Raw genomic sequence first — 85,753 nt, forward strand, 5'->3', positions numbered from 1 at the left:
CGAAGGCCATGCCGACGACGCCGACGAGCGCGGCGGTAGTCGTGTAGATGTCGTTGAGGTTGTCGCGGACGAGGGCGTCGAGGCTGGTGGATTGGGCTTTCTCGTTGGCGCGCTTGGTGTACCAGGCGGTGGCGGCCTTGATGGCGAGAGCAATGAGAAGACCGACGACGAGCATCGGGGTGTAGGTGGCCTCGCTGCCGTGCTGGAGGGCGAGGACGGAGTCGTAGAGGAGGTTGAGGCCGAGGAAGACGAGGACGATGCCGACGAAGAGCGCGGAGAGGGATTCGAAGCGGTCGTGGCCGTGCGGGTGGGTGGCGTCGGGGCCTTCGTAGGCGAGGCGGCCCCAGACGAGGACGACGGCGCTCGCGAGGAGGTCGGCGATGGAGTGGGCGGCGTCGGCGAGGAGGGCGAGGCTTCCGGTCGCGAGGCCGAGGCCGCCTTCCACGACGAGTTTGGCGACGTTCGACGCGACGTTCGCCCAGGACGCCCGCCGGAACATCGCCCGGTCGTCTGCCATACCCGAGAATTAGACTGAATCGAATTAAGGTCTGTGGTTCCCGTGACTTCGGCCCGCCGGCCGCCCCGGTTAGATACTTCGGCTCAGACTCGCATACAACCCGATTCACTCAGGTTTCGACGTGAATACTCTGACTTTTTGAGCCGTAACTTCCGTGAACCGCGGTCACATAGCTATCGATATATGGAACGAATCGGGTACGTCGTGCTCTCGGCGTTCGCGTTCGTCGCCGTCGCCGTCGGCGCGTTGACGACCGCGCTCCCGCTCGGGGAGTTCCTCGTGACGAGCGCGGCCGAGACCGCCAGCGCGTTCGCGGGGATGGTGTGGATTACGTGGTGGGCGCTCGTCGTCGGGTTCGCCATCGCCGGCGGCGTCGAAGCCTGGGTGTCGAGCGACGCCATCAGCCAGCACCTGGAGGGCGAGGGCGTCCGCGAGCTCGCCCTCGGGACGTTCTTCGGCTTCGTCTCCTCGTCCTGTAGCTACTCCGCGATCGCCACCGCGAAGAACCTCTTCAAGAAGGGCGCGAGCGCCCCCGCGAGCCTCGGCGCGTTCATGTTCGCTTCCACGAACCTCGTCATCGAGATCGGCTTCGTCATCTGGTTACTTCTGGGGTGGCAGTTCGTCGTCGCCGACTTCCTCGGCGGCCTCGTCCTCATCGCCCTCCTCGCGCTCGCCTTCCGCTACCTCGTCCCCGACGAGGTCGTCGAGCAGGCGCGCGAGAACGTCGAGGACGCCGGCACCGCCACCGACCCGAACTGCGGGATGGACGTCGATGTCGAAGAGACCGACTACACGAAGGAGGTCGACGGGACGACCTACTACTTCTGCTCGAAGTCCTGCATGGAGGGCTGGAGCCCCGAGGACGCGAACACGACCATTCGCGAGCAGGTGACGACGCTCAGCGGCTGGCGCGCGCTCGCGAACAAGCAGTGGAAGGAGTGGGATATGCTCTGGGACGAGATCCTCATCGGCTTCGTCTTCGCCAGCATCCTCACCGGCTTCGTCCCCGACTCGGTCTGGACGAGCCTCTTCGGCGAACCCGTCTTCGGCCTCCCCGTCTACCTCGTCTGGACCGCGATTCTCGGCGCGCTCGTCGGCATCCTGACCTTCGTCTGCTCCGTCGGAAACGTCCCCTTCGGCGCGCTCCTCTTCACCGAGGGCCTCCCCTTCGGCGGCGTGCTCTCCTACATCTACGCCGACCTCATCATCCCCCCAATCATGCAGGCCTACCGCGAGTACTACGGCCTCCACTTTGCCGGCATCCTCTCCGGCCTCATCTTCGCCGCCGCCGTCGTCACCGGCATCCTCATGCACGTCGTCTTCGCCGCCGCCGGCCTCATCCCGCCCGTCAGCCAGGTCCACGTCGCCGAGTTCTCCATCGAACTCAACTACAAGGCCGCGCTCAACGTCTTCGCCACCGCCCTCTTCCTCGTCCTCTACTACCTCCACAAGACCGACGCCAGCGACGACGACGGCGGCCACGGCCACGACGACCACAGCCACACCGCCTGAGAAACGCGCTCTTTCTTCAGCCGGCGAGGTGCACGCGGTTCGGAGCGACCAGCGTTCGCGTGAGTGAGGCGGGACGCTTTGCGTCCCGCTGACCGTACGGGCGACTTGTGTGTCGCCCGTCCAACGAAGCGAACGCGAGCAAGGAGGAGCGAAGCTCCGACTGAGGGAGTGAGAACCGCGAGAGAGCGAACGGTGGCGAGAACTCTGTTCTCGCTCGCAACCGGAACGCGCAGCGTCCCGGTGACGGCGACCCACGGGGGCCGTGAGCTATGCGATTCGGCGACGCGTCAGCCGTCGAAGTGTTCGGCCCAGAGCGGCTCTTCGCGGTAGCGGTCGCCGCGGTCGGGGAGCGGGACGACGACGGTGTCTGTTTCGTGGAGGACGCCGCGTTCGGTGAGGCGGTGGACGGCGGCGAGCGCGCCGCCGCTCGACGGGCCGACGAGGAAGCGCCCGTCGACGCGGAGGTGGTCGCGGACCGTCTCCGCCGCCCACTGCCCGGCGTGGGCGATGCCGACTTCCTCGCCCGCGTGGGCGTCTCTGAGCGCGCGGGCTTCCCGGTAGGCGTCCGCGGTCTCGACGGGAAAGAGGCCGTCGAGCCGTGATTCGTCGAGGACGGCGGGTTCGTGGAAGCGCGCGCCGCGCGTGTACTTCAGGCCGTCGATGCCGTGGGCGGGCTCCTCGGGCTGGTACCCCCAGCTATCGACGCCGCGCGGGCCGAGCGCCGCCGCGACCCCGGTCACGGTCCCGCCGGTTCCCGCCCCCGCGACGAAGTGCGTCACCTCGCCGTTCGTCTGCCGCCAGAGTTCGACGCCAGTGGTCCCCGCGTGGACGCCGGGGTTCGCGGGGTTCGAATACTGGTCCGGGCGCACGTACTCGTCGGGATGCTCCTCCAGAAGTTCCTCGGCGCGCGCGAGCATCGCCTCGTAGTCCGCGGCCTCGCGGACGCGCGCGCCGGCGTCGCGGACGGCGGCGGCCTTCGTCGCCGACGCCGTCGCCGGCATCACCACTTCGACGTCGTAGCCTCGGCTCGCACCGATGCGCGCGAGCGCCGTCCCCGTGTTCCCCGAGGACGCCGCGAGCACGGTCTTCCCGTCGACCGTCCCGTTCGCTTCCGCGGCGTCGAGCATCGACTTCGCGATGCGCGTCTTCACGCTCCCGCCGCCGAACGGCTCGCCGAGCGCGTTGAACCACTCGGCCTTCCCGAGCACGCGCGGCGGCACGTCGACGTCGAGTTCCAGCAGGGGCGTTCGACCGACGGTCGACTCGTTCATTCTCCCGTCGTTCTACTCGCGGACTCCCAGTAAAACACCCGGCCGGCGAGCCACCCGCCGGGGCGGGCCGCATCCCGAGCCGGCTAGTCGTCCCGGTAGAGGCGGTCACCGGCGGCCACGAGCGCCGACTTGTCGATGTCGAGCAGATAGGGAAGATCGTGTTCCTCGAGGAGCGTCCGGCCGAGTTGGAAGGAGAGCGAGTATCCGAGTCCGAACGGGTAGCCGCTGTCCTTCGGTTCGACGTAGAGCGTTCCCCCGTCTTCGCTGTCGCGGTCGAGTTCCTCCGCTCTGATCCGGTCCCAGTACTCGGCGACGGTCTCCGGGTTATACCGCGTCCACCACGGTGACTGATACTCGGGGACGAGTTGTTTCGCGGCGTGCTGGGTGACGGCCTCCTCAACGACGTACTCCCACTTCGTCTCGCTCTCGCGGCCGCGTCGTTCGAACCCCCAGACGTGCGCGTACTCGTGAGCGGTCGTGGATTTGAGAGAGGCCTGCCAGTTCGGCGCGGCCGTGTTGAACTCGATTTCGATCCGGTTCGGGTAGCTCGCGAACCCGTACGCTCCGTCCAGAATATCGACGATGTCGTCGTCTCCAGCCCACCCGATTTCGACGACGACGTCCGTCTCTGTCGGGAACCGTGCTTCTGCCGCGGCTAGCGAGCGTTCGATAATCCCTCTCGCTTCCCGGAACTCCGCCGTCGTCGGTGAGAGACGATCCGCCATACCAACGATACGGGGTGTTCGATATATAGTCTCGGCTCCGTCGGAGTCCGCTTGGTGATTTGACGTCGGGTTCGCCGTTCGCTCGGGACTGAGGGGCGCGACGTCGACTCCCTAGTCGAGTGCGGCGGCGAGCTTCTGGACGGGCGTGTCGACGTCGTCGACGAGGTCTTCCAGTTGGGTGCGACAGGACGTTCCGGGTGCGACGACCTCTTCCGTACTGCTCTCGGCGACCTGGTCGAAGAGCATGTTCCCGATGGCCCGGCTCATGGAGTAGTGTTCGGCCTCGTAGCCGAAGGAGCCGGACATCCCACAGCACGTGGAGTCGAGGGCGTCGACGTCGTAGCCGGCGCGCCGGAGGACGCCGACGGCGTGGTGGTCTTTCTTCGTCGCTTTCTGGTGGCAGTGGCCGTGGTAGGCCATCGACCCCTCGCCGACGGCGTCGAGGCCGTCGTCGAGGCGGAAGGTGTCGAGGTACTCCATGACGCCGTAGGTGCGGTCGGCGACGGCGTGCATCGCGTCCGTGTCGAGGAGGTCGCGATAGTCGCTCTGGACCATCACGGCGTCGCTGGGTTCGACGAGGACGACGTCGCGGCCGTCGCGGACGTGCGGGTGGAGGTCGCGGACGACGTCGGCCGCGGTGTTCCGCGCCTTGTCGAGGAAGCCCTTCGAGTGCGCGGGCCGCCCCGTGTCGGTGACGTCGGCGAGCTCGACGTGGACGCCCGCGGCTTCGAGGACTTTCACTGCCGCTTTCCCGTTCTCGGGGTGGATGTAGTTCGTGAAGGTGTCCGCGAGGAAGACGACGGAGCGCTCCGCGTCGCGCTCGCTCACCCGCGCGCCGCCGCGCGCCGCGAACCAGTCGTGGAACGTCTCCCGCCGGAACTCGGGGAGGTCGCGTTCGGCCGCGATACCCACGGTCGCTTCGGCGACCCTGCCCGCGCCGGGGACGTAGTTCGCGAGGTTGGAGAGCGGTGCGACCCGGCTCGCGACGCCGGCGAGCGCGTCGATGTTCGCGAAGAGTTTGTCGCGGAGGCTCGCGCCCTCGCGCTCGTGGTGGTCGTGTTCGAGCTCGACCTTCATCTTCGCCATGTCGACCTCGCTCGGGCAGTCCCGGCTACACCCCTTGCAGCCGACGCAGAGGTCCATCACTTCGCGGAGGAACTCGTCGTCGGCGTCGCCGTCGAGCTCGCCGCTCATCGCGTCCCGCAGGAGGTTCGCGCGGCCGCGGGTGCTCTGAATCTCCTCGCCGCTCGCGCGGTACGTCGGGCACATCACGCCGCCCGTGGTGTCCTGGTCGCCGCGGCAGCCCGCACAGCCGTGACAGAGCTCGACCATCCCCTCGAAGCCGTTCTCGTTCCGCCACTGGAGCTCCGGCTCGAACCCCGGGTCGAACTCGTACTCCGTGCCGTAGCGGAGGTTCTCGGTCATCTTCGCGTCGCCGCAGACGTTCCCGGGGTTGAGGAGCCAGTCCGGGTCGAACGCGGTCTTCAAATCGCGGAAGGCCTGCCAGAGCTCGTCGCCGTAGAGCTTCCGGTTCCACTGGGTCCGCGCGCGCCCGTCGCCGTGCTCGCCGGAGACGCTCCCGCCGTATTTGACGACGAGGTCGGTGACGTCGTCGGCGATGCCTTCGAACTGCTCGATGCCCGTCTCGCTCTTCAGGTTCACGAGCGGGCGGATGTGGAGGACGCCCGGGCCGGCGTGCGCGTAGAACGACGCCGACGTCCCGTGGTCCGCGAGGACGTCCTGGAACGCCGCGACGTACTCCGGGAGGTGTTCCGGCGGAATCGCGGTGTCCTCGATGAAGGAGATGTGCTTCTCGTCGCTCGTCCGCCCGAGGAGGATGGGGAGCCCGGACTTCCGGAGCTTCCAGAACCGCGTGCGCTCGGCCTCGTCGTACGCCTCCAGCGCCTCGTCCGCGAACACCGGCGCGTCCGCCGTGACGGGGTCGTCGCCCGCGTCACCCGTCGGCGTCACCGACGGACACCGGTCCCGCAGGAGGCCCGCCACCTTCGCCACGCCGTCCTCGTCCGACTCCGCGTAGAACTCGACGAGGAGGACCGCGCCCGCGTCGCCCGGCAGCATCTCCACCAGCTCGCCGAACTCCTCGGTTTCTCCCGCGAGGTCGAGGAGCGTGTCGTCCACCAGCTCCACCGCGGCCGGGTCGTGTTCGAGGATGGGCGCGACGTCCTCCATCGCCGTCACGAGGTCCGAGTAGGTGAGGAGCGCCATCGACTTCGTCGCCGGGATGGGCTCCAACCCCACGCGCGCCTTCGTCACCGTCGCCAGCGTCCCCTCCGACCCCGCGAGGAGGCGCGCGAGATTCACCGTTCCCTCCTCGGTCGCGCCGTCGCCGCGCGCCTCGCGCACTAGCACGTCGAGGTTGTAGCCGGAGACGTTCCGCTTCAGGTTCGGATACTTCTCCTCGACTTCGTCCGATTCCTCGTCGATGATGCGGAGGACTTCGGCGTACACTCGCTCTTCGATGTCGCCGTCCGCGTCGGCGTTCTCCCGGAGCGTCTCGATTTCGGTTTCGCCGAACGTCGTCACGGTGCCGTCGGCGAGCACGGCTTCGACCTCCTCGATGTAGGCGTCCGTCTTCCCGTACTTCAGGGAGTGTGCGCCCGTCGAGTTGTTCCCGATAGCGCCGCCGAGCACGGAGCGGTCGCCCGCCGCCGGGTCCGGCGCGAACTTCAGGCCGTGGGGCCGTAGCCGCTCGTTCAGTCGCGCGAGCTTTACGCCCGCCTGCGCCACCGCCTCCCGGCCCTCGGGGTCGATGTCCTCGACGCCCGTCATGTGCTTCGAGAGGTCGAGGACGACCGCCTCGTTCACGGCCTGCCCGGCGAGGCTCGTCCCGCCGCCGCGCGGGAGCACGGGAATCTCGTGGTCCGCGCAGTAGGAGACGACGGCCGCGACGTCCGCGGTGTGCTTCGGGAAGACCACGCCGACCGGGACGGCGCGGTACGCGCTCGCGTCCGTCGCGTAGAGCTCGCGGCTGTACTCGTCGAACCGGACCTCGCCGTTGACGCGCGCCTCCAGGGCCTCCACGAGCGCCGGACGGTCGACGTCCCCGCCGACGTAGTCGTACTCCGCTCCCGGGTCCGCCGCCGGGTCGGACTCGTTCACTGCCATACTCGATGGGCGCGCGCCGCGAAGTAAATACCACCGCTCCCTTACAGAACCGCCGCGCGCCCGGAAGCCGAGGAACTAACCCGGAGGCCGCACAACGAAGCTCCATGTCAACAACGACCACGGGGGCGTTCGCGGACGCGCTCGCCCCGCTCAACGGCCGCGTGGAACGCGTTCCCGCCGCCGAAGTGGCAGAGACCATCGACGCGGCCGCCGTCGCCCCCGCCGTCGGCGTGCCGCTCGACATCGACGGCGTCTCCCTCCCCGACTCGGTCGCGACCGACTTCAGCGCCGACGGCGTCGAGAGCGCCGCGACGGGCGTGACGCCGGCGGCGCTCGGCGTCGCCGAGTACGGCAGCCTCCTCCTCGAACACGCGCCCGCCGGCGCGGAGCCCGCCCAGCTCTACCCGAGCACGCACGTCGCCGTCCTCAGGGAGAGCGACCTCTACCCCGACCTCGAGTCCGCGTGGAGCGAGGTGGCCGCCGCGTTCGACGCCGGCCGCGACGACGCCGTGCTCGCCACCGGCTCCTCCGCCACCGCCGACATGGGCGAACTCGTCCGCGGCGTCCACGGCCCCCGGGAGGTAATCGTCGTCCTCGTGGAGGACCGCTAGATGTCCAGCGACCGCCAGCGGAAAGCGGCGAAAATCCGCGAGGTGATGCGCGAGGAGGGCGACGCCGTCCGCGAGAGCGCCGGCCACCACAACGAGATGCGAAAGGACGCCGTCGCGCGCCTCGACGACTACGAGGACCTCAGAGACCGCGCGCGAGCCATCAAGGAAGACGCCATCGAACGCCTCCCCGAACTCGTCGACGAGCTCACCGACAGCGTCGAAGCGAACGGCGGGCACGTCTACCTCGCCGAGGACGCCGCGGACGCGAACGACTACATCACGAGCGTCTGCGCCGACGCCGACACCGTCGTGAAGTCGAAGTCGATGACTTCCGAGGAAGTCGACGTCAACGACGCCCTCCACGCCGACGGTCTCGACGTCTGGGAGACCGACCTCGGCGAACTCATCCTCCAGGTCGCCGACGACTCCCCCAGCCACCTCATCGGCCCCGCGATGCACTTTACTACTACCGAGATCGCCGACCTCTTCAACGACGTCTTCGACCCCGACGAACCCCTGGAGACGCCGGAGGAACTCACCGCGTTCGCCCGCGACCTCCTCTCCGAGAAGTTCGCGGAAGCGGACGTCGGGATGACGGGCGCGAACTTCCTCTGCGCCGACTCCGGCTCGATGGCGCTCGTGACGAGCGAGGGGAACGCCCGGAAGACCGTGCAGGCGACGGACACCCATATCGCGCTCGCCGGCGTCGAGAAGATCGTCCCCAGCATAGAGGAGCTTTACCCGTTCGTCGAACTCCTCGCGAAATCCGGCACCGGCCAAGACCTCACCTCCTACGTCACGATGCTCTCCCCGCCCGTCGACTCCCCCAGCCAAGGCGTCGACGGCCCGATGACCGCGGCGTCCGCCGACGACCGCGATTTTCACCTCGTCCTCCTCGACAACGGCCGGATGGACATGCGCGACGACGACCACCTGAAGGAGACGCTCTACTGCATCCGGTGTTCGGCGTGCTCGAACGCCTGCGCGAACTTCCAGCACGTCGGCGGCCACGCCTTCGGCGGCGAGACCTACTCTGGAGGTATTGGCACCGGCTGGGAGGCCGGCGTCCACGGCCTCGACTCGGCGGGCGAGTTCTCCGACTTCTGCACCGGCTGCTCGCGGTGCACGACCGCCTGTCCCGTCGAAATCGACATCCCGTGGATCAACGAGGTCGTCCGCGACCGCGTGAACCACCAGGGCAGAGAGGAGGGCTTCGACTTCCTCGTCGACGGCCTCTCACCCGACGCCGAGCCCGGCCGCCTCGACGTCGAGAAACGCTTGTTCGGGAACGTCGGCCTGCTCGCGGACGCCGGCAGCGCCACCGCGCCGCTCTCGAACCTCGTCGCCTCGTTCGGGCCGGCGCGCGACCTCATGGAGCGAGTAACAGGAATCGACGCGCGCCGCGACCTCCCCGAGTGGCAGCGCGAGACGCTCCAGGACTGGTTCGCGAGACGCGGCGGCTCGACGGTCGACGAAGCCGCCGCGTCCCGCTCCGCCGTCCTCTACCCCGACGTCTACACCGACCACGTCCAGGTCGAGCGCGGGAAAGCCGCCGTCCGCGTCCTCGAAGCCCTCGACGTCCACGTCACGATTCCCGACCTCCCCGAGTCCGGGCGCGCCCCGCTGAGCCAGGGGATGATCGACACCGCCGACGACCGCGCGAGCGCCGTCTACGGCGGCCTCGCAGAACACCTCGACGCCGGGCGGGACGTCGTCGTCATCGAACCCAGCGACCTCGCGATGTTCCGCGAGGACTACGAGCACTTCCTCCCGGACGCCTCCTTCGAGCGCCTCAGCGAGAACGCCTACGAGGTCTTCGAGTACGTCTACGGCCGGCTCGACGAAGGCGCGACCCTCGACGCTCTTCGGGCTGGACACGAACGCCTCGCCTACCACGCCCACTGCCAGCAGCGCACCCTCGACCTCGCCCCCTACACCGAATCCGTGCTCGAACGCCTCGGCTACGACCTCCTCACGACCGACGTCGAATGCTGCGGGATGGCCGGGAGCTTCGGCTACAAATCCGAATACTACGAACTCTCCATGGACGTCGGCGAGGACGTGAGAGAACAACTCTCCACCACCGACGCCGCGGACCGCCGCGTCGTCGCCTCCGGCACGTCGTGTCTCGAACAGCTCTCCGACCTCCTCCGTAAGCCGACCCGACACCCGATCGAAGTCGTCGACCCGCGCCGGTAACTACGTCCAGAGGCGCTCGTCGAACGCCGCTTCCACGGTCGCGTTCCCGGCCGCGCGACCGGACTCCGCGCGGTACTCGCCGGGGTCGACGCCGCCGCGTTTGATCGTGTTGAGCGCTTCGATCAGTCCCCCAGCGCCGCGTTCGAGGCGGAACCAGCCGGTGGTGACGCGCCCGCTGTCGTTCACGCGGAGCATGAACGGACCGTCGTTCCCGCTCGCGGCGGCGTCGACGCCGCTGCGGGCGAGCGTGGCGTTCCCGGACTCGACGTACGCGTATGCGACAGTCGCGTTCACGTCCGGCGTGAGGCCGCTCGCGTCGACTCGCGCGTCCGCGAACCGGACGAGGAGGAGCGGCCCGTCGGTCTCGCGGACTGCGTCCGCTCGCCGCACGGTCGCGCCGCGCGCTTCGAGGCGCTCTGCGGCCGCGGTCGCAGTCGCGTTGCGGAGGACCGGGTCACCGCCGGTCGCGACGACCGTGACCGTTCGGTCCGCGACGTCGGGAACGCCGGCGTTCGCCGACGAGGCCGTCGACCCGGCCGGTGCGGTGAACGTGTAGTATTCGCCCGAGACGGCGGGGCTGTACGCGATTGCCGCGGGCGTGAGGCACGCCGCGGCGACGACGACCGCGACGGAGAGGAGGGCCTTGCGCTGCATGGGATTCAGCGCGAGACGCCCCCGCCACCCTCGTTCGTCGGGGTCGCGGGCCGCGGACGCGTAGGTGACGAGGAGCGTGACCGCGCCCGTGCCGGCCGCGAGGACGTGCCGCGGGTCGGTGAACGCGTCGACGTACCGCGACACCGCTGCGAGGACGGCGAGGAGGCCGAGCGCGCCGAGGAGGCGCTTCAGCGTCGCGAACAGTCCGGATCTCCGCTCTTCCGCGCCGACGAACACGACCATCGGTTCCTCAGGAGGCGCGTACACGGACATCTCGCGGCCGCGCGACGAGTACTCGGTGTCCGCGACTCGAACGAGGTCCGCGTCCCGGAGCTTCTCCAAGTGGTACATCGCGTTCTGGACGGAGGTGTCGGCGCGCTCGGCGAGCGCCGACGGCGTCCCCGTCTCGCGGTGGACTTCCGCGAGAATTGTCCGCGTGGTCTCCGCGGAGAGCGCGTCGAACACGGCGTCCGCGTCCTCGTCACCGACGTCCAGCACGCGGAGCGCGCCGTCCTGGTCGCTCGACGGCTCGACGTCCCGGTCGCGAGAGGGTAGCAGCGACATCACGTCGACTCGACCGAGGAGACAGAGACAGTTAGGGGTTCGCCAGGGTTCGACCGCGATTGAACAGAGACACGCGCCGCCCGCCGCCCGCCGCGCCACGATTCGTCCCGGCTGCCGCCGACTCCTCCGTACCGACTCCGTCGAAACGGACGTCTGCGTCGCCGGGGCGGGCCCGGACGGCGACCACATCCGCGTCGCCACCCACTCCTTCACCGGCCCCCGGGTCGTCGACGCACCGACGAACCTACTTACCGCGCCGCCGCCAACCGCGACGTATGGACGACGCAGTGATCGAGACGCTCCCGCCCGCGGAGGCGTTCGCGCTCGTCGGCGACGAGACGCGATTCGCCATCCTCGAAGCGCTCGCCGAGGCGGACGCGTCCGTCGCGTTCACCGAGTTGCGAGAGCGCGTCGGCGTCCGCGACTCCGGCCAGTTCAACTACCACCTCCGGAAGCTCGACGGTCGCTTCGTCGCGAAAGACGACGGCTACCGCCTCACGCCCGCCGGCCGCCGCCTCGTCGGTGCCGTCCTCTCCGGGGGGTTCACCGCCGAATTCGACGCCGACCCCATCCCGCTCGACGCCGGCTGCCCGCGCTGCGATACGGCTCTCGCCGTTCGCTTCGAGGAGTCCCGCGTCTTCGTCGTCTGCGACGACTGCGACTACCACGTCGTCCACGTCGACGTCCCACCCGCCGTCGTCGAGGACTACGAACGCGATGCCGTCCCCGGCGTCGTCGACCGCTGGATCAAGCGCTTCGTCACCTCCCTCGACTACGGCATCTGTCCGTTCTGCGACGGGCGAATCGACCGGTCGGTTCCCGTCCGCGGCGACCCCGACGCCCCCGGCTGGGTCGCCGAGTACGACTACCCCGCCGGCGTCAGGGACGCCTGTCGCCGCTGTGGGTTCGACGCGACCTCCGGCGTTCCCGTCCAGCTCCTCCACCGTCCCGCCGTCGTCGCCTTCTACCACGACCACGGCGTCGACCTCCGCGAGCAGCCGCTCTGGGCGTTCGACTTCGAAGACGACTCGACGGCCCGCGTCACCGCCCGCGACCCCCTCCGGCTCGCCGTCGACTACCACGCCGACGGCGACACGCTCACCCTCACCCTCGACGCCGACCTCACCGTCCTCGACAGCCGAGTCGCGTAGTCGCTACTCCTCGGGAATCGCGCCCGCGTCGCGGAGCGCCCCCAACTCCTCGTCGCCGTAGCCGTACTCGCGGAGGACTTCCTCCGTGTGCTCGCCGAGGAGCGGCGGGTGGCGGTACGCCTTTACTTGTGAGTGGGAGAACTTCATCGGGCTCCCGGGCACGGTGATGGAGCCGGCGGTCGGGTGGTCGATATCCCACGCCATCTCCCGCGCCTCGACCTGCGGGCTCGCGAAGACTTCCTCCATATCTTTCACGTCGCTCGCCGGGACGCCGTGCTCTTCGAAGCGCGCGAGCAGGGCGGCCGTCGACTCCCCGCCGAGCTCCGCGCTCAGGACGGCGTCGAGCTCGTCGCGGTTCGTGATGCGTTTCGTGTTCGTCGCGAACCGCTCGTCCTCGGCGAGACCGGGGCGGTCGATGGCGTCGCAGAACTTCGGCCAGAGGTTCTCCGACGCACAGGCGACGACGACGTAGCCGTCCGCCGTCTCGAACGCCTGATACGGCGCGAGGTTCGGATGCTTGCTCCCCATCCGCCCCGGCGGGCTCCCGCTCGCGAAGTAGTTCGCCGCCTGATACGACATGAGCGCGGCCTGCCCGTCGAGCAGGCTCACGTCCACCTTCTGCCCGACGCCGTCGCCGAGCTCGCGCTCGAAGAGCGCCGCGAGCACACCCTGCGTCGCGTACATCGACGCCGTGATGTCCGCGATGGCGACGCCGACGCGCACCGGCGCGCCGTCCTCCTCGCCCGTAATCGACATCATCCCGCCCTCCGCCTGCATCATCAGGTCGTACGCCGGCTCGTCGCGCTTCGGCCCCCACTCACCGTACCCGGAGAGTTTCGCGTACACGAGTCCGGGGTTCTCCTCGCGGAGGTCCTCGTAGCCGATCCCCCACGACTCCATCGTCCCCACGCGGAAGTTCTCCACGAGGACGTCCGCTTCCGCCGCCAGGTCCGCGAACGCCGCCTTCCCCTCGTCCGTCTTCAGGTTCAGCTCCACGGAGCGCTTGTTCCGGTTCACGCTCGCGTAGTAGGCGGCCTCGCCGCTCTCGCCGTACGTCGGCGGATGCCACCCACGCGTCTGGTCGCCCACCTCCGGGCGCTCGACCTTGATTACTTCCGCGCCGAGGTCGCCGAGCTGCATCGTGCAGAACGGCCCGACGAGCACGCGGCTCGCGTCCAGAACCGTGATTCCGTCGAGCGGCCCGGTGTCGCCGTCCGGCCGTCGCGCTTCGCCCGTCATCGCTCCGTCCTCCGCGGCGTCGGTCCGTGCATACTCGGAGATGCGACCCCCGCTCCCCTAAATCGTCCTATAGCCAGTCGGTCGGGAGGACGGCGAGGACGCCGGCGGCGAGGCCGGCGACGATGAGCAGGCGGACGACGGTGCCGACGAACGCGGCGGCGGCGAACTCCACGGGGTCGTCGTGGCCGACGGAGAACGCGTATATCGCCGCCGTGTCGGGCGCGCCCGGTATCGAGAGCGTCGTCACGAGCCCGAGCACGCCGTACCTGCGGACGACGCCGCCGATAGCGGCTTCGACGGCGACGACCGGACCGAAGCGGAACCGGCCGGTGATGGCGGCGAACCGGTTCGTACTCGCCGCGCGCCGCGAGACCTTGAGCGCGACGACGCCCCCGGCGGCCTTCCCGGCCGACGCGACGACGACGAGCACCGCGAGGTCGCCCCAGCCCGGCAGTCCGAGGTTGATCGGCGCGAGGAGCACGAGCTCGCTCGGCAGCGGGAGCGCGACCGCACAGAGAAAGGAGAAGACGAAGACGACGAGGAGTCCGAGCGGCCCGCTCGCCGACCGGACGAGGGCGTCGAGGGCGGAGAGGCCTTCCACGGGCACTGACAGGCGGTTAGGCGACCACCAGCCTAAACGCTACGGCTCCCCGTCGAGGAACCGCCGCGCCGCGTCCGCGAGCACCGCGCGCGCCGTCTCTACCTCCGGCCAGTGGACGTGCTCGTTCGGGTAGTGCGCGACGTCGATGCTCCCGGGACCGAAGATGACGGTCGGAATCCCCGCGTCGAGGTAGTGTCTGGAGTCCGCGCCGTACGTCGCCCCCGTCGGCGTCGCGTCGAGGTCGCGCGCCCGCATCGCCGCCTGCAGGCGCTCCACGACGCGCGCTCCTTCGTCCACTTCCGCGGCGGTGAACTGCACGCTGAACCGCTCGAAACGCGGCGGGTGCTCGCGCAGCCACTCGCGGTCCGCCGCGACCGATTCGAGGCGCTCCCGGAACTCGGCCTCCACTTCCTCGACGGTCTCGCCGGGCGCGACGCCGATGCGGACCTGCGCGGTCAGCGAGGCGGGGACGCTCGACGCCCACGACCCCGCGCGGACCGTGCCGAAATTCACCGGCCACTTCACGGGGTAGCCCTCGTAGAGCGGGTGCGTCACGCGCTCCTCGCGCTCGGCTTCGAGAGCCACGAAGGCCTCCCGGATGGCCTCGAAGTGCGGGAGGACGGATTCGCCGCGCCAGCGCGTCGCCGCGTGCGCCGACCGCCCCTCTAGTTCGAGCTCCATCATCGCGCTCCCCTCCGTCGCCGTCACGGGCCGGAGCTCCGTCGGCTCCGCGACGATACAGGCGTCGCGCTCGAAGCCCCACGGGCTCGCCTTCGCGGACTGCGCCGCGCCCAAGCCGCCTTCTTCCTCGCCCGCCACCGCCTCGACGACGACGCGGCCGTCGAGGTCGTCGCCGTGCGCGTCGTGCAGGGCCTTCGCCGCGAACACGCACGCCGTCAACCCCGCCTTCATGTCGGCCGCGCCGCGCGCGTAGAGGTCGTCGCCGTCCCACGTCGGCTCCCACGGGTCCGTCTCCCACTCCGCCTCCTCGACCGGCACGACGTCGAAGTGGCCGTTGAGCACGAGCGCCGGCCCGGCGTCCGGGTCGCCGAACTCCAGCACGCCCCCGACGCTCACCCGGTCGTCGAGGTCGAGCGTCTCCATCGGCGGGAACGCCGAATCCTGCGAGAGGACGTCCGGGTCCGGCTCCCACGTCGCCGTCTCGAACCCGAGGTCGTCCAGCGCCTCCGCGACGAACGCCGCCGCCTCGGCTTCCTCGCCGTCCGTCGACGGATACGCGAGCAGTCGCTCCGCGAACGTCCGCATCGCCGCATCGAGGTCCCCGTCCTCGTTCTCGTCGAAGGTCATACCCGATTCGTCGGCCCTCGCCGCCTTAGCGTTCCGGGATTGTCGTCACTCGCGGCGGCCGCCTCCGCGGACGCCACCCGTTAAGGCCTGCGCCGCGAACACACGGCCATGAGCTTCGACGAGGACGCGTGGCGGGACGCGCTCGAAGACCACCGCACCGCCAAGGACGACTACCTCCGCGACCACCCGCACTCCCCGCTCCCCCGCACGCTCGACGATTTCGACGGCCTCGACTACTACCCGCCCGACCCCGACTACCGATTCGAACTCTCCCTCGACGTCGACCCCGAGAAGGAGGACGTCGTCGTCGACACCACGCAGGGCGGCGAACGCCAGTACCGCTGCTGGGGAACCTTCACCTTCCGACTTAACGGTGCGGAGCGCACCCTCGCCGCCTACCGGAGCTCGCCCGGCGAGGACCGCCTCTGGGTGCCGTTCCGCGACGAGACGAACGGCGACACCACCTACGGCGCGGGCCGCTACCTCGACCTCGACGAAGACGACCGAATCGACCCCGACACCGAGACGTGGGTGGTCGACTTCAACCTCGCGTACAGCCCCTTCTGCGCGTACTCGGACGCCTACGAGTGCCCCATCGTCCCCCAGGAGAACCGCCTCGACACCCGCGTCGAAGCCGGCGAGCGCTACGACCCCGCCGACTTCGGGCACGAGTGACCCGTGACGGATGACGAGTAAAACCGTTAACCCCGCTCGCACGAACCAGTACGTATGAGTGGTCTCGACCTGGACGCCGTGCAGCTCGACCGGTACTCCAGACACATCATCATGGAGGACGTCGGGCCGGGCGGCCAGCGGGCGCTCCTCGACGCGGACGTGCTCGTGGTCGGCGCGGGCGGCCTCGGCGCGCCCGCCATCCAGTATCTCGCCGCCGCGGGCGTCGGCACGCTTCACGTCGTCGACGACGACGTCGTCGAGCGCTCCAACCTCCAGCGCCAGATCATCCACGGCGAGGACGACGTCGGCCGGCCGAAAGTCGAATCAGCGAGAGAATTCGTCGCCGACCTCAACCCCGACGTCGACGTCCACACCCACGAGACGCGCCTCACGAAGGAGAACGCCGACGCCGTCATCGGCGGCCGCGACGTCGTCGTGGACTGCGCGGACAACTTCCCGACGCGCTACCTCGTCAACGACTACTGCACCCTCAACGAAATCCCCTACAGCCACGGCGCGATCTACCGCTTCGAGGGGCAGGTGACGACCTTCCCCGGTCACGCGGAGTCGCCGTGCTACCGGTGTCTGTTCCCCGAAGCACCCCCGGAAGGCGTCGCGCCCGACTGCGCGACCGCGGGCGTCCTCGGCGTCCTCCCCGGCACAATCGGGTGCATTCAGGCGACCGAAGCGATGAAGCTCGCGATGGACGTCGGCGAGGTGTTGGAGGGCCGCCTCCTCTACTACGACGCCATGGACCTCTCCTTCCAGGAAGTCACGCTCGCGAAGAACCCGGAGTGTCCCGTCTGCGGCGACGACCCCGAAATCGATTCTGTCGCCGACGTCACGTACGCGGACGCCTGCGCGGTTCGCTCCTAACTAGCCGCTCATTCGGTCGAGCGCCGCCGCCGTCCCCTCGACGATGCCGGCGACGTGCCCTTTCTCCTCGTAGGTCGTCAGCGTCGCCTCCGGCACTCGGTCGGCGACGTACTCGCCGTGTGCGTACGGGACGTTTCCGTCCTCGACGCCGTGGTAGACGGCGACGGGGACGGTGATCGCGTCGAGGGAGAACCCCCAGTCCGAGGCGAGGAGCGCGTAGTCGCGCGCCACGCCCGCCGACCCGTCCGCGAACGCCTCCTGGGCGTCCGCGAGCACCGCCGCGCCGACCTCGCCCGCGAGGAGTCGCTGGTCGGGCTCCGGCGGGTCGCTCACCAGCGACTCGACGTCCTCCACCGCGGCGAGGCCGCGCGCCAGCGCCCACGCCGGGAGGCGCGCCGCGAGCGGCGAGATCCGGCCCGCCGCGAAGAGCACGCGGTCGCCGAGCGTGTGGTCGTCGCCGGGCGCGCCCGGCGGGCCGAGCCCCGACACCACCGCCGCTTCCTCGACGCGACTCGGCGTTCGCGCGGCGCACGCAAGCGCGAACGGCCCGCCCCCGGAGACGCCGAGCACCCGGTAGGTGTCCGCGCCGACGTGGTCGGCGAGCGCCGCGACGTCCGTCGCCCAGTCCGCGATTCGGCGGCTCCGACTCGCCGCGTCGGACGCCCCGACCCCGGGGCGGTCCGGCGCGACGACTCGCACGCCCGCCGCCCGCGCGTCCTCGTCCACGAGCTCGCCCGCCAGCCGCGACCCCGGCGTTCCGTGGCAGAAGAAGACGACGGGGCCGTCCGGGTCGCCGTACTCCGCGTACGCGACAGACCGCCCCTCCTCCACCGTCACCGTCGACACCCCGCGCTCAGTCATCACGCGGTACTTCGCGGCGACGCGGCAAAAGCGTACTCGCCGACGGTGCATCTGCCGGCGGCTCGCGCGCTACGCGCGCCGGCGGCGAGCGAGCGCGACACCGGCGAACGCGACGAGCGCCGCGAGCACGCCGAACCCGGGCGAGTTCGTCTGCGTCGTCTCACTCCCGTCCCCTGCCGTCGTCGAATCGCTGGCGGTCGTCGAGGCCGTCGAATCGCTGGCGGTCGTCGAGGTCGTCGAATCGCTGGCGGTCGTCGAGTCCGTGGACTCGTTCCCGCCGCTCAGCGTCGCCTGCCGCTCGCTGAAGTGGTTGAACGCGATGAGGACGTCGGCGGACGCAGAGGCGGACGCGCTCGACGTCTCCCGGACCATATAGCGGGACCGGTCGGACCCGATAGCGTCGGTCAGCTCACCGTACGTGGTGGCCTTCGCGGCGGCGTTCCCATCGACCGCTACGCGGACGTCGGAGAGCGTGCCGACCGCGCGCTCGGTGACGGAGGTGATGACGACCTTCCCCCGCGATTCGGCGTGGTCGGCCGTGACCGTGACTTCGTTCTCCGCGGACTGCGTCGCAGTGACGGTAAAGTCCGACGTGTAGTTCACCGAGTCCGTGACCGACTCTCCGCCCTGCGTCATCACGTAGGCTTCGCCGGCGGCCGTGCCGTTCGCGATGAGGCGTTCTTGGTGGTCGTCGCTCTCGGACTTCCCGTCCGGGTAGGAGCGGAAGACGAGCGTCGCGTTCTCGTCGAGCGTCGCGGTGACGTTCCCCTGCTCGTTCACGCTGACGGTGCCGTCGCCGACGACGAGGAACGTCCCTTCCGTCCCGTCGCCCGCGGTGACGGCGACCTGTCCGTCGTCCTCGGCGCTCGCGGACGCGTCGTTCGAGAGGTTCGCGACGACGACCTGACTCTCACTCCCGGAGGAGACGGTGAGGATGCCGTGGCCGTTGTCGTGTGCGCGAATCGTCGCCCCGGAGTCGGCTCGCACCGTCGCGGACGTCCGCGTCGTCGAGCCGAGCGCGAGCCCGGCCGCGTCGATGCGGACGGCCGAACTGAGCGACCCGGAGAGCACGCCGCCGCTCGCCGCCTTCGACTGCGACTGGACGGCCACCGACTGGAACACCGTCGCGTTCTCGACCGCGTAGTCCGTCACGGCGTTCTCTGCGACGTCGAAGGAGACGTGCGCGCCGGCGTACGCGGACGCGGACGCCTGCTGGTTCGTGCCGGCGGGTGACGCGGCGGCCGCCGACCCGGCGGCGCTCCCGATGAGCAGTGCGACGAGTGCGAGGCTGACGAATCGCTGATACATACACTCGAAGAAACTCACCGAGAGTTGGAAACGTCTTGTGGCCTCGAGTAACTCGACTAATCAGTCGCCGGCGCGAGCGCGTTCGACGGCCGGCCAGAACGGGTCCGCGTCCGGGACGGGGAGCGGGCGGCCGTCCACGACGACGCCCGTTCCCTCGATGACGCGGCCGACGCGCGCGGCCGGAATCCCCTCGTCGGCGAGCGCGTCCACGACGTCGTCGACGCCCGCCGGTTCGACGCTCAGCACGACCGTTCCCTCGCTCGACGCCGTCCACGGGTCCACGTCGAACGCCGCACAGGTCGCTTCGACGCCCGGCAGGACGGGGAACCGCTCGCGTTCGACGTCGAGGCAGACGCCGCTCGCGTCCGCGAGTTCGTGCAGGGCGTTGTCGACGCCGCGCTCCGTCGCGTCGTGCATCGCCGTCACCGGCCCCGCCGCCGCGGCGACGAGCGCGTCCCGCACCGGGCTCGCGTCCCAGAACCGCTCCCGGGCCGCCTCTCGAACCGCGGGGTCGAGGCGCTCCGGGAAGAGCGTCCCGAGAATCCCCGTCGTCTCCACCGCCGGCCCCTTCGTCACCACCACGGCGTCTCCGGGCGCTGCGCCCGTCGGCAGCACGACGCCGTCGCGCGCCCCGACGGCGAACGCCGTGCCGCCGCCGACCGTCGGGTACGAACAGCCGGCGTACGCGCCCGTATGGCCCGTCACGAGGCTCACGTCGAGGGCGGCCGCCGCGTCCGAGAACGCCGCCCAGAGCGCCTCGAACTCGGCCTCGTCGGCGTCGAGCGGGAGGTTCACGTCCACGGCGAGAAACTGCGGCGGCAGACCGGAGAGCGCCGCGTCACTCAGGAGAATGTGCGCCGCGAACCAGCCCGCGCGCTCGGGGCCGAGCTCCCGCAGGAAGAAGAGCGGGTCCGTCGCCAGCGCGAGCGCCCGGTCGCCGTCGAGGTCGACCAGCCCGAAGTCCGCGCCGTGCGTCGGGCCGAGCACGACCTCGTCGCGCGTCGCCCCCAGGTGGGGCGCGACCGTCGAATCGAAGAACTCCCGCGAGACCTTTCCCGGGTCCATACCGGACCGACGCCGCCGAACCCTATGAACGACCGGGAACCGAACTCACCCCACGATGTAGGTCGCCGAGCCGTCCGACCACTCGACGGAGATGACGAAGATGTCCCGTGAATCCGGCGCGCTCCCGCCAGTGAAGGAGAACGTCAGCGTGTGCGAGTCGCCCGCCGTCCCCTCCCTCGTGAACGTCAGTCCGCCGCCGGAGAGCGTCGCGTAGTTCCCGCGGACGCTGCCGCTCGCGATCTGCGTGGCGTCTCTGCTCACCGTGTACGACGTCGGCGGGTTCGAGTTCCCGGACCCGCTCTGCGGCTTGTAGAAGTTCACACGAATCCCGGTCCACGTCCGTGACGCGGACGCGTCCCGGTTCTCGAAGGTGAGCACCCACTTGCCCTTGTTGTCGCTCGGATTGCTGATACTGCGGAGGTAGACGGACTTGCCGCCGGCCGGATTCAGCCCCTGGTCCTCCGCGCTCCCGGTCGTGCCCCCCGACAGGACTGTGCTGAGGTGGAACTCCGTCGCCTGCGCCGTCGCGCTCGTTCCGAGGTCGTTCTCCGCTCTCGCGCCGATCTCGATGTCTGCGTACGCTCCCGACGGGGCGGTGTACGTCGCGGTGGCCTTCCCGTCCGAGTCGGTCGTCACGGTGACCGACTCGCCGGAACCGCCGACGAACGAGCCGGCACCGCTCGTATCCGTGAACGTGATCGGGACGCCGGCGACCGGGTTGTTGTACCGGTCGCGGGCCTGCGCCGTGAGCTCCGTCTGACTCCCGGACGGCGTGTAGCCGCCACCGCTGGTCTTCACGACGTACTTCGCCGGCGGCGTCGCCCCGCTCGACCCCACGTTGACGGACGCGAGGTTGAACGTGTACGTTATCGGGCCGTCCGCGTCGGACGCGCGCAGCTGGATGTCGACGGTCCGCAGGCCGGTCGACGCGTCGACGTCGCTCTCGGTGACGTCGAGCACGTTCGGCTGGTCAGCGAGGTAGTCGGTCTCCCAGACGCTCGCCGGGAGCTTCGTCCGCACCTCGACGTGAATCGGCTGGCCGTCCGCGCTCTGCACGGCGAACGACCGCGACGGCGCGCTCGACGCGCTCACGTCGATGGACTGCGGCTGCACGCCGCTCTCGTTCAGCTCCCCTTGGACGGTCACGAGATTGACGTTCGTGCCGGAGACGGGTTTCGTCCCGCCGATGACGACGCCCTCGTCGCCGTTCGACCCGCTCCCTCTCCAGAAGTCGTAGAGCGCGCCGGGTTCGTAGATGGTCGTCGGCGCGTTCTGATACTGGTTGTACCGGGGCGCGTACTCGATTGCCTTCGTATCGAGCGTGTGCGTATCGCCGTTCCAGTAGTCGCCGACGTCGGGCTCCGGTGATTCCGCGTTCGCGATTGTCACGGGCGCTCGCTGGGTCGTCCGAATCACCCCCGACGCCGCCGGCGGATTGAGCAGGAAGGGACGCGGCGGGTAGTTCGTCCCCATCTCGATGGCGACGGACTGTGCCGTGCCGTCGCTCGCGGTCCGCGTCACGGCGTCGCCGAACTGCGCCATGTCGCCCTGAACGCGTTGGTTGTGTTGGAACTCGACTTGCTGGTTCCAGGCGGGCACCGCCGTCACCTGCACGAGTACGAGTACGGCGAGCACCACTCCGAAGAGGAGTATCGCGCCGAGGATTTCACTCACACCGCGGCTCTGGTTAGTCGACGGTTCAGCTCGGTCGGGGAGTCGGTGTTTCTCGGTCATTGCATCAGATGAAGGCGAAGGCGACGAGGGCGACGGCGACGAGCGAGATGGCGTACTTCAGCCCGCTCATCACGGTGTTGTCGGAGAGCTTCCCGGCGAGCAGGCCGCTGCCGATTCCCTGGATGAGGACGCTGTGGAAGAACAGCATCCGGTAGGTGTTGACGGGGACGTTCGCGAAGGAGATGGGGAGGCCGCGGGCGTCTGCGGGCGTCTGCTCGGCGAAGTCCGCGATGGGCGCGAGGTAGCTCGTCGTGAGGAGGTAGATGACGAGGAGGTAGACGAGGAAGCCGATGACGACGACGGCGATGTAGGAGCTCATGGCGCGGCGGCGGTCGCGTTCGAGGCGGAAGCGGTCGCGCGTCGAGTCCGCGGCGATGTTGAGGATGCGGGAGAGGTCGCCGGTGGAGCGCGAGCCGTCGGCGATGAGCTTCACGGAGCGGCTGAGGTCGGGGATGCGCAGGCGGTTCCCGAACGCGAGCAGGGCGTTGTTCATGTCGTGGTGCCACTCGATGTCGTTCCGGAGGCGGCGGAGCTCGTCCGCGAGCGCGCCCGTCGACCACCGGGACACCATGCCGAGCGCGTCGGTGAAGGGGATGCCCATGTTGTTCGCTGACGCGAGGATGTTCAGCGTGTCCGGGAACCGCCGGCTGATGACGAGCTCGCGGCCGCGGCGGAGCTCGTAGAAGAAGGAGAGCGGGACGCCGACGAGGAGGAGCGGGTAGACGACGAGGCGGCTCGTCGTCGCCACCGGCGTCGTCGTGAACGCCTGGAGGGTCGGCGTGCCCGCGCCCGACACCACGACGACGGCGAGGTAGGCGAGCGCGAGCGGGACGGTGCCGGTGAGGGAGAGGAAGGGGTTCTGTCGGACGGCGGCGAGCGGGTCCTCGAGGAACGAGCGGTAGCCGAGGCGCGTCCGTTGTTCCTCGTAGGCGCCGAAGCGCTCGTCGTCGACGAGCGCGTCCTCGTCGACGTTTCCGCCGAGCGAGTCGATCTCGGTGTCGAGCGTCGTCGTCGGGAAGACGTACGCCTCCGAGAGCACGTGGACGAGGAAGAGGAAGCCGCCCATGCCGAGCGGGAAGCCGATGTAGATGAGGACGGCCATCTGCGCGATGGCGGACCCGCCGAGCACGCTGATGACCATCAGGATGACGATGAGGAAGAGCGGCGTCGCGATGAACGCCGCGATGAACACCTCGCTGAAGATGCTCAGCGTCTCGAGGAAGTCCTCCTGTTCGTCCTTCGCGGCCTGATAGTACTCTTCGGCCTGCGATTCGAAGAAGACGGTGACGTCGCCGCCGGCGTCGAGGACGCTGACGAGGTCGTCGAGGAACCGCTCGAAGTTCTCCGAGGGCGTGAGGTTCCGCGCGTTCCCGAGCGCCGTGATGAGGTCGTTTCCGAAGAGGCCGACGTCGCGTTCCACCATCTCGAACTCGCTCGCCACCTCGCCGTACGCGTCCTCGGACTCCGAGAGGCGCTCGATGACTTCCACGAGGTTCATCCCGCCGTAGGAGAGGGCGTACATGTACGTGATGGCGTGCGGGAGCATGAAGTCGATGCTCTGCCGGCGCTGCCCGACGACGACTGACGGGTAGTAGTAGCGCGCGAGGAAGACGCCGACGCCGGAGAGGAGCGAGACGACGAGCGCGACCGCGCCCGCGCCGAACACGACCTTGTTCGCCGCGAAGAACTCGAAGACGCCGCCGGTCCCGCGAACCGGCGAGGACACCGTCGCGAGGACGCCCGCCGAGACGAGGTACCACGCGAGCGCGAGCCCGACGAGGAGGCCGATGCCGACCGCCGCGGCCGCGTACTTCACGGAGTTCGTGAGGTAGATGTCGTACGTCGTCCCGATGCGCGCCTGATTCAGCCACCGCTGGAGGTCGCGGTGGCGCTCCGGCCGGAGTTTGAAGTACGCGCGAACGCGGCCGTACTCCTCGCGTAACTCCTGCTCTTCTTCTTCGTCGAGATCCGGGCGCTGCGGGAAGTGCTGGCCGACCTCGTACTCGGGGAGCGCGCCGACGCCTGCGCCGTCGTCGCTCATCTACTTGCCGCCCCCGGCGAGCGCCTCGGCGTCCAGATCGTCCGCCTCGATGCGCTCTAAGACGTAGTCCGGGTCTTTCGAGAACGTGTGAATGACCGCCGCGACCTCGTCGTACGCCGTCACGTCGTTGTCGACGAGATACGCGAGAACGCGTTCGCGCTGGTCGAGCGCGCGCTCCACCTCCTCGCGGTCCCACCCGCGGATGTCCGCGACGTCGTCGAGCACCTTCGACTCGCGGACTTTCTCGTGGCGGTCCTCGCGCGCGTTCCGCTCGAAGACCGTGTTCACGTCGACGTCGTCGCTCCCGTCCTCGGGCATCCGAATCTCGGACACCGTCTGGTTCCGGCGGACGCGCCGGTCCTCCTTGAGAATCTGCTTCTGGACGCAGACGACGTCCAGCTCCTGAATCATCTGCGTCGGCACGGAGAGCGGCGGGTTCTGGAGGCGCGCGAGCACGCCCTCGACGCTGTCGGAGTGCACGGTCGTGTACGCCGTGTGCCCCGTCGCGATGGCCTGGAAGAACGTGAGCGCGACGCGCTGCTCCGTCCGAATCTCCCCGACGATGATGTACTCGGGGCGCTGGCGGAGCGCCGCCTGCAGCAGCTGGTACATCCCGATCTCGCCGCGCCCGCTGCTCGACACCGACGACCGACTCACCGACTGAATCCAGTTCTGGTTCGGGAGCGTGATCTCCCGCGTGTCCTCGATGGAGACGACCTTCGAGTCCGGCGGGACGAAGAAACCGAGCGCGTTCATCGACGTCGTCTTCCCCGACCCCGTGCCGCCCGCGAAGACGAGCGAGCGGTTGTTCTCGATGCAGAGCCAGAGGTACGCCATCTGCTCGACGGAGAACGTGTTCCACTTGACGAGGTCGATGGGCGTGTAGGGGACGTCGGCGAACTTCCGCACCGTGAAGTTCGACCCGCGCGTCGAGATGTCCGCGCCGAGCGTGAGCTGGATGCGCGACCCGTCCGGGAGGCTCGCGTCGACGAGCGGGTCCGAGATGGAGAGGTGTTTCCCGGCGCGCTGTGCGAGCCGCACCACGAAGGAGTTCAGCCGCTTCTCCTCGAACGTCACGTTCGTCCGCAGGTCGCGGTAACCGCGGTGGTAGACGTAGACGGGGACGTCCGCGCCGTCACACGACACGTCCTCGATACTCCCGTCCCGCATCAGCGCGTCGATCTGCCCCAGCCCGAGGAAGTCCCGCAGGAGGTAGTAGATGAGCTTGTGGACGACGCCCGGCTCGACCGTCGCGGCGTGCTCTCGGATGATCTCCGTCGCGCGCTCCCGGAACACCGTCTCCCGGTCGACGTCGTCGTCCTCGAGCGCCTGGTACATCAGGCTGTTCCGCAGGATGCGCACGAGGTCCTCGCGAACGTACTGCTCGAAGGCGTCCAACTCCGGCTCGACCACGTGGTACGTGTACGTCTTCTCCGCCTCGTCGTAGAGGATGGAGACGTACGCGTACGGCCGATTCACCCAGTGCCGCTCGACCTCGACTGCGTCCTCCAGGTAGCTGAAGTCGAACCAGCGCTCCTCGACGAACTCGCGCGACGGCGGCGTCAACTCATCCGCCTCGAGCCCCTCACCCGCCTCGACCCCACCCTCGACGCCCTCAGCGGCGGCCTCGTCCGCTGCTGTTTCTTCGGCGGCGACCGACTCGATGACGTCGTCGAGGACGGCGCGCCGCACCTTTCCCGCGGGCGTGTCGTCCACCGGTGGCTCCAAGCGCTCCTCCGCGGGCGGCGTGCGCGCGGGCTCGTCGCGGCGCTTCCCCCGCAGCGTACTCGTCAGCCCCGACAGCCGGCCCCGTCGCTTCGACGCGCTCCCGCCCGCGGACGGCACGCCGCTGACCGCGGCGCTCGCGGCCTCCTCGGCGTCGCTCGCGTGCGGTTCGCCCGTCGAAACTGTCGCGTCGTCCGCGACCCCGTCCCGGTCGTCGGCGTCGCCCCCGGACGCCCCGCCGGTGTCGCCCTCCCCTGCCCCGTCCCCGGAGTGCTCTCGGCTCATACCCACGCTATCTCAGCAATTCGAGGTAAAGGTTTGCTCTCCTCAGCCGTCGAGCGCGCGGCGGCAGGCGTCGACGAATCCGGAGAGGTGCGCGGCGACCGCGGTGTCGAGGAGGAGGCAGAGGCCGCCGTCGCGCTCCCGGAAGTGCACGACGATGGTCTTCGGGAAGACGCGGACGGTCGCGCGCTGCTCGCCGTGGAGGAACGCCCACTCCTCGCGCGTCCGCTGGTGGCCGTCGTCGCGGAGCACGCCCGCGATGGCCGCGAGGGTTCCCGCGGTGTACTGGGATTCGAGGTCGTCGCGGCGGTACGCCCACCGCTCCTCGCCGTCGTCGGTGTAGACTGCGACCGCGCGCAGGTTCTCGCCGCTCGCGTCCGCCGCGAACTCGACGAGCCCTGCGACGTCGACGTTCATAGCGGGAACCGCGACCCTCTCGGTGAAAAAGCTATCTCCCGACTACGCGCCGGGCACGGCGTCGGCGAGCGCGTCGACGACCGCGTCGACGTGCGCCTCCTCGACGGTGAGCGGCGGGAGGAGACGGACGACGGTGCGGCCCGCGGGGAGCGCGAGCACGCCGTGGTCGAGCGCGAGGTCGCGGAGCACGGCGTTCGCGTCCCGCTTCACCTCGACGCCGACCATCAGGCCCTCGCCGCGGACCTCGCGCACCGCGTCCCCGAGGGCGTCCCGGAGTTCCTCGCGGAGGTACGCGCCGATTTCGTCCGCGTGCGCCGGCACGGCGTCGCGTTCGAGGACGTCGAGCGTGGCGTTCGCCGCCGCGCAGACCACCGGGCCGCCGGAGAACGTGCTCCCGTGGTTCCCGGCCTCCTCCGCGATCCAGTCCGCACAGAGCGTCGCCCCGACGGGGAGGCCGTTCCCGAGGCCTTTCGCCGTCGTGAGGATATCGGGCGTCACGTCGTACCCCTCGGACGCCCACATCGCGCCCGTCCGCCCGAGGCCCGTCTGTACCTCGTCGAAGACGAGCGCCGCGCCCGCCTCCTCGGTCGCCTCGCGCGCCGCGCGCAGGAACTCCTGCGGGGCGGGGTTGATGCCGCCTTCGCCCTGGATGGGTTCGGTGATGACCGCCGCCGTCTCCTCGTCGACGGCGTCCCGGAGCGCGTCCCCGTTTCCGAACTCGACGAACTCGACGTCGCCGGCGAGCGGGCCGAACCCCTCCTTGTACGCGTCGCTCCACGTCGCCGCGAGCGCGCCCATCGTCCGCCCGTGGAACGCCCGCGTCATCGCGACGATCTTCGACCGACCGGTCGCGTGCCGCGCGAACTTCAACGCCGCCTCGTTCGCCTCCGTCCCCGAGTTACACAGCCAGACCTTCGAGAGGCCGCCGGGCGCGACCTCGGCGAGGCGCTCGTAGAGCCGCGTGCGCTCCGGGACGGGGTAGGAGGCCTGCACGTACGTCAGCGCCTCCAGTTGGTCTTTCGCCGCCGCCGTCACGTCCGGGTGGCAGTGGCCGAGCGGCGCGCACGCGTAGCTCGCACCGAAGTCGAGGTACTCCGTGCCGTCCGCGCCCGTGAGGTGGACGCCGTCGCCCGATTCGATGGTGATGGGTTTCTCGTTGAAGACGAATCCGCTCATTCCTTGCCTCCGCTGATGGCGTCCCGCGTGATGGTCGTTCCGTCTCCGTCCAGCGCTGCCGTGATGGGGGCGTCGGCGTTCGCGGTGGCGACGACGACGCGCTCGGAGCCCCGGGAGAGCGCTTCCTCTGCGGCCATGACCTTCCGCCGCATGAAGCCGCCCGCGGCCTCCGTGAGCGCCGCGAACTCCTCGGGCGTGTCGACCCGCGCGATGCGCGTCGTCGGGTCCTCGGGGTCCGCGTAGACGCCGGTGACGTCCGTGAGGAGGACGAGGTCGCCGCCGAGCGCCCCCGCGACCGCGGCCGCGGAGCGGTCAGCGTCCGAGTTAACAGCGGTAAAGGAGCCGTCGTCCTCCACGCCGAGCATCGGCACCGACACGACCGGCGTGTACCCCGCGTCGAGCAGCGTCGCGAGGAGGTCCTCGTTCACGACCTCGATAGTCCCGGAGTGGTCGCCGCGCTTGATCTTCTTCTTCCCGTCCTCGACGACTCGCACGGCGGACTTCCGCGGGCCCTTCAGGAGTTGGCCGTCGACGCCGGAGAGCCCGACGGCGTTCACGCCCGCGTTCTGCAGGCCCTCCACGAGGTCCGTGTTCACGAGCCCGGGGAGCGCCATCTTGAAGACGTCCATCGCCTCCTCGTCCGTGAACCGCCCGACGACGCCGTCCGGCGTCTCCACGTACTCGGGTTCGATACCCATCTTCTCGAGCGCGTCGTCCATCGCGGTCGACCCGCCGTGCACGACGACGACGCGCTTCCCCTCCGCCCGGAGCGACGCCACGTCGTCGAGCGCCTCCTGCGGGTTCACGGCGGCCGCGCCGCCGATTTTGACGACGACCGCCGTCATGGCTTTCCGACCGGGTGGAGGCCGAGCTGGTCGAGGCCCGCGGTCTCGTCGAGGCCGCGCGCGATGTTCGTCGCGTGAATCGCCTGCCCCGCGCTGCCCTTCATCATGTTGTCGATGGCCGAGAAGACGACGATGCGGCCGTTCCGCTCGTCGAGCTCGAAGCCGACTTCGGCGGAGTTCGTTCCCGCGACCGCCTTCGGCTCGGGGTAGCGGTAGACGCCGCTCCCGCCGGCCACGAGGCGGACGAACGGCTCGTCCTCGTACGCGCCCCGGTACGCCTGCCACAGCTCCGCCTTCGACGGCAGCTCGTCCGGGAAGACGTGGCAGGTCGCCGACGCCCCGCGCACCATGTCCACGGCGTGCGCCGTGAAGGAGACTTCCGTGCCGAGGTGCTCTTGGATCTCGGCCTCGTGTCGGTGGCCGGTCGGCGCGTACGGCCGCACGACGCCGGAGCGCTCGACGTGGCTCGACGCCGCGCCGCCCGACGCGCCGCCCTCCGAGGAGCCGACCTTCACGTCGACGACGACCCGCTCGTCGCCGTCGAGGACGCCCGCCTCGTAGAGCGGGTGGAGACCGGTGATGGTCGCCGTCGCGTTACAGCCGCCGCAGGCCACGAGGTCCGCGCCCGCGATGTTCTCGCGGTTCACCTCGGGCAGCCCGTACGCGGCCTCGCTCACGAGCTCCGGCCGGCTGTGCCCGTCGTACCAGACGTCGTACTGCGCGGCGTCCCGCAGCCGGAAGTCCGCGGAGAGGTCGATGACCGTGTCCGCGGCCGCGCGGAAGTCGTCGATGCGCTCCATCGACACCCCGTGCGGAACGCCCGCGTAGAGGACGTCGACGTCCTGTAGCTCTCCCGGGTCGGAGAAGCGGAGGTCGACCTCGCGGAGGTTCGGATGCACACTGCCGAGCGTCTTGTTCGTCGCCGACCGACTCGTCGCCTGCACGAGTTCGAGGTCGGGGTGCGCGGTGACGAGCCGGCAGAGCTCACCACCGGTGAACCCGGACGCGCCGACCACGGAGGCGGTGAGCGTCATTACGCGCCCACCTCCCCGGCCGCCGCCGTCGCCTCCAGCCAGTCCACGATGCGCGCGGGCACGTCGACGTCGTTCGCCTCGTCGAGCGCCTTGAACTCGCAGGTCGCGTTCACCTCGTGCACGGTGTAGCCGCCGTCCTCGAGCTCCATCAGGTCGACGCCGAGCAGGCCGCCGCCGACCGCGTCGGACGCCCGCTGAACGAGGTCTTCCACTTCCTCGTCGGGGTCGAACTGCGTCGCCTCGCCGCCCTTCGCCGCGTTCGTGATCCAATGCTCCGAAGAGCGGTACATCGCCGCGACCGGCTCGCCGTCGGCCGCGACGACGCGGATGTCGCGGTCGGGCTTCGCCACGAACTCCTGCACGTAGAAGACGGAGTGCTCGTAGCTCCCGAGCGTCGCCTTGTGTTCGAGGATGGCTTCGGCGGCGCTCCGCGAGTCGATGCGCGCGATGAGCCGCCCCCACGAGCCCGTGACGGGCTTCAGCACGCAGGGGTAGCCGAACGCCTCGATGGACTCCAGGGCGGACTCGACGTCGAACGTCACCTCCGTCCGCGGCGTCGGCACGCCCGCGTCCGCGAGCGCGAGACTCCCGCGGACTTTGTCCGCGCACACCGTCGTCGGGTGCGCCGGGTTCACGACCGGGATGTCGTACTGCTCGCAGAACCGACTCACGTACCGGACCCGCGAGGACTCCTGACAGCGATTGAACGCGAGGTCGAGGTCCGCGAACGGCTCCGGCGGCTCCGGGCCGTCGAGGCCGAACCGCGGCTCGCGCGCGTCGATCTTCACGACGTCGTGGTCGCGCTCGCGGAGCTCGTCGAGGAGCAACTGCTCGTCCTTCCGGATGCGGGAGTAGAGGAAGCCGAGGCGCACGCTACGCCCACCCCCGCGTCGCCGTCACCGCCACGCTCACTCGCCCCAGTCCTCGTCCAGCTCGGGTGCCACGTCGACCGTCACGGGGTCGTCGCCCGTCACTTCCAGCTCCGCCCCGCAGGTCGCACAGTCCACGATTTCGCCCGTTTCCACGTCGTCGTGGAGGCTCAGTTCACTACCGCACTCGGGACAGTCTACCATACCGGCCGTACTCGCACGAGTTACTTAATAGTCGCGTCACCGCCAAGGCTTCCTCCTCTCCTCGGGCCGCCTTGAAACGCCAGACCGAACAGGTGCGTCTCTGGTCAACACGCGAACCAGATGCGCACGTCGCCCTCGACGTCGTTCAGGACCTTGATGCGTGTCTCCTCACAGTCTTCCGCGGGCGCGTACTCGGCAGACGCGACCCGCTCTCCGTCCACGACCGCGTGCACGACCGCCGGCTCTCCGCGGTATGCCGTCGTCTCGTTCACCGTGTACTGCCCGGATAACGTGTACGTCCGCTCGAAATCGACGCTCCCGCTCTCGTTCGTAACCCGCAGCCGCACCTCGTGCGTGCCCGTCTGATCGTTACGAACGACGATTGGATGTTTTCGCTCTCCTCCCGTCTCCGTCACACATCCGGACGCAGTGAGAACGAGACCGCCGACACTCCCCACAACGGCGCGTCTCGTCCGCTTCGTGTCTGGAACCATTCGTGAGAATTCGACAACCCCACGAAAATATCTTACGTGAATTTCATGTCTCAAGCCAGACCGTGTGATCAGTGACGACATCGAAACACCTGGTTGCTATGCCCCCGCACTCGGGACCACATGATTCGACCGGAATCAGTGGTGGCACCGGCGGAATCGGTGTCTCATGCACCCTCATTTTAACTGGGGAACACATCGAAAAACGATGGCGGAGACGGGGCATCTGGCCCCGTCGTAACGCGGTCAGAACGACCTTCGCGAGATCAATCCCAGGCGTCGCGCCTGCACTGTTTTATTTGACCAGCACGTACACGCACACCAGTGACCGAACCGACCGAGACGACCACGCACGCCGACCCCGCGCCCGCCGACGCCGCCGTCCTCGTCCGCGACGCCGTCGACGCCGACCGCGCCGCCGCCCTCGTCGGCTCCTGCACCGTCGACTACGACGGCCGCGCCAGCGGCCACGTCGACCCCGGCGTCCGCCACGTCGTCCGCCAGCCCGACGGCACCCTCCTCGTCCACGGCGCGACCGGCCACCGCCCCCTCGCCTGGCACGCCGGCGACGGCGACTTTACTACTACTGCTACCGCCGACGACCGCCTCGTCCTCCGCGCCGAATCGAACACGGAGGAACTCACCGTCGCCCTCGACGCCGTCCACGCCCTCACCGTCTACGACCCCGACGACGCCGACAAAGACGTCCAGGGCACCGAAGCCGACGTCGTCTCCCGCCTCCTCAACGACCCCGACCTCGTCGAGTCCGGGTTCACCCCGCTCGCCACCGAACGCGACACCCCCGCCGGCCCCGTCGACATCTACGGCCGCGACGCCAACGGGCGAATCTGCGTCGTCGAGGTCAAACGCTCCCGCGTCGGCCCCGACGCCGCCACCCAACTCGACCGCTACGTCCGCGCCCTCCGCGAAGACCTCCACACCGACTCCGACATCAGGGGCATCCTCGTCGCCCCCAGCGTCACCCAGAAATGCCGAGACATCCTCCTCGAACGCGGCCACGACTTCTCCCCCTTCGAAGCCTAGCCGTTGCAGCCGCTGTCGACGACAGTACCGCGTGAGTCGATGTCTCCGAACGCCCACTCCCCGTTGTACGGGCGACCCGCGAGTCGCCCGTACGGCAAGCGGGACGCCGAGCGTCCCGTCCTGCTCGCGCCCGCTCGCCGACACATCGCTCGCTCCGCTCACGACTCACTCCGCTCGTCGTTTGCACGCGTCGCTCGCGATAGGGGCCGCCGAGTCGAACGCGACCGGTCGTCCCCGTTCGAATCCCCGCCCGCGTGGCTCGTCGAGAAAGCGGACTCTCGGGCCGGCCGCCTCGTCTCAGTCGTCGAGTCGGTCTTTGAGGTCGGCGAGGACGTTCATCGCCTCTAAGGGCGTCATCGCGGCGAGGTCGACGTCGCGGAGGGTCTCGCGGGCGTCCGCCGGGAGGGAGTCGTCGGACTCCGTCACGTCCGTTTCCGTCTCCTCGACGAGGTCTTCCTCTCGGGCTTCGAGGTCGGCGAGGAGGTCGCGGGAGCGCGCGACGACGGAGTTCGGGACGCCGGCGGCGCGCGCGACGTCGACGCCGTAGGACGCGGTGGCCGCGCCCCGGCTGATGCGGTGGTCGAACTCCACGCCGTCCTCGCCGGTGTCGGCGGCGGCGAAGTGGAGGTTCGTCGCGTGCGCGAGCGAGTCCGCGACCTCGGTGAGCTCGTGGTGGTGCGTGGCGAAGAGCGTGAACGCCCGCGTCTCGTCGTGTAAGTGCTCGGTGATGGCCTGCGCGATGGCGAGCCCGTCAGTGGTGGCGGTCCCCCGCCCCACCTCGTCGAGGAGGACGAGCGAGTTCTCCGTCGCGTCCCGCAGAATCGTGGCGAGCTCGCTCATCTCCACCATGAAGGTCGAGCGGCCGCCCGCGATGTCGTCGCTCGCCCCGACACGGGTGAACACGCGGTCGAGGACGGGGAGTTCCGCGGACTCCGCCGGGACGAAACTCCCGAGCTGGGCGAGCACGCTGACGAGCGCGACCTGCCGCATATACGTCGACTTCCCGCTCATGTTCGGGCCCGTGATGACCGCGAGCTTCGCATTATCTCCTAGGTGCGTATCGTTCGGCACGAACGACGAGAGCGAGCGCTCGACGACCGGGTGGCGACCGCCCTCGACGTCGATTCCGTCGCTCCCCACCTCGGGGCGGACGTAGCCGTGCTCCGCCGCGACCGTCGCGAGCGACGCGAGCACGTCGAGCGTCGCCAGCGCGTCCGCGAGCGCCTGCACTCGCGCGACTTCGCCCGCGACCGCCCGCCGCACCTCCTGGAAGAGCTCGTACTCCAGGTCGTCCGCGCGCGCCGTCGCCGAGAGAATCTCGTCCTCGCGCTCCTTCAACTCCGGCGTCACGAAGCGCTCCGAGTTCTTCAGCGTCTGCCGGCGCTGGTAGTGCTCGGGGACCGCGTCGAGGTTCGGGTTCGTCACCTCGATGTAGTAGCCGTGCACGGCGTTGTGCCCGACCTTGAGCGAGTCGATGCCCGTCAGCTCTCGCTCTTCGGCCTCCAGCGAGTCGATCCACTCTTTGCCCGCTCGCTCCGTCGCGCGAAGCTCCGCGAGCTCCTCGTCGAAGCTCGGCTTCAGAATCTCGCCCTCGGTGATTTCGGCGGGCGGGTTCTCCCGAACCGCGCTGTCGATGAGGTCGCGCACGTCGTCGAGCGGGTCGAGGCGCTCGCGGAGTTCCGCGAGGCGCTCGGACTCCGCGTCCGCGAGCGTCTCCCGAACATCTGGGACGCGGTCGAGCGTCGCGTGCAGCGACCGGAGGTCGCGGGCGTCCGCCCGCCCCCGCGAGACCCGCGTGATGAGGCGTTCGAGGTCGTAGACGCCCTTCAGTTCGTCGTGCAGGCCCTCGCGCGCCACGACCGACTCGGTGAGCTCGGCGACGGCGTCCAGGCGCGCTTCGATGGCGGCCGCGTCGACGAGCGGCCGGCGCAGCCAGTCGGTGAGCCGCCGCCGCCCGAGCGCGCACGCCGTCTCGTCCAGCACGTCCACGAGCGCCGTGCCCTCCGCGCCGTGCACGCTCCGCGGCTCGAAGAGCTCCAGGCTCTCCCGCGCCACCTCGTCCAGGATCATGTGGTCGCGGGGGTCGTACCGCGTCAGGTGCGTGAGATAGTCGAGGTCGCCCTCAGCGCCGCCGCGCGCGTACTCCGCGTACCCGAGGAGCGCGCCGCACGCCCGCACCTCGACGTCGCTCGCGAGCGCCTGCGCGCCGCCCCGGAGGTGACGCGTCAACTGCTCGCCCGCCGCCTCGCTGTCGAACGCGCCGTCGTCGAACGGGCTGATCGTCACGTCGCTCGGCACGACGTCCGCGGGGACGAGCGGCCCGAGGATGGCCTCCGCCGGCGCGAACCGTGCGAGCTCGTCGCGGACGCTCGAGACGTCGCGGACGCTCGTCGCCACGAAATCACCGGTCGACACGTCGAGGAACGCCACGCCGAACTGGCTCGCCTTCCCCGTCTCGCCGGCGACGGCGGCGACGAAGTTGTTCTCCCCCGGCGCGAGCAGCTCGTCCTCGGTGAGCGTTCCCGGCGTCACCACCCGCGTCACCGCGCGGTCCACGACCCCCGACGCCTCGTCCGGGTCCTGCACCTGGTCCGCTACCGCGACCCTGTACCCCGCGTCCAGCAAGTCCTCGATGTAGGACGCCGCCGAGTCGATGGGCACCCCCGCCATCGGATACTCGCCCGTCGAATCCTCCCTCGCAGTGAGCGCCACCTCACACGTCCGCGACACGGCCTCCGCCGCCTCACAGAACGCCTCGTAGAAATCACCCACCTGGAAGAGCACCAGCGCGTCGTCGTACTCCTCACACAGGTCGAAATACTGACCCATCATCGGCGTCAACTCACTCCGTCGCGCCGCCATCTTCTCCGGCGGCCCCAGCGCCGACTCCATGATACCCTACCTGAGCGCCCGCAGGCGGTTATCACCTTCGACCTTTTGCTGCGCTTGGCTGCGCTCTGCGCGGCCAGCGCTGGCAAAAGCTCGACCAAAAGCGCTCCTCACTCCCTCCGGTCGCTCGTCGGCCGAGCGCTCCTGTGTCGCGCTCGGTGAACCGGCGACCTACCGGGCTCTCCGAGCCACTCGGTCGCCGGATGCTCGGCATATGTTCGATCGGTCCGTAATCTGTCACCGCGGAACGGCCCAGAAGCGGAGGTTTCGGGGAACGAGCGCCATCAGGTCTGGCTGGGTGCTGGCGAGGGCGTCGTCGTCGTAGTCGTCGGGGTCGTCGGTGCCGGGTTCGAGGACGCGGCGGACGTCGAAGCCGGCGTCGACGAGCGCGCGGTGGAGGTCGCTCACTGTTCGGTCGAAGACGACCATCTCGGCCTCGTAGTCGTCCTTGATTGTCACCTCGCGGCGCGGCGACGCGTGGTAGCTCCGCCGGAGTTCTCGCTCCTCGGGGTCGAAGACCTCGTAGAAGGGGTGGGGGAGGTCGAAGACGAACACGCCGTCGTCGCGGAGGACGCGTCGCGCCTCGGAGAGCGCCGCGTCGAGGTCCTCGACCATCTGATAGACCCAGCCGGAGAAGGCGACGTCGAACGCGTCGTCGGCGAGCGGGAGGTCCGTGACGTCCCCGGCGGCGAACGCGGCGTCCACGCCGTAGGCGTCGCGGAGCGCCCGGGCGTGCGCGAGTTGCTCGTGGGAGAAGTCCACGCCGACGGCGGTGGCGGCACCCTCGCGGGCGGTGCCGACGGTCGCCTGCCCGCCGCCGCAGCCGAGCTCCGCGAAATCGACGCCCTCGACGGTCGAGAGGAGTTCAGGATGGGCTCCCCCGGGCGCGTCCTCGGCGAACGGACAGGGCGCTGGCGGGAGCGCTCCCTCGTCGGTGTCGGCGTTCCAGAGCGCCTGGAAGTCGTCGCTCCACTCGTTCCACAGCCGCTGGTTCTCGCGTCCCGCGTCGCGCATAGCGGGCGTGCGACCGCCGCGCACGTAGCGGTTTCGGTGGTGGGAGACGCGTTCGCGTGGTCTCCGGCCGCTCTCGCTCCCGCCACGGGGTTCATAGTCGTGCGGAGAGTATCCAAGAGTATGCCCGAATCACTCGGAGCGCCGGTCGTTCGGCTCGACGACACCGACGACCTCGACGCCCTCCTCGAACAGGAAGACCGCGTGCTCCTCGACCTCTACACGTCGGGGTGTTCGCTCTGTCAGGCCATCGAGCCCGTGCTGGGGAACGTCGCTCGCGCCCGCGACGACGTGACGGTCGCGATGGCGAACGCCGGCGACGACCTCGACTTCGTGGAGCGCTACGACGTCCGCAGCGTCCCGACGCTCGTGCTCTTCGACGACGGCGACGTCGTCGCGAAACTCGCCGAGGGTTTCCAGGGCGGCGACGCCGTCGAGTCCTTCCTCGACGAGCACGCCGAGTAGACGGGATTTTTGACGCCAGCGACAGACGATACGGGTATGGACGAGACGGCGCGCCCGAACACGATTGCGTCGCTCCGCGAGCGAGTTACCGCCGGTGACGTCGGCGTCCGCGGCCCGCTCGCCGCGACCTTCCTCCTCGCCTTCCTCGCCGGCGTCACCGGACTCATCCTCCTCGTGGGGCTCGCGCGCCTCGGGGCGACGGCGACGCGCGCGACGACGCTCGTCTGGGTGAACGCGTGGAACGCGCTGCTCTACCTCCCGGCGTTCGCCGCGCTCGCGCTCTACGTTCACGGCGAGGACTCGCGGCTCCGCGACCTCTTCGCGTTCGACCGCGACCGCCTCGCGCGCGACGTCGGCCGCGGCGTCCTCCTCGCCGTTCCCCTCCTCGTCGCGGACGCCGCCATCGAATACCCGCTCGTCGCGGTCGCGTCCGGCATCTGGGGCGACCCGTTCGCCGTCGCGCCCGCCCTCCCCACTCTTCCCCTGCTCGGCCTCCTCCTCGTCGCGTCCGCCCTCGCGGGCGTCGCCGAGGAAGCCGTCTACCGCGGCTACGCGCTCCCCCGAATCGCCGCGCGGACCGCGCCCGCCGTCGGCGTCGCCGTCACCGCGCTCGGCTTCGCCCTCCAGCACGCCGTCCTCCTCCTCTACGTCAGCCCGCCCTACGCGGTCGTCCGCGGCGTCGCCGCCGCCGCCGTCGGCGTCCTCCTCGGCTGGCTCTACCTCCGCGAGGGAGAACGCCTCGTCCCGCTCGTCGCCGCGCACGCCGCCTGGACGCTCGTCTCCGTCCTCGCCTTCGGCGCGCTCTTCTAACCCGTCTCGCCGCGAGCCCGCCCCTTTTGATGCTCCGCGCCCTCCACACTCACATGAGTCTCGACGACGACGCACTCACGGTGTTCAGCGACTACGTCTGCCCCTTCTGCTACCTCGGCCGCGCCTCCCTCCAGCAGTACCGAGCGACGCGCGACGAGCCGCTCGACGTGACGTGGCACGCGTTCGACCTCCGCGGGCACAAGCGCGACGAGCACGGCGAGATTCGGGAGGACGTCGACGACGGGAAGGACGACGACTACTTCGAGGAGGTCCGCGAGAACGTCCAGCGGCTCTCCGAGGAGTACGGCGTCGACATCGACTTCGACGCCGTCCCGGACATCGACTCGTGGAACGCCCAGCAGGCCGCGCTCTACGTCCGCGAGGAGACGGACGCGTTCGCGGCGTTCGACGACGCGCTCTTCGAGGCGTACTGGACGGACTACCGAGACATCGGGGACGTGGACGTGCTCGCGGACGTCGCGGGCGACGTCGACGGCGTCGCGGTCGAGGCGGTCCGCGACGCGGCGACGAGCGACGAGTGGGAAGCGCGCCTCGAAAGCGAGTTCGAGGAGGCGAAACAGCTCGGAATCACGGGCGTGCCGACGTTCGCGTACGACGGACACGCCGCCCGCGGCGCGGTCCCGCCCGAGCAGCTCGAACGCCTCGTCGAGGCCGCGTAAGCCGCGTTCGACGCTGAGCCGCCCGGGGTTTTTTGAGTCTCAATCCGGTAAGGCTGGTAACAGCGGTGTCAACCAGTGTCTGTATCAGACCGCGCGGAGGCGGTGGCTGACACGCTCGACCGAACGGGGGTGGCGAGCGTCTCGGCGGAGCGGCTCGTCAGGCTCGCGGAGTTCGGCGCGGTGGGCGCGAGCGGCGCGGTCGTGAACCTCGTCGTCTTCCTCTTCGTCGCGTCCCGCATCGCGTTCTTCCTCGCCGGCTTCGTCGCGTTCTTCGGCGGCGTGCTCTGGACGTTCGCGCTGAACTGGGTGGTGACCTTCCGCGACGTGACCGGGGAGCTCGGCAGGCGGTTCGTCCAGTACGTCGGCGTCTGCTGCGTCGGCTACGCCATCTACACGGCGACGCTGACGGGCGCGGTCGCCGTCTTCCACCTGCCCTACTGGCTGTCGGGACTGGGCGCGATTTCGACGGCGGGCGTCTGGAACTTCCTCGGGAGCGAGCGGTACGCGCTCGCCTGACGCGAACACCGGCGGTTTTTCGGGATGCGCGCGCCGAGTAGCGAGTGATGAGCGACGACCACGTCCCGGACGACCACCCGCGCCACGACAGCCTCGTCACCCGCCACCGCATCGAGGACGGCGTCGAGCGCGGCATCACGAGCAAGCAGGGTCTCATCGCGGAGGGCCGCGGCGAGGCGTTCGATTATCTGCTCGGCGAGGAGACGATCCCGAGCGCGGACGACGCCGAGCGCGTCGCCGCCGCCTTGTTGTTGCGCGCCCGCCATCCCGTCCTCTCCGTCAACGGGAACGTGGCGGCGCTCGTGCCGGACGACATCGTCGACCTCGCGGCGGCGACCGGGGCGGACATCGAGGTGAACCTCTTCGGACGGACGGAGGAGCGGATGCGCGCCATCGCCGACTACCTCGAAGAACACGGCGCGGAGGACGTGAAGGGCCTCACCGGGGACGGACGGATTCCCGGGTTGAGCCACGACCGCGGCACGGTGGACGCGGACGGCATCGGCGACGCCGACGTGGTGCTCGTCCCGCTGGAGGACGGCGACCGCGCCGAAGCCCTCGGCGAGATGGGGAAGACGGAGATCGTCGTCGACCTGAACCCGCTCTCGCGCTCCGCGCAGGTCGCCGCCGTCCCCATCATCGACAACATCATCCGCGCGGTCCCGAACATCACGCGGCACGCTCGCGACCTCGCGGACGCCGACGACGCCGAACTCGCCGCCGTCATCGAGGGATTCGACCGGGAGGCGGCGCTGGACGCCGCCGAAGCGCGCATCCGAGAAGGCGCGACGCGCCGCGAAGACGACTGACCACCGTCCGTCGCTGACTCCGTCCCGACCGCAGTCACGGCGTCGTCCGTCACCGCAACCTTCACTATGTTTTAGGCAAACCTAAAACGTATGCGTCGCATCGACACGGAGCGGGTGAGCTAGATGGTCGGCCGAACGCTCGCTGAAATCCACGAACGCCTCCAGACGCTCGCGACACCGAACGGTCCCTACTACCTCGCCTGCGCGCGGACCGGCGACCGGCCCACGCCCTCCGGCGACCGCCGGTACCCCGACCGCGCCACCGCCGCCACCGCCGCGGACCTCGTCGACGCCTACCGCGACGAACTCCGCACCTACGACCCCCGCCTCCCCCACTACGACGTCATCGTCCGCGAACTCCCCGCAGACACCGACGTCCCGCCGGCGGCCGGCCCGCCGACGACCGACCGCACCGAGTTCTGCCACGAGGTCGCCGCCGCCGTCTTCGAGAGCCTTTCTGGTGGCGGGTTCCGCGACGCCGAACGCGCCGTCATGGACGCCTACCTCGGCACCGCCGAGACCGTCACCGACCCGGACGACCTCTGCCTCCTCCTCCTCCGCAGCATGGGCGCGGTGCTCGACGAGACCCTCGACGCCCACGAGCAGGAAGTCGTCCTCAACCGCGCTGCCGGCCGCCTCGACACCGTCCGACTCGGCGACGACGCCCTCGACGACGCCCTCGACGCGCTCGCCCGCGCCGGCCTCCTCACCGACTACCACATCGACGCCCCGCGACCCACCGGGGACGCCTCCGGTCCTCCCGAGGACGCCTCCCGGCCCGCCGCGACCGACCACGTCGTCCGCCTCGACGGCTACGCGCTCTCCGAGGGCAACCACGTCCTCACGCTCCCGGTCGCCGTCGAACTCCTCCGCCGCCGCCCCGGCGTCGACGTCCAGTTCTCGCCCATCGCCGGCCCCGCGGCCGGGTTCCGCGTCGCCGTCGCCGACCGCGCGCGCCACGAGCCCTGCGGCCTCCTCCGCGTCCCCGGCCGCTAAACGAGGTCGCGCGCGAGCTCCGCCGCGTCGACCGCCGACCCCGCGAGCAGGTAGACGATGGGCTCGACGCCGAACCCGCCGGTCTGATAGACGACTGTCGCGTCCGGCGCGCGCTCCACCGCCTCCGTCACCGCCGCGGTCGCCTCGTCGTCGGTCGCGTCGAACGCCACGGTCGTGTGCCCCGCGTCCTCCAGCGCCTCGACGAGTTCCGGCGAGTACGCGACGTTGAGCGCCGCGGACGCGTCAGAGCCGCCGCGGCGAGCGGCGAGGAGCACGCCCGCGACGTGCTCGGAGACGCCGAACTCGGGGTCGCTCGGCACCGCCGTCCGCCCCTTCACGTCGAAGATACGGCCGGGCACGCCCGCGACGTCCTCCACGCCCGCCGCGTCGGGGAGGCACTCCACGAGGTTCGACCCGACGTGCGGGATGAGCGCCGCGAACCCCGACGCGCGTTCGAGGACGCGCACGCCCCGCCGCACCGACGCCAGCACGTGCTCGCGCGCCCGCACCTCGCCCGCCGGGTCGTACACGCGGAAGTCACCCTCGTACTCCGCGAGTTCGGGCATCTCCGACTCGTGGAGGCGCGCCAGCACCTCACCGGGCGCTTCGAGTTCGCGCACGAGCACCTCGGCTTCGACGAGCGCGCCGACGCGGGAGAGCGAGCCGTCCGCAAGCCCGTCCGCCAGCCGCACCGCGAGGTCCTGCACGCGCTCGTCGCCCGCCAGCGTCTCGTTCACCGCCACCTCGCCCTGCGCGTACTTCGACACCGCCGACTGACTCACGCCCAGCGTTTCGGCGACCGCTTGCTGGGTCAACCCACGCTCTCGCAGTTCGCCCGCGAGCAGGCTCCGGAACGTCGGGAGGAACTCTTCTACTACGACTTCCTCGACGAACCGCACTACTTCTCACCCTGCTTCTGCGCGCCGCCGAACTCCTCGTCGCCCTGAATCTTCGACGCCTGCGGCCCCGCCTGGTCCTGGTACTTCGACCCGCGCTCGGACCCGTACGGCCGCTCCGCCCGCGACGTCAACTCCGTGAAGACGAGCTGGCTGATGCGCATCCCCGGCGAGAGCGCGACCGGTGCCGTTCCGAGGTTCGAGAGTTCGAGCGTGATCTGCCCGCGGTACCCCGGGTCGCACAGCCCGGCAGTGGCGTGCACCACAATCGCCAGACGGCCCAGCGAGGACCGGCCGTCGACGTGCGCCACGAGGTCCGGCGGAATCTCCACTGTTTCCTTCGTCGTGCCGAGCACGAAGTCACCGGGGTGGAGGATGAACTCGCCGTCCTCGTCGACGACGGTCTCCGTGACGTAATCCTCTACTTCTGTCTCGTCGTTCGGGTGGATGCACGGGATGTTCGCGCGCTGGAACTCCAGGAACTCGCGGCCGAGCCGGACGTCGACGCTCGCCGGCTGAACCTGCAGTTCGGGGTCGTCGAGCGGTTCCGCGAAGAGCTCGCCGGCTTCGAGCCGACGCAGGATGTCCGTGTCGGAGAGAATCATACCGGTGGAAGGAACCCGGGGATATGAAAAGTACCGCTCCGCGACCGACCACACCGAGACATCGGTTAGACGAACTCTCCCTCAAACTCGAATAAACTCTCTAATTGTGTTTCTTTTGCTGTCTATCGGGTGTGTTATGAGTATATAATCGTCCCTAGTGCGAACGTTTATGCAATTCGTTCGGAATCCAATTCGTATGTCCGCGATTCAGTTGCAGTCGAGTCAGAAGCGTGTTCTCGAAGCGCTCGTGAGTCTCTCGAAGGCGGACGAGCGCGCGGTGAGCGGCGCGACTATCGCGGCGGAAGTCGACCGGAACCCCGGGACGATTCGGAACCAGATGCAGAGCCTGAAAGCCCTCAGCCTCGTCGAGGGCATCCCGGGCCCGAAGGGCGGGTACAAGCCGACCGTCGACGCCTACGAGGTGCTCGACGCCGAGCGCGTCGACGATCCCGCCGACGTGCCGGTGACGCGGAACGGCGACCCGCTCCCCGGACTGACGGTCGAGGAAATCGACCTGACGACCGTCCACGACCCCGAGCGGTGTCGCGCGGAGGTCGTGCTCGCCGGCTCCGTCCGCGGGTTCGACGCCGGTGACGAGGTCGCGGTCGGCCCGACGCCGTCGACGGCGCTCCGGCTCACGGGCGTCGTCGACGCCGTCCTCCGCGCCGAAGGCACGCTCACGGTCGACATCACGGAGATAGCGACGGGAGCGCCCGCGGCGTCCGCGGCAGCGGCGGGAACGGGAGCGGACGAGTCCGACTGCGACGACGGCGTGGCCGAGGCCGTGGAGTCGGTGTGAGAGGGTAGCGATTTAGGCGGCCGGGCGATAGAACCCGGTATGAAGCAGGTCATCGTCGCGCGCGCCGACGTCGGGATGGGGGAGGGGAAGCTGGCGGCGCAGGTCGCACACGCCTCGTTGACGGCGTACGAACACGCGACCGAGCAGGCGAAGCGGGAGTGGAAGCAGGGCGGGCAGAAGAAAGTCGTCGTCAAGGGCTCGTCGGAGCGCGAACTCCACGAGCTCCAGGAGGCGGCGAAGGCGCAGGGCCTCCCGACCGGGCTGGTGCGTGACGCGGGGCACACCCAGCTGGAGCCGGGGACGGTGACGGCGCTCGCCATCGGACCGGCGGGCGACGACGCCGTGGACCGCATCACGGCCGACCTCCCGCTCTACTGATGCGGGACGCCCACCCCATCGAGCGCGAGGTCGGGATGGAGTACTACGTGAGCGAGGCGGACGGCGTCGGCGGCCGGCTCCGCGCGAGCGCCGACGATTTCCGCGTCGAGGAGGTCGAGGACTTCCAGACGCAGCCCGTGGACGCCGACCCCGGCGACTACCCGCATCTCGTGGTTCGGGCGACGCTCACGGACTGGGACACGAACGGGTTCGCCCGCGAGCTCGCCAACCGGCTCTCGATGAGCCGGGAGCGCGTGTCGTGGGCGGGGACGAAGGACAAGAACGCCGTGACGACGCAGCTGTTCTCGCTGCGCGGCGTCGACGCCGGCGACCTCCCCGAGGTTCTGCGCGCGGACGTCGAGGCCGTCGGGCGGGCGGGGCGCGCGCTGGAGTTCGGCGACCTCGCCGGGAACCGCTTCGAAATCGTCGTGCGCGACCCCGAGCAGCCGGAGAACGCCGCGGACATCGGCGCAGAGCTAGAAGCGTTCGGCGGCGGGACGGGCGCGGTCCCGAACTACTTCGGCCAGCAGCGCTTCGGCTCCTACCGGCCAGTCACGCACGAGGTCGGCCTGCACGTCGTGCGCGGGGAGTGGCGGGCGGCCGTGCTCGCCTACATCGCGAACCCCTCGGAGCACGAACCCGCGCGGACGCGCGGCGCACGGCGGGCGGTCGCGGACGCCGTCGACGCCGGCGACCCCGCGTGGGGACAGCTCGCCGAAGACTACCCCGGACACCTCCGCTACGAGCGAACAGTATTGAATAAGCTCGCGGAGAACGGCGGCGAGAGCGCGGACGACTTCGAGGAGGCGCTGGAGACCTTCCCGTCGAACCTCCAGCGGCTCTTCGTGCACGCCGCGCAGTCCTACGTCTTCAACCGGATTCTGTCGACGCGCCTCGAACGCGGGCTGCCGTTCCACGAACCCGTCGAGGGCGACGTCGTCGCGTTCGCCGACCGCGACGCACCGGACGGAATGGCGCGTCCCGACGTGGACCGCCTGCAGCACGCGACCGGGAAGCGCGTCGAGACGATGCAGCGCCACTGCGCCCGCGGTCGCGCGTTCGTCACCGCGCCCCTCGTCGGCTACGAGACCGAGTTCGCCGACGGCGAACCCGGCGAAATCACCAAGAGCGTGCTCGCCGACCTCGACCTGGAGCGGGAGATGTTCGAGCTTCCCGGGTCCTTCGACTCCTCGGGGACGCGGCGCGCGGTCCTCGTTCACGCCGCTCCCGAGGTCACACGCGATCCGCTCGCCTTCGACTTCACGCTCCCCAGCGGCTCCTACGCCACCGTCGTCCTGCGGGAGTACCTCAAGCGGAGCCCGCTCGACCTCTGACTCTCAGCAGCGCTCGCCCCCGCACCCACGCTTTTCCCGCGCGCCGCCGAACCACCAGATATGACTGAGACGCCAGTCACCCCGGAGCTCCCGGACAGCCCGTTCCACACCACGGGGACGGACCACGTGACCGCCATCGGTAGCAACGAGGAAGACACGGTGGCGTACTACCGCGACGTCCTCGGGATGCCGCTCGTGCTCCGCCAGCCGAACCTCGACGACCCCGAGCAGACCCACCTCTTCTTCGACACCGGCGACGGCCGCATCCTCACCTTCTTCGTGAGCGACGACCGCCAGTCGAACCCGAACCCCCACCGCCACCGCGTGGGGAGCGTCCACCACCTCTCCTTCAGCATCGACGCCGCCGACTTCGACGACGTGAAACGGGGCCTCGAAGACGCCGGCTACGGCTTCAACGAGTTCGACCGCGGCATCTTCCACTCGCTCTACACCCGCGACCCGAACGGCCTCGTCATCGAACTCTCCGCCGATAAGTTCGACTTCCCCGCCGAGCGCCGCGGCGACGTCCTCGCCAAAGCCCAAGAACTCCGCGTCGCCGACGGCGCGGACTACGCCGAAGAGGAACACCTCGAACGCGCGCTCGACGAACTCGGCATCGACGCCGAGAAACACGACCTCCCCGACGCCGACACCGGCACGGAGTTCTGAGTCACCACGGGATGCCGCCGGGGCCGACGCCCGCGGAGAGCGTGACGTGCCCGACGAAGCTCACGAACGTGATGCCGAGGAGGAGGACGGCGGCGAGCGTGAGGAGGGAGCCCGCGGGGTTGAGGTAGGAGCGGTCGTGGAAGCCGAACGGGAGGACCATCGCGCCGAGGCCGAGAACGACGTACGTGCCGGCCATGTAGGCGGCTTCGATTCCGGTCCCGGCGACGAGGCCGGCGGGGAACTCGGACGCGGGCGGGCGGAAGAGGATCTCGCCGAAGACCGCGCCGGAGACGCCGAGGAGACCGACCATCAGGCCGGCGAACGCGCCGACGTAGGTGACGGGGCGGAGCGCGACGAGGAGCTCGTCGGGCATCGCGTCCCGGGTCTCGCGGAGTCCGCCGACGCGCGCGAGCAGCGGCTTCCGACGGCCGTAGGTGACGACCGTATCGGAGACGCTGTGGACGTCGTCGCTCTCGATAGGCGTCCGGAAGACGACGGCCGCGGTGACGAGGAGGAGGACGCCGAAGGCGAGCGCGGGTTCGCCGAAGACGATGTTCGCCGCGCCGAGAAGCGGCCACGTGAGGCAGACGTGGAGACCGAGTGCGGCGAGGAGGCCGCCGAGGCCGGCGAACGTCCACGCCCACGCGTCGCGCGTCGGCTTCGACGCCGTACTTCCGTACCGCGCGAACCCGACGAGGAGAAGGAGGCCGACGCCCGCAGCCAACCCCATCAGGGTGTTGTAGAGGATGAGTTTGTCCGCGGTACTCGCAGTCGCCTCGAGTGGAAGCATACTCGTACGAGGCTGACACGTCGGCATAAGTGGCGGGCGTCACGCCGATCGCGAACGGCCTTCTCCGGACTCACGTGAACGGCGGCGTGAGTGTGGCATCTCTGAACTGGAACGCCGGCGTGCTCCGCGCACATCGCCGCGGGCGCGGTCACCGTCACCGCCGCGTGCCGGCGCGGTTCCACGCGGATTAAACGTCCGCGCCGCCTCCGGTGAGGCATGCAGTGCGACCACTGCGGCACGCCGCTCGACCACCCGGGCGACTACTGCCTGGTGTGCGAGACGGCGAACTGCGACGCCGTCGTGGTCGACATCGAGGAGTCGCGCGCGACGCTGACGATGCTCGACGAGGACGAAATCGTGGGGCGGTATCACGTGACGACGACGCCGGAGTCCGGGGAGTTCGCGCCCGTGCAGGTGCGGAACTTCGCGGGGCGCATCGGCGACGAGCTCCGTCGGAAGCGCCCGGACGAAGTGTTCGTCACGGGGCCGCGCGAGGTGGTGTCCGCGCTCCGTGAGGACGTCCGCTACGAGATGTACCGGGTGCGCGCGGACGAGGGCGAAGACGCGGTGGAGGCCGTGGTGAAGCGGCAGGGCGGCGGCGAGCTCGCGACAGTAGACGGCGCGCCCGCGTCGAAGCTCGGCGGGTCGCACTCGACGCTCATCGGCGACCGAAAGGGCTGGGAGGTCATCCGCGTCGTCGCCGCCCACCCGAACGTGAAGAAGGTCATCCCGGGACCCATCGACGCGAGCGGGTCGGGGTCGCGGACGGGCCTGCGGGCGAAGGCCACTCGGGCGGACGACACGGGGAACGTCCGCCTCATCGTGCGCGACGGCTCCAGCGTGCAGGAGAACCGCGTGGTCACCACCGCGGGGAACCGAGCGGACGGCGAGCGGGTGCGCGCGGACCTGAACGACGCGCTCGACGACGCCGGCTTCCTCGCCGGCACGTAGAGACAACTCGTAGCGTTTAAGCATCCGCTGACGTTATCATCGGCTACTATGGCTGAGAAGGGCTCCAGCACGACCGGGAGCGCCGGTCGGTTCGGTGCACGGTACGGGCGCGTCGCACGACGCCGCGTCTCCGAGATTGAAGCGGACACGAACGCTGACCACTCCTGTCCCGAGTGCGGGAACGACGCGGTCTCCCGCAAGGGCACGGGCATCTGGGCGTGTGGCTCCTGCGGCTACACGTTCACGGGTGGCGCGTACCGGCCGACGACGCCGGGCGGAGAGTCCGTCAAGCGCTCCATCCGCACGGCGCTCGGCGAGGAGACCGAGGACTGAGATGGCGTACAAGTGCTCGCGGTGTAAACGCGACGTCGAACTCGACCAGTACGGCGGGGTGCGGTGTCCGTACTGCGGGCACCGCGTCCTCCTGAAGGAACGCGCGCGGGACGTCAAGGAAGTCGACGTCCAGTAGGCCCCGTGGCCCGACACGGCACCGACTTCGTCTTCTCTTACGACTCTCCCGACACCGCTCGCGTCGTCGAGCGGAGCGTCCGCGTCGAAGCCGGCGACATCGAGGGCGACCGCACGAGCGTGACCGTCGAGCGGACGGGCGCGACCGTCGCTATCGACGTCGAGGCGGCCGACCTCACGGCGCTGCGCGCGGGACACAACACGTGGACGTCGCTCGTCGAGGTCGCGGAGCGCGCGGCGCGTCACGGCTCCCGGTAGGTCTTGCGGCGGCTCCGCGTTCTCCGAGACGCTGGGGAGTGCCGCAAGCCTTTGAAGGTTCGGCGCGCAAGCACTCAGACGATGCCGCCCTCAGTGAATCGGTACGACGCGATACTCGCGGGCCTCCCCACGCTGCTCGCGGGGTCGCTCGGCGTCGCGTGGACGTCCGCGGTGACTATCACGACCGCGGTCGCCACGGGCTGCCTGCTCGGGTTCGGCCTGCTCGCGGACGCGCTCGTCCGCAATCCTCCGACGAACGGCTGAACCCGCGGGAAGCCCGTCGTGACGGCCGAACGACGCGCCTCGCGGTGTGACACCGAAAGCGGGAGCTTTTCACGCTGGGGCGTTACGACCTATCCATGCAGGGCAATCTGCCGCCGGAAGCACAAGAGAAACTCGAAGAGCTCCAGGACCTCCAGGACACCGCACAGCAGGTCGCGACGCAGAAACAGCAGGCCGAGAGCCAGCTGCAGAGCGCGAAGACCGCGCTCGACGAGCTCGACGAAATCGACGAGGACACGACGATGTACCGCGAGGTCGGCGAACTCCTCGTGGAGACGTCCTACGACGACGCCGAAGAAGACCTCGACGAGAAGGTCGAGAACCTCGAACTCCGCGTGCAGACGCTGGAGAAACAGGAGACGCGCGTGCAGGACCAGTTCGAGGAGCTCCAGGAGGAGCTTCAGAACATGCTCGGCGGCATGGGCGGCGGCCCCGCTGCGGGCGGCATGGGCGGCCCCGGCGGCGACTAAATGCCGACTGACGAGGCGGTCGTCGAGACCGCTGCGGAAGCCGCGGAAGGCTACGTGTTCAGCGAACTCGCGCGCTCTGACGTCGACGACCTCGACATCACCGTGACGTTCGAGGACGGCGTGCTCGACGTCGAAGTCTACGTCAACGCGCCCGACGCGGACGCGGACGTCGAACGCGTCGCCGACGACGCCGCGATGGTCGCCGGCCAAGCGGTCGACGACCTCTTCGCCGAAGAAGAGTAACGCGGTTTCCGGTCGGCTCTGCCGACCGGAAACCGCGAGACGGCGAACGGGCCTCTGGCCCGTGAGCCAGCGCGGCTTTTCGGATGACTCGAAGTACTGAGTGACTAGCGCGTGCCGTATCCTCGCCTCGGTCCGCGATTTCGTTTCCCTGCGGTCGCGCGGACGCCACCCCTCGCGCGGTACGTCGCTATCGCGGCGGTGCTCGCTCTCGCGGTCGCGGAGTGGGGGTAGCACCGACTGCCGGAGCGGTGACCGAGAGACGACCAGTCGGCGGCACGGACAGTCCACGACGACGGCGGCGTGTCGAGTCCGAGTCAGGGCGTGAGGAAGAAGATGATGATGGAGAGGGCGAGGGTGGCGACGACGACGGCGGCGGCGAGCGCGGTCCCCATGGAGATGACGGCGTTCGCGTGGCTGGCGAGCGTCTCGGTTCGGTCGTTCCCGAAGACGGTGACTTCGGCTTGTTCGGTCTCCATGCCGGCTTCGACGGGTTCGAGGTCGGCGGTGGCGTCGTCGACGAGGTCGGCGACGAGGCGGACGAGCTCGTCGCCGTCGATGGCGTCGCCGACCTGGTTCTCGGCCTCGACGGTGTTGACGATGTGGGTGTCCGTCGTCATGATTTCGGCTTCGTCCACGCCGTCGAGGGCGTCGACGATGGCTTCGCGGAGGCCGGGCTCCATGTTGTTCCCGTCGACGAGGACGTAGGCGGTGCGCTGGCCGCCGGCGTCGAGGACGGCGGCGCGCACGCCGAGCGGGCCGATGCCGTCCTGTGGCGTCCACGTCGTCCGGTCCCACGCGGTGCCGAGCGCGAACTCGTGGCGGTCGGCGTCGACGAGGTCGTCCGCGGCGTCGCCGGCGGCGCGAATCATGTTGAACGAGCGCCGACTCCCGGGGACGACGTGGCCGAGGTCGCCGCCTTCGAGGCCGTTGTTACAGTTGTGCGCGTCCACGAGGAGGACGTCGTCGAGGCCGGAGACGCGGGCTTCGCTGGACGCGGCGAGGCCGACGGCGTACTCGACGTCGTCCGCGAACTCGGGGCTGAAGGTGTTGACGAGGAGGCCGTCGTCGCCGAAGCGCTGCGCGAGGAGTTTCGCGTCGCCGCGCTCGACGCGCACGCTCTCCGTCGCCCTCGCGCTGTAGGTCAGGCGGTCGTGGGCGCGCTCGGCGGCGTCGAGGAGCGGTTGGACCTCGCGCTCGGTGACGAGGTTGAAGTCGTGGCCGGCGGTCGCGTGCGGCGGAAACGCCAGGCCTTCCGCCGTCTCCGCGATGCGTTGCGGGAGGTTCCCGCCGCCGATCTCACCCATCGGCCCCGGATGAATCATCGGGAGCACGAACCGGGCCTTCTCGCCCGCGCCAGCGTCCTCACCCGCGTGTTCGCTTCGGCCGTCTCCGGTCTCGCCGTTCCCGGTTCCGTCCGCTCGGCGGCGGAAGGAGAGGACGGTGACGGGGACGACGGCTTCCTCGCCGATGCCCTGGAAGAAGTCTTCGAGCTCGCGGTTTCCCTCGGCGATGTGACCGATGAACCCGCGGAGGAAGTCGAGGCCGGAGACGCCGAGGCTCTGTCGCCACGGGTGGTCGACGACGCGGAGGAAGCCGTAGGCGACGAGGCCGTAGAGGACGCTCATCCCGACGATGAGCGCGAAGTCGCTCGGCGTGAAGATGTACTGGATCTCCGTCGGAGCCTGACTCGGCCGGTTGAGGTAGGCGTTGAGGATGGGGCCGCCGATGGAGAGGAAGTTCATCGTCCCGGAGTAGACGAAGAGGAGGACGGCGGCGGTGAGCGTCTGGATGCTCGCCGGGATGGTGGCGAGGATACTGTTCCGGGAGACGGCGAGCACGACGAGGAGGCGGACGGCGAAGACGAGCGCGAGCGCCGCGGTGAGGACGTCGAAGACGAACTGCTGGCTGAGCGGCGTCAACACGGTGATGACGCCGGCAGCGAGCAGGAGGGAGACGACGATTCCCTCGCAGATGAGCGCGAGGAGGCTGGAGCGGTTGTAGGTGAGTTGGCCGTCGAGCCAGCGGTCCACGGGCGTAGTGGCGAGGCTGGCGACGACCGTCGGAACGCCGATGAAGAAGACGCCCTGCCAGGCGTCCTCGAAGATGTACGTCGAGTCGAAGGCGACGACGCCGGTGAGCGCGGCGACGAGGAGGCTGAACGCGACGCTCACGTACCAGTTCGGCGCGCGGAAGATGAACTTCGAGAGCGATGCGAGGTCCCCCTGACTCTGCGTCATCTGTCGCAGATGTCGATGAAGTTCTCGAAGACTTCCTCGCCGCGCTCCGTGTGAGCGACCTCGGGGTGGAACTGGACGCCGTAGAGGTCGCGGTCCGTGTCGCTCATCGCTTCGACGCCGCAGATGTCGCTCGACGCAGTGATCGCGAAGCCGTCCGGCACGTCGACGACTTCGTCGGCGTGACTCGCCCACACCCGCGTCTCCGGGGCGAGCGACCCGAGGAGCGGGTCGCCCGCGTCCTCGATATCGATGGTGACGTCGGCGTAGCCGCCGTAGTCGCCGGATTCGACCTCGCCGCCGAGCGCGGCCGCGATGACCTGGTGGCCGAGACAGACCCCCAGCACGGGGCCGTCGAAGTCGACGTACTCGGCGCTCTTCCCGGCGCGGTCGATGTCCGGGCCGCCGGAGAGGACGACGCCGTCGGCGTCGACGTCCTCGGGCGGTGTGTCGTTGTCGACGAGTTCGACGTCCACGCCGAGGTCGCGGAGCGTTCGGTGCTCGAGATGCGTGAACTGGCCGTGGTTGTCCACGACGACGATACGGGTCATGCTCCCCCGTAGTGGCCGGTCGAGTAAAAAGGGACCCGATAGGCGCTACCGTCCGCCTTCACCGGATACGCGGCCGTCTCCCGGGCATCTACCGGTGGAGACGCGGGACGCGACGCCGGCCGAATCCGCCGGTATCACTCCTCGCTCCGGTCCGCCGCCGTCTCGAACCCGAGTTCGTCGAGCTCCTCGCTCCGCCGACCCTCCGCCTCGGCGAGCGCCTCCGGGTCCGGGCTCGCGTCGTCGTCCACGCGCGCCCACGACCCGTGGACTTTCGCGTGACACCACCGGCAGAGGAAGACCGTGATCTCGTGGGCGAGTTCGCCCTCGCCCGCGTCGCTCGCGGCTTCGCCGCTCGCGTGTTCCGCGGACTCCTCGACGGGGTGTCGCTCGCCCGCGTCGCTCGCGGCTTCGCCGCTCGCGTGTTCCGCGGACTTACTTCGTTCGTCCGCGTACGCAAGATGGTGTTCTTCGAGAAGCGGCCGGTCGTCGGTGTGGGCGTTCCGGCGTTCTTGGAGGCCGCAGCGCGCGCACTCGCGACTCGACCCCGTGGAGCGGTAGTGGGGGCACTCGCGCCACGCGCACTCGTCGTTCGCGGCGGGACACCGGAAGTCGTCGCGGCGGCGTTCGGCGGCGAACGCGCGGTCGTGCTCGGGGTGGTCGAAGGCGTATCGGCACTTCCCGTCGTCGGTGACGTGGTCGCAGACGCCCGCGTGCGCGTAGGGGTCGTCGACGCCCACGGCGGTCCCGGTCGGCGTCTTCTTCACGGTCTCGTTGTCGGTCTCCCGGGGGAAAACCCTACCCTTCGTCGGGTCGACTGGCCGAGTATGAAGTCGTACGAGCGCGCTCAGCTGCTAGAGCGCGTCGAACGGGACGGCGCGAGTGTCGGCGTCTCGATGCCCGACGAAGTCGAACTCGACGGCGAGCCGTTCGCGCTGCGGGAGTTCGTCTTCGAGATTAAGCGCCTCGACGGCCTCCCGGCGGAGAAACAGGCGGAGCTGCAGGCGGTGAAACGCCGACTTCGCAGGGCGCGCCGCGAGCGCGAGGAAGAACTGGAAGAGGGAGACATCTCCTACGCCGAGGGCGAGCAGCTCGTCGAGGAGGTTCTCGGGCTCTCCCGCGCGCTGAACGCGCTGGAGTCGCTCGGCGGACCCGGTATCGAGGCGGAGGCGCGCGCGAGCGAGACGGCCGACCAGAAGCGCTGGCGGAGCTTCCTCGGCGACGTGCTCGGCTGGGACGACCGGAGGTCGCGTCGATGAGCCAGAACGCCGAAATCGCCGCCGTCCTCGACGAGATCGCGGACTACTACGAGGCGACGGGCGACGACTACCGCCCGCAGACCTACCGGCGCGCGGCGAACTCCGTTCGCGACCACCCCGACCCCGTCGAGGACCTCGCCGAAGAGGGCGTAGACGCCGTCACCCAACTCGACGCCGTCGGCGACTCCATCGGCGAGAAAATCGTCGAATACGTCCGAACCGGCTCTGTCGAGAAACTCGAGGACCTCCGCGAAGACCTCCCCGTCGAGATGGCGGAACTCCAGCGCGTCGAGGGCGTCGGGCCGAAAACCATCAAGAAACTCTACGACGCGCTCGGCGTGACGGATCTCGACGACCTCGAAGCGGCCGCGGAGAACCACGAGATTCGTGAGCTCGACGGGTTCGGCGCGAAGTCTGAGGAGAACATCCGTAACCACATCGAGTTCGCTCGGTCCGTGCAGGGCCGCCAGCGCCTCGGCGACGGCCGCCCGGTCGCCGAAGAGGTCGAGGAGACCGTGCTGGGGTTCGACGCGGTCGACCGCGCGGAAGTCGCGGGGTCGACGCGGCGGTGGCGCGAGACCATCGGCGACGTGGACGTTCTCGCGTCCAGCGACGACGGCGACGCGGTCGCCGAGTCGCTCGAAGATTGGGAGCGCGTGGACGAGGTCATCGAGTCGGGCGAGACGAAGACGAGCGTTCGCGTCGCGGGCCTCCGCGTGGACGTCCGCGTCGTCGTCGACGACGAGTTCGGCTCCGCCCTCCAGTACTTCACGGGGTCGAAAGACCACAACATCACCCTCCGGAACTACGCCATCGACCAGGGGAAGAAGGTGAACGAGTACGGCGTCTTCGACGTTCGCAGGAGCGGAGCTCCTGCGGTCCAATCAGAAGCTGACGCTTCCGATGACGTGAGCGACGTCGACGACCCCGATTCGGGCCAGCGCGTCGGCGACCTGCTCGCCTCGAAGACGGAGGAAGCCGTCTACGACGCGCTCGGCCTCCCGTTCGTTCCGCCCGAACTCCGCGAGGACCGCGGGGAAGTGCAGGCCGCCGCCGCCGACGCCCTGCCGGACCTCGTGAACGAACCGGACGTCCGCGGCGACCTCCACACGCACACGGACTGGTCGGACGGCGACGACTCGCTCGAAACCATGCTCGACGCCGCCGAGTCGCGCGGGTTCGACTACTACGCCGTCACCGACCACGCCGAGGGGCCGGGCGTCTTCGGCGACTCCGGGCTGAGCGACGACGACCTCCGCGAGCAGTTCGAGGTCGTCCGCGACGCGGCCGACGACTACGACTTCACGGTCTTCACGGGCGTGGAGGCGAACGTCGCCGCCGACGGCACAGTCGGCGACGTGAGCGACGACGTGCTCGCCGCCGCCGACCTCGTCGTCGCCTCGCCGCACTCCGGGCTGGGCGACGACGGCGGCGACCAGACCGACCGCCTCGTCCGAGCCGTCGAACACCCCTCGGTGGATATTCTCGGCCACCCCTCCGGCCGCCTCATCAACGACCGGCCGGCGATGGAGTTCGACGCGAGCGAGCTCGCCGCCGCCGCCGCGGACGCCGACACGGCCCTAGAGGTGAACGCGAACCCCGCGCGCCTCGACCTCTGGGGGAGCGCCGTCCAGGCCGCCGTCGACGCCGGCGCGACCGTCGCCATCGACACGGACGCCCACAGCCCCGTCGAGTTCGACCACGTCACCTACGGCGTCCACACCGCCATGCGCGGCTGGGCCGAACCCGCCGACGTCCTCAACACGTGGACCGTCGACGACGTGCAGGCCTTCCTCCACTGATGGCGAATCACGCCTACACTCCCGAGGAGACGCGCGTCCTCCTCGACGTGATGTTGGGGTCGCTCGCCCGCCGCCTCCGCATGCTCGGCTACGACGCCGCCTACGCCCTCGACAGAGACGTGGAGGCCGACGACGCCATCCACGACCTCGCCCGCGAGGAGAGCCGCGTGCTCCTCACCCGCGACCGCGACCTCGCCGAGCGAACACCCGAGAGCGTCCTCCTCACCGAACAAGACGTCGACGACCAGCTCGCGGAACTCCGCGACGCCGGGTTCGAGCTCGCCCTCGACGAACCCGCGCGGTGTGCGACCTGCAACGGGCTCCTAGAGGAAGTCGACCCTGAGACCGCGCCCGAGCACGCGCCCGCCGACGTCGACCGGCTCTGGGCGTGCACGGCCTGCGGCCAGCACTACTGGAAGGGAAGCCACTGGACAGATGTCGGAGAACGACTCGAAGAAACGCGGTAGCAGCGCTTAGAGGCGGTCGCGGCCCTGACGGCGGCGCTCGCTCGCGCCGTCGTTGCTCGCCCACTCCGAACAGGCCTCCACGTCGTCCATGAGTTCGTCGTGGAGACCGCAGTACGGCTGGAGGCCCTCGTCGGTCCGGACGTAGTCGAAGTGCGCGCAGTTCCCGCAGTACCGGTCCGGACCGGGACCGCCCGACGCCGACTCCCCCGCAGCATCCGTCGAACCCGCTGCACTCGCTGTATCCGCTGGACCCGCCGAACCCGCTGCATCTGTCGAATCTGTCGAGCGCGACGGTTCGGGCGACGTCGTGGACGCCGCGGGCGTCGAAGTCGAGGCGTTCTGCGCGTCGGGGGTGCCGGGCGTGCGGAGCGTTTCGGTGCTGCCGCCGTCGGTGGACGGCGTGCTCGCGTGGTGGTCGTCGACGTCGTCCATGTCGCCGAAGACGCCGACGCCGCCGAAGGAGCCGCCGGAGAGGGCGGCGCGGGCGTCGTCGATGTTCTCCTCGGCGACTTCGACGGTGTGGGTTTCGCCGTCCCTGGTGAACGTCATCGTGACGGTACCGCCCGGAGTGTTGCGGCGTTTGAAGGTCGCGATGGCGGTGAAGAGACACCACATGACGGTCATGATGCCGACGGCGTAGACGGCGATGAGGGCGACGACGCCGCTGGAGGGGATGCCGAGGCCGCTGAACCAGTCGTAGGGGTAGACGGCGCGGAAGATGGCGACGCCGGCGAGGGTGAGGACGCCGCCGACGGCGGCGGCGGCCTGGTGGATGCGTTCGGCGGGGAGGACGGCGAAGATGCCGAGGAAGGCCGCCGGGACGCCGAGTCCGACGAGGGTGCCGGCGAGTTCGCGCGCGCCGTACACGTGCGCCATCGTGAAGTCCGCGGGGAGCGCGACGCGCGTCGTCAGGACGATGATTCCCGCGACGACCATCAGCGCGCCGGCAGCGAACAGGCCTGTGCCGACGTACAGTCGCTCGGGGCTCACCTGCCCGCTGCGACGTTCGTAGGCGTCAGACAGGCTAGTCATGGGTAGTCATACGCTCGCTAGCCCTAAAAGCCACCGTCAGACACAGACCTATCAGTGTACTGTGGGGTGGTATCGAAAGGCCTAATCTTCGCCCTCTCGACCCGTCGAACATGGCTGACGACGAGGAAGAGGAGACGCAGGTGGAGCTCGGCCCGGAGACGCCCGTCGAGGGCGCGCCGCTCGCCCGCGTCGCCTCTCGACTCACCTGGGGGCTGGAGAAGAGCGAGGTCGTCCGACGCGAGGGCGACGTCGAGGTTCGAACCGCGGACGGCCCCGTCCGCCTCGCCGACGCCCTCGACGGCGTCGACGACACCTACTTCTCGAGCCGGAACGCCTTCGTCGACGCCGTCCGCGCCGAACTCCCCGACGGCCCCGTCCCCGCCGGCGACCCCGTCGCCGAGACGGCGGACGCCGACACGGACGCTGACGCGGACGAAGGCGAAGCGAGCGAAGCTGCCGCCGACGACGAGTAGTCGCGACGCGGACCACACCGCGAGAATCGGCCGATTTCCTTCTCAGCAGCCGAATCCGGTCTCTCAGAACCCGAATCCGAGCGCGCTCGCGCCGGACGTCGCGACGTCGGGCATCGCCATGACGGCGTAGAGCGCGAGGAAGAGCGTCGCGTCGTACGCGCCGTGGATGAACGCGGTGACGGTGAGGTTCCGCGTGTACTCGTAGATGACGCCGAAGACGAGGGAGATGCAGAAGAGGAGGCCGATGGAGACGACGGTGCCGGCGATGGAGCCGACGAGGGAGGTGGCGTGCGCGGCGGCGAAGACGAGGCAGGCGACGGGAATCGCGGCCCACGCGGGGAAGACGTCGCGGAGTTCGCTCTGGATGATGCCGCGGAAGAGGAGCTCCTCGCCGGGGCCGATGAGGAGGAAGGAGAGCGGGAGGAGGACGAGGAGGACGGTCGGGTCGCCGGTCGCGAGCTCCGTCACGGAGTTGTCGGAGGTCGGCGCGCCCGTGCTCTGCACGGCGAGGGAGAGCGCGATGAGGAGGACGAACATCCCGACGTAGCCGCCGACGGCGATGGCGACCTCCTTCAGCGACGGCCACTCGAACCCGCCGTAGCTCGCCGGGCGGCCGCGCCACTTGATGTAGAGCGCGGCCAGCCCGCCGAACGTCACGCCCTGCAAGAGAACGGTCGAGAGCACGACGGCGAGAGACGGCGTAATCGAGACGCCGGCGAACCGGAGCGCGACGACGGCGGCGATAACGAGCCCGTTCCCGACGCCGAGCGCGACGGCGGCGAGGAGGACGGCGATGGCGACCGCCACGAGCCTGGACCGCGTTGACTCATTCATACCACCGCCTTCGACTCCCGGCACTAAACGCCTACCCCTCTCTCCTCGTCCGCCCCGTCTCCCGTTCTCCCGACTCGCGCTCTGCTTCCAGTTCCGCTTGGAGGTCGTCGACTTTCGCCTCCAACTCGGCGATACGGTCGTCGTCTTCGCGTTCGTCGGCTTCCCCGTCGCCTCCCTGCGACGCGGAGCGCGTGAGGAGGTAGCCGCCGCCGACGAGCACGACGAGCGCGGGGATACCGAACATGATCACCGCGATGAGGAGGATGACGAAGAGCTCCACCCCGCCGGGGAGGCCGGCGAACGCGGGTGCGAGGGCTGACAGGGACATACCGTGATGGTTCGGCGCAGACGCTGTAAACTTTCTCCCGCGCGTCCGCTCCGCCTACCAGTCGCTGATGGACGACTGCACGCCGGAGACGAGGGCGGATTTTCTTCGTAGGTCGCTCCAGGAGACGGGGAGGTGGGGTTCGATTTCTCGGAGCGCGCCGTGGAAGGTTTCGGCCTCGCCGGGGTCGCCGTCGAAGGCGTTCCGCACGCTCTCGCGGACCTGCCAGACGCCGACCGGAGCCCAGTAGTCGTCGGAGACCTCGCGGAGGACGATGGCTTTCGCCTGCCGGCCGATGTCATCTAAATATTCGAGGACGCCGAGGCGGGACGCGTAGTACGCGCCCGCCGTCTCCTCGACGTAGCCCGAGCGGCCCTCGTAGCCCTCGCTCGCCGACCCCATCCACACCTCGCCGGTGGCGTCCGGGTTCCAGATGCTCCCCGGGCTCTTCATCTCCACGAGCTCGTACTCCCAGCGACCCGGCGCGAGCACCACCCAGTAGCGGTTCCCCATGTACTCGTTCACGTGCACGCTCACCTCGTCCACGCTCGGGTTGTCGCGGATGCTCCCGCGGAGGTACTTCCCGAGCGTGTCGTCGACGGCCGTGATGGACCACCGGGTCGGAACGAGCCGCCGGTTCTGTCCCTGGCCGAGCGCGCCGACGGAGAGCACTCGGTTGATCTCGTAGACGTCGAGGCCGCGGCGGTAGAGATACGTCATCGCGCCCTGCGCCTGCCAGTCGTCGTCCTCCAGCGTCTTCTCGACGTACCGAGATACGTGGGGGTTCTCGGCGAGGTCGGCGGATTCGGCGGTCGCCGACGGCCCGGACGGCGCGTTCGCCACCGGCTGTGTGTACTGCTCGGGGTCGAACTCCGGCGTCGAGTCGAGGCCGATTTCGACGTTCACCGGGCGGTCCGCGATTGCGACCTCGCGCTGCACGCCCACGAACCCGTCCCAGACGTCCTCGACGTTCACCGACGCCGACCGCCGCGAGTTCAGTAATCCAGTGCGGTACTGGAGGACGTTGTCGATGCCTAATCCGTCCTCGTACCACGCCCCGCTCGTCGCGTAGTTCTCCGCCTGCTCCTCGTCGGCGACGGGCGAGAGGATTCCCGCGGAGACGTTCGGATACGACGACCGCCCCACGAACACCGAGGGCGCGGTCGCGCCGTAGAGCGAGTCGCCCTGCTGGACGGCTTCGAAGTTCGCCTGCACGTCGTCGAGATAGTCGAGCACGGCGTACGACTTCTCCTCGACGAGCCGCCGGCGCTCGAACTCCTCGTCCGGTTCGAGCCCCTCGATGTAGTCGTCCAGCCGCATACCCGTACTACGAACTCGGCGGCCTTGAACGCTTCTCACGCCGAAGATGTCCCGACGCGGTCACCCGAATCCGACCCGCCCACCAACACGCCACACAAGAACTGGACAAACAGGATAGAATATATGGAAATTAGACCTATATCGTTTGGTTTTAGACGGGGGAGTGAGATGATTACTAGCACCTTTGGCCGTCATTATACTGTTTGTCCAGTAGATTCAAGTAGGGTCGTGCCATTGTGTCGCATGAAATGTCCGTGCTCAACCGCGTCACGACCCGGCTCGACTCGCTCGCCGCCGACTCGCACTGCGAATGCCTCGTGTGCGGCGCACGCTACGAGTCACAGCCGCTGAACTGCGCAGCCTGCGGGAGCACGCGCTTCGAGAACTAACACCGGACCACCGGCCACCCCCGTGGACCACCGGCTCACCTATCTGTCTCGGCTACTCTACTCGGCCGCGCGCCGCCCTCCTCCGGCGGCGCGACCGTCGAACGCGGCGCTCGCTCAGTCGGCTTTCGCCTGCCAGTCCCGGAGCGAGTCCGCCGACACGCCGTCGACGTCGTCCGCGAGCTCGTCGGCGTCCGCGTCCCGGAGGTCACCGACGTCCTCGACGCCCACCGCGTTCAGTTTCTCAGCCGTCTTCGACCCGATGCCGTCGAGCTCGGTGAGCCCGCGGCTCGCGCGGTACTCCTCGTAGTTACAGACCGGACAGCCGAACTCCCAATCCTCACCCGACTCGTCGCGGATGACGAGCTCCGGGAGGTCGTGCTCCTCGCAGATTTCATCCGTCGCCTCGACGTCGCCGTTCCGCGGGAAGGAGAGGCTGTACTCGCAGTCCGGGTAGCGCGTGCAGCCCACGAGTCGGTTCCCGTTCCGCAGGCGCTTCACCGCGAGCTCGCCGCCCTCGTCCTCGCCGCACTCGGGGCACGCGCCCACGACGAGCTCCACGCCCGCGTCCTCCTCGGCGCAGAGCGGACAGCCGTGCACGAACGTGCTCCGGCCGTCCAGCATCTTCACCTCGTGGAGGTCGTGCTCCTCGCACGTCTCGTCGAGCACGATGGGCTCGCCCGAATCCGGGAGCGGCAGCGTGAACTCACAGTCCGGATAGCCGTCACAGCCCACGAAGTAACTTCCTCTACTTGCCCGCCGGATGAGCAGGTCGTTCCCGCACTCCGGACACGGCCCCACCGTCTTGTCCGCCTTCAGCGACTCCCGGAGGTGGTCGCCGATCTCCTCCCGGGACTCGCCGAGCGACTCGAACACCCGGCCCAGCATCTCCCGGGACTCTTCTGTTACTTCGTCGAGCGTCGTCTCGCCCTCGACGATGGCGGTCATGTCCTCCTCCAGCTCCGCGGTCATCTCCTCGGAGACGACGAGGTCCGCGTACTGCTCCGCGGCCTCCACGACCGCCATCGCCAGCCGCGTCGGCCGCGGCGGGTCGCCCTCGATGTACCCGCGGTCGTAGAGCTTCTCGATGGTGTTGTGCCGCGTGCTCTTCGTCCCGATACCCAGCGACTCCATCGTCTCGATGAGCCGCGACTGGCCGTACCGCCGCGGCGGCTGCGTCTGCTTCTCCTCGATGCGCGCGTCCACGACCTCCAGCTGTTCGCCCTCCTCGACGTCGGGGACGTAGTTCTCGTCCGTCCCGAAGTACGGATAGACGGCGTGATAGCCCTCTTCGAGGAGGCGGCGGCCGTTCGCCTTCAGCGAGAGATTCTCGCCCGCGACCTCGGCGACGACGCGGAGGTGCTCCCACTCCGCCGGCTCCGCGAGCGTCGCGAAGAAGCGCCGCACGACGAGTTCGTAGACCTCCCACTCGTCCTCCGAGAGGTCGCCGCGCGCCGGAATGTCGGGCGTCGGATGAATCGGCGGGTGGTCGGTCGTCTCCTCGTCCCCGGCCGTCGGCTCCAGCTCCTCTAAGTCCCGGAGGAGGTTCACCGCGTCCGAGAAGTGCGGGTTCCCGTCGAACTCGCCCACGAGCTCGGCGGGGTCGAGGTCGTCCGGGTAGACCGTGTTGTCCGTCCGCGGATACGTGATGTAGCCCGCCGTGTAGAGGTCCTCGGCGATGCTCATCGCGCGGCCCGCGCCGTAGCCGAGCGAGCTCGCCGCGCGGATGTACTGCGTCGTGTTGAACGGCGCGGGCGGGTCGTCCGTCCGCGTCCGCCGCCGCACGCTCTCCACGACGACCTCCGCGGCCTCGCGGAGCACCGCGAACGCCTCGTCTGCCGCGTCCTCGTCCCAGACGCGCTCGGCCTCGTTGTCGTCCTCGTCGAGGTAGAAGTACTGCGCCTCGAACTCGGTCGCGTCCTTCGCGAGGTCGGCGAACAGCTCCCAGTAGTCGTCCGGGTCGAACGCCTCGATCTCGCGCTCCTTGTCCACGATGAGCTTGAGGGTCGGCGACTGCACGCGGCCGACCGAGATGAAGTCCTCGCCCATCTGGCGGGCGGAGAGCGAGAGGAAGCGCGTGAGCGCGGCCCCCCAGACGAGGTCGATAATCTGTCGCGCCTCGCCGGCGGCGGCGAGCTCGAAGTCGAGTTCGTCCGGCTCCGCGAACGCCGTCTTCACCTCGTTCTCCGTGATGGAGGAGAAGCGCACGCGCTTCACCGGCGCGTCCTCGTTCACGTCCCGAACGAGCTCGTAGGCTTCCTTCCCGATTAGCTCGCCCTCGCGGTCGTAGTCCGTCGCGATGACGACGTCGTCGGCGTCGCGGGCGAGCCGCTGGAGGACGTTCACGATGTCCTCCTGCGTCGCCGTCTTCACGATGGGCGCGTCGACGAGCTCGCGCGGCTCGACGTCCCGCCAGTCCTCGTACTCCGAGGGGAAGTCGACGCCGACGACGTGCCCGCTCAGGCCGACGCAGCGCTTCCCGCCCCACTCGTAGACGTAGACGCCGGCCTGCTGGTCGGCTCTCGCGCCGCCCTCCGAGAGGATGTCGGCGATGCGTCGCGCCGCGTTGTTCTTCTCCGTGATGATGAGTTCCACAGTCAGGGGCCTCCAGGGTCGATACTGCACGGTAGGCCGGTCCTCGTTCTAAAGGTTTCGGGGAGCCAACCACCGCGGAGAACGCTCAACGACGTCGCATTCGTGGGTTTCACGGGGGCACTGCGCGCCCGCGACGCGTCGCGTACCGGTACGCGCCCGCGAGCGCCGCGTACGTCACCACGAACAGCGCCGCGAACGCCACCAGCAGCGTGTACGGCGGGTGCCCCACGAACACCGCGTTCACGACGACGACGTCGAGCAGCGTCGCGACTACCACCATCGCGGGCACGAGCGCCGACGCCGACCCAGGCATACGGTACCGTACAACACGAGTGGTGAAACGTCTTCTCCCCGCGCTCCGCGTCACTCCACGCGGTAGTACATCCCCTCGGACGCGGGCGCGGTCGCCTCGAACCCCCACCGCTCGTAGAAGCCGTCGACGTCCGCCATCAGATTCACGTACGCGGAGGGCGGCGCGGTCTCCTCCACGTACGCCATCAGGGCGTCCATCATCCGACTGCCGAGGCCCCGGCGCTGGTGGTCGGGGTGGACGGCCATATCGCAGAGGTGGTAGACGGAGCCGTCGTCGCCGACGATACGTCCCATGCCGACGACGTCACCGGTCGGTTCGTGGACGGCGGTGACGCCGTAGACGGTGTTCGGCAGGCCGCGCTCGACGGCCTCCACCGACCGCTCCGCCATCCCCGCCGCCTCGCGCAGCGCCACGAACGTCTCCGGCGTCGGCAACTCCTCTCGGACCGCGTACTCGCTCATACTCGGGTCGGGGTCGCGGGCGGCGTTGAGCGTTCCGGTCGGCCGTGAGCCACGAGACCACCTACCGCGGATTCCGGCCGACGGCACCGCGGCCGAAGGGCGTATAGCGCACAGATTAGAACTATTCGTATGCAACAGCATCCGCCGCGACGGTCGCTCGACGAGGAGGTCGCCGAACACCGCGAGCCCGAAGCCGACGTCGACCCGATATTCGTCAACCGCTGGTCGGCGCGCGCGATGACGGGCGAACCCCTCGACGAAGCCGACTACCGCCCGCTCTTCGAAGCCGCGCGCTGGGCTCCCTCCTCCCGGAACACCCAGCCGTGGCGGTTCGCGTACGCCGCGCGCGGCGACGACGAGTGGGAGACCTTCCGCGGGTTCGTGAACGAGTTCAACCGCTCGTGGGCCGACGACGCCGCCGTCCTCGCCGTGCTCTTCTCCGAGACCACGGACGACGAGGGCCGCTCGCTCGCCTCCAACTCCTTCGACGCCGGCGCGGCCTGGGAGAACCTCGCCTTAGAGGGGACGCGCCGCGGCCTCGTCGTCCACCCGATGGGCGGCTTCGACCACGAGGCCGCCGCCGCCGAACTGAACGCCCCCGACGACTACGACGTCGAAGTGATGGTCGCCATCGGCGAGCGCGCGCCGCCCGAGACGCTCCCCGACGACCTCAGCGACCGCGAACGCCCCAACGGCCGCAAACCCCTCGACGAAATCGTCACCCGCGGCTCCTTCTAAGCCCTTTAGTCGGGCTCCGCTCGACGCTCGCCTGACCCCGGCGTTGTCGCTCTCGTGGACGCGAAGCAATTGACCGTCGAGAATTCTGAGGATTCGGTGTCGGGGCGGTGGCGCGGTGGGGTGGGGTGCGGTCCGGACCGACTACTCGTCGAGCTTCTCGCGGAGCTTCTGATTGACGTCGCCGGGGTCGGCGCTCCCCTGCGTCTTCTGCATCACCTGGCCGACGAGGAAGTTCAACGCGCCGCCCTCACCAGCATGATAATCCTCGACCGCATCGGGGTTCTCCTCGATGGCCTCCTCGACGGCGGCCTCGACTTCGCCGCCGGAGGTCTTCCCGAGGTCTTCGGCGTCGACGACCTCGTCCGGCGTCATGTCGTCGTCGAGCATCCGGCGGAGCACGACCTCCTCGGCGTTCTTCGTCGTGATTTCGTCCTCGTCGACGAGTTCGATGAGGCGCGCGAAGTCGTCGAAGCGGTCTTCGACGTCCGCGATTTCGAGGTCGCGGTAGTTGAGTTCGCCGAGGATGGTGTCGGCGACCCACGCCGCCGCGAGGTCCGCGTCGAAGCGGTCCGTCATCTCCTCGAAGAAGTCCGCGACCGCCTTCCGGGAGGTGAGCTTCGACGCCGCCTCCGCGGAGAGCCCGTACTCCTCGCGGAAGCGCTCGCGGCGCGCGTCCGGGAGTTCGGGAATCTCGATGCGCTCCTTCCAGTCCGACACCTCCAGCGGCGGGATGTCCGCCTCCCGGAAGTACCGGTAGTCCTTCTCCTCTTCCTTCGACCGCATCGACACGGTGGAGCCGGAGGCCTCGTTCCACGCGCGCGTCTCCTGCTCGACGGCGCGGCCGCGCTTCAGGAGGTTCCGCTGTCTGCTAATCTCGAAGGAGAGCGCGTCCGCCGCCCCCTTGTGACTCGAGATGTTCTTCACCTCTGTTCTGTTCGCTTCCGCGAGCGCGTCCTCGCTCGGCCCGCCGTCGCCGTCGAACGCCTCCGCGTCCATCATCGAGATGTTCGCGTCCACGCGCAGACTCCCGTCCCGCGCCGAATCGTAGACGCCGAGGTATTCGAGGACTTCTTCGAGCTTCGCGAGGAACGCCCGCACTTCGGCGGGGTCGCGGAAGTCCGGCTTCGTGACGATCTCCATCAGCGGCGTCCCCGCGCGGTTGTAGTTCACGAGCGTGTGCGTCGCCGTCTCGATGCCGCCGCCGACGTGCTGGAGGCTCCCGGGGTCCTCCTCCAGGTGGGCGCGCTCCAGTTCGATGACGCGGCGCTCGTCCCGGTGCGAGATCTCGAGCTCGCCGCCCTGACAGATGGGGTCGTCGTACTGCGTGATCTGGAAGCCCTTCGGGAGGTCAGGGTAGAAGTAGTTCTTCCGGTGGAAGCGCGTGCGCTCGGGTATCTCCGAGTGGAGGGCCTTTCCGAGCTTGACGGCGGCTTCGACGGCGGCCTCGTTCAGCACGGGGAGCGCGCCCGGGAGGCCGAGGCAGGTGGGACAGGTGTGCGTGTTCGGCTCCGCGTCCTCGGTGTCCGTCGAACACCCGCAGAAGATCTTCGTGTCCGTCTCCAACTGGACGTGGACCTCCAGCCCGATGACCGCCCGGAGGTCACGTTCGGCGGCCTGCATACTCATTATCCGGCTTTCACCGGCGAGGCGCTTAGGGCTACCGAACGCGCTCGAACGCCGCCTCCGGTCTCGTCACTCGCCGAGTAGCTCGCCGGTCGTCGTGATCGTCGCGAACTCCCCCGACAACTGGGCGAGCGCCGTCTCGTGGACGAGGTCGGCGTCGAAGCGCTCGCCGTCCAGTTCGCGGTCGTGGGTCGCCGTCGCGTCGCGCGCGAGCAGGACGGTGTAGCCGCGGTTCTCGGCCATGCGGACCGTCGTCGAGACGCAGTGGTCGGTGGTGAGGCCGGCGACGACGAGCGTGTGGACGCCCCGTTCGTCGAGCCACTCGGCGAGACCAGTTCCGATGAACGCGCCGTTCACGCGCTTCACGAACTCGCGCTCGCGCGCGGAGCCGTCCGGCTCCAGGCCGTCGACGAACCGGAACCCCGGCTCGCCGCGCCTGAGGGGCGAATCGCGTTCTCGTGAGTCGTGGCGGACGTGCGCGACGGGTCGCTCGGCGTCCCGCCACGCGTCGAGCAGGTTGCGAGCGCGCCGTTCGGCGTCGGGGTTGTTCCGCTCGCCCCACCCGGGCTCCTCGAAGCCCCGCTGGAAGTCGACGAGGACGAGCGCGGCGTTCTCGAAGTCCCGCGTCACGTCTGCTCACCTCCGGCGACGGGGTCGAACGTCGCGGGGATCTTCGGGTGCTCTCTCGTGACGGTGATGGGGCAGTCGTCGGGGGCTTGGGCGTCGTCCTCGCGGAAGAGGTACTGCGGCCACTCGCGGTCGCCCTCGACGCCCCAGTCGCCGAGGTCGGCGTGCGGGCAGACGCCGTCGTACTCCACGAGGCGCTCCTGGATGACGTCGCGGGCGTGCTGGCCGGCGTCGGTGTCGGCGGTGATGCCGTCGAAGAGCGAGCGCGGCTGGAAGGTGATTTCGAGGCCGACCGGCGAGAACCGCGAGCGGTAGGTGTCGTAGAAGGGCGCGCGGCAGGTGGGGAACATGGGTTCGCCGGCGAAGCAGAACTCCCAGCGCTCGTCGTCGGGGTCGGTGGGGATGTCGGCGGGCCACGGTTCGGGGTCGTGGACGTGGAGGAACTGGAGGAGGTGCCAGAGGCGCTCGTGGTAGTCCGCCTCGGTCGTCGCGGTCTCGTCGGGGGCGAAGAAGACGACGAAGGAGGTCCGGGAGCCGTGCGCGTCGTAGCGGTCGAGGTAGTCGCAGAGCGCGTCGCGGAACGCGAGGAGCGCGTCCTTCTCCCGCATCGACGGGACGGCGGTGTAGAGCGGTTCGCCGGCCTCCACGGACTGCGTGCCGAAGTGGCAGGGGAACGGCGACCCGTCGTGTTCGCCGGTGACCGCGTCGCGGAACGTCCGCCAGTGCGCCGCGAGCCAGTCGGGGGCGTCGCCCGCGTCGACGCGCTCGGCTAGCTCAGCCTGCGTCATCACTCCCTGGAACTCCCCGTTCATACCTCGTGTTCGAGCGGCCAGCGCCATGGGCGTTTCTCTCCCGTCTCCCCCCGTTCACTCCTCGGCGGGGTCGAGGTCGAGGACGCCGGCGGTGACGAGGACGGAGAGAGCGAACGCGTAGACGGCGCAGGCGACGCCGACGGTGACGAAGGGGGCGGCGAGCAGGCGGGCGGTGTGGTAGCCGACGAACCCGCGGGTGACGCCCATCACGACGAACCCGCAGAGGGTGAAGACGAACGTCCCGACGGTGGCGACGAGGAAGCGCTTCTGCCGGTTCATCGCTCCGCCTCCACGCCGTCGCCGCCCGTCGACCACTCGCGGGACGCGGCCGGCGCGTTCGCCTCGCACTGCCGTGCTGACTCGGCCTGCGGCATACCTCGTCTTCGCGCCTCCGCGGGTAAATCGCCGTCGGTGCGCCCGAGGCTTCTTCCACTCGAAGGAGTATCGTACTTTTCGTCTGACGCGCGACTGCCACAGGCTTAATACGGGCTGACGTAGTCGTGTGGAGTATGTCGAGTGAGGTCGAGGACGAGCGGGTCGAGGAACTCGAAAAACGCGTTTCTGAGATGGAGGCGACGATTCGCGGGCTCACCGAGGAGCTCGTCGACGCGAACACGCGCATCCGGAAGCTCGAAGAGCGCGAAGGCATGCACGAGCCGATGGACCGGGTGGAACACCAGCAGGTCAGCCCGGACGGCCAGCCCGCAGCAGACGAGGAAGCGCCCGCCGGCGGCTGGGGCGAGGACGACGACGCGCAGCGGCAGGCGCGCTCGCAGATGGAGGAATCGAAGGGCGACGGAGCGGAAAGCTCTAAGGACGGCGACGCGAACGAAGAAGCAGAGAACGAGGACTCCGACCTCGGCGACGACATCATCGTCGCGTAAGGCGCGGGGTTCTCGGATTCGGGTTCCAGATGTATATCGACGAAATCGTTCTCGAGAATTTCAAGAGTTTCGGGCGGACGACCAGGATTCCCTTCTACGAGGACTTTACCACCATCAGCGGGCCGAACGGCAGCGGGAAGTCGAACATCATCGACGCGGTCCTCTTCGCGCTCGGCCTCGCGCGCACTCGGGGGATGCGCGCGGAGAAACTCACCGACCTCATCTACAACCCGAGTCACGACGACGCGGCCGAGGACGTCGGCCCCCGCGAGGCGAGCGTCGAAGTCATCCTGAACAACGAGGACCGGGCGCTGGAGCGGAGTCAGGTCGTGAACGCCGCCGGGAGCGACGACGTCGGCGACGTCGAATCCATCTCCGTGAAACGCCGCGTGAAACGCACGGAGGACAACTACTACTCCTACTACTACCTCAACGGCCGCTCCGTGAACCTCTCGGACGTCCAGGACCTGCTCGCGCAGGCCGGCGTGACGCCCGAGGGATACAACGTCGTGATGCAGGGCGACGTGACGGGAATCATCAATATGACGCCGTTCGAGCGCCGCGAGATCATCGACGAAATCGCGGGCGTCGCGGAGTTCGACGCGAAGAAGGCGGACGCCTTCGACGAACTCGACGTCGTCGAGGAGCGTATCGACGAGGCCGACCTCCGCATCGAGGAGAAACACGAGCGCCTCGACCAGCTCGAAGACGAGCGCGAGACCGCGCTCGAATACCAGGAGCTCCGCGAGGAGAAAGAAGACCACGAAGGCTACCTGAAGGCCGCGGAGCTGGAGGAGAAACACGACGAGCTCGACGACGTCGTCGCGAAGATCGAGCGCCGCGAGGACTCTCTCGACGCACTCGAGAGCGAACTCGACAGCCGCCGCGGGAAGGTCGAACGGCTCGAAGAGGAGCTCGACGAGCTGAACGCGGAGATCGAGCGGAAGGGCGAGGACGAACAGCTCGCCATCAAGCGCGAGATCGAGGAGGTGAAAGGCGAGATAAGCCGGCTCGAAGACCAAGTCGAGAGCGCGCGGGAGCGGATGGAGGACGCCGAAGCGAAACGCCGGCAGGCGTTCGTCGAAATCGACCGGAAACAGGAGCAAGTCGACGAACTCGAAGCGGACGTTCGCGAGCTCAAAGTCGAGAAGGCCTCGGTGAAGACGGAGATTCAGGAGCGCGAAGCCGACCTCGCGGAGGTGCAGGCGGAGATCGAGGCGACGGACACGGAGTTCGACGAGGTGAAGGAGGCGCTCGAGGAGGCGAAAGCGGAGTTGGAGGACGCGAAGGCGGAGCGGAACGACCTCCAGCGGGAGAAAGACCGACTGCTCGACGAGGCGCGCCGCCGGTCGAACGAGGTCTCGGAAGTGGAAGCCGAGATCGAGGAGTTAGCGGACGAACTCCCCGGATTCGACGACCGCCTCGACGACCTCGAATCCGAGCTGGAGAAGGCGCGGGAGAACGAGGAGAGCATCGAGGGCGTCGTCGCCGACCTGAAGGCGGAGAAGCGCGAGCGGCAGGCGGACCTCGACGACGTCGAGGACGAGCTGAAGGCGGCACAAGAGGAGTACGCGACGCTGGAGGCGAACACTGGTGATTCGGGTGGGAGTTCCTACGGCCGCGCGGTCTCCACGATTCTGAAAGCCGACATCGGCGGCGTGCACGGAACGGTCGCCCAACTCGGCGGCGTTTCGGGGAAGTACGCGACGGCGGTGGAGACGGCGGCGGGCGGGCGGATGGCGCAGGTCGTCGTGGACGACGACGGCGTCGGCGAGCACTGCATCGACTACCTCAAGTCGCGGAACGCGGGGCGGGCGACGTTCCTCCCGATTACGAAGATGCAGAACCGGAGTCTGCCGAAGACGCCGGACCTCCCTGGCGTGGTGGACTTCGCGTACAACCTCCTCGACTTCGACTCGCAGTACGCGTCGGTCTTCTCGTACGTGCTCGGCTCCACGCTCGTCGTGGAGGATATGTCGACGGCGCGTGAGCTGATGGGTGACTTCCGGCTCGTCACGCTGGACGGCGACCTCGTCGAGCAGTCCGGCGCGATGACCGGGGGGTCCGGCGGGGGCTCTCGCTACTCCTTCTCGAAGTCCGGGAAGGGCCAGCTCGAACGCGTCGCGGACCGCATCGCGGACCTGGAGGAAGAACGCCGAGAGGTCCGACAGGACGTCCGCGACATCGAGGACCGCCTCGAATCCGCGCGCGACCGGCAGGCCGACGCCGCCGACCAGGTGCGGAGCATCGAGTCCGACATCGAGGCCGTCGAGGCGGAGCGCGACGAGACGCGAGAGCGCATCGAGACGCTCGAAGACCGCCTCGACGAACTCGAAGCGGAGCGCGAGGACGTGAACGAGCGCATGACCGAACTCGACGCGGAGATCGACGCGGCGAGCGAGGACATCGCCGCGACCGAAGCCGAAATCGAGGAGTTAGAGAGCGAGCTCGCCGACTCCGACATCCCCGAGCTCACCGCGAAGAAAGAGGACGTCCAGTCGGAGATCGACGACCTCGAAGACCGCCTCGACGACTACGACGCGGAGTTGAACAGCGTCCAGCTGGAGAAGCAGTACGCCGAGGAAGCCGTCGAGGACCTCCACGACGACGTCGAGGACGCGCAGAACAAGCGAGCGGAGCTCGAAGAGCGGGTCGAGGAACTCGAAGCGGCCATCGAGGAGCAAGAAGCCCTCCTCGCGGAGAAGGAAGCGGAAGTCGAGGACTTAGAGGACGAGCTCGCGGACCTCAAAGCGGAACGCGAAGACCTCAAGGAAGACGTCGAGGCGGCGCAGGCGGCGTTCAGCGAGCAGCGGAGCGAGGTCGAGCGCGCGCAGAACACGCTCGACGCGCTCCGGGAGACGCGCGGCGACCTCGAAGCCGAAATCGGCGAGCTAGAGAGCGAGGTCGAGGCGTACGACCCCGAGGATATTCCGGACCTCGACACCGTCGAGGAGCGAATCGCGGAGCTGACGGCGAAGATGGAGGCCTTGGAGCCGGTGAACATGCTCGCCATCGACGAGTACGACGAGGTCGAAGCGGACCTCGACGACTTAGAGGGGAAGCGGGAGACGCTCGTCGAGGAGGCGGACGGCATCAGAGACCGCATCGACTCCTTCGAGGCGCAGAAGAAGCAGACGTTCATGGACGCCTACGACGCCATCAACGAGCACTTCGAGCGCATCTTCGAACGGCTCTCCGCCGGCTCCGGCGAACTCGTCCTCGAAGACCCCGAGGACCCGTTCGAGGGCGGCCTGACGATGAAGGCCCAGCCCGCCGACAAGCCCGTGCAGCGCCTCGACGCGATGAGCGGCGGGGAGAAATCCCTCACCGCGCTCGCGTTCATCTTCGCCATCCAGCGGCACAACCCCGCGCCGTTCTACGCGCTCGACGAGGTCGACGCCTTCCTCGACGCCGTGAACGCGGACAGAGTGGGAGAGCTCGTCGACGAACTCGCGAGCGACGCGCAGTTCATCGTCGTCAGCCACCGCTCGGCGATGCTCGACCGCTCCGAGCGCGCCATCGGCGTCACGATGCAGGAAGACAACGTCAGCGTGGTGACGGGAATCGACCTGTCCGGGCGGAACGAGGTCGCGGCCGATGACTGACGAGACACGAGCGAAGCGACGTGTCTCGAAGAACGCGAGCGGGGAACGAAGTGATCCGCGAGCGGACGAGGCGTGCGAGGAGGCGGTTTCGACGACGCACGCCTCGGAACCAGCGAGCGCTGCGCGTCTCGTCGCGGACGGCGGGCGGAATCCGGAGGACTCGTTCAGTCTCGCGGGCGACGGAGAGTCGTCGCTCGCGGCGGAGTTCCCCGGTGGCGAGGACGCGGAGCCCGAGTCGGGGACGCCGACGGATGAGGACGGCGAGGTGGAGCCGGTGGAGCTGCTCGTGCAGCTCGCGAAGGAGGGCGAGATCGAGCCGTGGGACATCGACATCGTCGAGGTGACGGACGCCTTCCTCGAACGGCTCGACGAGGCGGACCTGCGGACGTCGGGGCGGGCGTTGTTCTATGCGAGCGTGCTCCTGCGGATGAAGAGCGACGCGCTCCTCGAACGCCCGAGCGAGGACGAGGACGAACCGGAGCTCGAACCGTGGGAGGAGGGGTTCGAGCCCGAGGACGGCGGCGGGTTCGACCCGGTCGCTGGCCTCGAGTCGGAGATGGAGCGCCGCCTGGAACGCAAGCCCCAGCGCGGGTCGCCGGAGACGCTCGACGAACTCGTGCGGGACCTCCGAGAGGCCGAGCGCGGGTCGTGGTGGAAGGAGTCCCGGACGTACGACACGGACGGCTCGCCGCGCGGGTTCCAGCGGGGCGTGCAGGAGCTCGACTACCGCTCCGGCGACGACTTCCGGATGGACGACGAGCCGACGGAGGAAGAAGCGCTCGGCACCGCCCATCAGGAGGACATCGAGGAGACCATCGCGGACGTCGAAACCGCCCTCGACGACCAGTACGAGAAGGGCCGCGCCGAAGTGCTCTTCGAGGAAGTCGCGGGTACCGGCGGAAGCCGCGTGCAGACCTTCCTCGCCCTCCTCTTCCTCGCGCACCGCGGCGCGGTCCAGTTAGAGCAGGACGAGCTGTTCGGGGACCTGTGGGTGAAAGACGCGGTTCGGAAGGACGACGCGGTTCGGAAGGACGACGCGGTTCGGAACGACGACGCGGTTCGGAACGACGACGCGGTTCGGAACGACGACCGCAGGGAGGAGTGAGAACCGCGGAAAAGCGAACGGGGAGCGATAGCGACCCGTGAGCAGAGCGCAGGGAGGAGTGAGCACGGTCGGAACGAGTTCCTCCCTGCTCGCACTCACTGGCGTTCGCGCGAAAACCGCGGAAAAGCGAGCGGGAGCGAAGCGACACGCGAGCAGAGCGTAGGGAGGAGTGAGAACCACGCTGAGGCGAGCGGGAACGACCAGCGGGAGTGACACGCGAGCACTGTCGGAACGAGTTCCTCCCTGCTCGCACTCGCTATCGCTCGCGCGAGAACCGCGTAGAAGCGACCTGTGAGCCGGCGCGGCGAGGCGGGCGCGAGAGCGGTGGCTCGGGGGCGTGGCGTGGGGGAGAAGGGTGTGTGGGTGTGGGAGCGGACGCTGTGGCGGTTAGTCGAGCGGCATCCAGTCGCTGACGATGTCGGGGTCGTGGAGTCGCCAGCGTTGGCGGGTGTCGCCGTCGATGGTGGTTTCGACGTAGACGGTGGCGTCGAAGAGTGGTTCGAGGACGGCGACGGTGGGGTGTCCGGTGCCGGCGGCGGCGTGGTAGTGGCCCATGCCGTCGTGTTTGCGGACGAGGTTGGTGAGGCCGTGGATGAAGCGGAAGAGGGTTTGTTCGTCGGCGGCGTCGAAGAAGGGGTCGAGGGAGTCGACGCAGAGGCGGAGTTCGCCGGGGGCGGGGGTCTGGGGGGCGATGCGGTCGACGTGGTCGTGGACGGCGTCGAAGACGGTTTCGAGGTCGGTGAGGTCGTCGATGTCGCTGTACCAGGCGCTGCCGGGCTGGGTGTCGAGGCTGGGGCCGGCGGTCGCGGTGGCGGTGCCGCTGGTGGCGGCGACGGAGCGGGTGGTGGTTGCGGCGGTGGCGTCGGCGACGCCGAGGGCGTTCTGCGTGGTGCGTCGGGGTTCGTGGCGGGCGAGCACGTCGTCCACGTCGGTCGTGGTGGGGAGGTAGACGTGTCTGCGTTCGAGGTCGTGGCCGCCGAGGAGGTGGTCGCAGATGTCGGCGGCCCCGTTCGGGTCGTTGACGACGAGGACGTTGCACCCGTCGTCTTTGAGGGCTGCGAGGTGCCGGCTGAATTCGGCGGCGTCTGCAGTGTCCGTTCCCATCGGTCTGTTCGACAATCAGTGCCTACGCTATTTAGTTTTTGTGTCGTCAGCCCTGTATCTTATATGGCTACGCGTCGTCGAGGTAGTGGCCGACGAGGGGGTCGACGCGCTCTCGGGTCTCCTGCGGGATGGCGTCGACGGGCGTGTTGATGGTGCCGTCGAGCGCGTGCTCGCAGTCGCAGTCGCGCTCCTCGGGGAGCGTCTCGATGGCGTGCTCGACGGCCTGCTTGATGGCGGTCTCGTTCTTCGCGGCGTTCTCGAGGACTTCTTCGAGGGTGACTTCGCTGTCCCGCTTCCAGACGTCGTAGTCGGTGACGCCGGCGAGGGTCGCGTAGCACATCTCGGCTTCCCGCGCGAGCTTCGCCTCGGGGATGGCGGTCATGCCGACGACGTCCCACCCCTGGGATTTGTAGAACTCCGACTCGGCGCGCGTCGAGTACTGCGGGCCCTCGATGCAGACGTACGTCCCGCCCTCGGAGACGTCGGCGTCCGTCGCTTCTTCGGCCGATTCGGCGAGGTGGCTCGCCATGTGCGGGCAGTACGCGTCCGCGAACGGCATGTGGACGACGATGCCGTCGCCGAAGAACGTCGAATCGCGGTGTTTCGTGCGGTCGAACGTGCCGTCGGGGACGACGAGGGTTCCGGGTTCGAGCTCCTCTTTGAGGCTGCCGACGGCGTTCGACGCGAGGACGCGCTCGACGCCGAGTTCCTTCAGCGCGTAGATGTTCGCGCGGTACGGGAGGTTCGTCGGGTCGCGGCCGTGCTCGGGGCCGTGGCGCGGCAGGAACGCCACCTCGGTCCCTCCCTCGGCGGCTTCGCCGTCTCCGTTTCGAGACGTCTCCGACGTCTCGCCGTCCCCGAACTCGCCGACGGTGACGGGCGCGGAGGGTTCGCCGTAGGGCGTGTCGATTTCGACCTCGCGGACGTTGTCGAGGGGGAGGGCCTCGTAGATGCCGCTCCCGCCGATGAAGCCGATCATACCCGCGCTTCGCGGCCGCCCCCCATAGGTGGTGCGACTCGCCGTCGACGGGTATGGGAAATGCGAGCAGGGGTTCCGAGACGTTAAGACCGGAGGCGGTCTGAGACACTGATAGTGTCAAAACGCGCCAAGGGCGAACTCACCGAGGGCTCCCTGCTCAAGCCCACTCTCCGGTTGGCGTGGCCGCTCGTCGTCGTCCAACTCCTCCAAGTCGCCTACAACCTCGCCGACACCCTCTGGCTCGGCGCGTACTCCCCGGACGCGGTCGGCGCGCTCAGCCTCGCGTTCCCCGTCGTCTTCCTCCTCATCTCCATCGGCGGCGGCTTCACCGCCGCCGGCAGCATCCTCGTCGCCCAGTACACGGGCGCGGACAGAGACCGCGACGCCGGCGTCGTCGCCGGTCAGACCCTCTGGTTCGTCACGCTCCTCGCCGTCGTCATCGCCGTCCTCGGTCACTTCCTCGCCGGCCCCGCGCTCTCCCTCCTCCCCGCGGACCCCGCGACGAAGGCGCGCGTCATCCCGCTCGCCATCGAGTACATGCGGACGTACTTCATCGGCGTGCCCTTCATCTTCGGCTTCTTCATCTTCACAAGCCTCCTCCGCGGCTACGGCGACACCCGCACGCCGATGTACGTCATGCTCCTCACCGTCTTCTTGAACGTCGTCCTCGACCCCCTCCTCATCTTCGGCTGGGGCGGGTTCCCCGAACTCGGCGTCGAGGGCGCGGCGCTCGCCACTGTCGTCTCCCGCGTCGTCGCCGCCACCGTCGGCCTCGCCGTCCTCTTCGGCACGACGCGCGGCCCGACCGTCGGCCTCGCCGACCTCACTCCCGACGTCCCGGTCGTCCGGAACATCGTCCGCATCGGCACGCCGAGCGCCATCGAGCAGTCCGCGAGCTCTCTGGCGATGGTCGTCCTCACCGCGATGGTCGCGAGCTTCCCTCCCGCCGTCGTCGCCGCCTACGGCGTCGGCAACCGCCTCTCCTCGCTCGTCTTCCTTCCTGCACTCGGGCTGGGCCAGGCGACGAACACCGTGGTCGGCCAGAACCTCGGCGCGAAGAAGCCGGAGCGCGCCGAGCAAGCCGTGAAGATCACGGGCGGTATCGTCACCGCGACGATGCTCGCCGTCGGCGTCGTCGCCGCGCTCTTCCCGCACGTCATCGTCGCGCCGTTCGTCACCGCGGACGTCGCGGGCGCGGCCGCCACCCTCGGCCACGCCGCCGACTACCTCCGCGTCATGAGCGTCATGTTCGTCTTCACCGGCCTCCTTCAGGTCGTCCTCGGCGCGTTCCGCGGCGCGGGCGACACCCGCACGAGCATGCTCCTCTCCCTCCTCTCGCTCTGGGTCGTCCGCGTCCCCGCCACCTACGTCCTCGCCTTCGCTCTCGACTGGGGCGCGAACGGCCTCTGGTGGGCCGTCGCCGTCGGCGACATTCTCGGGTGTCTCGTCGCCGCGCTCTGGTTCACTCGCGGCACCTGGAAGAACGGCGTCGTCTCCGACCGGAGTCAGCCGGACGCCGCCGACTGAACTGAAGGCTTATCTTTCGACCCTCCCACCCTCCGGATATGTCGACGACCCGCGTCCGAACGGTCGAGCAGGCCGTCGCCGCCGCCGGCCTCGTCCTCGGCCTCGCCGTCACGATGGCGTACCTCACGTTCGAGAGCCTCACTGCCACCTTCACGGCCACGCTCCTCTCCTGGGTGCTCGTCGCCGCCGCGCTCGCGCTCGCCGTCGACGTCGTCGCCCGCTACGGCGCGCGGTCGTGGACGGTTCTCGCCGCGGTTCTCCTCGGGCTCGGCGCGCTCGCGCAGGCCGCCGTCAAACTCGCCACCGTCGGCGGCATCGCCGCGACCCTCCCCGCGCCCCTCTGGGGGCTCGGATTTTTAGTCGCGCTCCGCGGCGTCAGAGACGAAGCAGAATAGTCAGGCGTTCTCGCGCAGCAGCCACTGGTCGCCGCCGGCCTTCACGACGACGTCGCGCCGCACCATCTCCGCGAGCACCTCGTCTAGTCGGTCGGGCTGTGCGATCTCCATCTCGATGCGCTCGACGTCGTGGTACTCGGAGAGGAGGTGGCGGATCTCGGCCTTCGAGTACGGGCCGTCCCCGTCCGTCTCCATGACGCCGGAGATGACGTCGATCATGTCCTCGATGAAGTTCCAGGGGTAGACGACCCACGCCCACTGTTCGAGGCGCTCGCCGACGAAGTCGGGTTCGAACTCGCTCGTCTGGAGGAGCTGGAGGGTGGCGGTGCGGATGTCGCTCGCGCCGCGCTCCTCGACGTACTCCTGCGCGCGGCTGATGGAGCCGCCGGTGTCCGCGATGTCGTCGATGACGAGGACGTCCTTCCCCTCGACGCTCCCCTCCGGCATCGGATAGCGGACTTCGGGCTCGTCGCTCTTCTCGGCGGTGCCGACGTAGTGCTCCATCTTCAGGCTCGTCAGGTCGTTCATCCCGAGGAAGTCGCAGAGACAGCGGCCCGCGAACCAGCCGCCGCGCGCGAGCGCGACGATGACGTCCGGCTCGAAGTCCGAGCGTTTCACCTGGTTCGAGACGCCGCGACAGAGGCCGTAGATGTACTCCCAGTTCGTGATGGTACACTTGAAATCGTCCGGGAGGTCACTCATAGCGGGTAGTCACCGTTCGCCTAACCGTAGGCGACGACTAAGAACCCACGGGGTTCGCGCTACGAGCGGGCGGAACGGGGGTGTGGGGGAGTGGATGCACCCGTACGCACGCCGTGAAAAGTGGGCGCGCGCGGCATCCATCCCGGCGTTTCCACACCGACTCCTATGGGCTTTCCGGCCGAACAGGAAGCGTTTACCGGCTCTTGTCCCCCTCTCGCGGCGGGCGTCACGTCTAAACCCTCGCTCCACATTGCACGGGTATGAACGAGGAGTTCGAGACGCTCGACGTCGCGGTCGTCGACGCGTTCACCGACGAGCCGCTCGCGGGGAATCCGGCGGGCGTCGTCCTCGACGGCGACGGCCTCGCCGCCGACCAGATGCAGCGCATCGCCCGGGAGGTGAACGCGAGCGAGACCGCGTTCGTCCGCGAGAGCGACGACGCCGACCGCCGCCTCCGCTACTTCACGCCGACCGACGAAGTCGACCTCTGCGGGCACGCGACCATCGCCACGCACGCCCGCCTCTTCGAGGAAGGCGTCATCGACGCGGGAACGCACTCCATCGAGACGAACGTCGGCGTGCTCGACATCGACGTCGAGGACGACGGAACGGTCTGGATGACCCAGGAGCGCCCGGACGTCCGCGGGGTGGACGTGGAGTACGAGCGCGTCGCGGACGCCATCGACGTCGACGTCGCGGCGCTGGAGGACGTCGGCGCGGACCTCCCCGTCGCCCGCGCGACCACCGGTCTCCCCTTCCTCGTCGTCCCCGTGAACTTCCTCGAACACCTCGGCGCGGCGGCCCCGGACTTCGACGCCGTCGAGGCGCTCGCCGACGAGTTCGACTGCGCGGGCGTCTACGCCCTCACCTTCGACGCCGTCGGCGTCGACAGCACGCTCCACGGCCGCTGCTGGGTGCCCGGGCTCGGCATCGACGAAGACCCCGTCACGGGAACCGCGTCGGGCGCGGTCGGCGGCTACCTCGAACGGTTCGACGCCTTCGACGACTTCCCCGACGAACTCCGGTTCGAACAGGGCCACTACGTCGACCGCCCCGGCACCGTCCGCGTCCGCGTCGACGACCGCGCGCACGTCGCCGGCACCGCCGTCACCAGCATCGACGGCGACCTCATCATCCCCGAACCCGAGGCCGACGACATCCTCGAAGCCTGAGTCAGAAGCCGTCGCCGTCGTCCTGTTTCTTGAGGTCGCGAACCTCGCGGTTCACGGACTGGACGTCCTGTTGCATGTCGCTGAGGCGGTCGTCGACGACGCTGACGACCTCGCTCTTCACGCGCTGGGTGTCGAAGGCGTCGCCGAGCGCGTCCACGTGGGCGTTCGTGAGCGTGTGGTAGAGCGCCCACGCCTTCCCGAAGCGCCAGACGGCGACGCCGACGACGGCGAGAGCGAGCCCGGGGAGGCCGGCCGTCGTCGGAATCGGGACCGCGACCGACCCGGCGATAGTGGTGGTCGTGGCGTTCACCGCGCCGTAGCCGATGCCGGCGGCGACGAGGCCGACGCCGAGGAGGCCGAAGAGCGTCGTGAAGACGAAGTACTTGCCGGCGTGCACGAACGAGCGTTTGGAATCCATAGCGGGTGAAAGGTGGGCGGCGCGGTAAAACCTTCACGACGCGATTCGGTGGTACTCGGTTCCGAGTTACGCGAATACCGGAGATGACGACACACTTTAGGTACGCTCGTTTGTCCCATTAGCTAATGCCTGTCCGATGGCTGGAAGACGTTGACGCCGGTGACCTCGCTGACGTCGGTGGGAAAGGCGCGTCCCTGGGGGAGTTGACGGGCGCGGGCCTCCCCGTCCCGCCGGGGTTCGTCGTGACCGCCGGCACGTACCGCACCTTCATTCAGGACGCCGGCATCGAGGACGAACTCTTCGACGCCGTCGACGTGGACCCAGAGAACTCGGCGGCGCTCGCCGAGGCGGAAGCGACCGCGAAACAGCTCATCCTCGACACGCCGATGCCGGAGGGCCTCCGCGAGGAAATCCTCTCCTCGTACGACGAGTTCGGCGGCGACGACGAGGCGTTCGTGGCCGTCCGCTCCTCCGCGACCGCCGAGGACCTCCCGGACGCGAGTTTCGCCGGCCAGCAGGAGACCTTCCTCAACATCCGGCGTGACGAGCTCGTCGACCGCGTGAAACGCTGCTGGGCGAGCCTCTTCACCCAGCGCGCCATCTACTACCGCGAGCGCAAGGGCTTCGACCACTCCAAGGTGGACATCGCCGTCGTCGTCCAGCGCATGGTCGACGCCGAGAAGTCCGGCGTGATGTTCACGAGCCATCCCTCTACCGGCGCGCCGAAGGTCATCATCGAGTCCGCGTGGGGCCTCGGCGAGGCCGTCGTCTCCGGCTCCGTCAGCCCCGATAACTACGTCGTCGACCGCGAGAGCGGCGAGGTCGAGGACGTCACCGTCGCGGACAAGAAGGTGATGTGCGTGAAAGACCCCGAGACCGGGGAGACCACCGAGGTCTCGGTCCCGGACGAGAAGCGCACCGCGCGCGTCCTCGACGAGGCCGAAATCGACCAGCTCGTCGCGCTCGGCGAGCGCGTCGAGGAGCACTACGACTCGCCGCAGGACGTCGAGTGGGCCATCGTCGACGGCGACATCTACATGCTCCAGTCCCGCCCCATCACGACCATCGACAAGTCGAAGGGCGAGGGCGAGGACGGCGAGAGCGGCGACGGCGAGACGCTCGTGAGGGGCCTCGGCGCGAGCCCCGGCATCGTCTCCGGCGCGGTCCGCATCGTCACCCAGCTCGACCAGCTCGACAAAGTCGGGCAGGGCGACATCCTCGTGACGGAGATGACGACGCCGGACATGGTGCCGGCGATGAAGCGCGCGGCCGGCATCATCACGAACGAGGGCGGGATGACGAGTCACGCCGCCATCATCTCCCGCGAACTCGGCGTGCCCGCCGTCGTCGGCACCGGCGACGGGACGGACGTCCTCTTCGACGACCAGATCGTCACGCTCGACGGCGACCGCGGCCGCGTCACCGAGGGCCGCCAGTCCAGTCCGGACGAGGAGCGCGAACCCGTCGAGGAGGCGCGGCCGAAAACCCCCGTCAAGCCGATGACGGCGACGGAGGTGAAGGTGAACGTCTCCATCCCGGAAGCCGCCGAGCGCGCCGCCGCGACCGGCGCTGACGGCGTCGGCCTGCTCCGCATGGAGCACATGATTCTCTCGACGAACAAGACGCCGAAACACTACATCGAGAAACACGGCTCGCGCGCCTACATCGACGAAATCGTCTCCGGCGTCAGCACCGTCGCGGACGAGTTCTACCCGCGGCCCGTCCGCGTCCGCACGCTCGACGCCCCCACCGACGAGTTCCGGCAGATGGAGGGCGGCGAGGACGAACCCCACGAGCACAACCCGATGCTCGGCTACCGCGGCATCCGCCGCAGCCTCGAAGAGCCCGACGTCTTCGCGCACGAACTCGAAGCGTTCCAGCGGCTCTACGACATGGGGTACGACAACGTCGAGATCATGTTCCCGCTCGTGAACGACAAGACCGACGTCGACGCCGCCCGCGAGGCCCTCGAAGACGTCGGCATCGACCCCGAGAAACGCCACTGGGGCGTCATGGTCGAAACCCCGAGCTCCGCGCTCGTCATCGACGACATCATCGACGCCGGCATCGACTTCGCGTCCTTCGGCACGAACGACCTCACCCAGTACACGCTCGCCGTCGACCGGAACAACGAGCACGTCGCCGACCGCTTCGACGAACTCCACCCCTCGGTACTGAAGCTCATCGGCCAGACCATCGAGACCTGCCGCGAGCACGACGTCGAAACGAGCATCTGCGGGCAGGCCGGCTCGAAACCCGAGATGGTGCGCTTCCTCGTCGACGAAGGCATCAGCTCCATCAGCGCGAACATCGACGCCGTCCGCGACGTCCAACACGAAGTCAAACGCGTCGAACAGCGCCTCATCCTCGACTCCGTCCGGGAGTAACCCCTCGCGACCCACTCTCGCTTTTTCGCTCTCGGCTTCGACACCGCTAAACGCGCGCCAGCGGTGACTGTGGAATATGCAGCGGGACCCGCAGGACTTCGACCGGGTGCTCTCCTCGATGTGCACCGTGCCGCATCCGGCGGCGCGCGACGCCGCGATGCGCTTTCTCTCCGATAATCCCGGCGACCCCGCGACCTACCCCGTAATCGCCGAACTCGAAGACGACGTCGTCGCGATGCTCGGCGACATCGTCGGCCTCGACGACCCGCACGGCTACGTCGCGTCCGGCGGCACGGAGAGCAACATCCAGGCCGTCCGCGCCGCGCGGAACCTCGCCGACACCGATTCGCCGAACGTCGTCGCGCCCGAGAGCGCGCACTTCAGCTTCCCGAAGGCCGCCGAAGTCCTCGGGGTCGAACTCCGCACCGTCCCGACCGACGCTGACCACCGCGCGGACCTCGACGCCGTCGCGGCCGCCGTGGACGCCGACACCGCGATGGTCGTCGGCGTCGCCGGCACCACCGAGTTCGGCCGCGTCGACCCCGTCCCCGCGCTCGCCGACCTCGCCCGCGACGCCGACGCCCTCCTCCACGTCGACGCCGCCTGGGGCGGGTTTTATCTGCCCTTCACGCCCCACGAGTGGAGCTTCGCGCACGCCGACGTGGACACGATGACCGTCGACCCCCACAAGGTCGGGCGCGCGCCGGTTCCCGCCGGCGGCCTGCTCGCCCGCGACTCTCGCGTGCTCGACGCGCTCGCCGTCGCCACCCCCTATCTCGAAACGCGGAGTCAGGCGACGCTGAACGGCACGCGGAGCGGCGCGGGCGTCGCCGGCGCGCACGCCGCCATCGACGCCCAGTGGCCAACCGAGTACGAAGACACCTACGAGCGCCAGCAGGCGAACGCCGACTGGCTCGCCGCCGAACTCGACGCCCGCGGCTACCGCGTCACCGACCCCGTCCTCCCGCTCGTCGCCGCCGACATCCCCACCCGCGAGTTCGACGCGCTCCGCGACCGCGACTGGCGCATCTCCACCACCGCCGCCGGCGAAACCCGCTTCGTCCTCATGCCCCACGTCACCCGCGACACCCTCGCCCGCTTCCTCGACGACCTCGACACCGTCCGCGACTGACTCCCGCGCCCGCCTCGCCTGCTTCTGCTCTTGCTTCCAGCCCGCTTCTGCTCTCTCGCTCGGTCCCCCGAGCGTTCTCCGCGGCCGCTCGCGCTCGCGTCCGGGACGCTCGCTGGCGGAAGCCGAAACCGTTACCCGGAGTTGGCCCGCACTGTCTGGCGTGTTCACCCCGCTCGTCGAGTTCGGCTGGCTCGCCGACGCCGTGCGCACGGCGACCGGGCCGCTCGCCCTCGTCCTCATCGCCGTCTACTCCTTCCTCATCGCCGTCGTCCTCCCGCTCCCGAGCGAAGTCGTCCTCTACCCCGCGACCACCATGGACATCGGGCTCTCCTACCCCCTGACGCTCGCGCTCGTCATCCTCGTGAGCGGCGTCGGGAAGGCCGCCGGGAGCGTCGTCGCGCTCACACTCGGCCACACCGCCACCCACTCCGGCCCCGTCGTCACCGCCTGCCGCCGCCTCGGCTTCAACCCCGTCGAGTGGTCGCAGGCGCGCGCCGTCGAACTCGCGAGACGCTGGGGATACGTCGGCCTCGCCGCCGCCCTCTCCGTCCCCTTCTTCCCCGACACGCTCTCCATCTACGCGTTCAGCGTCCTCGAAGACGACTACCGGAAGTTCGCACTCGCCACGTTCGCCGGCTCCGTCGGCCGCCTCCTCGTCACCCTCGTCGTCTTCCACGGCGCGGCCATCGCAGTCTGAAACGCGACTGTAACGTTTTTGTCGCCGCGGCCCCTCCGTCGGGTCGTGACGCCGACGGCACGCGCACGCGCTCTGGTCCGCCGTATGCCGATGCGCTAGCGTGCCGTCCCAGCGGTGGCGCGCGCCCCTCGACGGCCCTCATACGGCCGCTCGGGCGCGTGAAACCCTGCTTCTCGCCCTGTTCCGTCTCCGACTACCCGAACTAGCCAGTATGCATCCGAATTCGAATCCGCGGGCTTTAGGCCCACACGGCGAGGCGTATCGAACATGAGTCACGAGGAACTCCCCACCGACAACCCCGCGGTGGTGACCTGTGGGTTGCCGTACGCGAACGGCGACCTCCACATCGGCCACCTGCGGACGTACGTGAGCGGCGACGTGCTCTCGCGGAGCCTGCGAACGCTCGGCCAGCAGACCGCGTTCGTCTCCGGGAGCGACATGCACGGCACGCCAATCGCGGTGAACGCCGAGAAGGAGGGCGTCAGCCCCGAGGCGTTCGCGCTCCGCCACCACGAGACGTACGAGGAGACGTTCCCGAAGTTCGACATCGACTTCGACAACTACGGGCACACGCACGACGAGACGAACGCGGAACTCACCCAGGAGTTCGTCCGCCAGTGGGAGGCGAACGACCACGTCTACGAACAGGAGATACAGGTCGCCTACGACCCCGAGGCCGACCAGTGGCTCCCCGACCGCTACGTCGAAGGCGAATGCCCGTACTGCGGCGAGCACGCGCGCGGCGACGAGTGCGACGAGGGCTGCCAGCGCCACCTCGAACCCGGCGACATCGTCGACCCCGTCTCCACGCTCACCGGGAACCCCGCCGAGTACCGCGAGCGCGAGCACAAGTTCCTCCGCCTCTCCGACTTCCAGGACTACCTCAACGGCTTCATCAACCGCCTGGAGGGGACGAGTAACGCGCAGAACCAGCCCCGCGAGTGGATCGAGGGCGACCTCCAGGACCTCTGCATCACGCGGGACATGGACTGGGGCATCGACTACCCCGGCGAGGGCGCGGAAGACCTCGTCCTCTACGTCTGGGTGGACGCCCCCATCGAGTACGTCTCCTCGACGAAGCAGTACACCGAGCGCGTCGGCACGGACGAGTACGACTGGGAGTCGGTCTGGAAGGACGGGGACTCCGAAATCATCCACGTCATCGGCCGCGACATCATCCAGCACCACACGGTCTTCTGGCCGTCGATGCTCAAGGGCGCGGGCTACAACGAGCCGCGCGCCGTCTGCGCCACCGGCTTCGTCAACCTCGACGGCAAGGCCTTCAGCACCTCCCGGAACCGCGCCATCTGGGCGGACGAATACTTAGCGGAGGGCTTCCACCCCGACCTCCTCCGGTACTACCTCGCCACCGCCTCCGGCTTCGAGCGCGACGTGAACTTCTCCTGGGAGCGCTTCCAGGAGCGCGTCAACAACGAACTCGCCGACGTCGTCGGGAACTTCGTCAACCGCGCGCTCCTCTTCGCCGCGCGGAACTTCGACGGCACGCCCGACGTCGAACTCACCGACGAGACCGAAGTCCGCATCGCCGAGGCGATGGACGACTACGAGGACGCCCTCAACGACTACGACATTCGGACTGCCGGCGAAGTCGCCGTCGCCCTCGCGCGCTACGGGAACGAGTACATCCAGAACGAAGAACCCTGGAAGCTCGACGACGACGAAGCCGCGCCCGTCATCCGCGACTGCGTCCAGCTCGTGAAAGCCGTCAGCGTCCTCCTCTCCCCCTTCACGCCCGAGAAAGCCGACGACGCCTGGAGCCTCCTGGCCGAGACAGGGAGCGTCGCGGACGCCACCATCGGCGACTGCCTCCAACCCACGCCCGAGACGTTCGACGAGCCCGACGGCGGCCTCTTCGAGAAGATCGACGACGACCGCGTCGACGAACTCAACGCCAAACTCGAAGCGCGCGTCGAAGCAACCGAAGCAGCCGAACCAGACGAAACCGAAGCCGAATCCGAGACGACAGAAGAAACCGACGCCGAGTCCGAGTCGGAGTCCGAGCAGTCCACCGGACCCGCCGACGTCGAACCCGTGAGCGACGACCGCATCAGCTTCGAGGACTTCCAGGACCTCGACCTCCGCGTCGGCCGCATCGAGAGCGCAGAAGGCATCGAGGGCGCGGACAAGCTCATGAAGCTCACCGTGGATATCGGCGTGGAGACCCGGCAGATCGTCGCCGGCCTGAAGCAGCTCCACGACGCCGCTGACCTCGAAGGCAAGCGCGTCGTCGTCGTCGCCAACCTCGAAGAAGCCGAACTCTTCGGCACGAAATCGAACGGCATGGTGCTCGCCGCCGGCGACGACGCCGACCTCCTCACCACCTACGAGGACGCCGAACCCGGCACCAAAATCAAGTAGTCGCCTACCAGAGGCCGAGCGTCTTCCCGACGCCGTACGCGAACTCACCGACCTCCACTGCGGTCCCCTTCACCGTACCGACGCCCGACACCTCGATCTCACCGTCGTCGTACGCGGCGAGCAGACTCCGCGTGGCGTCCTCCGAGTTCACCGCCTCACACAGCGTCGCCTCGCTCGTCGTCACGCGCAGCGTCGGCTCGACGCTTCCCTCCTCCACGCTCGTCACCTTCGCGTTCCCGTCCGTCGTCGCCGTGTAGACGATGTCCGTCCCCGTCACCGTCACCGCGACGCGCTCGTCCGCCAGCCGGTCAGCGAGGAACCCCGGTAGCTCGTCGGTGTTCGCGTTGTACGCCGACGCGAACGCCGAAATGTCCCCTTCCTCGACCGTTCCCACCGAGCAGTCAGCCGCCGCCGACCCCGGCGCGAGCGCCAACGCCACCACAGCCACCGCCACAACGAGCAATTTATGCGAAGCCATATCGCTCTAAACGCGCTCTACGAGGATGAACGTATCGTGCGCGGCGTGAGTGAAACTCCACCCTACCTCGAAGCCGCCGCCGACGCCGGAAAACCCTGTTAGGGTCCTGTTACTGGCCGCTCCCGCGCCCGAACGAGCCGGCTCGCGGTTCGTTCGGCCGCGCCGGCTCGCGGGCCACTCTGCTCCCCGCTCGCCTCGACGCGGTTCTCGGCCGTTCACTTCGCTCGACTTACGGCTCCCGCTGGTCACCGTTCGCTTCTACGCGGTTTTCGCGCGAACGCCAGTGAGTGCGAGCAGGGAGGAACTTGTTCCGACCGTGCTCACTCCTCCCTGCGGTCTGCTCACGGGTCGCGTTGCTCCCCGTTCGCTTTTCCGCGGTTTTCGCGCGAACGCCAGTGAGTGCGAGCAGGGAGGAACTTGTTCCGACCGTGCTCACTCCTCCCTGCGGTCTGCTCACGGGTCGCGTTGCTCCCCGTTCGCTTCTACGCGGTTCTCA

84 protein-coding genes and 1 pseudogene (1 of these 85 running past the window's edge) are annotated in these 85,753 nt (G+C 69.2%); 40 read left to right on the plus strand and 45 right to left on the minus strand.

Translation table 11 applies throughout. The annotated features are described in order from the left end of the window. Positions 1–517, minus strand: the 5' portion of a protein-coding gene (locus tag IEY26_RS15180; RefSeq protein ID WP_188980454.1) for a cation diffusion facilitator family transporter. It extends 440 nt beyond the left edge of the window; only the first 517 of its 957 coding nucleotides appear in the window; its start codon is at positions 515–517; its stop codon lies off the left edge, out of view. A 183-nt stretch (positions 518–700) separates the two neighbouring features. Here IEY26_RS15180 and IEY26_RS15185 point away from each other — a divergent pair, with 183 nt between their 5' ends. Further along, the gene (locus IEY26_RS15185; RefSeq protein WP_188980456.1) at positions 701–2,029 is read left to right on the plus strand and encodes a permease; all 1,329 of its coding nucleotides are present in this window, start codon (positions 701–703) and stop codon (positions 2,027–2,029) included. A gap of 287 nt (positions 2,030–2,316) precedes the next feature. Here the strand turns inward: IEY26_RS15185 and IEY26_RS15190 are convergent, their stop codons facing one another. The 3 genes from IEY26_RS15190 to IEY26_RS15200 form a co-directional block, all read right to left on the minus strand. Further along, complete coding sequence (locus IEY26_RS15190; protein ID WP_188980458.1) at positions 2,317–3,300, minus strand: PLP-dependent cysteine synthase family protein; 984 nt, start codon at positions 3,298–3,300, stop codon at positions 2,317–2,319. An 83-nt stretch (positions 3,301–3,383) separates the two neighbouring features. Then, a complete protein-coding gene (locus IEY26_RS15195; RefSeq protein WP_188980460.1) occupies positions 3,384–4,025 on the minus strand; it encodes a DUF2268 domain-containing putative Zn-dependent protease in 642 nt (213 codons plus the stop codon). Between the two features lie 111 nt (positions 4,026–4,136). Continuing rightward, positions 4,137–7,151 carry an FAD-binding and (Fe-S)-binding domain-containing protein gene (locus tag IEY26_RS15200; protein WP_188980462.1) on the minus strand — a complete coding sequence of 1,005 codons (3,015 nt, stop codon included), beginning with the start codon at positions 7,149–7,151 and terminating at the stop codon, positions 4,137–4,139. Between the two features lie 104 nt (positions 7,152–7,255). Between IEY26_RS15200 and IEY26_RS15205 the strand changes: the two genes are divergently transcribed. Beyond that, on the plus strand, positions 7,256–7,762 hold the full coding sequence (locus tag IEY26_RS15205; protein ID WP_188980464.1) for an LUD domain-containing protein: 507 nt from the start codon (positions 7,256–7,258) through the stop codon (positions 7,760–7,762). Then, on the plus strand, positions 7,763–9,961 hold the full coding sequence (locus IEY26_RS15210; RefSeq protein WP_188980466.1) for an LUD domain-containing protein: 2,199 nt from the start codon (positions 7,763–7,765) through the stop codon (positions 9,959–9,961). On the opposite strand, the gene IEY26_RS15215 is transcribed toward IEY26_RS15210, so the two are convergent. Next, positions 9,962–11,179 (minus strand): ArsR/SmtB family transcription factor, encoded by a 1,218-nt coding sequence (locus tag IEY26_RS15215; RefSeq protein WP_188980468.1) that lies wholly within the window; start codon positions 11,177–11,179, stop codon positions 9,962–9,964. A gap of 275 nt (positions 11,180–11,454) precedes the next feature. On the opposite strand from IEY26_RS15215, the gene IEY26_RS15220 reads away from it, so the two are divergent. Continuing rightward, positions 11,455–12,330, plus strand: a complete 876-nt coding sequence (locus IEY26_RS15220) for an ArsR/SmtB family transcription factor (protein WP_188980470.1) — start codon at positions 11,455–11,457, stop codon at positions 12,328–12,330. A gap of 3 nt (positions 12,331–12,333) precedes the next feature. Here the strand turns inward: IEY26_RS15220 and IEY26_RS15225 are convergent, their stop codons facing one another. From IEY26_RS15225 to IEY26_RS15235, 3 genes are all read right to left on the minus strand, one after another. Further along, a complete protein-coding gene (locus tag IEY26_RS15225; RefSeq protein WP_188980473.1) occupies positions 12,334–13,569 on the minus strand; it encodes a CaiB/BaiF CoA transferase family protein in 1,236 nt (411 codons plus the stop codon). Between the two features lie 67 nt (positions 13,570–13,636). Further along, entirely contained in the window at positions 13,637–14,176 is a 540-nt protein-coding gene (locus tag IEY26_RS15230; RefSeq protein WP_188980475.1) for a YqaA family protein, read from the minus strand. A gap of 33 nt (positions 14,177–14,209) precedes the next feature. Next, a complete protein-coding gene (locus IEY26_RS15235) occupies positions 14,210–15,478 on the minus strand; it encodes a M20/M25/M40 family metallo-hydrolase (RefSeq protein WP_188980477.1) in 1,269 nt (422 codons plus the stop codon). 108 nt (positions 15,479–15,586) lie between these two features. Between IEY26_RS15235 and IEY26_RS15240 the strand changes: the two genes are divergently transcribed. Next, positions 15,587–16,153: a DUF1684 domain-containing protein gene (locus tag IEY26_RS15240; RefSeq protein WP_188980479.1), complete on the plus strand. Its 567-nt coding sequence runs from the start codon at positions 15,587–15,589 to the stop codon at positions 16,151–16,153. Between the two features lie 54 nt (positions 16,154–16,207). Beyond that, entirely contained in the window at positions 16,208–17,029 is an 822-nt protein-coding gene (ubaA, locus tag IEY26_RS15245) for an SAMP-activating enzyme E1 (protein ID WP_188980481.1), read from the plus strand. On the opposite strand, the gene IEY26_RS15250 is transcribed toward ubaA, so the two are convergent. The 13 genes from IEY26_RS15250 to IEY26_RS15310 all read right to left on the minus strand — a co-directional run bounded on the left by IEY26_RS15250 (position 17,030) and on the right by IEY26_RS15310 (position 31,084). Further along, the gene (locus IEY26_RS15250; protein ID WP_188980483.1) at positions 17,030–17,890 is read right to left on the minus strand and encodes an alpha/beta fold hydrolase; all 861 of its coding nucleotides are present in this window, start codon (positions 17,888–17,890) and stop codon (positions 17,030–17,032) included. It abuts the gene before it with no gap. Positions 17,891–17,959: 69 nt separating this feature from the next. After that, positions 17,960–19,198 carry a PGF-CTERM sorting domain-containing protein gene (locus IEY26_RS15255; protein WP_188980485.1) on the minus strand — a complete coding sequence of 413 codons (1,239 nt, stop codon included), beginning with the start codon at positions 19,196–19,198 and terminating at the stop codon, positions 17,960–17,962. A gap of 60 nt (positions 19,199–19,258) precedes the next feature. Beyond that, complete coding sequence (locus tag IEY26_RS15260; protein WP_188980487.1) at positions 19,259–20,263, minus strand: AIR synthase family protein; 1,005 nt, start codon at positions 20,261–20,263, stop codon at positions 19,259–19,261. A 45-nt stretch (positions 20,264–20,308) separates the two neighbouring features. Next, the gene (locus IEY26_RS15265; protein ID WP_188980489.1) at positions 20,309–21,937 is read right to left on the minus strand and encodes an Ig-like domain-containing protein; all 1,629 of its coding nucleotides are present in this window, start codon (positions 21,935–21,937) and stop codon (positions 20,309–20,311) included. 64 nt (positions 21,938–22,001) lie between these two features. Next, positions 22,002–24,038, minus strand: coding sequence for a type II secretion system F family protein (locus IEY26_RS15270; RefSeq protein ID WP_188980491.1), 2,037 nt, complete (start codon positions 24,036–24,038; stop codon positions 22,002–22,004). Then, positions 24,039–26,048, minus strand: a complete 2,010-nt coding sequence (locus tag IEY26_RS15275) for a type II/IV secretion system ATPase subunit (RefSeq protein ID WP_229774165.1) — start codon at positions 26,046–26,048, stop codon at positions 24,039–24,041. Positions 26,049–26,090: 42 nt separating this feature from the next. Then, entirely contained in the window at positions 26,091–26,462 is a 372-nt protein-coding gene (locus tag IEY26_RS15280; protein ID WP_188980493.1) for a hypothetical protein, read from the minus strand. Between the two features lie 42 nt (positions 26,463–26,504). After that, the gene (locus IEY26_RS15285; RefSeq protein WP_188980495.1) at positions 26,505–27,638 is read right to left on the minus strand and encodes an aspartate aminotransferase family protein; all 1,134 of its coding nucleotides are present in this window, start codon (positions 27,636–27,638) and stop codon (positions 26,505–26,507) included. Then, positions 27,635–28,483 carry an acetylglutamate/acetylaminoadipate kinase gene (locus IEY26_RS15290; RefSeq protein WP_188980497.1) on the minus strand — a complete coding sequence of 283 codons (849 nt, stop codon included), beginning with the start codon at positions 28,481–28,483 and terminating at the stop codon, positions 27,635–27,637. Before IEY26_RS15290 ends, IEY26_RS15285 begins: the two co-directional genes overlap by 4 nt. After that, on the minus strand, positions 28,480–29,517 hold the full coding sequence (gene argC, locus IEY26_RS15295) for an N-acetyl-gamma-glutamyl-phosphate reductase (RefSeq protein ID WP_188980499.1): 1,038 nt from the start codon (positions 29,515–29,517) through the stop codon (positions 28,480–28,482). Before argC ends, IEY26_RS15290 begins: the two co-directional genes overlap by 4 nt. Further along, positions 29,517–30,389, minus strand: a complete 873-nt coding sequence (gene lysX, locus IEY26_RS15300; RefSeq protein ID WP_188980501.1) for a lysine biosynthesis protein LysX — start codon at positions 30,387–30,389, stop codon at positions 29,517–29,519. The genes argC and lysX overlap by 1 nt, the downstream gene beginning before the upstream one ends. A 36-nt stretch (positions 30,390–30,425) precedes the next feature. Then, on the minus strand, positions 30,426–30,590 hold the full coding sequence (gene lysW / locus IEY26_RS15305) for a lysine biosynthesis protein LysW (protein ID WP_188980503.1): 165 nt from the start codon (positions 30,588–30,590) through the stop codon (positions 30,426–30,428). A gap of 104 nt (positions 30,591–30,694) precedes the next feature. Continuing rightward, positions 30,695–31,084 carry a hypothetical protein gene (locus IEY26_RS15310; protein ID WP_188980505.1) on the minus strand — a complete coding sequence of 130 codons (390 nt, stop codon included), beginning with the start codon at positions 31,082–31,084 and terminating at the stop codon, positions 30,695–30,697. A gap of 321 nt (positions 31,085–31,405) precedes the next feature. Between IEY26_RS15310 and nucS the strand changes: the two genes are divergently transcribed. Beyond that, complete coding sequence (nucS, locus tag IEY26_RS15315) at positions 31,406–32,125, plus strand: endonuclease NucS (RefSeq protein ID WP_188980507.1); 720 nt, start codon at positions 31,406–31,408, stop codon at positions 32,123–32,125. 297 nt (positions 32,126–32,422) lie between these two features. On the opposite strand, the gene mutS is transcribed toward nucS, so the two are convergent. After that, positions 32,423–35,017 (minus strand): DNA mismatch repair protein MutS, encoded by a 2,595-nt coding sequence (mutS, locus tag IEY26_RS15320; protein ID WP_188980509.1) that lies wholly within the window; start codon positions 35,015–35,017, stop codon positions 32,423–32,425. Positions 35,018–35,251: 234 nt separating this feature from the next. Further along, complete coding sequence (locus IEY26_RS15325; protein WP_188980511.1) at positions 35,252–36,028, minus strand: class I SAM-dependent methyltransferase; 777 nt, start codon at positions 36,026–36,028, stop codon at positions 35,252–35,254. Positions 36,029–36,148: 120 nt separating this feature from the next. Here IEY26_RS15325 and IEY26_RS15330 point away from each other — a divergent pair, with 120 nt between their 5' ends. The 6 genes from IEY26_RS15330 to IEY26_RS15355 all read left to right on the plus strand — a co-directional run bounded on the left by IEY26_RS15330 (position 36,149) and on the right by IEY26_RS15355 (position 40,301). Next, positions 36,149–36,490 (plus strand): thioredoxin family protein, encoded by a 342-nt coding sequence (locus tag IEY26_RS15330; RefSeq protein WP_188980512.1) that lies wholly within the window; start codon positions 36,149–36,151, stop codon positions 36,488–36,490. Positions 36,491–36,526: 36 nt separating this feature from the next. Next, on the plus strand, positions 36,527–37,300 hold the full coding sequence (locus IEY26_RS15335; protein WP_188980514.1) for a CPBP family intramembrane glutamic endopeptidase: 774 nt from the start codon (positions 36,527–36,529) through the stop codon (positions 37,298–37,300). A gap of 53 nt (positions 37,301–37,353) precedes the next feature. Continuing rightward, a complete protein-coding gene (locus tag IEY26_RS15340; protein ID WP_188980516.1) occupies positions 37,354–37,980 on the plus strand; it encodes a DsbA family oxidoreductase in 627 nt (208 codons plus the stop codon). A 75-nt stretch (positions 37,981–38,055) separates the two neighbouring features. Beyond that, complete coding sequence (locus IEY26_RS15345; RefSeq protein WP_188980518.1) at positions 38,056–38,496, plus strand: GtrA family protein; 441 nt, start codon at positions 38,056–38,058, stop codon at positions 38,494–38,496. Positions 38,497–38,543: 47 nt separating this feature from the next. Further along, entirely contained in the window at positions 38,544–39,305 is a 762-nt protein-coding gene (locus IEY26_RS15350; RefSeq protein ID WP_188980520.1) for a 4-phosphopantoate--beta-alanine ligase, read from the plus strand. A gap of 123 nt (positions 39,306–39,428) precedes the next feature. Then, on the plus strand, positions 39,429–40,301 hold the full coding sequence (locus IEY26_RS15355) for a DUF7551 domain-containing protein (RefSeq protein WP_188980522.1): 873 nt from the start codon (positions 39,429–39,431) through the stop codon (positions 40,299–40,301). Here IEY26_RS15355 and IEY26_RS15360 read toward each other — a convergent pair. Continuing rightward, complete coding sequence (locus tag IEY26_RS15360) at positions 40,298–41,200, minus strand: thiamine-phosphate synthase family protein (protein WP_188980524.1); 903 nt, start codon at positions 41,198–41,200, stop codon at positions 40,298–40,300. The genes IEY26_RS15355 and IEY26_RS15360 overlap by 4 nt on opposite strands. Then, complete coding sequence (gene dcd, locus IEY26_RS15365; protein ID WP_188980526.1) at positions 41,200–41,802, minus strand: dCTP deaminase; 603 nt, start codon at positions 41,800–41,802, stop codon at positions 41,200–41,202. Before dcd ends, IEY26_RS15360 begins: the two co-directional genes overlap by 1 nt. Positions 41,803–41,998: 196 nt before the next feature. On the opposite strand from dcd, the gene IEY26_RS15370 reads away from it, so the two are divergent. From IEY26_RS15370 to IEY26_RS15385, 4 genes are read left to right on the plus strand one after another with little or no spacing between them, the layout of a single operon-like run. Beyond that, a complete protein-coding gene (locus tag IEY26_RS15370; RefSeq protein WP_188980528.1) occupies positions 41,999–42,601 on the plus strand; it encodes an Rrf2 family transcriptional regulator in 603 nt (200 codons plus the stop codon). Positions 42,602–42,640: 39 nt separating this feature from the next. After that, a complete protein-coding gene (pth2, locus tag IEY26_RS15375; RefSeq protein ID WP_188980530.1) occupies positions 42,641–42,979 on the plus strand; it encodes a peptidyl-tRNA hydrolase Pth2 in 339 nt (112 codons plus the stop codon). Then, positions 42,979–44,313 (plus strand): tRNA pseudouridine(13) synthase TruD, encoded by a 1,335-nt coding sequence (truD, locus tag IEY26_RS15380; protein WP_188980532.1) that lies wholly within the window; start codon positions 42,979–42,981, stop codon positions 44,311–44,313. Before pth2 ends, truD begins: the two co-directional genes overlap by 1 nt. Positions 44,314–44,373: 60 nt before the next feature. Beyond that, complete coding sequence (locus IEY26_RS15385) at positions 44,374–44,982, plus strand: VOC family protein (protein ID WP_188980533.1); 609 nt, start codon at positions 44,374–44,376, stop codon at positions 44,980–44,982. A gap of 1 nt (position 44,983) precedes the next feature. Here IEY26_RS15385 and IEY26_RS15390 read toward each other — a convergent pair whose 3' ends face one another. Continuing rightward, on the minus strand, positions 44,984–45,772 hold the full coding sequence (locus IEY26_RS15390) for a DUF981 family protein (RefSeq protein ID WP_188980534.1): 789 nt from the start codon (positions 45,770–45,772) through the stop codon (positions 44,984–44,986). A 216-nt stretch (positions 45,773–45,988) separates the two neighbouring features. Between IEY26_RS15390 and IEY26_RS15395 the strand changes: the two genes are divergently transcribed. The 7 genes from IEY26_RS15395 to IEY26_RS15425 all read left to right on the plus strand — a co-directional run bounded on the left by IEY26_RS15395 (position 45,989) and on the right by IEY26_RS15425 (position 48,444). Next, positions 45,989–46,723 carry a DUF2103 domain-containing protein gene (locus IEY26_RS15395; RefSeq protein WP_188980535.1) on the plus strand — a complete coding sequence of 245 codons (735 nt, stop codon included), beginning with the start codon at positions 45,989–45,991 and terminating at the stop codon, positions 46,721–46,723. A 48-nt stretch (positions 46,724–46,771) separates the two neighbouring features. Beyond that, positions 46,772–47,056 carry a 50S ribosomal protein L37ae gene (locus IEY26_RS15400; protein ID WP_188980536.1) on the plus strand — a complete coding sequence of 95 codons (285 nt, stop codon included), beginning with the start codon at positions 46,772–46,774 and terminating at the stop codon, positions 47,054–47,056. A 1-nt stretch (position 47,057) separates the two neighbouring features. After that, on the plus strand, positions 47,058–47,192 hold the full coding sequence (locus IEY26_RS15405) for a DNA-directed RNA polymerase subunit P (RefSeq protein WP_188980537.1): 135 nt from the start codon (positions 47,058–47,060) through the stop codon (positions 47,190–47,192). 5 nt (positions 47,193–47,197) lie between these two features. Further along, positions 47,198–47,449, plus strand: a complete 252-nt coding sequence (locus tag IEY26_RS15410) for a KEOPS complex subunit Pcc1 (protein WP_188980538.1) — start codon at positions 47,198–47,200, stop codon at positions 47,447–47,449. Between the two features lie 81 nt (positions 47,450–47,530). Beyond that, entirely contained in the window at positions 47,531–47,713 is a 183-nt protein-coding gene (locus IEY26_RS15415) for a hypothetical protein (RefSeq protein WP_188980539.1), read from the plus strand. A 95-nt stretch (positions 47,714–47,808) separates the two neighbouring features. Beyond that, entirely contained in the window at positions 47,809–48,201 is a 393-nt protein-coding gene (locus tag IEY26_RS15420) for a prefoldin subunit beta (protein WP_188980541.1), read from the plus strand. Further along, the gene (locus tag IEY26_RS15425; RefSeq protein ID WP_188980542.1) at positions 48,202–48,444 is read left to right on the plus strand and encodes a DUF3194 domain-containing protein; all 243 of its coding nucleotides are present in this window, start codon (positions 48,202–48,204) and stop codon (positions 48,442–48,444) included. It abuts the gene before it with no gap. A 314-nt stretch (positions 48,445–48,758) separates the two neighbouring features. Here IEY26_RS15425 and IEY26_RS15430 read toward each other — a convergent pair whose 3' ends face one another. The 3 genes from IEY26_RS15430 to IEY26_RS15440 form a co-directional block, all read right to left on the minus strand. Next, positions 48,759–50,681: a DUF2070 family protein gene (locus IEY26_RS15430; RefSeq protein ID WP_188980543.1), complete on the minus strand. Its 1,923-nt coding sequence runs from the start codon at positions 50,679–50,681 to the stop codon at positions 48,759–48,761. Continuing rightward, positions 50,678–51,229, minus strand: a complete 552-nt coding sequence (locus IEY26_RS15435; RefSeq protein WP_188980545.1) for a GMP synthase subunit A — start codon at positions 51,227–51,229, stop codon at positions 50,678–50,680. Before IEY26_RS15435 ends, IEY26_RS15430 begins: the two co-directional genes overlap by 4 nt. 134 nt (positions 51,230–51,363) lie before the next feature. Beyond that, positions 51,364–51,993, minus strand: a complete 630-nt coding sequence (locus IEY26_RS15440; RefSeq protein ID WP_188980547.1) for a DUF7097 family protein — start codon at positions 51,991–51,993, stop codon at positions 51,364–51,366. Between the two features lie 60 nt (positions 51,994–52,053). Between IEY26_RS15440 and IEY26_RS15445 the strand changes: the two genes are divergently transcribed. From IEY26_RS15445 to IEY26_RS15455, 3 genes are read left to right on the plus strand one after another with little or no spacing between them, the layout of a single operon-like run. Next, positions 52,054–52,485 (plus strand): DUF5788 family protein, encoded by a 432-nt coding sequence (locus IEY26_RS15445; RefSeq protein ID WP_188980549.1) that lies wholly within the window; start codon positions 52,054–52,056, stop codon positions 52,483–52,485. After that, on the plus strand, positions 52,482–54,287 hold the full coding sequence (locus IEY26_RS15450) for a helix-hairpin-helix domain-containing protein (protein ID WP_188980551.1): 1,806 nt from the start codon (positions 52,482–52,484) through the stop codon (positions 54,285–54,287). Before IEY26_RS15445 ends, IEY26_RS15450 begins: the two co-directional genes overlap by 4 nt. Then, complete coding sequence (locus IEY26_RS15455) at positions 54,287–54,754, plus strand: Mut7-C RNAse domain-containing protein (protein WP_188980553.1); 468 nt, start codon at positions 54,287–54,289, stop codon at positions 54,752–54,754. Before IEY26_RS15450 ends, IEY26_RS15455 begins: the two co-directional genes overlap by 1 nt. Positions 54,755–54,760: 6 nt before the next feature. Here IEY26_RS15455 and IEY26_RS15460 read toward each other — a convergent pair whose 3' ends face one another. Beyond that, complete coding sequence (locus IEY26_RS15460; RefSeq protein WP_188980555.1) at positions 54,761–55,786, minus strand: DUF7139 domain-containing protein; 1,026 nt, start codon at positions 55,784–55,786, stop codon at positions 54,761–54,763. Between the two features lie 110 nt (positions 55,787–55,896). Here IEY26_RS15460 and IEY26_RS15465 point away from each other — a divergent pair. Beyond that, a pseudogene (locus IEY26_RS15465) lies at positions 55,897–56,175 on the plus strand (DUF5789 family protein); the annotation flags it as partial. Between the two features lie 147 nt (positions 56,176–56,322). Here IEY26_RS15465 and IEY26_RS15470 read toward each other — a convergent pair. From IEY26_RS15470 to nreA, 3 genes are read right to left on the minus strand one after another with little or no spacing between them, the layout of a single operon-like run. After that, positions 56,323–57,093, minus strand: a complete 771-nt coding sequence (locus IEY26_RS15470; RefSeq protein WP_188980559.1) for a CPBP family intramembrane glutamic endopeptidase — start codon at positions 57,091–57,093, stop codon at positions 56,323–56,325. A gap of 31 nt (positions 57,094–57,124) precedes the next feature. Then, on the minus strand, positions 57,125–57,421 hold the full coding sequence (locus IEY26_RS15475) for a hypothetical protein (RefSeq protein ID WP_229774166.1): 297 nt from the start codon (positions 57,419–57,421) through the stop codon (positions 57,125–57,127). A gap of 54 nt (positions 57,422–57,475) precedes the next feature. Continuing rightward, a complete protein-coding gene (nreA, locus tag IEY26_RS15480) occupies positions 57,476–58,738 on the minus strand; it encodes a DNA repair protein NreA (RefSeq protein ID WP_188980561.1) in 1,263 nt (420 codons plus the stop codon). A 248-nt stretch (positions 58,739–58,986) separates the two neighbouring features. Here nreA and IEY26_RS15485 point away from each other — a divergent pair, with 248 nt between their 5' ends. Beyond that, positions 58,987–59,127 carry a hypothetical protein gene (locus IEY26_RS15485; protein WP_188980563.1) on the plus strand — a complete coding sequence of 47 codons (141 nt, stop codon included), beginning with the start codon at positions 58,987–58,989 and terminating at the stop codon, positions 59,125–59,127. A 114-nt stretch (positions 59,128–59,241) separates the two neighbouring features. On the opposite strand, the gene IEY26_RS15490 is transcribed toward IEY26_RS15485, so the two are convergent. The 3 genes from IEY26_RS15490 to IEY26_RS15500 form a co-directional block, all read right to left on the minus strand. Further along, positions 59,242–61,719 carry a DNA topoisomerase I gene (locus IEY26_RS15490; RefSeq protein ID WP_188980565.1) on the minus strand — a complete coding sequence of 826 codons (2,478 nt, stop codon included), beginning with the start codon at positions 61,717–61,719 and terminating at the stop codon, positions 59,242–59,244. Between the two features lie 109 nt (positions 61,720–61,828). Then, positions 61,829–62,032, minus strand: a complete 204-nt coding sequence (locus IEY26_RS15495; RefSeq protein ID WP_188980567.1) for a hypothetical protein — start codon at positions 62,030–62,032, stop codon at positions 61,829–61,831. Between the two features lie 50 nt (positions 62,033–62,082). Then, complete coding sequence (locus IEY26_RS15500) at positions 62,083–62,493, minus strand: GNAT family N-acetyltransferase (RefSeq protein WP_188980569.1); 411 nt, start codon at positions 62,491–62,493, stop codon at positions 62,083–62,085. Positions 62,494–62,622: 129 nt separating this feature from the next. On the opposite strand from IEY26_RS15500, the gene IEY26_RS15505 reads away from it, so the two are divergent. Continuing rightward, positions 62,623–63,231, plus strand: a complete 609-nt coding sequence (locus IEY26_RS15505; RefSeq protein ID WP_188980571.1) for a nitroreductase family protein — start codon at positions 62,623–62,625, stop codon at positions 63,229–63,231. Between the two features lie 141 nt (positions 63,232–63,372). Here the strand turns inward: IEY26_RS15505 and gatB are convergent, their stop codons facing one another. The 4 genes from gatB to IEY26_RS15525 all read right to left on the minus strand — a co-directional run bounded on the left by gatB (position 63,373) and on the right by IEY26_RS15525 (position 66,572). Continuing rightward, positions 63,373–64,857 (minus strand): Asp-tRNA(Asn)/Glu-tRNA(Gln) amidotransferase subunit GatB, encoded by a 1,485-nt coding sequence (gene gatB / locus IEY26_RS15510; RefSeq protein ID WP_188980573.1) that lies wholly within the window; start codon positions 64,855–64,857, stop codon positions 63,373–63,375. A gap of 66 nt (positions 64,858–64,923) precedes the next feature. Further along, positions 64,924–65,484, minus strand: coding sequence for a cysteine hydrolase family protein (locus tag IEY26_RS15515; protein ID WP_188980575.1), 561 nt, complete (start codon positions 65,482–65,484; stop codon positions 64,924–64,926). Next, on the minus strand, positions 65,481–66,293 hold the full coding sequence (locus IEY26_RS15520) for a YqcI/YcgG family protein (RefSeq protein ID WP_188980577.1): 813 nt from the start codon (positions 66,291–66,293) through the stop codon (positions 65,481–65,483). The genes IEY26_RS15515 and IEY26_RS15520 overlap by 4 nt, the downstream gene beginning before the upstream one ends. Before the next feature lie 54 nt (positions 66,294–66,347). Then, complete coding sequence (locus IEY26_RS15525) at positions 66,348–66,572, minus strand: hypothetical protein (RefSeq protein WP_188980579.1); 225 nt, start codon at positions 66,570–66,572, stop codon at positions 66,348–66,350. A 230-nt stretch (positions 66,573–66,802) separates the two neighbouring features. Between IEY26_RS15525 and IEY26_RS15530 the strand changes: the two genes are divergently transcribed. Genes IEY26_RS15530 through IEY26_RS15540 form a run of 3 tightly spaced genes read left to right on the plus strand, consistent with a single transcriptional unit; the run spans position 66,803 to position 71,887 of the window. Next, positions 66,803–67,177, plus strand: coding sequence for a DUF7518 family protein (locus IEY26_RS15530; RefSeq protein ID WP_188980581.1), 375 nt, complete (start codon positions 66,803–66,805; stop codon positions 67,175–67,177). A 29-nt stretch (positions 67,178–67,206) separates the two neighbouring features. Then, a complete protein-coding gene (smc, locus tag IEY26_RS15535; protein ID WP_188980583.1) occupies positions 67,207–70,782 on the plus strand; it encodes a chromosome segregation protein SMC in 3,576 nt (1,191 codons plus the stop codon). Beyond that, positions 70,775–71,887, plus strand: coding sequence for a segregation and condensation protein A (locus IEY26_RS15540; protein ID WP_188980585.1), 1,113 nt, complete (start codon positions 70,775–70,777; stop codon positions 71,885–71,887). The genes smc and IEY26_RS15540 overlap by 8 nt, the downstream gene beginning before the upstream one ends. Before the next feature lie 387 nt (positions 71,888–72,274). Here the strand turns inward: IEY26_RS15540 and IEY26_RS15545 are convergent, their stop codons facing one another. After that, positions 72,275–72,991, minus strand: a complete 717-nt coding sequence (locus IEY26_RS15545) for a DUF7504 family protein (protein WP_188980587.1) — start codon at positions 72,989–72,991, stop codon at positions 72,275–72,277. A gap of 67 nt (positions 72,992–73,058) precedes the next feature. Beyond that, positions 73,059–73,970: an S-methyl-5'-thioadenosine phosphorylase gene (gene mtnP, locus IEY26_RS15550; protein ID WP_188980589.1), complete on the minus strand. Its 912-nt coding sequence runs from the start codon at positions 73,968–73,970 to the stop codon at positions 73,059–73,061. Positions 73,971–74,084: 114 nt separating this feature from the next. Between mtnP and IEY26_RS15555 the strand changes: the two genes are divergently transcribed. Further along, positions 74,085–75,497, plus strand: a complete 1,413-nt coding sequence (locus IEY26_RS15555) for an MATE family efflux transporter (protein ID WP_188980591.1) — start codon at positions 74,085–74,087, stop codon at positions 75,495–75,497. Positions 75,498–75,535: 38 nt separating this feature from the next. Further along, the gene (locus IEY26_RS15560; RefSeq protein ID WP_188980593.1) at positions 75,536–75,892 is read left to right on the plus strand and encodes a hypothetical protein; all 357 of its coding nucleotides are present in this window, start codon (positions 75,536–75,538) and stop codon (positions 75,890–75,892) included. On the opposite strand, the gene IEY26_RS15565 is transcribed toward IEY26_RS15560, so the two are convergent. Then, a complete protein-coding gene (locus IEY26_RS15565) occupies positions 75,893–76,594 on the minus strand; it encodes a phosphoribosyltransferase (protein WP_188980595.1) in 702 nt (233 codons plus the stop codon). Positions 76,595–76,854: 260 nt separating this feature from the next. On the opposite strand from IEY26_RS15565, the gene IEY26_RS15570 reads away from it, so the two are divergent. Further along, a complete protein-coding gene (locus IEY26_RS15570) occupies positions 76,855–77,766 on the plus strand; it encodes a PhzF family phenazine biosynthesis protein (protein WP_188980597.1) in 912 nt (303 codons plus the stop codon). 1 nt (position 77,767) lies between these two features. On the opposite strand, the gene IEY26_RS15575 is transcribed toward IEY26_RS15570, so the two are convergent. Continuing rightward, the gene (locus tag IEY26_RS15575) at positions 77,768–78,184 is read right to left on the minus strand and encodes a hypothetical protein (protein WP_188980599.1); all 417 of its coding nucleotides are present in this window, start codon (positions 78,182–78,184) and stop codon (positions 77,768–77,770) included. Positions 78,185–78,309: 125 nt separating this feature from the next. Between IEY26_RS15575 and ppsA the strand changes: the two genes are divergently transcribed. From ppsA to metG, 4 genes are all read left to right on the plus strand, one after another. Beyond that, a complete protein-coding gene (gene ppsA / locus IEY26_RS15580) occupies positions 78,310–80,571 on the plus strand; it encodes a pyruvate, water dikinase (protein ID WP_188980601.1) in 2,262 nt (753 codons plus the stop codon). A 76-nt stretch (positions 80,572–80,647) separates the two neighbouring features. Then, positions 80,648–81,703 (plus strand): tyrosine decarboxylase MfnA, encoded by a 1,056-nt coding sequence (mfnA, locus tag IEY26_RS15585; protein ID WP_188980603.1) that lies wholly within the window; start codon positions 80,648–80,650, stop codon positions 81,701–81,703. A 160-nt stretch (positions 81,704–81,863) separates the two neighbouring features. After that, a complete protein-coding gene (locus IEY26_RS15590; protein WP_229774167.1) occupies positions 81,864–82,400 on the plus strand; it encodes a YqaA family protein in 537 nt (178 codons plus the stop codon). Between the two features lie 267 nt (positions 82,401–82,667). Next, the gene (gene metG, locus IEY26_RS15595; protein ID WP_188980605.1) at positions 82,668–84,779 is read left to right on the plus strand and encodes a methionine--tRNA ligase; all 2,112 of its coding nucleotides are present in this window, start codon (positions 82,668–82,670) and stop codon (positions 84,777–84,779) included. 4 nt (positions 84,780–84,783) lie between these two features. Here metG and IEY26_RS15600 read toward each other — a convergent pair whose 3' ends face one another. After that, positions 84,784–85,257: a hypothetical protein gene (locus IEY26_RS15600; protein WP_188980607.1), complete on the minus strand. Its 474-nt coding sequence runs from the start codon at positions 85,255–85,257 to the stop codon at positions 84,784–84,786. Positions 85,258–85,753: the final 496 nt, after the last annotated feature.

The sequence above is a fragment of the Halocalculus aciditolerans genome (genome assembly GCF_014647475.1).
Classification (GTDB): Archaea; Halobacteriota; Halobacteria; order Halobacteriales; family Halobacteriaceae; genus Halocalculus; species Halocalculus aciditolerans.

Bases quoted from the DNA above. Each gene is read 5' to 3' on its own strand.
- IEY26_RS15450 (WP_188980551.1), top strand. From the start codon at position 52,482: ATGAGCCAGAACGCCGAAATCGCCGCCGTCCTCGACGAGATCGCGGAC.
- IEY26_RS15565 (WP_188980595.1), bottom strand. From the start codon at position 76,594: ATGAGTGACCTCCCGGACGATTTCAAGTGTACCATCACGAACTGGGAG.
- IEY26_RS15330 (WP_188980512.1), top strand. From the start codon at position 36,149: ATGCCCGAATCACTCGGAGCGCCGGTCGTTCGGCTCGACGACACCGAC.
- ppsA (WP_188980601.1), top strand. From the start codon at position 78,310: ATGCCTGTCCGATGGCTGGAAGACGTTGACGCCGGTGACCTCGCTGAC.
- IEY26_RS15470 (WP_188980559.1), bottom strand. From the start codon at position 57,093: ATGAATGAGTCAACGCGGTCCAGGCTCGTGGCGGTCGCCATCGCCGTC.
- IEY26_RS15215 (WP_188980468.1), bottom strand. From the start codon at position 11,179: ATGTCGCTGCTACCCTCTCGCGACCGGGACGTCGAGCCGTCGAGCGAC.
- mutS (WP_188980509.1), bottom strand. From the start codon at position 35,017: ATGGAGTCGGCGCTGGGGCCGCCGGAGAAGATGGCGGCGCGACGGAGT.
- IEY26_RS15385 (WP_188980533.1), top strand. From the start codon at position 44,374: ATGACTGAGACGCCAGTCACCCCGGAGCTCCCGGACAGCCCGTTCCAC.
- IEY26_RS15475 (WP_229774166.1), bottom strand. From the start codon at position 57,421: ATGTCCCTGTCAGCCCTCGCACCCGCGTTCGCCGGCCTCCCCGGCGGG.
- IEY26_RS15250 (WP_188980483.1), bottom strand. From the start codon at position 17,890: ATGACTGAGCGCGGGGTGTCGACGGTGACGGTGGAGGAGGGGCGGTCT.
- IEY26_RS15400 (WP_188980536.1), top strand. From the start codon at position 46,772: ATGGCTGAGAAGGGCTCCAGCACGACCGGGAGCGCCGGTCGGTTCGGT.
- IEY26_RS15350 (WP_188980520.1), top strand. From the start codon at position 38,544: ATGAGCGACGACCACGTCCCGGACGACCACCCGCGCCACGACAGCCTC.
- metG (WP_188980605.1), top strand. From the start codon at position 82,668: ATGAGTCACGAGGAACTCCCCACCGACAACCCCGCGGTGGTGACCTGT.
- IEY26_RS15340 (WP_188980516.1), top strand. From the start codon at position 37,354: ATGAGTCTCGACGACGACGCACTCACGGTGTTCAGCGACTACGTCTGC.
- IEY26_RS15530 (WP_188980581.1), top strand. From the start codon at position 66,803: ATGTCGAGTGAGGTCGAGGACGAGCGGGTCGAGGAACTCGAAAAACGC.
- IEY26_RS15545 (WP_188980587.1), bottom strand. From the start codon at position 72,991: ATGGGAACGGACACTGCAGACGCCGCCGAATTCAGCCGGCACCTCGCA.
- IEY26_RS15290 (WP_188980497.1), bottom strand. From the start codon at position 28,483: ATGACGGCGGTCGTCGTCAAAATCGGCGGCGCGGCCGCCGTGAACCCG.
- IEY26_RS15195 (WP_188980460.1), bottom strand. From the start codon at position 4,025: ATGGCGGATCGTCTCTCACCGACGACGGCGGAGTTCCGGGAAGCGAGA.
- IEY26_RS15570 (WP_188980597.1), top strand. From the start codon at position 76,855: ATGAACGAGGAGTTCGAGACGCTCGACGTCGCGGTCGTCGACGCGTTC.
- IEY26_RS15185 (WP_188980456.1), top strand. From the start codon at position 701: ATGGAACGAATCGGGTACGTCGTGCTCTCGGCGTTCGCGTTCGTCGCC.
- IEY26_RS15445 (WP_188980549.1), top strand. From the start codon at position 52,054: ATGAAGTCGTACGAGCGCGCTCAGCTGCTAGAGCGCGTCGAACGGGAC.
- IEY26_RS15395 (WP_188980535.1), top strand. From the start codon at position 45,989: ATGCAGTGCGACCACTGCGGCACGCCGCTCGACCACCCGGGCGACTAC.
- mtnP (WP_188980589.1), bottom strand. From the start codon at position 73,970: ATGATCGGCTTCATCGGCGGGAGCGGCATCTACGAGGCCCTCCCCCTC.
- IEY26_RS15205 (WP_188980464.1), top strand. From the start codon at position 7,256: ATGTCAACAACGACCACGGGGGCGTTCGCGGACGCGCTCGCCCCGCTC.
- IEY26_RS15460 (WP_188980555.1), bottom strand. From the start codon at position 55,786: ATGACTAGCCTGTCTGACGCCTACGAACGTCGCAGCGGGCAGGTGAGC.
- IEY26_RS15540 (WP_188980585.1), top strand. From the start codon at position 70,775: ATGACTGACGAGACACGAGCGAAGCGACGTGTCTCGAAGAACGCGAGC.
- IEY26_RS15220 (WP_188980470.1), top strand. From the start codon at position 11,455: ATGGACGACGCAGTGATCGAGACGCTCCCGCCCGCGGAGGCGTTCGCG.
- ubaA (WP_188980481.1), top strand. From the start codon at position 16,208: ATGAGTGGTCTCGACCTGGACGCCGTGCAGCTCGACCGGTACTCCAGA.
- IEY26_RS15485 (WP_188980563.1), top strand. From the start codon at position 58,987: ATGTCCGTGCTCAACCGCGTCACGACCCGGCTCGACTCGCTCGCCGCC.
- IEY26_RS15200 (WP_188980462.1), bottom strand. From the start codon at position 7,151: ATGGCAGTGAACGAGTCCGACCCGGCGGCGGACCCGGGAGCGGAGTAC.
- IEY26_RS15310 (WP_188980505.1), bottom strand. From the start codon at position 31,084: ATGGTTCCAGACACGAAGCGGACGAGACGCGCCGTTGTGGGGAGTGTC.
- IEY26_RS15225 (WP_188980473.1), bottom strand. From the start codon at position 13,569: ATGACGGGCGAAGCGCGACGGCCGGACGGCGACACCGGGCCGCTCGAC.
- gatB (WP_188980573.1), bottom strand. From the start codon at position 64,857: ATGAGTATGCAGGCCGCCGAACGTGACCTCCGGGCGGTCATCGGGCTG.
- IEY26_RS15575 (WP_188980599.1), bottom strand. From the start codon at position 78,184: ATGGATTCCAAACGCTCGTTCGTGCACGCCGGCAAGTACTTCGTCTTC.
- IEY26_RS15240 (WP_188980479.1), top strand. From the start codon at position 15,587: ATGAGCTTCGACGAGGACGCGTGGCGGGACGCGCTCGAAGACCACCGC.
- IEY26_RS15270 (WP_188980491.1), bottom strand. From the start codon at position 24,038: ATGAGCGACGACGGCGCAGGCGTCGGCGCGCTCCCCGAGTACGAGGTC.
- IEY26_RS15600 (WP_188980607.1), bottom strand. From the start codon at position 85,257: ATGGCTTCGCATAAATTGCTCGTTGTGGCGGTGGCTGTGGTGGCGTTG.
- IEY26_RS15355 (WP_188980522.1), top strand. From the start codon at position 39,429: ATGGTCGGCCGAACGCTCGCTGAAATCCACGAACGCCTCCAGACGCTC.
- IEY26_RS15280 (WP_188980493.1), bottom strand. From the start codon at position 26,462: ATGAACGTCGACGTCGCAGGGCTCGTCGAGTTCGCGGCGGACGCGAGC.
- IEY26_RS15500 (WP_188980569.1), bottom strand. From the start codon at position 62,493: ATGAGCGAGTACGCGGTCCGAGAGGAGTTGCCGACGCCGGAGACGTTC.
- IEY26_RS15505 (WP_188980571.1), top strand. From the start codon at position 62,623: ATGCAACAGCATCCGCCGCGACGGTCGCTCGACGAGGAGGTCGCCGAA.
- IEY26_RS15415 (WP_188980539.1), top strand. From the start codon at position 47,531: ATGCCGCCCTCAGTGAATCGGTACGACGCGATACTCGCGGGCCTCCCC.
- smc (WP_188980583.1), top strand. From the start codon at position 67,207: ATGTATATCGACGAAATCGTTCTCGAGAATTTCAAGAGTTTCGGGCGG.
- IEY26_RS15525 (WP_188980579.1), bottom strand. From the start codon at position 66,572: ATGAACCGGCAGAAGCGCTTCCTCGTCGCCACCGTCGGGACGTTCGTC.
- IEY26_RS15455 (WP_188980553.1), top strand. From the start codon at position 54,287: ATGGCGAATCACGCCTACACTCCCGAGGAGACGCGCGTCCTCCTCGAC.
- IEY26_RS15405 (WP_188980537.1), top strand. From the start codon at position 47,058: ATGGCGTACAAGTGCTCGCGGTGTAAACGCGACGTCGAACTCGACCAG.
- pth2 (WP_188980530.1), top strand. From the start codon at position 42,641: ATGAAGCAGGTCATCGTCGCGCGCGCCGACGTCGGGATGGGGGAGGGG.
- IEY26_RS15255 (WP_188980485.1), bottom strand. From the start codon at position 19,198: ATGTATCAGCGATTCGTCAGCCTCGCACTCGTCGCACTGCTCATCGGG.
- IEY26_RS15285 (WP_188980495.1), bottom strand. From the start codon at position 27,638: ATGAGCGGATTCGTCTTCAACGAGAAACCCATCACCATCGAATCGGGC.
- argC (WP_188980499.1), bottom strand. From the start codon at position 29,517: ATGACGCTCACCGCCTCCGTGGTCGGCGCGTCCGGGTTCACCGGTGGT.
- IEY26_RS15190 (WP_188980458.1), bottom strand. From the start codon at position 3,300: ATGAACGAGTCGACCGTCGGTCGAACGCCCCTGCTGGAACTCGACGTC.
- IEY26_RS15520 (WP_188980577.1), bottom strand. From the start codon at position 66,293: ATGAACGGGGAGTTCCAGGGAGTGATGACGCAGGCTGAGCTAGCCGAG.
- IEY26_RS15325 (WP_188980511.1), bottom strand. From the start codon at position 36,028: ATGCGCGACGCGGGACGCGAGAACCAGCGGCTGTGGAACGAGTGGAGC.
- IEY26_RS15425 (WP_188980542.1), top strand. From the start codon at position 48,202: ATGCCGACTGACGAGGCGGTCGTCGAGACCGCTGCGGAAGCCGCGGAA.
- lysW (WP_188980503.1), bottom strand. From the start codon at position 30,590: ATGGTAGACTGTCCCGAGTGCGGTAGTGAACTGAGCCTCCACGACGAC.
- IEY26_RS15430 (WP_188980543.1), bottom strand. From the start codon at position 50,681: ATGACGCAGAGTCAGGGGGACCTCGCATCGCTCTCGAAGTTCATCTTC.
- IEY26_RS15210 (WP_188980466.1), top strand. From the start codon at position 7,763: ATGTCCAGCGACCGCCAGCGGAAAGCGGCGAAAATCCGCGAGGTGATG.
- IEY26_RS15275 (WP_229774165.1), bottom strand. From the start codon at position 26,048: ATGAGCCGAGAGCACTCCGGGGACGGGGCAGGGGAGGGCGACACCGGC.
- nreA (WP_188980561.1), bottom strand. From the start codon at position 58,738: ATGCGGCTGGACGACTACATCGAGGGGCTCGAACCGGACGAGGAGTTC.
- dcd (WP_188980526.1), bottom strand. From the start codon at position 41,802: ATGATTCTCTCCGACACGGACATCCTGCGTCGGCTCGAAGCCGGCGAG.
- truD (WP_188980532.1), top strand. From the start codon at position 42,979: ATGCGGGACGCCCACCCCATCGAGCGCGAGGTCGGGATGGAGTACTAC.
- IEY26_RS15435 (WP_188980545.1), bottom strand. From the start codon at position 51,229: ATGACCCGTATCGTCGTCGTGGACAACCACGGCCAGTTCACGCATCTC.
- IEY26_RS15370 (WP_188980528.1), top strand. From the start codon at position 41,999: ATGTCCGCGATTCAGTTGCAGTCGAGTCAGAAGCGTGTTCTCGAAGCG.
- IEY26_RS15420 (WP_188980541.1), top strand. From the start codon at position 47,809: ATGCAGGGCAATCTGCCGCCGGAAGCACAAGAGAAACTCGAAGAGCTC.
- IEY26_RS15390 (WP_188980534.1), bottom strand. From the start codon at position 45,772: ATGCTTCCACTCGAGGCGACTGCGAGTACCGCGGACAAACTCATCCTC.
- IEY26_RS15495 (WP_188980567.1), bottom strand. From the start codon at position 62,032: ATGCCTGGGTCGGCGTCGGCGCTCGTGCCCGCGATGGTGGTAGTCGCG.
- IEY26_RS15235 (WP_188980477.1), bottom strand. From the start codon at position 15,478: ATGACCTTCGACGAGAACGAGGACGGGGACCTCGATGCGGCGATGCGG.
- IEY26_RS15335 (WP_188980514.1), top strand. From the start codon at position 36,527: ATGGACGAGACGGCGCGCCCGAACACGATTGCGTCGCTCCGCGAGCGA.
- IEY26_RS15260 (WP_188980487.1), bottom strand. From the start codon at position 20,263: ATGGACCCGGGAAAGGTCTCGCGGGAGTTCTTCGATTCGACGGTCGCG.
- IEY26_RS15560 (WP_188980593.1), top strand. From the start codon at position 75,536: ATGTCGACGACCCGCGTCCGAACGGTCGAGCAGGCCGTCGCCGCCGCC.
- mfnA (WP_188980603.1), top strand. From the start codon at position 80,648: ATGCAGCGGGACCCGCAGGACTTCGACCGGGTGCTCTCCTCGATGTGC.